At 38.0% G+C, this 108,821-nt stretch carries 109 protein-coding genes and 1 tRNA gene (1 of these 110 running past the window's edge); 48 read left to right on the plus strand and 62 right to left on the minus strand.

The window, feature by feature from the left end; translation table 11 throughout:
* The 5 genes from MM239_RS00950 to MM239_RS00970 all read right to left on the minus strand — a co-directional run.
* Positions 1 to 237 carry the start of a SusC/RagA family TonB-linked outer membrane protein gene (locus MM239_RS00950; protein WP_241345991.1) on the minus strand. It extends 2,871 nt beyond the left edge of the window, so only the first 237 of its 3,108 coding nucleotides appear in the window; it begins with the start codon at positions 235 to 237; the stop codon falls past the left edge of the window.
* 549 nt (positions 238 to 786) lie between these two features.
* Complete coding sequence (locus tag MM239_RS00955; RefSeq protein ID WP_241345885.1) at positions 787 to 1,821, minus strand: FecR family protein; 1,035 nt, start codon at positions 1,819 to 1,821, stop codon at positions 787 to 789.
* Between the two features lie 23 nt (positions 1,822 to 1,844).
* Positions 1,845 to 2,492: an RNA polymerase sigma factor gene (locus MM239_RS00960; protein ID WP_241345886.1), complete on the minus strand. Its 648-nt coding sequence runs from the start codon at positions 2,490 to 2,492 to the stop codon at positions 1,845 to 1,847.
* Between the two features lie 98 nt (positions 2,493 to 2,590).
* A complete protein-coding gene (locus tag MM239_RS00965) occupies positions 2,591 to 2,848 on the minus strand; it encodes a hypothetical protein (RefSeq protein ID WP_241345887.1) in 258 nt (85 codons plus the stop codon).
* Between the two features lie 187 nt (positions 2,849 to 3,035).
* Positions 3,036 to 3,419, minus strand: a complete 384-nt coding sequence (locus MM239_RS00970) for a RidA family protein (RefSeq protein ID WP_241345888.1) — start codon at positions 3,417 to 3,419, stop codon at positions 3,036 to 3,038.
* A 439-nt stretch (positions 3,420 to 3,858) separates the two neighbouring features.
* Here MM239_RS00970 and MM239_RS00975 point away from each other — a divergent pair, with 439 nt between their 5' ends.
* The gene (locus MM239_RS00975; RefSeq protein ID WP_241345889.1) at positions 3,859 to 4,560 is read left to right on the plus strand and encodes a hypothetical protein; all 702 of its coding nucleotides are present in this window, start codon (positions 3,859 to 3,861) and stop codon (positions 4,558 to 4,560) included.
* Between the two features lie 18 nt (positions 4,561 to 4,578).
* On the plus strand, positions 4,579 to 4,980 hold the full coding sequence (locus MM239_RS00980) for a hypothetical protein (RefSeq protein WP_241345890.1): 402 nt from the start codon (positions 4,579 to 4,581) through the stop codon (positions 4,978 to 4,980).
* 7 nt (positions 4,981 to 4,987) lie between these two features.
* On the opposite strand, the gene MM239_RS00985 is transcribed toward MM239_RS00980, so the two are convergent.
* From MM239_RS00985 to MM239_RS01020, 8 genes are all read right to left on the minus strand, one after another.
* A complete protein-coding gene (locus MM239_RS00985) occupies positions 4,988 to 6,124 on the minus strand; it encodes a glycosyltransferase (protein WP_241345891.1) in 1,137 nt (378 codons plus the stop codon).
* A gap of 14 nt (positions 6,125 to 6,138) precedes the next feature.
* The gene (locus MM239_RS00990) at positions 6,139 to 6,720 is read right to left on the minus strand and encodes a glycosyltransferase family 4 protein (RefSeq protein WP_241345892.1); all 582 of its coding nucleotides are present in this window, start codon (positions 6,718 to 6,720) and stop codon (positions 6,139 to 6,141) included.
* Positions 6,721 to 6,742: 22 nt separating this feature from the next.
* The gene (locus MM239_RS00995; RefSeq protein ID WP_241345893.1) at positions 6,743 to 7,915 is read right to left on the minus strand and encodes a glycosyltransferase family 4 protein; all 1,173 of its coding nucleotides are present in this window, start codon (positions 7,913 to 7,915) and stop codon (positions 6,743 to 6,745) included.
* 2 nt (positions 7,916 to 7,917) lie between these two features.
* Entirely contained in the window at positions 7,918 to 8,673 is a 756-nt protein-coding gene (locus MM239_RS01000; protein WP_241345894.1) for a class I SAM-dependent methyltransferase, read from the minus strand.
* Positions 8,666 to 9,379: an acyltransferase gene (locus tag MM239_RS01005; protein WP_241345895.1), complete on the minus strand. Its 714-nt coding sequence runs from the start codon at positions 9,377 to 9,379 to the stop codon at positions 8,666 to 8,668. Before MM239_RS01005 ends, MM239_RS01000 begins: the two co-directional genes overlap by 8 nt.
* Positions 9,372 to 10,508, minus strand: coding sequence for a glycosyltransferase family 4 protein (locus tag MM239_RS01010; protein WP_241345896.1), 1,137 nt, complete (start codon positions 10,506 to 10,508; stop codon positions 9,372 to 9,374). Before MM239_RS01010 ends, MM239_RS01005 begins: the two co-directional genes overlap by 8 nt.
* Positions 10,498 to 11,817: an O-antigen ligase family protein gene (locus MM239_RS01015; protein ID WP_317235589.1), complete on the minus strand. Its 1,320-nt coding sequence runs from the start codon at positions 11,815 to 11,817 to the stop codon at positions 10,498 to 10,500. Before MM239_RS01015 ends, MM239_RS01010 begins: the two co-directional genes overlap by 11 nt.
* A gap of 128 nt (positions 11,818 to 11,945) precedes the next feature.
* The gene (locus MM239_RS01020; protein WP_241345898.1) at positions 11,946 to 12,881 is read right to left on the minus strand and encodes a glycosyltransferase family 2 protein; all 936 of its coding nucleotides are present in this window, start codon (positions 12,879 to 12,881) and stop codon (positions 11,946 to 11,948) included.
* A 307-nt stretch (positions 12,882 to 13,188) separates the two neighbouring features.
* Between MM239_RS01020 and glf the strand changes: the two genes are divergently transcribed.
* The 3 genes from glf to MM239_RS01035 are packed head-to-tail and all read left to right on the plus strand — an operon-like array spanning position 13,189 to position 16,646.
* Entirely contained in the window at positions 13,189 to 14,334 is a 1,146-nt protein-coding gene (gene glf / locus MM239_RS01025; protein WP_241345899.1) for a UDP-galactopyranose mutase, read from the plus strand.
* Entirely contained in the window at positions 14,331 to 15,608 is a 1,278-nt protein-coding gene (locus tag MM239_RS01030; protein WP_241345900.1) for a flippase, read from the plus strand. Before glf ends, MM239_RS01030 begins: the two co-directional genes overlap by 4 nt.
* A 45-nt stretch (positions 15,609 to 15,653) precedes the next feature.
* On the plus strand, positions 15,654 to 16,646 hold the full coding sequence (locus MM239_RS01035) for a glycosyltransferase family 2 protein (RefSeq protein WP_241345901.1): 993 nt from the start codon (positions 15,654 to 15,656) through the stop codon (positions 16,644 to 16,646).
* An 84-nt stretch (positions 16,647 to 16,730) separates the two neighbouring features.
* Here MM239_RS01035 and MM239_RS01040 read toward each other — a convergent pair whose 3' ends face one another.
* From MM239_RS01040 to MM239_RS01050, 3 genes are all read right to left on the minus strand, one after another.
* The gene (locus tag MM239_RS01040; RefSeq protein ID WP_241345902.1) at positions 16,731 to 17,795 is read right to left on the minus strand and encodes a Wzz/FepE/Etk N-terminal domain-containing protein; all 1,065 of its coding nucleotides are present in this window, start codon (positions 17,793 to 17,795) and stop codon (positions 16,731 to 16,733) included.
* 1 nt (position 17,796) lies between these two features.
* On the minus strand, positions 17,797 to 20,418 hold the full coding sequence (locus tag MM239_RS01045; protein WP_317235590.1) for an SLBB domain-containing protein: 2,622 nt from the start codon (positions 20,416 to 20,418) through the stop codon (positions 17,797 to 17,799).
* A gap of 141 nt (positions 20,419 to 20,559) precedes the next feature.
* A complete protein-coding gene (locus MM239_RS01050; RefSeq protein ID WP_241345903.1) occupies positions 20,560 to 21,561 on the minus strand; it encodes a radical SAM/SPASM domain-containing protein in 1,002 nt (333 codons plus the stop codon).
* A 123-nt stretch (positions 21,562 to 21,684) separates the two neighbouring features.
* Here MM239_RS01050 and MM239_RS01055 point away from each other — a divergent pair, with 123 nt between their 5' ends.
* Complete coding sequence (locus MM239_RS01055; protein ID WP_241345904.1) at positions 21,685 to 22,110, plus strand: hypothetical protein; 426 nt, start codon at positions 21,685 to 21,687, stop codon at positions 22,108 to 22,110.
* Between the two features lie 135 nt (positions 22,111 to 22,245).
* On the opposite strand, the gene MM239_RS01060 is transcribed toward MM239_RS01055, so the two are convergent.
* From MM239_RS01060 to rfbC, 8 genes are all read right to left on the minus strand, one after another.
* Positions 22,246 to 23,499 carry a pyridoxal-dependent decarboxylase gene (locus tag MM239_RS01060; RefSeq protein WP_241345905.1) on the minus strand — a complete coding sequence of 418 codons (1,254 nt, stop codon included), beginning with the start codon at positions 23,497 to 23,499 and terminating at the stop codon, positions 22,246 to 22,248.
* Positions 23,500 to 23,643: 144 nt separating this feature from the next.
* The gene (locus tag MM239_RS01065; protein WP_241345906.1) at positions 23,644 to 24,384 is read right to left on the minus strand and encodes a shikimate dehydrogenase family protein; all 741 of its coding nucleotides are present in this window, start codon (positions 24,382 to 24,384) and stop codon (positions 23,644 to 23,646) included.
* On the minus strand, positions 24,384 to 25,316 hold the full coding sequence (locus MM239_RS01070; protein WP_241345907.1) for a DUF368 domain-containing protein: 933 nt from the start codon (positions 25,314 to 25,316) through the stop codon (positions 24,384 to 24,386). Before MM239_RS01070 ends, MM239_RS01065 begins: the two co-directional genes overlap by 1 nt.
* Before the next feature lie 51 nt (positions 25,317 to 25,367).
* Entirely contained in the window at positions 25,368 to 26,138 is a 771-nt protein-coding gene (locus tag MM239_RS01075; protein WP_241345908.1) for a phosphosulfolactate synthase, read from the minus strand.
* Between the two features lie 50 nt (positions 26,139 to 26,188).
* Positions 26,189 to 27,592 (minus strand): tetratricopeptide repeat protein, encoded by a 1,404-nt coding sequence (locus tag MM239_RS01080; protein ID WP_241345909.1) that lies wholly within the window; start codon positions 27,590 to 27,592, stop codon positions 26,189 to 26,191.
* Positions 27,593 to 27,803: 211 nt separating this feature from the next.
* The gene (locus MM239_RS01085) at positions 27,804 to 28,763 is read right to left on the minus strand and encodes an NAD-dependent epimerase/dehydratase family protein (RefSeq protein WP_241345910.1); all 960 of its coding nucleotides are present in this window, start codon (positions 28,761 to 28,763) and stop codon (positions 27,804 to 27,806) included.
* On the minus strand, positions 28,760 to 29,512 hold the full coding sequence (locus tag MM239_RS01090) for a tyrosine-protein phosphatase (protein ID WP_241345911.1): 753 nt from the start codon (positions 29,510 to 29,512) through the stop codon (positions 28,760 to 28,762). The genes MM239_RS01085 and MM239_RS01090 overlap by 4 nt, the downstream gene beginning before the upstream one ends.
* Positions 29,500 to 30,060 carry a dTDP-4-dehydrorhamnose 3,5-epimerase gene (gene rfbC, locus MM239_RS01095; protein ID WP_241345912.1) on the minus strand — a complete coding sequence of 187 codons (561 nt, stop codon included), beginning with the start codon at positions 30,058 to 30,060 and terminating at the stop codon, positions 29,500 to 29,502. The genes MM239_RS01090 and rfbC overlap by 13 nt, the downstream gene beginning before the upstream one ends.
* A 180-nt stretch (positions 30,061 to 30,240) precedes the next feature.
* Here rfbC and hflX point away from each other — a divergent pair, with 180 nt between their 5' ends.
* Together hflX and MM239_RS01105 are read left to right on the plus strand one after the other, a co-directional pair.
* The gene (gene hflX / locus MM239_RS01100; protein WP_241345913.1) at positions 30,241 to 31,506 is read left to right on the plus strand and encodes a GTPase HflX; all 1,266 of its coding nucleotides are present in this window, start codon (positions 30,241 to 30,243) and stop codon (positions 31,504 to 31,506) included.
* 372 nt (positions 31,507 to 31,878) lie between these two features.
* Positions 31,879 to 32,006: transfer RNA gene (locus MM239_RS01105), tRNA-Asp, on the plus strand.
* Between the two features lie 420 nt (positions 32,007 to 32,426).
* On the opposite strand, the gene mtgA is transcribed toward MM239_RS01105, so the two are convergent.
* Entirely contained in the window at positions 32,427 to 33,125 is a 699-nt protein-coding gene (mtgA, locus tag MM239_RS01110; protein ID WP_241345914.1) for a monofunctional biosynthetic peptidoglycan transglycosylase, read from the minus strand.
* 4 nt (positions 33,126 to 33,129) lie between these two features.
* Complete coding sequence (locus tag MM239_RS01115) at positions 33,130 to 33,945, minus strand: class I SAM-dependent methyltransferase (protein ID WP_241345915.1); 816 nt, start codon at positions 33,943 to 33,945, stop codon at positions 33,130 to 33,132.
* Between the two features lie 213 nt (positions 33,946 to 34,158).
* Between MM239_RS01115 and MM239_RS01120 the strand changes: the two genes are divergently transcribed.
* A complete protein-coding gene (locus tag MM239_RS01120; RefSeq protein ID WP_241345916.1) occupies positions 34,159 to 34,623 on the plus strand; it encodes a MaoC family dehydratase in 465 nt (154 codons plus the stop codon).
* On the opposite strand, the gene crtD is transcribed toward MM239_RS01120, so the two are convergent.
* The gene (gene crtD / locus MM239_RS01125; RefSeq protein ID WP_241345917.1) at positions 34,620 to 36,089 is read right to left on the minus strand and encodes a 1-hydroxycarotenoid 3,4-desaturase CrtD; all 1,470 of its coding nucleotides are present in this window, start codon (positions 36,087 to 36,089) and stop codon (positions 34,620 to 34,622) included. The genes MM239_RS01120 and crtD overlap by 4 nt on opposite strands.
* Positions 36,090 to 36,286: 197 nt before the next feature.
* Entirely contained in the window at positions 36,287 to 37,723 is a 1,437-nt protein-coding gene (locus tag MM239_RS01130) for a DUF4403 family protein (protein ID WP_241345918.1), read from the minus strand.
* A gap of 74 nt (positions 37,724 to 37,797) precedes the next feature.
* On the opposite strand from MM239_RS01130, the gene ytxJ reads away from it, so the two are divergent.
* The gene (gene ytxJ / locus MM239_RS01135; RefSeq protein ID WP_241345919.1) at positions 37,798 to 38,133 is read left to right on the plus strand and encodes a bacillithiol system redox-active protein YtxJ; all 336 of its coding nucleotides are present in this window, start codon (positions 37,798 to 37,800) and stop codon (positions 38,131 to 38,133) included.
* Between the two features lie 48 nt (positions 38,134 to 38,181).
* Here ytxJ and MM239_RS01140 read toward each other — a convergent pair whose 3' ends face one another.
* Both MM239_RS01140 and MM239_RS01145 read right to left on the minus strand, forming a co-directional pair.
* Positions 38,182 to 39,528, minus strand: a complete 1,347-nt coding sequence (locus MM239_RS01140; protein ID WP_241345920.1) for a fasciclin domain-containing protein — start codon at positions 39,526 to 39,528, stop codon at positions 38,182 to 38,184.
* Positions 39,529 to 39,738: 210 nt separating this feature from the next.
* A complete protein-coding gene (locus MM239_RS01145) occupies positions 39,739 to 40,698 on the minus strand; it encodes a fasciclin domain-containing protein (RefSeq protein WP_241345921.1) in 960 nt (319 codons plus the stop codon).
* 305 nt (positions 40,699 to 41,003) lie between these two features.
* On the opposite strand from MM239_RS01145, the gene gldB reads away from it, so the two are divergent.
* A complete protein-coding gene (gene gldB / locus MM239_RS01150; RefSeq protein WP_241345922.1) occupies positions 41,004 to 42,011 on the plus strand; it encodes a gliding motility lipoprotein GldB in 1,008 nt (335 codons plus the stop codon).
* Here the strand turns inward: gldB and MM239_RS01155 are convergent.
* Genes MM239_RS01155 through nth form a run of 3 tightly spaced genes read right to left on the minus strand, consistent with a single transcriptional unit; the run spans position 41,980 to position 45,676 of the window.
* Positions 41,980 to 43,200 carry a glycosyltransferase family 4 protein gene (locus tag MM239_RS01155; RefSeq protein ID WP_241345923.1) on the minus strand — a complete coding sequence of 407 codons (1,221 nt, stop codon included), beginning with the start codon at positions 43,198 to 43,200 and terminating at the stop codon, positions 41,980 to 41,982. The two genes, gldB and MM239_RS01155, sit on opposite strands and share 32 nt — an antisense overlap.
* 3 nt (positions 43,201 to 43,203) lie before the next feature.
* Positions 43,204 to 44,994: an asparagine synthase (glutamine-hydrolyzing) gene (asnB, locus tag MM239_RS01160; protein WP_241345924.1), complete on the minus strand. Its 1,791-nt coding sequence runs from the start codon at positions 44,992 to 44,994 to the stop codon at positions 43,204 to 43,206.
* Between the two features lie 7 nt (positions 44,995 to 45,001).
* On the minus strand, positions 45,002 to 45,676 hold the full coding sequence (gene nth / locus MM239_RS01165) for an endonuclease III (protein WP_241345925.1): 675 nt from the start codon (positions 45,674 to 45,676) through the stop codon (positions 45,002 to 45,004).
* Between the two features lie 329 nt (positions 45,677 to 46,005).
* Between nth and MM239_RS01170 the strand changes: the two genes are divergently transcribed.
* Positions 46,006 to 46,875: an alpha/beta hydrolase gene (locus tag MM239_RS01170; RefSeq protein WP_241345926.1), complete on the plus strand. Its 870-nt coding sequence runs from the start codon at positions 46,006 to 46,008 to the stop codon at positions 46,873 to 46,875.
* A 47-nt stretch (positions 46,876 to 46,922) separates the two neighbouring features.
* Here the strand turns inward: MM239_RS01170 and MM239_RS01175 are convergent, their stop codons facing one another.
* A complete protein-coding gene (locus MM239_RS01175; RefSeq protein ID WP_241345927.1) occupies positions 46,923 to 47,156 on the minus strand; it encodes a hypothetical protein in 234 nt (77 codons plus the stop codon).
* Positions 47,131 to 47,733, minus strand: a complete 603-nt coding sequence (locus MM239_RS01180; protein ID WP_241345928.1) for an RNA polymerase sigma factor — start codon at positions 47,731 to 47,733, stop codon at positions 47,131 to 47,133. Before MM239_RS01180 ends, MM239_RS01175 begins: the two co-directional genes overlap by 26 nt.
* A 359-nt stretch (positions 47,734 to 48,092) precedes the next feature.
* On the opposite strand from MM239_RS01180, the gene MM239_RS01185 reads away from it, so the two are divergent.
* Together MM239_RS01185 and MM239_RS01190 are read left to right on the plus strand one after the other, a co-directional pair.
* Positions 48,093 to 48,461: a DUF3127 domain-containing protein gene (locus MM239_RS01185; RefSeq protein WP_241345929.1), complete on the plus strand. Its 369-nt coding sequence runs from the start codon at positions 48,093 to 48,095 to the stop codon at positions 48,459 to 48,461.
* A 79-nt stretch (positions 48,462 to 48,540) separates the two neighbouring features.
* The gene (locus tag MM239_RS01190; RefSeq protein ID WP_241345930.1) at positions 48,541 to 48,996 is read left to right on the plus strand and encodes a hypothetical protein; all 456 of its coding nucleotides are present in this window, start codon (positions 48,541 to 48,543) and stop codon (positions 48,994 to 48,996) included.
* Here MM239_RS01190 and MM239_RS01195 read toward each other — a convergent pair.
* The 5 genes from MM239_RS01195 to MM239_RS01215 form a co-directional block, all read right to left on the minus strand.
* Positions 48,993 to 49,145 (minus strand): hypothetical protein, encoded by a 153-nt coding sequence (locus MM239_RS01195; RefSeq protein WP_241345931.1) that lies wholly within the window; start codon positions 49,143 to 49,145, stop codon positions 48,993 to 48,995. The two genes, MM239_RS01190 and MM239_RS01195, sit on opposite strands and share 4 nt — an antisense overlap.
* Positions 49,146 to 49,148: 3 nt before the next feature.
* A complete protein-coding gene (gene purE, locus MM239_RS01200; RefSeq protein ID WP_241345932.1) occupies positions 49,149 to 49,664 on the minus strand; it encodes a 5-(carboxyamino)imidazole ribonucleotide mutase in 516 nt (171 codons plus the stop codon).
* The gene (locus tag MM239_RS01205; protein WP_241345933.1) at positions 49,661 to 50,806 is read right to left on the minus strand and encodes a 5-(carboxyamino)imidazole ribonucleotide synthase; all 1,146 of its coding nucleotides are present in this window, start codon (positions 50,804 to 50,806) and stop codon (positions 49,661 to 49,663) included. The genes purE and MM239_RS01205 overlap by 4 nt, the downstream gene beginning before the upstream one ends.
* A 111-nt stretch (positions 50,807 to 50,917) precedes the next feature.
* Positions 50,918 to 51,070: a lmo0937 family membrane protein gene (locus MM239_RS01210; protein ID WP_241293629.1), complete on the minus strand. Its 153-nt coding sequence runs from the start codon at positions 51,068 to 51,070 to the stop codon at positions 50,918 to 50,920.
* Positions 51,071 to 51,137: 67 nt separating this feature from the next.
* Entirely contained in the window at positions 51,138 to 52,898 is a 1,761-nt protein-coding gene (locus MM239_RS01215) for a MutS-related protein (protein WP_241345934.1), read from the minus strand.
* 167 nt (positions 52,899 to 53,065) lie between these two features.
* Here MM239_RS01215 and MM239_RS01220 point away from each other — a divergent pair, with 167 nt between their 5' ends.
* Together MM239_RS01220 and MM239_RS01225 are read left to right on the plus strand one after the other, a co-directional pair.
* Positions 53,066 to 54,232, plus strand: a complete 1,167-nt coding sequence (locus MM239_RS01220; RefSeq protein ID WP_241345935.1) for an AIR synthase related protein — start codon at positions 53,066 to 53,068, stop codon at positions 54,230 to 54,232.
* Between the two features lie 21 nt (positions 54,233 to 54,253).
* Positions 54,254 to 55,594, plus strand: a complete 1,341-nt coding sequence (locus MM239_RS01225; protein WP_241345936.1) for a neutral/alkaline non-lysosomal ceramidase N-terminal domain-containing protein — start codon at positions 54,254 to 54,256, stop codon at positions 55,592 to 55,594.
* 12 nt (positions 55,595 to 55,606) lie between these two features.
* Here MM239_RS01225 and MM239_RS01230 read toward each other — a convergent pair whose 3' ends face one another.
* Positions 55,607 to 56,017, minus strand: coding sequence for a hypothetical protein (locus MM239_RS01230; RefSeq protein ID WP_241345937.1), 411 nt, complete (start codon positions 56,015 to 56,017; stop codon positions 55,607 to 55,609).
* Positions 56,018 to 56,236: 219 nt separating this feature from the next.
* Between MM239_RS01230 and MM239_RS01235 the strand changes: the two genes are divergently transcribed.
* From MM239_RS01235 to MM239_RS01245, 3 genes are all read left to right on the plus strand, one after another.
* On the plus strand, positions 56,237 to 56,887 hold the full coding sequence (locus tag MM239_RS01235; RefSeq protein WP_241345938.1) for a TatD family hydrolase: 651 nt from the start codon (positions 56,237 to 56,239) through the stop codon (positions 56,885 to 56,887).
* Complete coding sequence (locus tag MM239_RS01240) at positions 56,880 to 57,605, plus strand: tRNA threonylcarbamoyladenosine dehydratase (protein ID WP_241345939.1); 726 nt, start codon at positions 56,880 to 56,882, stop codon at positions 57,603 to 57,605. Before MM239_RS01235 ends, MM239_RS01240 begins: the two co-directional genes overlap by 8 nt.
* 132 nt (positions 57,606 to 57,737) lie before the next feature.
* Entirely contained in the window at positions 57,738 to 60,590 is a 2,853-nt protein-coding gene (locus MM239_RS01245; protein WP_241345940.1) for a TonB-dependent receptor, read from the plus strand.
* Positions 60,591 to 60,671: 81 nt separating this feature from the next.
* Here MM239_RS01245 and MM239_RS01250 read toward each other — a convergent pair whose 3' ends face one another.
* Together MM239_RS01250 and MM239_RS01255 are read right to left on the minus strand one after the other, a co-directional pair.
* The gene (locus MM239_RS01250) at positions 60,672 to 61,241 is read right to left on the minus strand and encodes a fasciclin domain-containing protein (protein WP_241345941.1); all 570 of its coding nucleotides are present in this window, start codon (positions 61,239 to 61,241) and stop codon (positions 60,672 to 60,674) included.
* 127 nt (positions 61,242 to 61,368) lie between these two features.
* Positions 61,369 to 61,749, minus strand: coding sequence for a hypothetical protein (locus tag MM239_RS01255; RefSeq protein ID WP_241345942.1), 381 nt, complete (start codon positions 61,747 to 61,749; stop codon positions 61,369 to 61,371).
* Positions 61,750 to 61,828: 79 nt separating this feature from the next.
* On the opposite strand from MM239_RS01255, the gene MM239_RS01260 reads away from it, so the two are divergent.
* Positions 61,829 to 62,164 carry a tRNA-binding protein gene (locus MM239_RS01260; RefSeq protein WP_241345943.1) on the plus strand — a complete coding sequence of 112 codons (336 nt, stop codon included), beginning with the start codon at positions 61,829 to 61,831 and terminating at the stop codon, positions 62,162 to 62,164.
* On the opposite strand, the gene MM239_RS01265 is transcribed toward MM239_RS01260, so the two are convergent.
* On the minus strand, positions 62,161 to 62,484 hold the full coding sequence (locus MM239_RS01265; RefSeq protein ID WP_241345944.1) for a Rieske (2Fe-2S) protein: 324 nt from the start codon (positions 62,482 to 62,484) through the stop codon (positions 62,161 to 62,163). The two genes, MM239_RS01260 and MM239_RS01265, sit on opposite strands and share 4 nt — an antisense overlap.
* 53 nt (positions 62,485 to 62,537) lie before the next feature.
* On the opposite strand from MM239_RS01265, the gene MM239_RS01270 reads away from it, so the two are divergent.
* Positions 62,538 to 63,284 carry a hypothetical protein gene (locus tag MM239_RS01270; RefSeq protein WP_241345945.1) on the plus strand — a complete coding sequence of 249 codons (747 nt, stop codon included), beginning with the start codon at positions 62,538 to 62,540 and terminating at the stop codon, positions 63,282 to 63,284.
* Positions 63,285 to 63,299: 15 nt separating this feature from the next.
* Here the strand turns inward: MM239_RS01270 and MM239_RS01275 are convergent, their stop codons facing one another.
* The 3 genes from MM239_RS01275 to MM239_RS01285 are packed head-to-tail and all read right to left on the minus strand — an operon-like array spanning position 63,300 to position 64,665.
* Positions 63,300 to 63,890, minus strand: coding sequence for a DNA-3-methyladenine glycosylase I (locus MM239_RS01275; RefSeq protein WP_241345946.1), 591 nt, complete (start codon positions 63,888 to 63,890; stop codon positions 63,300 to 63,302).
* A 6-nt stretch (positions 63,891 to 63,896) separates the two neighbouring features.
* Entirely contained in the window at positions 63,897 to 64,361 is a 465-nt protein-coding gene (locus MM239_RS01280; RefSeq protein ID WP_241345947.1) for a TspO/MBR family protein, read from the minus strand.
* 1 nt (position 64,362) lies between these two features.
* Positions 64,363 to 64,665: a DUF4286 family protein gene (locus tag MM239_RS01285; RefSeq protein ID WP_241345948.1), complete on the minus strand. Its 303-nt coding sequence runs from the start codon at positions 64,663 to 64,665 to the stop codon at positions 64,363 to 64,365.
* A 103-nt stretch (positions 64,666 to 64,768) separates the two neighbouring features.
* On the opposite strand from MM239_RS01285, the gene MM239_RS01290 reads away from it, so the two are divergent.
* The 10 genes from MM239_RS01290 to MM239_RS01335 all read left to right on the plus strand — a co-directional run bounded on the left by MM239_RS01290 (position 64,769) and on the right by MM239_RS01335 (position 75,185).
* Complete coding sequence (locus tag MM239_RS01290) at positions 64,769 to 65,437, plus strand: carotenoid biosynthesis protein (protein ID WP_241345949.1); 669 nt, start codon at positions 64,769 to 64,771, stop codon at positions 65,435 to 65,437.
* Positions 65,438 to 65,481: 44 nt separating this feature from the next.
* Positions 65,482 to 65,916, plus strand: a complete 435-nt coding sequence (locus tag MM239_RS01295; RefSeq protein WP_241345950.1) for a sterol desaturase family protein — start codon at positions 65,482 to 65,484, stop codon at positions 65,914 to 65,916.
* Between the two features lies 1 nt (position 65,917).
* The gene (locus MM239_RS01300; protein WP_241345951.1) at positions 65,918 to 66,823 is read left to right on the plus strand and encodes a MerR family transcriptional regulator; all 906 of its coding nucleotides are present in this window, start codon (positions 65,918 to 65,920) and stop codon (positions 66,821 to 66,823) included.
* 216 nt (positions 66,824 to 67,039) lie between these two features.
* Entirely contained in the window at positions 67,040 to 67,552 is a 513-nt protein-coding gene (locus tag MM239_RS01305; RefSeq protein WP_241345952.1) for an RNA polymerase sigma factor, read from the plus strand.
* A 5-nt stretch (positions 67,553 to 67,557) separates the two neighbouring features.
* Positions 67,558 to 69,039, plus strand: coding sequence for a phytoene desaturase family protein (locus MM239_RS01310; protein WP_241345953.1), 1,482 nt, complete (start codon positions 67,558 to 67,560; stop codon positions 69,037 to 69,039).
* Positions 69,040 to 69,061: 22 nt separating this feature from the next.
* Positions 69,062 to 69,904 carry a phytoene/squalene synthase family protein gene (locus tag MM239_RS01315; RefSeq protein ID WP_241345993.1) on the plus strand — a complete coding sequence of 281 codons (843 nt, stop codon included), beginning with the start codon at positions 69,062 to 69,064 and terminating at the stop codon, positions 69,902 to 69,904.
* Positions 69,905 to 69,973: 69 nt separating this feature from the next.
* On the plus strand, positions 69,974 to 70,819 hold the full coding sequence (locus tag MM239_RS01320; RefSeq protein ID WP_241345954.1) for a 4-hydroxy-3-methylbut-2-enyl diphosphate reductase: 846 nt from the start codon (positions 69,974 to 69,976) through the stop codon (positions 70,817 to 70,819).
* A 20-nt stretch (positions 70,820 to 70,839) separates the two neighbouring features.
* Positions 70,840 to 71,535 carry a fatty acid desaturase gene (locus MM239_RS01325; protein ID WP_241345955.1) on the plus strand — a complete coding sequence of 232 codons (696 nt, stop codon included), beginning with the start codon at positions 70,840 to 70,842 and terminating at the stop codon, positions 71,533 to 71,535.
* A gap of 62 nt (positions 71,536 to 71,597) precedes the next feature.
* Complete coding sequence (locus MM239_RS01330; protein WP_241345956.1) at positions 71,598 to 74,003, plus strand: TonB-dependent receptor; 2,406 nt, start codon at positions 71,598 to 71,600, stop codon at positions 74,001 to 74,003.
* 3 nt (positions 74,004 to 74,006) lie between these two features.
* A complete protein-coding gene (locus MM239_RS01335; protein ID WP_241345957.1) occupies positions 74,007 to 75,185 on the plus strand; it encodes a BamA/TamA family outer membrane protein in 1,179 nt (392 codons plus the stop codon).
* A gap of 1 nt (position 75,186) precedes the next feature.
* Here MM239_RS01335 and MM239_RS01340 read toward each other — a convergent pair whose 3' ends face one another.
* On the minus strand, positions 75,187 to 76,878 hold the full coding sequence (locus MM239_RS01340) for a capsule assembly Wzi family protein (protein ID WP_241345958.1): 1,692 nt from the start codon (positions 76,876 to 76,878) through the stop codon (positions 75,187 to 75,189).
* Between the two features lie 13 nt (positions 76,879 to 76,891).
* The gene (locus MM239_RS01345; RefSeq protein WP_241345959.1) at positions 76,892 to 77,497 is read right to left on the minus strand and encodes a hypothetical protein; all 606 of its coding nucleotides are present in this window, start codon (positions 77,495 to 77,497) and stop codon (positions 76,892 to 76,894) included.
* A 230-nt stretch (positions 77,498 to 77,727) separates the two neighbouring features.
* Here MM239_RS01345 and wecB point away from each other — a divergent pair, with 230 nt between their 5' ends.
* Positions 77,728 to 78,822 (plus strand): non-hydrolyzing UDP-N-acetylglucosamine 2-epimerase, encoded by a 1,095-nt coding sequence (wecB, locus tag MM239_RS01350; protein WP_241345960.1) that lies wholly within the window; start codon positions 77,728 to 77,730, stop codon positions 78,820 to 78,822.
* A 73-nt stretch (positions 78,823 to 78,895) separates the two neighbouring features.
* Here the strand turns inward: wecB and MM239_RS01355 are convergent, their stop codons facing one another.
* Positions 78,896 to 79,357, minus strand: coding sequence for a GlcG/HbpS family heme-binding protein (locus MM239_RS01355; RefSeq protein ID WP_241345961.1), 462 nt, complete (start codon positions 79,355 to 79,357; stop codon positions 78,896 to 78,898).
* Positions 79,358 to 79,529: 172 nt separating this feature from the next.
* Here MM239_RS01355 and MM239_RS01360 point away from each other — a divergent pair, with 172 nt between their 5' ends.
* Complete coding sequence (locus MM239_RS01360) at positions 79,530 to 80,696, plus strand: hypothetical protein (protein WP_241345962.1); 1,167 nt, start codon at positions 79,530 to 79,532, stop codon at positions 80,694 to 80,696.
* Between the two features lie 17 nt (positions 80,697 to 80,713).
* Here MM239_RS01360 and MM239_RS01365 read toward each other — a convergent pair whose 3' ends face one another.
* On the minus strand, positions 80,714 to 81,388 hold the full coding sequence (locus MM239_RS01365) for a class I SAM-dependent methyltransferase (protein ID WP_241345963.1): 675 nt from the start codon (positions 81,386 to 81,388) through the stop codon (positions 80,714 to 80,716).
* A 195-nt stretch (positions 81,389 to 81,583) separates the two neighbouring features.
* Here MM239_RS01365 and MM239_RS01370 point away from each other — a divergent pair, with 195 nt between their 5' ends.
* Positions 81,584 to 82,957 carry an exopolysaccharide biosynthesis polyprenyl glycosylphosphotransferase gene (locus MM239_RS01370; RefSeq protein ID WP_241345964.1) on the plus strand — a complete coding sequence of 458 codons (1,374 nt, stop codon included), beginning with the start codon at positions 81,584 to 81,586 and terminating at the stop codon, positions 82,955 to 82,957.
* A 169-nt stretch (positions 82,958 to 83,126) separates the two neighbouring features.
* Here the strand turns inward: MM239_RS01370 and MM239_RS01375 are convergent, their stop codons facing one another.
* Complete coding sequence (locus MM239_RS01375) at positions 83,127 to 84,038, minus strand: universal stress protein (protein ID WP_241345965.1); 912 nt, start codon at positions 84,036 to 84,038, stop codon at positions 83,127 to 83,129.
* 112 nt (positions 84,039 to 84,150) lie between these two features.
* Between MM239_RS01375 and MM239_RS01380 the strand changes: the two genes are divergently transcribed.
* Positions 84,151 to 84,696 carry a 2'-5' RNA ligase family protein gene (locus MM239_RS01380; RefSeq protein ID WP_241345966.1) on the plus strand — a complete coding sequence of 182 codons (546 nt, stop codon included), beginning with the start codon at positions 84,151 to 84,153 and terminating at the stop codon, positions 84,694 to 84,696.
* Here MM239_RS01380 and MM239_RS01385 read toward each other — a convergent pair.
* On the minus strand, positions 84,693 to 85,181 hold the full coding sequence (locus MM239_RS01385; protein WP_241345967.1) for a DUF6702 family protein: 489 nt from the start codon (positions 85,179 to 85,181) through the stop codon (positions 84,693 to 84,695). The two genes, MM239_RS01380 and MM239_RS01385, sit on opposite strands and share 4 nt — an antisense overlap.
* A 95-nt stretch (positions 85,182 to 85,276) precedes the next feature.
* On the opposite strand from MM239_RS01385, the gene MM239_RS01390 reads away from it, so the two are divergent.
* The gene (locus tag MM239_RS01390) at positions 85,277 to 85,858 is read left to right on the plus strand and encodes a HupE/UreJ family protein (RefSeq protein ID WP_241345968.1); all 582 of its coding nucleotides are present in this window, start codon (positions 85,277 to 85,279) and stop codon (positions 85,856 to 85,858) included.
* A 159-nt stretch (positions 85,859 to 86,017) separates the two neighbouring features.
* The gene (locus MM239_RS01395) at positions 86,018 to 88,333 is read left to right on the plus strand and encodes a M1 family metallopeptidase (RefSeq protein ID WP_241345969.1); all 2,316 of its coding nucleotides are present in this window, start codon (positions 86,018 to 86,020) and stop codon (positions 88,331 to 88,333) included.
* A gap of 276 nt (positions 88,334 to 88,609) precedes the next feature.
* On the opposite strand, the gene MM239_RS01400 is transcribed toward MM239_RS01395, so the two are convergent.
* Positions 88,610 to 90,673, minus strand: coding sequence for an alpha-L-fucosidase (locus tag MM239_RS01400; RefSeq protein WP_241345970.1), 2,064 nt, complete (start codon positions 90,671 to 90,673; stop codon positions 88,610 to 88,612).
* A 131-nt stretch (positions 90,674 to 90,804) separates the two neighbouring features.
* Between MM239_RS01400 and MM239_RS01405 the strand changes: the two genes are divergently transcribed.
* Together MM239_RS01405 and MM239_RS01410 are read left to right on the plus strand one after the other, a co-directional pair.
* Positions 90,805 to 93,051 (plus strand): TonB-dependent receptor domain-containing protein, encoded by a 2,247-nt coding sequence (locus MM239_RS01405; protein ID WP_241345971.1) that lies wholly within the window; start codon positions 90,805 to 90,807, stop codon positions 93,049 to 93,051.
* A 95-nt stretch (positions 93,052 to 93,146) separates the two neighbouring features.
* Positions 93,147 to 93,752, plus strand: coding sequence for a nitroreductase family protein (locus MM239_RS01410; RefSeq protein ID WP_241345972.1), 606 nt, complete (start codon positions 93,147 to 93,149; stop codon positions 93,750 to 93,752).
* 315 nt (positions 93,753 to 94,067) lie between these two features.
* Here the strand turns inward: MM239_RS01410 and MM239_RS01415 are convergent, their stop codons facing one another.
* Entirely contained in the window at positions 94,068 to 94,565 is a 498-nt protein-coding gene (locus MM239_RS01415) for a DinB family protein (RefSeq protein WP_241345973.1), read from the minus strand.
* Positions 94,566 to 94,675: 110 nt separating this feature from the next.
* Here MM239_RS01415 and gldD point away from each other — a divergent pair, with 110 nt between their 5' ends.
* Positions 94,676 to 95,254, plus strand: coding sequence for a gliding motility lipoprotein GldD (gene gldD / locus MM239_RS01420; RefSeq protein ID WP_241345974.1), 579 nt, complete (start codon positions 94,676 to 94,678; stop codon positions 95,252 to 95,254).
* Between the two features lie 2 nt (positions 95,255 to 95,256).
* On the opposite strand, the gene MM239_RS01425 is transcribed toward gldD, so the two are convergent.
* Positions 95,257 to 97,032, minus strand: coding sequence for a sodium:solute symporter family protein (locus tag MM239_RS01425; RefSeq protein WP_241345975.1), 1,776 nt, complete (start codon positions 97,030 to 97,032; stop codon positions 95,257 to 95,259).
* Between the two features lie 115 nt (positions 97,033 to 97,147).
* Between MM239_RS01425 and MM239_RS01430 the strand changes: the two genes are divergently transcribed.
* Positions 97,148 to 98,200, plus strand: a complete 1,053-nt coding sequence (locus MM239_RS01430; RefSeq protein ID WP_241345976.1) for a phosphotransferase enzyme family protein — start codon at positions 97,148 to 97,150, stop codon at positions 98,198 to 98,200.
* Here the strand turns inward: MM239_RS01430 and MM239_RS01435 are convergent.
* Positions 98,186 to 99,862: an amidase gene (locus MM239_RS01435; protein WP_241345977.1), complete on the minus strand. Its 1,677-nt coding sequence runs from the start codon at positions 99,860 to 99,862 to the stop codon at positions 98,186 to 98,188. The genes MM239_RS01430 and MM239_RS01435 overlap by 15 nt on opposite strands.
* 74 nt (positions 99,863 to 99,936) lie before the next feature.
* Here MM239_RS01435 and MM239_RS01440 point away from each other — a divergent pair, with 74 nt between their 5' ends.
* Positions 99,937 to 100,374: a hypothetical protein gene (locus MM239_RS01440; RefSeq protein ID WP_241345978.1), complete on the plus strand. Its 438-nt coding sequence runs from the start codon at positions 99,937 to 99,939 to the stop codon at positions 100,372 to 100,374.
* Positions 100,375 to 100,408: 34 nt separating this feature from the next.
* Positions 100,409 to 101,644 carry an exo-alpha-sialidase gene (locus MM239_RS01445; protein WP_241345979.1) on the plus strand — a complete coding sequence of 412 codons (1,236 nt, stop codon included), beginning with the start codon at positions 100,409 to 100,411 and terminating at the stop codon, positions 101,642 to 101,644.
* On the opposite strand, the gene MM239_RS01450 is transcribed toward MM239_RS01445, so the two are convergent.
* The 3 genes from MM239_RS01450 to MM239_RS01460 all read right to left on the minus strand — a co-directional run bounded on the left by MM239_RS01450 (position 101,634) and on the right by MM239_RS01460 (position 103,907).
* Positions 101,634 to 102,236 (minus strand): pseudouridine synthase, encoded by a 603-nt coding sequence (locus tag MM239_RS01450; RefSeq protein WP_241345980.1) that lies wholly within the window; start codon positions 102,234 to 102,236, stop codon positions 101,634 to 101,636. The genes MM239_RS01445 and MM239_RS01450 overlap by 11 nt on opposite strands.
* Positions 102,237 to 102,319: 83 nt before the next feature.
* Positions 102,320 to 102,946 carry a hypothetical protein gene (locus MM239_RS01455; protein WP_241345981.1) on the minus strand — a complete coding sequence of 209 codons (627 nt, stop codon included), beginning with the start codon at positions 102,944 to 102,946 and terminating at the stop codon, positions 102,320 to 102,322.
* A gap of 52 nt (positions 102,947 to 102,998) precedes the next feature.
* Positions 102,999 to 103,907, minus strand: a complete 909-nt coding sequence (locus tag MM239_RS01460) for an AEC family transporter (protein WP_241345982.1) — start codon at positions 103,905 to 103,907, stop codon at positions 102,999 to 103,001.
* A gap of 89 nt (positions 103,908 to 103,996) precedes the next feature.
* On the opposite strand from MM239_RS01460, the gene MM239_RS01465 reads away from it, so the two are divergent.
* Entirely contained in the window at positions 103,997 to 104,227 is a 231-nt protein-coding gene (locus MM239_RS01465) for a hypothetical protein (protein ID WP_241345983.1), read from the plus strand.
* On the opposite strand, the gene MM239_RS01470 is transcribed toward MM239_RS01465, so the two are convergent.
* Positions 104,224 to 104,598 carry a UDP-glucuronosyltransferase gene (locus MM239_RS01470; protein WP_241345984.1) on the minus strand — a complete coding sequence of 125 codons (375 nt, stop codon included), beginning with the start codon at positions 104,596 to 104,598 and terminating at the stop codon, positions 104,224 to 104,226. The genes MM239_RS01465 and MM239_RS01470 overlap by 4 nt on opposite strands.
* Positions 104,599 to 104,951: 353 nt before the next feature.
* Here MM239_RS01470 and MM239_RS01475 point away from each other — a divergent pair, with 353 nt between their 5' ends.
* The 4 genes from MM239_RS01475 (at position 104,952) to MM239_RS01490 (ending at position 108,468) form a co-directional block, all read left to right on the plus strand.
* A complete protein-coding gene (locus MM239_RS01475; RefSeq protein ID WP_241345985.1) occupies positions 104,952 to 105,200 on the plus strand; it encodes a type II toxin-antitoxin system ParD family antitoxin in 249 nt (82 codons plus the stop codon).
* Between the two features lie 56 nt (positions 105,201 to 105,256).
* A complete protein-coding gene (locus MM239_RS01480; RefSeq protein ID WP_241345994.1) occupies positions 105,257 to 105,493 on the plus strand; it encodes a type II toxin-antitoxin system RelE/ParE family toxin in 237 nt (78 codons plus the stop codon).
* 261 nt (positions 105,494 to 105,754) lie between these two features.
* Positions 105,755 to 106,117: a hypothetical protein gene (locus MM239_RS01485; protein WP_241345986.1), complete on the plus strand. Its 363-nt coding sequence runs from the start codon at positions 105,755 to 105,757 to the stop codon at positions 106,115 to 106,117.
* Positions 106,118 to 106,203: 86 nt separating this feature from the next.
* The gene (locus MM239_RS01490) at positions 106,204 to 108,468 is read left to right on the plus strand and encodes a TonB-dependent receptor (RefSeq protein WP_241345987.1); all 2,265 of its coding nucleotides are present in this window, start codon (positions 106,204 to 106,206) and stop codon (positions 108,466 to 108,468) included.
* Positions 108,469 to 108,622: 154 nt separating this feature from the next.
* Here the strand turns inward: MM239_RS01490 and MM239_RS01495 are convergent.
* The coding region (locus MM239_RS01495) for a hypothetical protein (protein ID WP_241345988.1) at positions 108,623 to 108,821 on the minus strand (199 nt) is incomplete at its 5' end.

The raw sequence follows: 108,821 nt of genomic DNA on the forward strand, positions 1-108,821 counted from the left end.
ATCAGTAGCCAAGGTAATGTTCAAGGTTGACTGCCCTGCTAATTGCACCCTTTGTGAAATAAATCCAATAAAAGAAAAAACAAGGACACCATTTTCTGGTGCTTCTATAGTAAACTTTCCATCAATGTCTGTCACAGTACCCAATGTACTTCCTTCTAGTAAGATAGTCACTCCTGGTAAAGGATCTCCCAAATCATCCACAACGACACCTGATACAGTCACATCTGCCTGTTGCATGATAGTGACGAGATCGTTTTTTGACTTTTTGGTGGTGGGTTTAACATGTATGTTATTGTTTACCTGAACAAAGCTCAGCTCTGTTTGTCGGGTCAAATTTTCCAGTACCTCATAAACTGTTTTATCATATTCGGCAATGGTTAACTTTTGGTTTTGAGAAAGGAGGTTATCTTCGAAAGTAAACCTGAATTCTGTTTGGTCTTCTATTACCTTGAACACCTTTTTGATTGGTTGATCTTTAAGGTTAAGAGACACTCTCACTTCATCAATGGTTTTTCTCTGGGCATTGCTAGTATTAGCGAGTAACACTGAACAGAAGAACAGTTGTATCAAAAAACCATATAACATCCTTTTTGACAGCATAATAAGTTGTCTAAGTATATTTTTTTTCATAAAATTGACTGGTTTAAGTGTTGAAATCTTGAACTATTGCCTCTTAGATGTAACTAAAGTGTAGAAGAGGCAAATCAGAAGGCAGCATGTAGTTCCCCCCAGAACTTATCCTGCCTTCATTTTTTATGAGGAATTTTCTGCGATACTTTTCATAGTCTAGTAGGTTGAAATGGTTATGGTTTTATTGTTGATCTTATAGTTGAAACCAGAGGTAAGCTTGATCCCTTCCAAAACATTTTCAAGGGTCTCATTTTCATAGGCACCGGTGTATGTCCAGCCTGGTTTGATTTTTCCTTTTAGTTTGACTTCTACACCGTACCATTTTTCGATCTTCATCTTCACCTCTTCAAAGGTGTTTCGATTGAATATCAAATGCTTGTCTTTCCAGCCTATGGTTTCCAAAGGGTCAAATTCTGTTTTGTAAAATCCACCATCTGCTTTCATGACGAGCATTTCCTTGGGATCCAATAAAACTTGATTTCCCAGCTCATCATTAATTCTTACTTTCCCTGAAACCAATGCCACTGATACATCGCCTGTATAGCTTTGGTTGACATTGAAACTGGTACCCAATACATGTATGATTTTGTTTTCAGTTTTTACAATAAATGGTCGTCCATCTTTTTTGACCTCAAAAAATGCCTCTCCTGTTAGGGTTATGTTCCTAGAGGAATCTGAAAATTCACGAGGATATTTAATTTCGCTCCCAGCATTTAGGTAGATTATGGTTCCTTCTGAGAGGGTAATCATTGATTTTTTTCCAAAAGGATTCTTTTTAGTGGTATAGGATATTTCGCTAGTGAGAGCTGGTTCTTCGGGTGATTTAGAAATTACACTGTAACCCAACCAACAGATGAACCCAATGAAAATGGAAGCTGCTATTTTTCTCAACGAAAAAAAAATGTACCAGCTGGAAGAGCTTTTCTTTTGTAAGCGATCTGTTTCTGAATGATCATGTTTGATGATATTCTCAAAGGTATCAATGTAAGTTTTGTCGCTTAGTTCAAGATTTTTCTTATACTGAATAGCCTTAATGATAGCCGCAGCGCTTTGGACTGTTTTCCTCTTTTCAGGATGTTCAGAAAGCCATTTTTCCCAAAAATGCTTATTGTCATCATCTGGGCTTACTACCCATTGTATGAAGAATTCGTCACTTAGGAAGTGCTGTATTTTATATTCGTTGTATTTCATTTTCTAATGGATTGAGCCAATAATTACTTGTTACTCCCAAACATTTTGGTTTCAATTATTGATTTGATGCTATCCAATGCCCTATAGATCAACTTGCGAGCTGATTTTACTTCACTGAACTCGAGCACTTCTGCTATTTCTTTGTAAGACATTCCTTCTTTATAAAGTAATAGAATTGCTTGTCTCTGCCTGGTTGTCAGTTTGTTCAAAGCATCTTCGATGAGTAGGGTTTTTTCAGTCTCTATTTCCAGCTGGATAAGTTTTGTCTCATGGGATAATTCAATCTGAAATGAATCTTCAAAAGAATCTATATTCTTAGATTCATTAGATTTGATTTTCTTGAGTTTTCTGATGATTTCTCTCTGGAGAGACTTAAAGAGGTAGGCTTTGATGCTGTGAACTTCTTTCAATTCTCCCCTTTTTCTTCTCAGGTAGATAAAAATATTCTGAATGCAGTCTTGAACTACCCCAATATCATTGGTGATCTGAATTCCAAACTCAAACATAGCTGTGGCATGGAAGCGGTAGATGTAATTAAATGCTTTCTCATCACCTCTGTTAAAAGCTGCCCAAATCTCTATTTCAGGTTTTTTTTCATATTGCTTCACAGCTTCAGCGTGCTCAATCAATATGACTGTCTGATTATTTTGGTTTTTAGTGCTGTTGGTCATTTTGGGTTGGTATTTCTTAGAATACTTAATATTAAGAGGAGGTAAATTGTCAAAATGACCCCATATTATTTCAAAAAAAATCCTTGAAAAAAATTTTTCTATATAAAATCAAAAGATTTTGCAAATACTTCTTCTTTTTCCGTGTCAAAAATTAAGAGGGCTTCACTTTTATCATCAAGTTGCCCAAACAAGTTACCGTCTTTTGTCCAAATGGGACTTTTGCTAACACTTAAAAAATTATCACAAAATCCTACGCAGTTTGACATTAGGACTGGCATTGCAAATTTTTTTGCAATTATTGGGAAATGTATTAATGCTTTTTCAATGCCTTTCGCTGAATTTGCTACACTTGCCAAATAAACATTTGCACCAAGGTTGAAAGCGTATTATGAATAAATGCCCAGTAAACTTTCGAAGCAAATTGCCAATGCAATTTTCATATTATCCGCTTTGATTATGATTTGGCCAACCCCATTTTCAAAAAAGGGGACTTCTTCAGCATGAAGTTGATGTTTTGAATAGGTTTGTCTTTGCTTATTTGGCTCAAAGCTTAACAGCAATGCAGGAAATTTCTACTTGTACATCTTTAGGTAATCTGCTGACTTCTACAGTCTCTCTTGCAGGAGGGCTAGATTTGAAATATTGACCATATGCTTCATTGATGGTCGAAAACTGTCCCATATCTTTGATAAAAATAGTGCATTTCACTACGTCGGCGAACCCAAACCCTGCTTTTCTAAGCACTGCCTCGAGATTTTTCATCACGGCATGAGTTTCTTCGGTAATGTTTTCGTTGATCAGCTCACCAGTATCTGCATCAAGAGCGATCTGACCAGATATGTATAGTGTATTGCCTGCTTTGACTGCTTGGCTATATGGGCCAATAGGAGCAGGAGCTTCTTGAGAATAGATGATTTCTTTTTCCATTTGGATGTAGTTTATATTTTCAAAGATAGCGCTGATTTCAGCATGTGTGCAAATTTCAATAAGTTTCTGATTATTCCATGGCTTTTCATAATGAATGCTACTATTTAAGCTTTATCCTAAAATCCGCAGAAGAATGTTGTATTCGATTGATTTATAGTAACTATAGACCTTATAGGTTTCACTTGATTATTTCTTATTCCTATTTGGTAGCCAATAAAAACCTGAAGGGTCTGCCGATATTAGGTATTTATTGATTACCAACCTTGGAGTGAAATTTGAAAAGTCTTATATCACTTTCCATCGATTTTCTCAATGAATTGCTTAATTCAGGTATCTTTATATTGACCAGCTTGCTTTTTGCGTATAATCGCGCAGGATTTAAGTTGAACTTTAGTCTTAAAGTGGTGTATTTTAGTTGTCTATTAACTACTAAAAGTAAATGTCCAAACTGAAACTTCCCTTTATTCTTTTTTCACTGATTGCTTTATTTACTTCATGCAGCAGATCTGAAGATAAGCAGTTTGAAATCATCCCAGGGTCTTATATAATTGTAGATTCCGTCTTGATTGATGATAGTAAGTTTAGCATATCATATAAGAAGAATACCAAAGTATATAATGATAGCATTCTAGGGTTTGGTGATGGTACTTTTGCCAGTATCAACCTGTTTCATACCAAGAAGGGTGATTTTTTGATGAATTTTGAGATGGATAGTATTGATTCGTTTATCATCCCCAAAAAGCGCTACTCTGATTTTGCTGTTGATGGAGAAAGGTTTTACTTATTAAATCATCTTCTAAGTAAGATTTATGTATTTGACCTGAATAAGAAATATTTGAGAACAATAGACTTAAAGTTTGAAAATGAACTTCTTAAGCCATATTATGATGTTTTATTTGAAGTCAAAGAAGATGAAATTTTTATTATTACAGAATATTCTGGTGGAACATTAAGTGATAATTTCAAAAAATCCCATTTGGTGACAGTATTTGATTTAGAAGGTAACTTCATTTTAAGCTTTGGAAATTATCCAAAACCATATACTGAAGGGAAATTGGTGTTGAGTGGAAATGAAAATATTATCCTCAAGGATGAAAGTGTTTATATCCTTAATGTAGCAGGAGTACCAATATTAAAGTAGTACTTAACAAACGGGGATTTGGATGGTGTATATAAGCTAGAATCAGATCATTTTGATCCCGTCATTGGTTACTATACGGATAGTCCATTTACTGCCCCATTCACAGATCAGTTTAATGGTTTAGTTTCTGATCAACATTCATCTGAAAGAGTGTTTTATGCTTCCTATCACTCATTTGATACTAGAGAAAGGGAAACTGGTTTAGATATTTACAGATGGATGTTGATGAAAATTGATTTGGATGAAATGATTATTTGTGAAGTAGAGATTGCAGATTCTTTGTATTTGATAGAATATCCAGATCTAATCCCTCAAGTTAAGGGAGACACAGTTTCTTTTTTGATCAGGGAGAAAGATGAGGGGATGTATTTGAAGCGTTTGGTTTTTGATAGATATTACCTACTCCATTTATCCAACTGACCAAATGCTATCCATGTTTATTACTTAGGGACTTGAAAACTTGGAGATATTGGTCTGTGACATGATCCCAATTGTACTTTTGTGTGAGGCCTGCGCGAGCGGTATCTCGGAGTGCTTGCATGGTGTCTGGTTCGGATTCAGCAATGTGGATAAGTGTCTTTACCGCTTCGGGGTTTTTCTCAAAATACTTCCCATGTTTTCCATTCTGAAGCATTTCTTGATTGAAGGCAGTGTTCAGCGCTAAGATCGCACATCCATATCCAAGCGCCTTGAGCATGGCTGGGTTAGTTCCTCCATATTCGTGACCATGAAAGTATGCGTAGCAGTTGTGATACAAGGACTTTAGCTCCTCAGGATCTGTGACATAGCCAGTGAAAAGTAGTCTGTCGTCTTTTATAGATTTCAAGTTATCCACATAGCTGTCTTTGAAAGGAACGTCTCCTACGATCACAAGCTTACGCTTGGAATTTGACCTGACAAATCCCTGGATGATGATATCGGCATTGTTGTCTGGTACTAATCTTCCAACGATGAGGAAGTAGCTTTCTTTTTCCAAGTTCCATTTTGAGATTCTGGAAGCATCGGCACTTAGTGATGGGTTGGCACCATAGGCGATCACTTGAGAATCGACATGGAATAGTTCTCGATAGATTCTTTGCATCTCGTCGGAGTCATTGATCACTTGGTCGTAGAATTTAGTTGCCATTTTGGATGCCCACAGAAAATATTTTGCACCTAAGCCTTTCCATTTGGGCCTCAACCACTCTAGTCCGTCCACATTGATGGCGGTAGGTTTCCTGAATATCCTAGAGATAATGCCAAATGGGCCATTTCCAGAGTTGACAACAAATATCACATCGACATCTGTAAAGCAAGCATGAAGCATAGAGACAAAAGAATGAGTAAGCTGGGTCAGGCTCTTCTTTTCAATGGCTGGAGTGTACACGAGCCTGATTCCATTGACATAGGCTGGCTTATCTTTGAAAAGTGCCCTGTGACAGTACACGGTGACCTCGACCCCACGTTTTTGTAATCTTTCACCAAGTTCCTTTACCATGGTATCATAGCCACCATATACATACGGGTATCCTTTGGCACCTAGAATGGCAACTTTTAGGTTTGGCGTTTTTGGTCGGGATTTCATGGGTTTAGGTTAAATTAGATGCTGAAGTTTTCAAGAATTCTTTTTTGAGCCATTTTTCCTAATGAATTTGCCAATTCTTGGTTACTTTTCAATGTCGATAACTTTTCTATAAGGTTATCAATATTGTTAAAATCAATCAAATAGCCTGTTTTTTCATCAATGATCATCTCTGATGTATGCTCGTTTTCCAAAGTAATTACTGGAAGGCCACATGCCATTGCTTTAAGTATTCTGTTGTCATGATTCTCATAAACGAACGTTGGCGAAATAAAAACGTCAGAAGCTTTCAGTGCATCAGCAAGATACCTTGTTTGTTTGATTATTGTGATATTGGACTGTTTTCCTAAGCTTTTCAACTTATTTTCGAATTTTTCTTGTAAGGTAGCATCATCTAGATCAAACAAAACGATGAGGTGTATATCTGCTAAAACATCAAAAAGCTTTTTCATCAATACACTAAAGTATTCAGTACAGAGTGTGTTATCGAGTGGTACAGTGATACAAATTACCCATTTATCCATGGGCAGTTGCAGATAGTATCTTGCATCTTGTTCTGGTTGCAAGAATGGGCTGGGGTCAATGTGGGTGATTTTCATTCTGTTGGTTCAATTTTCAATTTCATGGTTTACAGGCTTTTTGAATAACTTTTGCAAAGTTATCCACATAAGCATCTTCTGAAAACGCTATTTTTTGTCTTTCTTGACCATTCTTTCCCATTGTTTGAATGAGTTCAGGGTTTTCGATCAGTTGAAGCATTGCTTTTGCTGCGACCTCTGCATTATCGAAAGGGATAAGTAGACCAGTGTCACCATCTATTACCATTTCTCTAGCTCCTCCAATATTGGTAGCGATTACGGGCTTTCCCGCTGCCATGGCCTCTAGTACTGTAGTCGGCAATGGGTCTGGTAGTATCGATGGCAATATAAATATATCTAGGGTATTCAATATCTCAGGAATGTCTGTGCGATATCCTAGGTAAGAAATCTTTTCTTTAATCCCTGACCTCGAAATCTTTCTGAGCAAGCTATCCACAAAATGTTCTGTACCAGGAAAGGCATCACCTACGATGATGAAATGTAATCCGCTTTTTGTTTTGCTGAGTTGTTCGGCAATTTCTATAAAGTAGTGTTGACCTTTCCAGTGATTTACTCTAGCAATCATACCAATGAGTATCTTACCTTCACTTTCCTTAGGAAGATCTTGATTTATCTTCGAAGTGATTTCATGGTAAGGTTGATGAGGGATCCCGTTGTATAATAAATTTATTTTCTTGGGCTCAATCTTATCTGACCAGCTATCTTTGACAGCTTTTGAAACTGCAATAACCAAATTTGAATGTTTGTTGATAACTTTTCCAAGAAAACCTTTCAGCCAGGATGGAGAAGCTATGATTTCGTGTAAATGTGTTACATGAGGCAAGTTGTGCTTTTTGGCAACCCATCCTCCTACAAGTACAGCTGAGGTATTTGAGTATATGATATCAATCTTTCTTGATTCGATTATTTTGCCTAAGAATGAATGAGCCTCATAGAGTGTGCTCGCCCTGTTGATAAGTCCTTTTATGTTGAAATATTTCCTTCTGAGAATTCCTAGCTTTTGGATATGAACATTTATAGCTTCCTTTTTGATCTCTGTGACCAATGGTCCGTCTTCGGAGAGCACCACATCGATCTCGAAGCCATGTTTTTTTAAGGCTTGTATGGAAATCAGAAAAATTTTGCTGGCTCCATAAAGGTCCGAAGAGCTATGAAGCATCAGTATTCTTTTATGTGGATAACTTTGCAAACTCATTTTTATTTTTCTCTCCTAAACATAAAAAAACTACCGATAAATCCCCCATGGTCTGTTTGTACTTCTACTATATCACTACTGTATTTTGAGAATAGTTTGTGAAGGGATTTTTTATCGTACAGATTCATTTGCATTACAGGTTCACTCATAAGTTTTCTATGCTTCAATGAAGAGTATAGAAAATTGTACCAAGATACTTTTGTTCTTAGATAAAAGTTGAGGTAAGTATGTGCTGGTAACTTATGCCCGTGTGTAATCTGAATATGGGCAATACCTCCTATTTTGATTTTTTGGATTAACTCTTCAATGATTGCCAGACCTCTTTGTTTCTCTATATGTTGAAGTACTATGTAGGAGTTTACCAAGTCAAAAGAGGGAAGCTTGGGGAGTTTTTTTCCGTCATAAACGATAAACTCAAGATTTTTGGAATCAAGTGCTTGAGCATGTTCTTTCGCTTTGGCTATGATATCAGTAGATATATCAAGTCCTATCACTACCTGCTGTGTCTGTCTAGCAAAAGGTATGGCAAGTCTACCTACCCCACAACCAAAATCCAAAATTGAAGCACTAGAAATCTGAAAAGAAAAATTTTCTTCGATCCTCTTTGATGTCTCCTGAACATATTCCTCTCCCGTTTGAAAAAACTCTCTGATACTCTCGCCAGTGAGGTTTTCTGTTTTGTACTTCTCATCAGAAAGTACCCCATAATATGGGTCATGCTTTCCGAATGTTTTCCAATTGCTTAAAGAATCATGCATTACTTTTCCTTGATTTGATAATTTTTGCAGGGTTTCCACCTACAATGCTGTATGCTGGTACATCTTTGGTTACCACAGAACCAGCGGCTACGATAGAGCCTTTGCCGATCGTGACACCAGCTAATATCACACTGTTTGCAGCAATCCAACAATCATCCTCTATTTTTACAAATGATCTAGTGACTCCTTGATCTATCATTGGCTTATCCACATCATTGAAATTGTGGTTTTCAGCATATATACTTACCCTAGGTGACATCATCACATTGTCCCCAATTTCTATATAACCCGAGCACCCGATATAGCTGTATGGTCCGATGCTACTGTTGTTTCCCACCTTTAGTCCGACACCTGCTTCCCCACCATAAAGGTTTGTAGGTCTTATGATTGCGTAGCTACCGACGGTGACCTTATCTCCAAAAATCAAGCCCTTTTCTGCGAGTCCATTGATCTCGCAATGATCTTGTGCGATGAAGTTTTTACCAACTTCAATGTACTTTGCCTGTCTAATCGTAACTCCTTTTCCGATCAGAAACAATCCTTTGGTACTTTTAAATCTCCAACGATACCACAATCCTCTGATCATGTTTCCTAACATGCGTGTCATTACACCCATTGTGGATAAACTATCCCAATCTGGACCAAATCGATCACTGAAATCTACTCCAGTAATTTTAGAAATACTCGTCCCAAGAAAATTACTCATTTAGAATAGCTTTGAAAGTTTGTTCCAAAGATATAAAAAACTTCTCCGTTGTGAATTTCTTTAGTCGGTTTATCCCTTTTTCTTTCATTTCATTTCTCAAAGATTCATTTTCAAGAATCAAGCTCATTTTTGCTCGAAGTTCTTCAGCTGAATTTTCACCTAATACGATGGCCGCATCTCCCGCAACCTCTTTGAGAGCACCCTGGTTGGAGATGATAACAGGTAAGCCATATGAAAATGCCTCTAAAATGGGTAGTCCAAATCCTTCATTGGACGATGGAAAAACATAAGCCGTAGCATTTTGAAATAGTTCCTTTAGCTTACTGGATGAAACGTAGCCAGGGAAAACTATGCTATTTTCTAGTTTTTTCTTTTCTACTAAAGACACAAGGTCATCATAATCATCCAAATCTACCCTTGGCCCTCGTTGACCCACAAGGTAGAGCTTGATATCTGCATAGTCAGGAATGTGGATAAGTTGAGAAAATGCTTCTATTAGAAGCCTCAGGTTTTTCCTTTTTTCCATTACACCCACATGAAGAAAATATCGATGGAGAGCTCTAATGGCTGAATTTTTTGCGTTATCCACATTTTTTGTAAGGCCCGATGAAGGATATACTACATCGACTTGCAAGTGCTCGAATTGAGGTAAACTTTTAATTTTCTGCTTAGAGTAATCAGTAATCGTAATGATAGAGGCATTTTTTTTGAGACCTTTTTCAAGGAAGAAGGTGTAGTATCGGAGCCATTGGCGCTGATAATGCTCTGGATTGTCCCAAAAGAAGGTATCGTGCAAAACAGATATTTTCTTGCCTCTACTCCAAACTGGACTTAAGATATCAGGGCTAAAGACCAGATCAGCTTTGTACCAAAATGATAAAATGGGCAAAGTAATCTGTTTTCTCACAAAATAGAGGAGTTGAAAAAGGAGGTTTTTCCACTTTGGAGTTTTTCCTTTGAAAAAATTCGAATCACTTACTTTATTGAAATCAGGACTTATGATGTAAGTGAGATCAGTATCTTTTCTTGAAGAAACTTCCTCACAGACTGATTGGATGTAGGTTTTGATTCCTGTTTGGGCTACATACAAATAATAAACATCAATCAAAACTCTTTTTTTATGCTTCATGATGCGGCGTTCTTGGGTAATTGTTCATCGCATATCCAACCATCCACCAAGAAGTCCAACTGACATAAAGGTAAAGTTCAGCATTTGCTGTGAAAAGCGGCAAAATCAAGGCACATTTGGCGGCAGCACCTGTGAATGCGATTCTTGAGGTCATCAGGTTATTATTCGTTTTGAAGACTTTTACACTGTGTACTATCGAGTATCCAAGAAGTAAAATGTAGATAAGCATTCCTATCCAGCCTAGTTGGACGCCATATATTAGGAATTGATTTTCACCTCCTATTTTCAATTCTTCATCCACACTGCCAACACTCCCACTCATAGCCAGTCCTACCCCTAGAGGCTGAGCGATCATTCCATCTAAGGCTATAGCCCACTCCACCAAGTGTCCCACACTGGATAGGTTCTGGAAGGTAAGTGTATCAATTACAAAGTAATAGAAATCTTCAGAAGCAAAGAATACTACAAAAATCACGAAAGAGAGTACCAAAGAAACACCTACCATGATTAAGGTATATAACCTAAAGGTGATTGCGACAAAAAACAACATTACAAAGAATGCTGCAAAGGAAGCTCTTGAGGAGGCTAACATCAAACTGATAAAGGCAAATGCCATTATCAATAGGTAATAGTTTGCTTCATCCCTTTTGCTTGTCAAAAAGAATATCAATCCTGCCGCAAACCCCATCAATACCGAACTAGACAGTTCAAGAGGGTCAGAATAGATTGATGCAAATCTTTTGGTAATGGCCTGTGTCTCGAAGGTCCAAGACAAGCCAAAGTTACCTGTAGGTTCTACATCATTTAGTGCCCAGTTGAATGCAGCATAGCCAGTCTTGCTTTGCAAATGGGTATCAGATAATAATTCTAGCATATTCACACCAAAACCAATAATAACTACAGCAAAAATGATTTTGAAAATCAACCCAGATTCAAAATCATCGAACTTTGTATTGCGTCCAATGAAGTATATCAATGCTGGAACAATCATACCTTTATAGTAAAAGATCTTGGCAACAAATGAAGCATCTCCAATCGGAGCGAAAAGGAAAAATGTAGCCATACCGATAAAGGCTAAAAACAGCTTATCAACAGGTGTCAACCTCAAAGGGTACGCGAACAGGTTTTTTTGGAATAAGATAAAAAACAAAAAGGAAATGATTACGACTAGGTCTTTTAGGAATTGAAATCCTTTAACCATCAATTCAGAGTTAGTCGTAGCATATGCTACACTCAAAAACACGGTATATACTGGAAAATATATCAATAAAAAATAGATCACATATTCCCATTTTCCTTTGATAACCATGTTTTTCACTGTCCAACTCAAGGTCAGAGAGAAAATTATAGCTAAAAGAAGGAATATCACAATGTGCATTATTATAGGAAACTGTTGTTACTTTTGAATTCGAAATATACCTGAATTTAACCAATTGACTATAAATATGCCCTGATATCTGGAAGCTTTCTGGAGCTCGGATCATGGCGAATACCATCTAGCAACCCGTGATATCCAGCTCGAAGTTTCTTGAATCTAAACCTTATCACAAAATAACTTAAGTATGCTATTATCTTAAAGGTTTGAAATGGCCAAGCACTAATCCCAACAAACTGATTGGGATGAGACTTGAGTAATAGCAATTGGTTTCGGATATTTAGGTAGTGATTGATTGGACTTAAGAATCCTTCCCTATGTTTTTTCTTTGCTTTGGTAGATCCACTGACTTCATGGTAAAGGACAGACGCCGGAATAATATAGAGCATTGCACCATTTTCCCTAATCCTCAAAGACCAATCAACGTCTTCAAAATAGGCAAAGTATGTCGTTTTTAATGGTCCGATTTCATCAACTAGCTTTCTCCGAACCATAAAAGCACAACCAGTTAACCAATCTGTTTCGTACGGTTTTTCAGACGACAATGCTTGAGTTATACTTTCTACCTTTCCCTTGAACTTGTGGATAACTCCACCTGCATGCCATATTTTGGAGGAGTCTTCTTTTTCAAAAATTAATGGCTGTACTGCTCCCACTCCTTGATTCCGATCTAGATAGTTTACTAATGGGTCTAAAAACAAAGAATCAAAGTAGGTGTCATTATTTAATAATAAGATGTAATCAAAAAGCTCTTGCTGAGCCATTTTAATGCCTACATTGTTGCCGCCAGTAAAACCTAGGTTTGTTTGGTTTTGATGAAATGTGACTTCAGGAAATTCTTCCCTCAGTTTTTGACCACTTCTATCGGTTGAGCCATTGTCGACTAAGAAGATTTTGTGATTGGGGTAGGAAATAGATTTGAGTTGGTTCAAACAACTTTTTGAAAAATCATAGGTGTTCCAATTGACAAGGATAATGGCAACAGAAGAATAAGCCATGTGTATAGAAGGAGTAGCGCTTTAGTTGAAAATTATTCTCTACAAAAGTAGAAAATTTGATGAGAAATCTTACCAAGTTTTAATGAAGATAACATCTTTTGAATATTTAAGTTAGGATTTCATTTTACTTAAATTTATTATTTTGTTCTGTTCAAGAATTGACGTAAAAACATGTTTTTTCAAATAGTAAATACTAATTTGGGTTTTGAAAATTTCTTTTCTATGTCATAATGTGGAGGCAGTTTTGGAGGGTTTATAAATAAATCTTGTCTACATTTGAACTATACTTTGGAGAAAACATAAGAATATGAATTTTGCTATCGCAGGAGCGGGTTTTTCAGGAGCAGTTTTGGCTAGAGAGTTGGCAATGGATGGGCATCAGGTTACTGTATTCGAAAGCAGGGATCATTTGGGAGGCAACTGCTATACTGAAAGGGATGCAGAAACAGGAGTTATGGTTCATCGTTATGGTCCACATATTTTTCATACTGACGATGAGAAGGTTTGGGAGTATGTCAATCGTTTTGTAGATTTTATGCCCTATGTCAATAGAGTAAAGGCGACATTCAAGCAAAATGTATACTCATTGCCTATCAATTTACATACAATCAATCAGTTTTTTGGCAAAGCATATGGTCCTAAGGAAGCAGAAAGTCATATCCATGAGCTCGCTGACCAAACGATTGATTTACCTCAATCTTTTGAAGAGCAAGCACTCAAGTTTGTAGGTAGAGAGCTATATGAGGCTTTCTTCAAGGGGTATACAGAGAAACAATGGGGCATAAGTCCTAAGTCATTACCTGCGAGTATATTAAAGCGACTACCGCTTAGGTTCAATTATAACGATAACTATTTCAATCATAAGTATCAGGGAATACCGAAAGATGGATATACACCCATATTTGAGAAACTGCTTGATCATCAATTGATAGAAATTAAGCTAAATACAAAGTTTGACCAAGAAGGACATACACATTTCGATCATATTTTTTATACTGGTCCAATTGATGCATGGTTTGGCTATGCTTTTGGTAGATTGGGTTATAGGACATTAGATTTCAAAAAGGAAATTCATAGCGGGGATTATCAAGGTTGTGCGGTAATGAATTATAGTGACTCGGATGTTCCTTTCACACGAATATCGGAACACAAGCATTTCGCTCCTTGGGAATCTCATGAAAAGACAATAGTATTTAAAGAATATAGCAAAGCTTGTGAACCAGGAGATATTCCATATTATCCAATTCGATTACTGGATGAAAAGAAAATGCTCCATGAGTATTTGGTTTTGGCAAAAAAGCAAGATGGAGTTAGTTTTTTGGGTAGGTTAGGGACTTACAGATACTTAGACATGGACGTCACTGTCAAAGAAGCTCTTGAAGCAAGCAAAGCAGTATTGTCTTGTATCCGATCTGGAAAGCAAATTCCTTCATTTTTTATAGATCCGACATGAGCATAAGAAGGTATTTAAAGCATGAGGATCATAGGAGATTGTTAACAAATGTTTTCTCATTAGGGACAATACAAATTGTCAACTATATATTACCGCTATTGACAGTCCCTTATTTGGTGAGAATACTTGAGCCAGATTTTTTTGGATTGCTGGCTTTCGCTACTGCGACGATTACTTATTTTGCATTGATCACTGATTATGGGTTTAATCTTTCTGCAACAAGGCAGGTTTCTATTCATAGGGACGATTCGAAAAAGGTAAATGAGATATTTAATGCCACAATGATCATCAAATTTCTTCTAATGCTTATCAGCTTTTTGATTATGTGTTTTTTGGTATACTTTATTGAAAAATTCAGAAATCATTGGGAGCTTTATATGATCACATTTGGGATGGTAATTGGACAGTTTTTGTTTCCAATATGGCTTTTTCAAGGTATGGAAAAGATGAAATATATTACCTTCATCAATGTGAGTACAAAAGTCCTTTTTACTCTTAGCATTTTTACTCTAATCAGGGAACAAGATGATTATCTTTTAGTGCAGGGGCTTACCTCAGCTGGCTTTATTGTTTCAGGGACTCTTTCTATGATATTTGCCAAGCGGAAATTCAGAGTTTTCTTTTATCTTCCCTCGTGGTTTATCCTTAAAAATCACTTCAAAGATGGCTGGTATATATTTACATCCACACTAGCCATCAGTTTATTCACAACTTCAACTACATTCATTCTTGGCCTGTTTACCAACAATACTCTTGTAGGGTATTATGCTGCTGCCGAAAAAATCGTACACGCTGTAAAAGGGCTCAATGGGCCAGTTTCACAAGCCATATATCCTCTGATAAGCAAAAAAATTCATACAAACTTGCGTACAGGAGCATCTTTTATTTACAAAATCGGTAAGGTTATTATTCTTTTTTCATTTTTCATTTCTCTGGTGCTATTAATCTTTGCTGAGCCTATTAGCGACCTATTATTGGGAGATCAATACAAACCTTCCATAGTTTTATTGAGAATCATGTCCTTTTTGCCATTAATCATAGCTATAAGTAATCTCTGTGCGGTTCAGGGTTTGTATAATATGGGGAAGGCAGATTTGGTCAGTAAGTATTTGAGTTTGATTGGTATCGTTCATGTATTTTTAATCTGTCTACTCATTCCCTTTTTTGGAATTGTAGGAGCAGCGATAGGTGTTGTGGTTACAGAGGTTTTGGGTACTATTTTCTCAATTTATTATTTCAAAAGAGAACTAAGGGCTTCAATTGGCAATAGTTGAACAAAAAGTCTATTATCTTCGAAACTCAAATAAGTATATACCCAAATGAATAAATTGAAAGTTGCTGCTGTAGTTGTAACCTACAACAGAAAATATCAACTACTTTCTTGTTTGGAAGCATTGCTTAAACAAGAAAGGACTTTAGACGCAATAGTAGTAGTAGACAACTGCTCGACTGATGGCACGCAAACGTTACTTCAATCAAGTGGTTTTTTAGACGAGGTTGGGTATGGCGGAAATGTTGAAAAAGTCGTTTTGGAAAAGCTGGTCACTGCTAAAAATTCTTCTGGAGATTTGGTTAAAATTATCTTTATTGGCTTACCAGTCAACTCTGGAGGTGCTGGAGGTTTCTATGAAGGTGTGAAATTTGGGTATGAGGCAGGGTATGATTGGCTTTGGCTTATGGATGATGATGGCATGGCTGATACTATTGCTTTGCAGGAGCTTTTACTTTATACTTCCAAAGCCAATTTTTTGAATGCTTTGGTGGTAGACATAGAAAATCCAGAAAAACTGAGCTTTGAACTGAAAAATCCTAATGGTCAGGGGGAGTTTAGAGATAGAAAGGAAGTAGTTGAAAATTCAGAAGATGGGATTATTATTGGACAAGCAAATCCATTCAATGGTACTTTGGTTTCAAGAGTTTTAATAGAGAAAATTGGATATCCAAAGAAAGAAATGTTTATCTGGGGAGATGAAGTAGACTATCAATTTAGGGCCTCAAATTCTGGATTAGGTATAGTTACAGTGACCTCGGCAATTCATTATCACCCTAAAGCGGCTACCAAGATTTTAAATTTACCTTTTGGGGGCTATTTTATAGCTTGGTCAGGCATCCCTTTCAAGGATTACTGCAATGTGAGAAATACTGCATACATTCACAAAATGCACTTTCCGAAATCTATTTTGACGACTTTCATGAAGTACCTCATTTATTTTGTTCCAAAAGGTGACTTTTCTTCCTTGAGACTTTGTTTTAAAGCCACTATGGATGGCTTAAAAGAGCACTGGGGTCAAGAGAAAAAATATATGAAGTAGTTTATTGGTCAAATTTACATGAGCACTCGCTTTCTATTCTGAATTAGAGAAAAGTTTCTGCGTTGGGTATTTATTGATTATATCTTAGTTTTCTCTGAGGTATTTCCTGTTCAGCTCTTTGAGATAAAGTGCTAAAAAACAAAATACAAGAGCAATCATTCCTCCAAGAACCAAACCTTTGAAAAGCTTGACCTCATACCTGTCAAGTGGAAACCTAGGCCCATCTATTATTTGAATAAGAGGGGATGTATTTCTTTGATTAACTTTTGCAACTTCAAGGTTTTTTACGATCTCAGAGTAGATTGCTGTAGTAGCCTGTACATCAACTTGTTTTTTTCTCACACCGACAATTGCTGCTTGTAGTAATGGATTAGGGTTGGGAGTCTTATCGGTGAGGGTCGCAAAGTCTTCTAAACTTGTATCAAGGATCTTTCTAACTGAATCAGCTTGAGATTGAAGAATTTCTAAGTTTTCAGAAGTTTTCTTCGTCTTGGTTTCGAAATAGAAGTTATTGACGTTTTCTACTAAGGTCTCATTGAAGACTTTTGCGAAAGCTTCATCTTTTGAGGTAATATCTACTTTTATGATGGTAAGTTTCCTGTCTGGTTTAGCTACAGAGAGGTGTTTTTCCCTGATGATTTGAGAGATTTCTTTCAAAACAGAGTCTTGAGTCACAGAGAATTCACTCCTGTCGATTCCAAAATTCATGCTTTTGATATCAACTTTTTTACTCCATTTTTCATCAATCTTATGGAATTTTATATATCGGTCTACGAGCAGGACCTCGCTATCAAATGGACTTAAGAGTGTCTTGTCAAGCATATTGTTTGACTTGTAAAGCTCCATGATATTATCCCCTTGAAAAAGGCCGCTTGATCCTCCAAGATTCCCAAGGTTCATACCTACCAAAGATGCTAATCCAGATACTTGCCCTAATCCGCTTCCACTGGATTCTTCGAGGACGAAAATTGTTTCAGCAGCATATACTGGTTTTTTGAGGAATGAATATGCAGCACCCAGTGCCATTCCTATGATTGCTGAAATCAATAAGTATAGCCACATACTTTTGTAATAATGCATCCAACCCTTGGTTCTCTGCACGAGTTCATTTAGTGTGATTTTATCGTCTAAAATATGGTGCTCTGCCATTTTAGTTTTGCCTTATCTGTGTTACAATCAGTACAAGTGTGGCCAGACCAGTAGTAAGACCTACGAGTTCTCCTGGCTTAAGTGGGATCCTTGGTCCTTTGGAAGGTACAAAGATTTCAGCTCCAGCGTCCATTTGAGGATATACTCGTATACCTAGGAAGCTTTTTGTTCTCGCAACGTCCCCATTGGCATAGACTACATAGGTTCTCTTTCTATTGGACCTGTTGTCAAATCCTCCAGCCTTGTCGATATAATGCTTCAAGCCCCTCATTTGCTCATACCGCACTGTAGTGGGGTACACTACATTTCCTCTAAGCCTCACTGTCTGCAATTGTCTTGGAATAGAAATGATGTCTCCCTCTTCTAAAATAAGGTCAAACTGAGAACCAGGTTGCTGAAGAATCTTCTGAAGGTCTATGGCTACAGCTTCAGTTTCTCGGATTTTCACTTGACCAAAATCCCCTTTGCTTTCTGCGATTCCAGCTATAGTTTCTTTCTTGACATCAAATACTGCGGAACTTTCAGCGGCACTTTTTTCGAGTGAATTGTTGCCTAAATCTTTGAACAACCTTTCTAAAAGTAATTCTTGAGCTTCTGTGTTATTAGGGTCAAGGCTCAACTTTTCCTGAAGATCGAGAAGTCTCATCTGTCTTCTAATCTGTTCAGATTCAGTATTGTAATATTCCGTTCTTCTGATCAAAGTAGCTCCCTTTGGGTATGCGAAATTGGTAAGTCCTCCTGCCCTTCTTACTACATCAGATATTCTTTCCTGAGCTGATTGCACTGCAAAAGCACCAGGAGAATTCACTTGTCCCTCTATGTAGACCATTTTTTCTAGCGTGAAGTTTGGTCTTCTTCTTATGATTACATTATCGAATGCCTCTAAGGTATGCACTGACTCACTTGGTAATAAGTTTTGGTTGATTTGCACTGGTATCAAAGTCGAAAACATGCCTTCCTGTGGATCGCCAACTCTTCGTGAAATCTCAATATCCTGTGTGCTTGCGGATTCTCTCAATCCTCCTGCCAAGATGATCAAGTCTTCTACAGTCATGTTCTTAGAAAATGGATAGGTGCCAGGTTTTTTTACTTCTCCAGTGATTTGTACATAGAACTCTTCTTGTAAGTCATAGATACTCGAAATCCTTATCACATCTTCTCTTTGCAATGGAATATCTGAGGCAGATCCATTGAGGATTTCTCTCAAGTTTATAGATATCACCTCAGTGCTCAAGTCGTCGTGAGTTCTGAGAATGCTGGCGCGGTCAAGGTAGGCTTCTCCTCTTACTCCATCAGCATTTTCAATGAGTTTTTTCAACGTAAGTCCATCTGTAAGCGCATAGTCGCCAGACCTGAAGACTGCTCCTTTTATTTGAACTCTATTAGAATATCTATTCAGTACTTTGTTGATTTGATATTTATCCCCGCCTTTTACGGTAAAGATGTCGAATTGATTTTTGAAAATGTCTGAAACCGACCTCTCTTTCCCACTGATCCTAGACACAGAAATCCTATCTTTGAAAGCCTCATCTGTAAACCCTCCGGCAAATTTTAATAGCTGGGCGAAAGTCTCTTCGCTTTTTACTTCAAAAATCTTCGGTCTCTTGACCTCTCCTTCCAATGTAACCCTTGATTCAAAAGGCTCTACCAATATAACATCCTGATCCTCTAGTTGCTGATTCAAGTTGGCTGTTCCATGGATGAGAAACTCATAAATATCTATAGTGGCTACAGTTTTGTTTTTTCTTACCAGCTTGATATTTCTGTAAGTTCCGTTTTCATTAGGGCCACCTGCTGCATACAATGCATTGAATACGGTACTGAAAGCACTGAGTGTAAAAGTACCAGGTAGTCTCAATTCTCCGACTAAGTGCACTTTGATCGATTTTACATTGCCAAGCGTCACTTGCACAAAAGTGCTTGGATTGGAGCCATTCATACCTCCGTAGAAAGCCGATAGCCTGTTTTTGATGATTGCTGTGGCTTCCTCTATTGACTTTCCTGAAAGACTTACAGGTCCGACGTTTTCTAAAATTGCAGCTCCATCAGCATTAATGCTCATTTCTAAGTAGCGCTCAGACTGACCATAAATATCAACATACAACATGTCTCCAGGACCCAAAATGTAATTTTTTGGGGTTGGAGCATTGATGTTTGGTTCAAAAGTTAATGTTCTTTGATTGTTGTAAAACAAATCCGCACCAAATATGCTTGTGGGGTTGTTTTCACTTGCCTGTGGCTGTTGCGCTCGCTTCAATCCCCTTGTGATTTCCGATAGATCTACCTGATTTCTTTGGTTTCTTTTTCCAACTTGACCAGTTGGACGAGAGGGACTTGAGGTAAGATCCAATGCATCGATTCTATCTTTTAACTTCTCAAGTTCACTTGCGGGTACCCCTCTCAATCTTGCTGCTTGGATAAGTTCTGACTCACTTAAGCCAGATTCAGCCGCTCTTTCCACCAAGGTCTTGATTTGATCATCACTAAGTTCATCTACATTTAGATTTGCGAGTTCTTGGAATGATTGTGCATTGGCTACTGGATTTTCCAAGGAAAAGTAGACCATTTGAATCATGAAGACGAGTAGAATGGATCTCAGCGTTGCTTTAAAATGAAAATGCATATTTGTAAACAGTGGTTTAAACTCCCAACTTTCAAAATGTTGAAAGTGGACACTAATGGCAGTATACTTTGAACTTCCGCAAAGATAGTTATTCTAAGCTGTTATGAAACAGCTCAATGCTGTATTTGAACGATACGAGTACTATTCAGTACAATTTTTACAAATCTCGATTTGTGTCCTGTCACTTAGTAACTGATTTCTAAATGATTGATAGGAAGTGTTCTTCCATATATTTTTTAGTTTTTCAACGGGAATTTGCCCCATCACATGTTGAGCATCTTTGTCAAAGCAGCAAGGCACTACCCTTCCATCCCAAGTGATTACTGACCCTTGCCACATTCTCCAGCATTTATTTTCTATTTCTTTTTTGAGTTCCCATTTGCCATTTTTTCCAAGAATATACCTTGAGTATTTTATGTTTTTTGGAATCAATTCTGATCCATTTTCAAAATCATAGATTTGGGCAGTTTTCAACTGAAGTTCATCTACTTTCATCATTTTTGCCCAATCTTTCAAGCCATCAAGTTGATGTTCGTTTTTGCCTGTTACCAAAAACTGCAAAATGATCCTCGGGTAAAGCGATTTTCTCTCTGTTCTTTTGTGGATAAGTAGGCTAAGGCCTGCATGGACTTTGGATAGCTTTCCACCGATACGGTACTCTTGATAGATCTCTTGGGTGATTCCATCCATGGACACTATCAGTTGCTTGAGTCCTGAATCCAAAGTTTTATCCACAATTTCCTCTGTGAGGAAGTGGGCATTGGTAGAAGTAGCGGTAAACACTTTTCTTTGGCTTGCATAGCTCACAAAATCAAGAAATTTTGGGTGGAGGTAGGGTTCTCCTTGGAAGTAGAGGTGCAAATAGGTTAGATATTGCCCATTATCGTCTATGATTTTTTTGAAAAGTTCTTCTTGGATCATTCCTGTGGGTCTGGAGAAGCTTCTTAATCCACTTGGGCATTCAGGACATCGGAGATTACAGCTGGTTGTGGGCTCTATGGACAGGGTTGTTGGTCGTCCCCAAAGTACTGGTTTTTTGATCCACCGGCTGTAATGGAAAGAAGCAATCAAAAAGAAATAATTCGAAATTTTTCTCCAGCTGAGTAGTGTCCAATAGCTATATGCAGTGATTAATTTATTCACAAATAGATGATCCTTCGGGTATTGGAAGGCAAGTTAATAAATTGTTATTTTAAAAAAGCTTTATAAATTGAGACATTTATTAGTTATTCTCCGTATAGACTTCATAACCAAAAACTATAAATCATGAAAAAGATTTTTACAATCATCATTCTTGGGACAATTTTAGGCCTTTCTGCATGTTCTGAGGACGAAACACCTGATCAGCAAATAATTGGAAATTGGGAGTTGACTGAAACTATTGGTTCATGGCCAGTGGATATTCCTGAAGGTGAAGCCGATTACTTTGTTTCTTATCAATTCAGACAAGATGGTACATTTCAAAAGACACGAGACATTAATGGGACGGAAAGTAGAGTAAGCGGAACTTATACGATTGATTCCACTCAGGATGAAGTTTTTGCATTATTAACATTCTCAAGTTCAAGTGAAATAATTCAAAGCTGTAATTCTAATGCTACGACAGAATCGGTAACAATAGTATCAAATAATAGGCTTGAAGTAGATACAAGCCCTTGTGATGGTCCTAAAAATATTTTTGCCAAAAGGTAAATTAAAATGCCAAAATTATAAATGTTTTGTGGGGATACAGAACAAGATGTTAATATGCAATATTTTAAATAAATCAAAAAGAGCGAAGTTGTCTTATCCTTCGCTCTTTTTCGTTCAAAATATTTTCAATCAGTACTATGCTTTCACTTGTTTCTGCTCTCCAGCTAGCTCTATCAGGAAGCTGTCGATTGTACCGCGCTTTACATGTGGCATTACCACTATTTTGTACCATTCTGGTTCAAATTCGTAAGTGTTGGCCACCAAGTAGTATTTTTCTGCAAGTTCTCTAGACATGTATTTGGCTTTGATAGCGATGATATTGTTGTAGGGATTTCTAAAATATTCCACATCCATTTTTTCCAGTTTCTTACATATCCGCTCAGTTTTGTCACAGAGGGTTTCCATTTTGTACTTCCATCCTTCAGAGCCATGGATCTTCAAAATCATCCACATGGAGATAGCATTGGCACCAGATCTACTGCCACTGATGGTGAAATCTTTTCCTGGGATATACTGTGCTTCGTCCGTTTTGACATATTCTATGAATCCTTTCCTGATCAAAAATAAACCAGTTCCATAGGGTGTTTGGAGCATCTTGTGACCATCAGCTGTGATCGAGTTCATGTAGGGATTTTGGAAAGTATATCGACTAGTGGGATTAGTAAATGGATATATAAACCCTCCATATGCAGCATCTACATGAATCTTGAAGTCTACGTTTTGGTCACTGAAATAGTCCCCCAATAGATCAATATCATCTACTGAGCCAAACATCGTCGTGGAAAGATTGGCAATCACAATGAAATATTTGATTCCCTCTTCCCTAGCGGCTTTGATTTTTTCATTTAAAGAAGACTTAAGTATCTGCCTTGTTTCGGGATCAACTTGGAGGATGATATTTTGCAAATTGAGGATGTTTGCTCCTTTGGGCATTGAGTAGTGTGAATCTTCAGAATAGACCAAACCGATTTCTCCCAATCTTGCTCCTTTGTCTTTCATAAAGAAATTTCTATAAATCCACATGGCTTGAATGTTGGCTTCTGTACCTCCAGTAGCCACATAGCCATCTTGAGTATCTTGCTCTCCATGAAATATCTCTTCTGCCACCAATTTAATCAAGTCTCTTTCAATTTTCTGTGTTCCTTCAAACACTTCAAGGACTGATTTTTCACTCAATGTATGTACGCCAATGTGGTTGGGATTGCGTACCATGGCAGACATATAAGGTGCGTCTTGGAGAAATGGAGCATCAGGATAAAACTCTGTTGTGTCAAGGTATGTTCCTGGAATTCCGAGAATCGGCCTTTCTCCTCTATAGTCTAAATTTTCTCCTAAAGCTTTGAATACAGTATTTTTAATCTCTTCGTGAGACAGTTTTTTCCAATACATGATAGTAATGTTTTAAAATGGATAAAATGTGTTTTGGAATGATGCCTGTCGCGGACAATAAAAGCCTCTACTTTCATCTATGCAGACGGTTCGAAAGCAGTTGTTCTAACCTGAAAAGGTGTGGTCTGACAGCGATTGGTCCAATCAATTCCAAATTTTCCAAGCAGCTTCTGCTTGGAGGTGTAGCATTTCTAGTCCATTTTTTACTACGGCGCCTCTTGCTTCAAGAGACCTCATGAGAAAAGTTTTTTCTGGATTATATACCAAGTCGTATACTTTATGCTCTCCTGTGATCAACTCCACATTGATATCAGCCATAGCTTCGGTATTAGGGTATGTACCTAGGGGTGTGGTATTGATGATGAGGTGATGCGTACTCAAAATGCTTTCGTCTTGATATAAATCCTCATAAGTAATCCAATCCCCTTGGTTACTTTGGTTTCTAGAAACCATAAGATAGGGAATCTGGAGATCTTTGAGCGCTTGGACTACAGCCTTGGAAGCACCTCCTGTGCCAAGCACAAGTGCTTTTGGTCGCAATCGACCTAGCCAGAGGTCTAAAGAATCTTTGAATCCTATATAGTCCGTATTGTATCCTGTTAGTTTTCCTTGATTTATTTTGATACAATTGACTGCACCAATTTGCTCACAGGCAGGATCTAAATCATCTAAAAAAGTGATTACTTTTTCCTTGTAGGGAATCGTAACGCTAAGTCCTTCTAAGGAAGGATTTTGATTGAGAATTTGTGGAAATAGGTCTATAGACTCGATCTCATACAGGTCGAATTGGCAATCTGCTAATCCTTCTTTTGCGAATTTTTCTGTGAAATACTTTTTCGAAAAAGAATGTGTGAGCGGGTATCCTATTAGTCCAAATTTTCTCATTATTTTTTGAAGTAATTTGCAATCCTTTCTATACCTAGCACAAGGATAATTCCGAATGCAAATGCAAGTATCGCTTGCAAAAATAGCGAATCTTGGCCAGTTTGAGCAAGATATTCTTGAGGAAGTATGTTTTCAGTTATTAGAGGTTTTTGTACTCCAGAAGAAGAAACTCTATAGCTGAGTACGATTTTCCATGGCCAAAGTTTGTTAATAGAGCCTAGCATAAAGCCAGACAGTACGGCAATTGTTATGGCATGGTGCTTCTTGAGTAGCCAAGATATAAGCCTGCTAAAAGCCAATAATCCAGTAATACAGCCCGCTGCAAATATCATGATCACTGAGAAATTTCTCTCTGATACCGCTGCAAGAATGCTTTCATATTGTCCAAGCATAAGCAGGAGAAAGCTTCCCGATACTCCCGGTAATATCATGGCACATATGGCAATGGCTCCTGCCAGAAAAGTGAACCAAATCCCGTCAGGAGAATTGACTGCGGGCATGTTGGTGAAAAAATATGCGGCTACTATTCCTGCAAGCAATGCTATTACTACTCCTATTGACCATTTTTTGATGTCTCTTAAGATGATAATAGCCGATATAATGATAAGCCCACAGAAAAAAGACCACACAGGTATAGGATATTCTTCAATAAGGAATGTGATGATTTTAGAAAGTGCAAATACACTTGTGAGAATTCCTACGAGAAGAGCAAGAAGAAAGCCTCCATTGACATGTTTCCACAAACCTTTAAAATCAAATTTGGTAAGCAGGGAAAGTGCGGTTTTATCAAAAGATTTTATGCTATCAAGAAGCTCTTCATAAATGCCTGTGATAAGGGCTATAGAGCCGCCAGATACACCTGGGACGATGTCTGCTGCTCCCATGGCCATACCTTTGAGGTACGTAAGGAGATAATCTTTGAATCTAATCATGTGGGGAAAACGAAATGGACTGCCAGAATATATGCTAGCAGTCCAGAATATTTAAATTTTGATCTCACCGATAAAGTGATCGAAAGTATCTCCTCTGAGTCCAAGTCTGATTGTTTCCAATGGAATCAGTTCGGCTGGAGCTATATTTCCTAAATTTACATTGGCGCCAAGAAGCTTAACAAACCAAACCTGCTGTTCTTTTTGTGGTGCCTCCCAAAGTATTCTCTCTTCTGGGATTTTGGTAAGAATCTCTTCTACAAGCCCTTGACGTACTTCTCCAGAGTCTCTGAACAACCCCACTGTCCCACCTTCTCGAGCTTCTCCGATTACTTTCCAAGAACCAGCTTGCAGTTCTTTTTCCATCTGCTCTATCCACTTGTAAGGAGGAATGATTTTGGCAGCATCTTTTGATCCTACCTCTGAGAGTACAGTTACATCTTTGGCTAGGGTTTCGATGAATTCACACTTTTTGTCGTGATTCATACTGATCGAACCATCCGATACTTCAGCAAATCTTAGATCATACTTTTCTAAGACTTTTCTATAATCATCAAACTGATCTCTAACCACAAATGCTTCAAACAAAGTGCCGCCAAGATAGACAGGCACGCCAGCGTCGTGGTACAGGCTTATTTTTTCTGCCAAATTTTTTGTCAGATATGATGTTGCCCATCCTAGTTTTACAATGTCAACAAAATCTGAATTATTATCTAAAAAATTCTCTACTTCTCTAATGCTTAGGCCTTTGTCCATGACCATGGTGAATCCTGATGTACGAGGTTTTTCTGTTCGTACAGGGATGTTATTTAAAACATAATTCATTTGCCGGGTTTTTATTACTGGTAAATAGTTGGTAATAAAGAAAAGCCCTATTAGCCTTCCTTAAATTGAGAAATAATCTTTGCGATTGCCTTTTGGTGCTTTACCTCTGGCATCAACTCATACAATAAGATATGCTTATCAAAGTCCAAAGTTAATGCATTTTCTAAATATGTAAAGGCTTCTTTGTATTTACCTGATTTGATCAGATAAACTACAAGCCTGTAATAAAGCTCTGCGTTTTCTGGTTCTTCCTCTATACCTTCTTTGAGCACATCCTCAGCTTCTTCAAATCGATTTTGTTCAAAGTAGATAATGGACAGGTTGATATAGGTATCGGTGATTCCTGATTCTAGGTTGATCGCTTCTTCATATGCCTCCGAGCTGGCAAGTAGATTCCCCAAATGATACTCGGCATCGGCTAGACCAACCCAGTAATTGGGATTTGACTTAACGATATTGATAGCTTTTTTGAAGTAATGTACTGCTTCAAAATACTTTTCTTTTTTGAGCATACACATGCCGAGCCCAAACCAAGCATCTTCATATTCGGGGTCTAATTTTGCTGATTTTTTGAAATACTTAAAAGCTTGATCTATTTGTTCTAACTTTTCATAAGCTGCTCCTAGATAACAACAATTTTCGGCATTAGCTCCCTCACTACTTATGGTATTCTGATAAGCCTCAAGTGCAAGCTCATACTGCTCTGTATTCATATAGGCATTGCCTAGGTTGAAATAGGCAGATGCGAAAGTGTCGTCAATGATCAAAGCGTAATCATAGGCTTTGATAGCTTCTTCATATTTTTCAAGCCTATTGTACACCACTCCCAGGTTGTACCACGCTCCTGCTGAATAGGGATCACGGTCTATGAACTCCTGATAGAATTCCAAGATTTCATTGAATGAGCCCTCTTCTTCGGTAAGCATAGCAAGTTGGAAAAGAGCATCCTCATGAGTAATCCTGCTTTTGACGCATTCTTTGAAATAGTACAAGGCATTTTCTTTGTCATTCAATGTGCGATGGAATGTGCCTAAGCAATAATAAACCTCGGCTTTATCCTCTGCCAAAGGAAGAAAATTTTCTAAAATCACAATTGCTTCTTTGGCATTGCCTGTTAGCATCATGGCATTGGTTAGCGCCAAGATCACATCTTCATTGTTTGGAGAAATGTTGTTCAGATTTTCTAACATTTCTAGGCCTTCATCTACCTCATCGCCCATGATCATGCACTGTGCTTTGAGTAGCTTGAGCTCTAGGCTAAAAGGAAAGCTTTCCAACGCATAATCCGTTGCCTTACGTGCCTTCTCAAACTTGTGATTTTCAAAGTAGAAATGAATAATGTCCTCTAACTCCTCTTCGTCAAAGAAAAGATTAAGATTTTCTTTCAGGGAGTTTTCAAATCGTTTTACTAGCTCTTTGCTTTTTTTCCAATCGTTTTCAAAATCTCCTGTCATCTGCTTCAGTTTTTATTCAATGTATAATATACCAAAAATATAAATCTTAACCCCCGTTGACTATGATTTTTTTGCAATCAAGTATGGCTAAAGGTGTGGATAATAAGTATTCGTGATTTTTGGGTTTGATTAGTAATCTTGGGCTGGACGTGATCCATTTACGATGTATATGATCTTAAGTTACTTTCAATGGTTTGATTGCCGTTGAATTTTACTGTTCTACTTTAGTTGACCAAGACAAAGTTTCTTCCAATTTACGGAATTGGAGCTGTATTCCTTGGAGTAATTTGTGATTTACATGTTTTACTTTTCTTTGTGCCAACATAGCCGTCTGAGAATTGAGAGGAATTTTTCGGACACCTAATGCTTTGAAGATCTTTGTGAAAAACAGAAGAACCTTGAGACTAGTTGGGTTTATAGCTTTATATGGAGCTTTTTTACCTGTGGCATTTGCTACTTTTTCGAAGAAGTCTTTGTATGAAATGGCGTCAGCACTGACGATGTATTGTTCCCCCCATTTGTTAGCTTTGAAAAGCAAATATACTGCCTCAGAAAGGTCTCTGACGTCAACATAATTAACTGTGCCTTCAGGATAGTATTTGTTTTCTTGAATTACGTATTGATAAATTTGAGCACTGCTTCTTTTATCGGTGATTTTTCCTAGCACCAATGAAGGGTATACCATCAAGATATCTAAACCTTCCTGTGCTGCTCTCCATACCTCTAAGTCAGCTTGATACTTAGAAATGGCATAAGGTGTGTTTAGCGGAGATTCTACCCATTTGTGATTTTCATCTATGATTTCTATTTCTGGAGACCTTCCAAGGGCAGCGACAGAACTGATTTGAATCAGTTTTTTGATCCCTTTTTCAAGCATTGCATTGACAAGATTTGAGGTGCCTTCCACATTTGTTTTTACTAGAAGGTCTGCATCTTTGCTTTCGTAAGATACCAGTGCAGCTGCATGTATAACCAGATCGATTCCTTCCAAAGCAGCTTCTATGGCTTGATAGTCCCTGATATCTGCTTCAAGCCAAGTGATTGGGTATTTATCTAGTCCACTAATTATGCTTTCAGGTCTTTTTGTAGCAAAGATTTCTCCTTGATCCTTAAATTTCTCGATCAGGTATCTTCCAACTAAACCTGTTGCACCAGTTATCAATATTTTCATAGGGTGACATTCAATAGGTCCAAGGACTGAAGTTTTTGATAATATTTGCTTGATGATAAAGTATCAAGTGTATCAAGATAGCGCATGTTGTGACAATCTGTCCCCAAGAGTTTAACTTTCCCTTCGTCTATCAACTTTTCGCCAAATTGCTTTACTTCCTTCGAGTAAAATCCAGTAAGTGAAAGTAAGTTCAATTGAAAATATACTCCCCTCTCTATGAGTTCATTTTGAAGGTTACGGTCAGCCATGAGGTACTGGTACCTTTCTGGATGAGCAAGTATGGGTTGATATCCTTTCATTTCCAACTCGAACAAGGCGTCGATTAGCAATGCTGGTTTATTGATAAAGCTTGTTTCTACTAAGATCAGGTTATCTTTGATAGTCAAAAAGGATCCACCTTTTTTTATATTTTCATAGAATATCTCATCAATGTAATATTCAGCGGCGGCTTGTATTTCTATGTCAATACCTTCATTTTGAACTGCTTTTTGAAGCCTAGAAAGTCCGTCTCCGATTATTTTCGGATCATTTTTGTAAAACTCAAACATGATATGAGGAGTCGTGATGAGCTTTCTAAGGCCATAACTATGCAGTTTTTTGATCAAAGCGATACTTTGCTCCATAGTTTTGGCACCATCATCTATTCCTGGGATGAGGTGGGAGTGCATGTCTGCTTGAAGCCATGATAGGTCAAGGCTTTGTTGATTTTTGGATTTATTTTTGAAACCTATGAAATCTAATATTCCCATGATAAACCTCCAGTTTTTTGATCAAATTCATCAAAAGTTGGCCAATTCTCATCCTTTTCAGATATGATTGGTGCATCAATCTTCCAATCTAATTTTAAGCCTGGATCCGACCAAAGTATTCCACCTTCGCTTTCTTTGTGATAGTATGCCGAACATTTGTATGAGAATACGGCATCTTCCAATACGGAAAAACCATGCGCAAATCCTTCTGGAATATAGAACATATTGTGAAGCTTACTATCTAGTATTACCGAATAGCTCTTCCCATAAGTTGATGAGCCTTTTCTCAAATCCACGGCCACATCGAGGACTTTTCCTTGGATCACCCGCACCAATTTTGCTTGGGCATGAGCACCAGTTTGATAATGTAGGCCTCTTACAGTTCCTTTGTTTGAGAAGGATTGGTTTTCCTGAACCCAGATTTTGTCTACACCTGCATCAGCCAACTTGTCCATGCGGAACGATTCAAAAAAATAGCCACGACTGTCTTCAAAAACTGTGGGCTTCAATTCTAACAAACCTTCTATCGGAGTCTCGGTGATTTTCATATTATAGTATAATAATGTGCTTTGATTGGGTGTTGGTATGAATAGTTAACCATACCACTTCGAATAAGATTCAAATATAACAGTATTTCGACCGAGGTTGATAACTTTGTATGAGATTCCATAATGGAACTAATAATAGACACAAACCCTTCTATACTTACTAGAATCACTAAATTATATATGAGCAAATATTCAAGAAAACTTCAAAAATTGCACGATACAGCGCCCAAGCAAGATACAGCCGTATTGGTAGCACTGATTCGTCAAGGTCAGTCAGACCATCAAGTAGCTGAATATTTGGATGAACTGGCGTTTTTGACGGAGACAATGGGGGCCAAGACGGTATATAAATTTACCCAAAGGTTGGAAAAACCAGATGTAAGGACTTTTGTCGGTTCAGGAAAGTTAGAGGAGATTCAAGCTTACATAGAGCACTTTGAGGTAGATATGGTGATCTTTGACGATGATCTTTCACCTTCCCAAATGCGAAATTTGGAAAATGAACTTAAAGTAAAAGTATATGATCGCTCCTTACTTATTTTGGACATTTTCTTACAAAGGGCACAAACTGCCCAAGCAAAGACACAAGTAGAGTTAGCAAGGTTTCAGTATTTGCTTCCTCGATTGACCAGGATGTGGACTCACTTGGAAAGGCAGCGAGGAGGAACCACTACCAGGGGTGGATCAGGTGAAAAGGAAATCGAAACTGATAAGCGAGATATTCGAAATAGGATTTCTCTTCTCAAAGAGAAGCTTAGAGAAATAGAAAAGCAAGGCGTCACTCAAAGAAAAAGTAGGAAAGGAATTGTCAGGGTTTCATTGGTGGGCTATACCAATGTGGGTAAGAGTACCTTAATGAACCTAATTACCAAGACAGACATCCTGGCAGAAAACAAGCTATTTGCTACAGTTGACTCTACAGTAAGGAAGGTGGTGTTGGAGAATGTACCATTTCTTCTTTCTGACACGGTAGGATTTATCCGCAAATTGCCTACTCATTTGATAGAGTCGTTCAAGTCCACGCTAGATGAAATCAGAGAGTCAGATTTATTAATCCATGTGGTGGATACCAGTCACCCAGGCTTTGAGGATCATATCGCTGTAGTCAATCAGACGCTGAATGAGATCGGTGCCAGTGACAAGCCTACACTTCTTGTGTTCAACAAGATTGATCTAGTTGATCAAATGCCAACTGAGGAAGAACAAATGCAGATGTCGGCGATAGAGCTTGAGGAACGCAATTATTTGGACTTTGAAAAACTGGCTCAAGCCTACAAAAAGAAGACAGGAATCAATCCTGTTTTCATGGCAGCTGAATTGGGAACCAATGTAGAGGAGTTTAGAGAAGTTCTCACAGCTGAGGTAAGGAAGGAGCACAAAAAAATGTATCCTCATTACCTCGAAGATGAGACGATTGATTTTTCAGATTTAGAAGAGGAGGGTTGACCTCCTCTTTTTTTTGCCAAAATGTTGAGTGCTGATAGTACTTCTCAAGGTAATCAGGTATAAGTAGATGTGTGTGTTTTTTATGGACAAGATTTAATTTCAAATTATATTTGTTTTTAGGTGACATAAACAAAATAATATATTGCTGAATGTAATTTTGTAACTTATGTTCTGTTTTCATTTTCATATTTTTAAAATGAGTAGTAAAAACATATCTTGAATTAACGAAATGATAGATAAAATCATTAAAAAATAAATTATCTGTAAAAATCATTCATTTTTTTTACAGAAATTTTAATAAAAGGAATGTTTTATTACCTTTGAAATATCAAGCAAGCACAAAAGGTGTAAAAACTTGAAAAAACCACATATTGTAGGATGATGAAATTGGCAAACATGCCCTCCTGTCTCGGGGGTGGGGAGTCCAGGATAAAGCAAATATCGAGCTCGTGTTTTTGCCCAACTGCCCTTTGGAGGTTCGAATCCTTCTCCTACAGCCAAGATACCTGACATCAGGTCGGGATTAAATTGAAAAACTTAATACTGTAGGATGATGAAATTGGCAGACATGCCCTCCTGTCTCGGGGGTGGAGAATCCAGCATAAAGCAAACATCGAGCTCGTGTTTAGCCTAACTGCTCCGTGGAGGTTCGAATCCTTCTCCTACAGCTGGTTATTTTGGGTTTATTGTTAATTGACTAAAGCTGTGAAACTTTGTTTTGCGGCTTTTTTATTTTTATACCTTTTCAATTCACAGACCTCAAGCAAATTTTATAAAGTATATTGAATATGCAATTACTTATTGTGACATTTCCAATTTGACGCTAGGATCAAATTGGGGTTATGGAGAAGTTTAATTTCAATGAGGCACAAACTTTAAGCGATTTAATGCCTTTTTATTGATCAACCCAGCTCCCTGAATCACTTTGTACCGTAATCTAATTGTTTTAAGTTTCTCATTTGTATCAAAATCCAAGCTTGCCTGCTGTAAATGTAAGCTGTTGGTTTTGCAGGAGACCATCTTCTAGGATTTGGTAAGGTAGCGGCAATGAGTGCTGCTTCTTGACGAGAAAGTTGGGCAGCGGATTTTTTGAAATAATGTTGTGATGCAGCTTCTACTCCATAGATACCTTCTCCCATTTCGATCACATTGAGATATACTTCCATGATTCTTTCCTTCCCCCAAATGAATTCAATCAATACAGTGAAATATGCTTCAAGTCCTTTCCTGATCAAGTTTCTACCTGGCCAAAGGAAAACATTCTTTGATGTCTGCTGAGAAATAGTACTTGCACCTTTGACCCTCTTTCCTTTTTTATTGTTTTCCCAGGCCTTCTTCATAGCCTCGGTATCAAACCCACTGTGATCCATGAATTTTTGATCTTCTGCTGCATATACAGCTTGGGGCATATGTCTTGAAATATTAGACATGGAAACCCAGTCCTTTTTTAGTCTTACCTCTTTCTCTTTATCGACCGCTTGCTCGCCTACTCGGATTAGCATCAATGGTGTCACTGGCACTGGCACAAATTTATAAAACACAGTTAGCCCAATGGTAATGATAAAAAACCACATAAAGCACTTGGCAATAAATCGAATGATGCGCTTGAAGATTTTCATAGTACTAGACAAATGCGGTTGCTTGAATAAAGTTATAATAAAATATGGCGTTTTCTTGATGCTTCAAGTTTTCCATTTCTTTGCTGATTGTTGTGACCATATCAGGCGAAATCAATCCCTCTTCTAGAAGAGCAGGTGCACCACTTTTCATCAATGATGTCCAGTAATCAAACACCGCTAGTCGATCACTCGGAGTACGACTATCCAAATGAAAGCCACCTGACCTTAGGGAGATATCTTTGTAACCAGATTTCTCCAAAAGGTGACCCAATTTAGCCCCTACATCTGGATCCCCACCTATACTTCTTTGATAACTATTGTAGATATCCCAATATTTCATAACCGTCGGAGCATGAGGGTAGGTATAAAATGAGGCATTGAATACCTCTGTGATTACAACCTTTGCCCCTTCTTTTAGATATGGCTTCATGCTTTGGAGCACTTTTTCGGGCTCGGAAATATGCTCCAATACCCAGCAAATAAAAGCAGCATCGTAATGATCATTCAGTTGAAGTTGTTGGGCATCTTGTTGGATAAATTGGACTTTGGGAAAATCATGGCCTAGTGCCTGCATGTTATGCCTAGCTTTGGCTATTTGTTTGGGCTCATACTCCACCCCTGTGATTTGCAAATGAGGAAATCTTTCCAGTAAAATCTCCGTCTGAGCACCTACACCGCTTCCGATTTCCAAAATCTTTTGATTATTTGAAAAATCTATGAAATCATAGATCGGCTTTTCTATCACTTTGGCTTGATAACGAAGGCGTTCTTGCTCATCGTCTTGATATCCATGGATGTATTTGGGAGTAGTGCTGCTCATATTATTTTTGCTTGGTAAGTCTGTGCATTCGCAAAAATAGCTTTATTGGTTCTGAATCTCAAAAACTCTATGTAAAGACACTTTATTGGAATCTTTACACACATATAAACTTCGTTATTTTTGAATCATTACATAAGTTTTAATGAAAGAAGTTTTATTCAAATCCATTTTAGGGGAAATTTTGTACCTTTATGCCTTTTAAAACATAGCAGAATGAGTTTAGTAAAAATTGGAAGCTTCGAAGCATTTGAAAAGTTTATTGGCCAAGACTTGGGGACTTCAGAATATCACCAAATCACACAAGAGCAGATCAACTTATTTGCCACGGCTACTTTAGATCATCAATGGATTCACACTAATCCCGAAAAAGCCAAAGCTGAAGGTGCATTTGGAGATACTATAGCCCATGGCTATCTGACTTTATCTCTTGTGCCCTATCTGTGGGGACAGATCGTCGAAGTCCATAACCTAAAGATGATGATCAATTACGGCATAGAGAGCCTTAGGTTTGCGCAGCCTGTATTGGTAAATAATGAAGTAAGGCTCAATGCCAACCTGAAGTCTGTAGTAAACTTGCGAGGTACAGTAAAGGCCGAAGTCAATGTCAAGCTTGAAATCAAAGGTCAAAAAAAACCTGCATTTTCAGGTGTATTGGTTTTCTTATATCATTTTCATTAATCCTTGAGCACCATCTCTGACATGATTTTGGCAGAGAGCAAGCAAAGTGGAATGCCTCCTCCAGGATGTACGCTTCCTCCACAGAAATATAAGTTTTTGATGTTTGAAGAAAAGTTAGCATGTCTAAGAAATGCAGCATACTTATTATTCGAGCTATTTCCATATAAGGAACCTTGAGCTGATGATGTCTTGAGCTCTATTGTTCTTGGATCTAAAACTTCTTCTACCTCAATCAAAGGCTCGATATCAGTGTTCAATACCCGATTGATTTTATGGATGATGTTTTGCCTAGCTTCTTGGATCAAAACATCCCAGTGCTGACCTTGGTTATTGGGTACATTGATCATGGTGAACCAGTTCATCCCCCCTTCTGGGGCATCATCTTGTTTGTTAACTGAGGTGATGTTGATATAAACCGTAGGATCTTTGTAAATGGTTTTTTGATTGAAAATATGTTCAAACTCCTTCTGGTAAGCATCACTGAATAAGATATTGTGAAGCTCTAATTCAGGGAAATGTTTCTTTATTCCCCAATAGAAAATCAAAGCTGAGCTTGATTTGGGCTGATTGAGTAATTTTGTAGGCTGGTATTGGTTTTTGAGGATTGTTTTATAGGCATTTACCATGTCCATATTGTTGATAATGATGTCAGCATGGTGCTCTTTTTTATTGATGGCGACGCCGTAAGCCTTTTTTTCTTTGACTAGAATTTCAGTGATTTTTTGCCCGAAACTATACTTTACTCCTATTCCTATTGATAATTTATACAAGCTTTGGGTGATGTCGTGCATTCCTTTTTCTGGGAAAAATGCCCCAATGTTGAATTCCAAGTGGGGAATGATGTTCAATGTGGCAGGTGTCTGATAAGGGTCAGAGCCATTATAGGTAGCGTAGCGATTGAATAGTTGTACGGTTTTTTCTTTTTCGAATAATCTTTCGTTCGCAGCATTCATGGTGTCAAAAATCCCTAGCTTTCCCATTTTGAAATAGGTTCTGAGCGCATGCGGATTCATCCAAGTGTTCCACTTGTGTAGTGATCTATGCATAAAAAGTGGTGAGAGGTGCTCATAGATGTAGGCTGCGCTTTGTAGTGCTTTACGGATATTGGCCACAGGCTCACCGATTTTGGTATACATTTCTTCCGAAAACTTCTCAATGTCCCCAAAAGCGCTAACTCGTTGACCATTTTCCCAAAAATACTGGCAGGTGATAGCTAGTTTCTTATATTTGAAATGATCACTAGCATCCTGACCAGCTATTGCAAAGAGCTCTTCAACTTGCTCTGGTAAGGTAAATAGGGACGGTCCAGCATCAAAACGGTAGGCTCCAAGCCTGATTTCAGACAGTTTACCCCCCGGATAGGAATTCGCTTCAAATACTTCTACCTCATACCCCGCGACTGCCATTCTTATCGATGCTGCTATTCCAGCGATACCTGAACCTATTACGATTACTTTTTTTTTCATGCGCTTCTTTAACTAATCAGTTTCAAGATAGTTTTGTTTACTTGAAAATGTTTAAATCTCATTGCAAAAAAATTCTAGTACCCAGAAAGAATTCAGTAACCAAAAAAATCGGGCATAGACAATTTTTTTCAGCTATGGATAGGTGGTATATAGTGTTTCAAGTATTTCATATAGACCGAGGTAGCGATTAAGACCGGTTAAAACCCCCTTACTTTTACATTCATTTTGCCAGTAGATCTCAAATATATCCTGATGTCTTCTTCTGTGCAGTAAATACCCTCCACATCTAGTTGGGGATTGATAAGGGAAAAGTCAGCGAATTCAGTTCGCAGTTGGCTTTGAAGCCTTAGCTCCCTACGTGCTTCATTGAGGTAATCACCGATTGGGTAGCTTGCCATTTTTTTTATTTGATTCAGAACCTGACCCTGCTTCATCCATGTGGCACTTCTAGCAAGGATATTTTTTGTCTGGATATCAAACGCTATTTCGTCAAAACGGATCGACTCAGTTTCACTATCAAATGTGGGTTTGCCCACAAGGTACATTTCTCCATTGATTTCTTTACGATTTCTACGAACAGCTATGAAATCCATGTGGAGTAAAATTCGATCCCCATAACTTTGAGAAGAGATATTTGAAACTTCGAGTACGGTATTTTTATCCGTCCTGAATCTTTGACCTTCAAAATTTTCGATAAGATACTGATCTAGCTCATCATAACTGATGGCTAATGGGACCATGATGTCTATTTTATTTTCCTTATTTTCATTAGGTTGAAGGTTTGGAAGTGGCTTTTTTGTGATCACTGGAGCGCTTCCAACTTGAGAAAATACCTCACCTTCTATGCCTAGATAAAGCTTTAGTTTTTGATCTGAAGTGATTTCTTCAGTCACTTTTAGCTTGGTAGGTTGGGTATAAATAAAGGCCGAAACACCATCTTGCTGAAGCTCGATTGGTTTCGAGAAAGTTTCCCATGCATCAGTGGCTAGCGCTTTGAAATCAAACCTACTGATGCTGTTCAAATCCAGTTGATTATCCAACATTTTCTGTAGGTGTTTTCTGATGATTGGGTCTAGGTCTACTTCAAAGCCAAGCAGATTGTACTTCATTGACCTTCCATAGCCTTCGATGTTTATGTTTTGTAAGGAAAAATCCCAGTCCGAACCGATTTTTGGAATAAAACTTATCTCTGGAATAAGGTTTTCATTGAATGGGATAGCTGTATTCAGGTTTTGTCCAAAAATCCGCTTTTCAAATTTTAAATTCCCTATCATGTTCATCGGAAGTGCTAAAGACACTTTATTAGAGCCTTTTGCCTGTAGTCTGGCTGTACCTGTTTTGTTCACATCAATATCAGCCATAAAGCCTCCGCCTAAATCCATCCCTCTATCAGCAAATAGTGAAGTCGAAAGTGCTTCGTTGATTGATTTTTCAATTTGCGATAGCGGTATTTCTATAGGAATATTGATTTCGGAAGTTGCTTTTGGTAGCACTACTGGCTCCCCAACATATTTTGGCTTACTTGGATTGATGCTTTTACATCCCGAAAAAATGATCAACAGTATAAAGATCTTTAGCGTATTTTTCATAAATGAAGACTTGATTTCTTGCATGAGCATTTGGAATTCAAACATACAAAGGAACTATTTTAACGGAGAATTCCTTGAAATTGATGTAGTAAATAGCATTCTAATTGTTAATAAACCTTATGAACTGGAAAGTATTGAACAACCCCGCCCAAATAGAGGAGATCATTTCAGAAAGTGAAAGCACTCCTGTGATGATTTTTAAGCATTCAACAAGGTGCTCAATAAGTAGCATGGCTTTGGATAGGTTCAAGAGAAACTGGAAAGATGAAGATGCTAAAAAAGTAACGCCTTATTACCTGGATTTGATTGCCAATCGCGATATTTCAAATGCAATAGCTTCACAATTTGCAATTCAGCATGAGAGTCCGCAGGTGATTTTGATAAAAAGCGGTAAAGCATTTTTTGATCAAAGTCACATGGGAATCAGCTACTCAGCAATTATGGAAAAGGTTTAAGGTTTTTTGTTTTAAGATGAGACTTGTATTATCTCTATATACATCCGATTATTCTGGTGTCAAAACAGCTCCAATTCCATGAATCACACCTGTGATTGATAAGACATTGCTGTATTCTGGGGAGAAAGGTGCATTGTTGACTTCTTGAGAAGTTAAGTTAATCGTAAGCGTCTGACCAGCAATTAAAGTAGGCAATGTTCCATCTTCTCGAAAATCCTGGCTAAACGTACGGTTTGGCACAAGGTGGTATTGGAGCAAAGCTAGAAGCTCGTCAGAGGGTATTTGTGTTATGTTGCTTAAACCGCGTTCATCAAAATAAGCTTCAAAAGCCTCATCGCTTGGGGCAAATAAGGTCAAATTCTCTTCAAATCCACGGCTAAGTAGGTTAGTTAATCCAGCAACTTCTATAGCCTCCAGCAAAATATTGAAAGCGAATGCCTCATTTTGATTGTCTGAGGAGAGTCTTTCTATCATGTTTAAAGTTGGCGTATTGATGATATAATCTACTGTGTGAACGATTCCGTTATCAGCTTGTTGGTTAGAACCCGTTACTCTTGCAGCACCATTGATCCAAATCGAACCGTCAGGAGCGATGCTTGTGTATATAGGTGTTTCATTGAGGTTGGTAAGTGATCCTGATTCTATTACGTTGGCAGGGATGATTCCGTCGATGATGTGATTGTTTATAAAAATTTCCAATTCCTCCGAAGCTATGAATTCCTCTAAAGTAAATTCTAATTCATTCAAATATCTCGTAAAGGCGGCATTATTAGGCACAAATGCGGTAAACGGTCCCCCAAGTTGAAGTAATTCTGTAAGTTCAGCCGCATCAACTATAGCTAAGAATGTGGTAAAATTATTCCGCTGTGCAACATTTATAATGTTGTTGGAAGGCGGAAGTAGGGCTTGACTTATGCCATGAATTACACCATTGCGCGCTTCGATATCTGATCTAGTGACAGGTATGGAATCGTTTAAGACAAGGCCATCATTGTTTTTTCGAATATTGATAGGAGCATTCTCAAGAAAAGTTTCTAGTTCACCATCCTCTAGGATCGTACTCAAATTCCGTCCAGGACTCACATGGTATGAAAGCAAGGCAAAAAGATTTTCTAGAGGTATTGTCTCAAGACTATTGTAACCCAATATCCTCAATGAAGCTGCAAAAGCGGCATCATCTGGAGCAAATATGGTATATGGCCCCAAATCTGTCAAGTCTTCTCTTAGTCCTACCCTGTCAATCGCCTGTACAAAAGTAGTGTAGCCTTCGCGCTCAAGAGTTTCTATGAGAAAAAGCTCTTCCTCAGCAGGAAGGTCGTAGATGTTGCATGAAGATAATACCCCAGTATAAAAGACTGTAGAAAGAATAAATATAGTGAAGCTTCTATTCATCATATGGAAAAGATACCATGAAGGACTTGATAATTTTTGGCTTGCAAGATAACAAGATACAATGTATGAGCATAGGATTGGGAGGAAATGATTGTATTTAAATCAAACCAAAAATCCATTATGCTTCTTAGGAGCGATGAAATTATTATTCATAGAATAAAAAAAGGCTGCCAAATGGCAACCTCTTTTTGATATCTAAAAACTTAGAGAATATTAATCTTCCATTGGTGGAAGTAATACAGCATCAATTACGTGGATCACGCCATTGGTTGCATGTACATTCAATAAACTTGTTACTAAACCAGCGGTATTAATTTGTAAATTGGCTAAATCAACTGTTAATTCTTCACCAGTTAAAAGCGTAGGCAAAGTCGCATCTTGTCTTAAATCTTGAGAGAATGCTCTAGCATCTACTACGTGGTAAAGCAATACATCAGTTAGAAGTCCTACTTCAATTTCATCAACACTGCTTACACCCAAAGCTTCGAATAAAGTTTCAAATGCTTCATCGGTTGGTGCAAATACAGTGTAGTTATCTTCAAAGTCTCCGTCCAAAGCACCTACAAGATCAGCTCTAACAAGTGCCGCCACTAAGTGAGTGAATTCTGGAGTGTCAGCTTCCGCCATTGATACAGCTATTTCTGCAATGCTTTGAGTAGGAGGAGTAATTACATAATCCAATTGGTGAATCACACCGTTAGAAGCTGCAATATCTGTAGCCGTTATTCTAGCTTCACCATTGATCCATAGGTTTCCTTCTATATCTTCGCTTATAAAGAATGGAAGTTCTGCTGCTGAAGTCACACTTCCTGTAGAAACATCAGATGCCATTACTCTTCCACTTGTTACGTGATAGGTAAGGATTGTTCCAAGTTCTGGATTGCTCAACAGTTCTTCGGCAGACATATCATTGTCTGCAAGGAATGAAGCAAAAGCATCATTGTTTGGAGCAAATACTGTGAATGGTCCTTCGCCAGATAGTGTAGCAACAAGACCTGCTTCATCTACTGCAGCTACCAAAGTGGAAAATTGCGCATTGCTAGAAGCTACTTCAACAATGTTTTCTTCAGTCTCGACGATTGGCCCATTATCATCATCGTCATTACAAGATGCTAATCCGAATCCAAAAGCCAATGCAAGAGCAGATGCTTTGAAACTTAAATTTGTTTTCATGTACTTTTTCATTTTTAATGTTGGTTTAGTGTAATAAAAGTTCACTGTTTCAAACCCTGTGTTTTAAATTATTGTTATTTATTGGATCACCAACAACCAGAAAATGTAATTCAAAGGTGTGTTTTAGTATATGTATGTCCTAAAAATGTGGTTAAATATTATTGAATAGACACCAAAACATTAAATAACATGATTGAAAAAGTACAAGAAATATTTAAATATTTATGTTTGTTTTTTATTTCTCTTTTAAGATTTAGCATTTTCCAAGCTTTGCAGTAGTTTTGGACTGTAAAGTATTTGACAAAATGAACTTAAGTTTTAAAATCTTACCATTTGTTTTTTTCTGCATTATCCTGATTGAGGGCTGTAGGCCTAAGGATGAATCATGTCAACTTGATGATGCAATCTTGGAGGCTGGTGATGATGTAAATATTGAAAGGCTTGAGGGTTTGTTTTATGAGGCATCTTCAGAATCTGAAATTTTGTACCTACTTGAAGAGTACTCGGTTTTTGCAGCTAAATTTCTTCAGCAAGAGGCCTATGAGTCAAAGGAAGTTTTGGCTAAGGATCTTTGGGTGACTAATCAGGATACACTCATGCAAGAGTTGTATTCCGAAGTGAAGAAAGAATTTCAAAGCTTGGAAGATCTCGAAAGGGAATTAAATCAAGCTTTTGCATACATAAAGTATCATTTTCCTGACTTCAAAGCACCTAAAGTTTACACTTTCCTTACTGGATTCAATGTTGATTTGTATGTCTCTGAAGAGATGATTGTGATAGGTCTAGATTATTATTTGCCTAAAACTCACAAATTTCAACCTCCAGAGCTACCGCAATACATAACTGATCGATATGAAAGTGAATACATTGTTCCTATGATTGCCACTGCGATATCTAGTAGATACAATGCAGTAGATTTGTCACAAAGCACACTTGTTGCTGATATGATTTTTTACGGAAAAGCTTATCACTTTGTCAAATCGGTGATGCCTTGTATTGCTGATGAGTTTATCATTGGCTATTCCTCAGAAGAGATTGCAGCTTGCTATGCCAATGAAGAATTTATTTGGACACATTTTGTAGAAAATGATCTTTTGTACACGACCAATCCATTTGAGATTAGGAAGTATACAGGCGAAGCACCAGCTACAGATGAAATCAGTCCAGATGCACCAGGTCGCGTAGGCAGGTGGTTAGGGTGGAATATTGTGGATGATTTCCGCTTCAACAATGGAATGAGTCTTGATGAACTTATGCAAGAAAAAGATGCAGATCGAATATTTAGGCAATCTGGATACAAGCCCCGTCGCTAGAAGAGTCTAGAGGAAATTTTGTTGAGTCGATCGTGTGGAGAAGCTTTTTTATGGCTAGGTCTCTACTGAAGTATTTTTCAGCCAGAAATCTAGCATTTTTTTGATAAATCAAGATGGTCTCGTTTTGAATCAATGCTTCTATTTCGGAAAGTACTTTATCAGGGTTCTTATGTTGATACAAAAGTCCTACTTGGTGCGTTTTGCACAGTTCGTAAAGCCAACCTTTATGATTGATGAGTATTGCTTTTCCTGCCGCTAGGGCATCAAAGAATTTATTAGGGGAGTTTGTTTTCAACACAGGTAGATGTTTAAAAGAAATGAAAGCCATATCTGATAAATCAAGCAATTGACGCACTTTTTCTTTGTCCCCAAAATCAAAGAATACCAAGTTGCTCAAAGCTAATCTTGAAGCGTAAGCCTTCATTTTTTCTAACGTGCTTCCTTTTCCCACTATTACAAATTGAAAGGGCTTTTTACCTTTTTGTGCATGATTGGCCAAATCCACAAACTCATGTACTGCATTGACTTCGCCGATTGCTCCAGAATAAATGATCGTGAATTGGTTCTTTAATCCATACCTATCCAATTGATTATCACATTTTTGATTTGGAGAAAAATAGCTTGTATCTGCAATGTTAGGAACTATTGTAATAGGTGTATCAGTCTTTTTCCTCATACTATTAGCAATTCCTGGAGATAGAGCGATGCATTTGAGTGCATGTTGATATATCCTTTTTTCAAGACTATAGAGCAATGATTTCAGCACTGGGTTTCTAATAGCACCTACTTCGATAGGTGCATCTGGCCATAGATCTCTCACTTCAAAAATGTAAGGTAAGGCCATTTTACGCTTCGCCCATAGACCTATCAGGCCTGTGGTCAAGGGTGTAGAAGTGATGTATAGGTAATCAGGACGAGATATTTTTTTTACAATTCGCTTGGCATGGATTACGAATTTCAAAAATGCCCCAACACGCTTGATAAACCCCCACTCTTGTTGGTAGGCAATAGGAAGGTAGTGGACCCTGATGCCTTCGATGATTTTCAAGTCGTAGAAATTCTTGTTATGGGCAGTGATCATTTCTACGTCAATACCTGCATCGACCATGCCTTTGGCCAGGTAGTAGGAACGAATAGCCCCCCCTTCTTCTGGTGTGCAGAAATATTGATGTATATATATAATTTTCATGCCTCAAGCGTGGGTTTTTAGCCAGGATGCCAAGATAAACATATTCCAAATCAATAAAAATTCACGACCTCTTGCCCTGTCAGGGTGCTGACAGAAATTTTTCATTTCAAGTGGAAAGTACTTTCCCCAAGTATTTGCCATCATTTTGATTTCTTCAAAGATCCAGTTTCTGAAGACTTCATCATCGGCAAGCCATTCTTGTAGAGGCAGTCCAAAACCAAACTTTTTTCTATGAGCAATTGACTTCCAACCTCTTTCAACAAGTGCTGATTTGATTGGTTTTTTTCCACTGATTTGAATGAGTTCTTTTTCAGAAAGCTGCGTGATTAGTTCTATCAATTCCTTATACAGAAATGGAGACCTGCCTTCGATTCCATGTGCCATACAGGCATTATCATGTATTTTGAGCACATCATTGACCAGGTAGTAATTTCGGTCAAATGATAAAGCATCCTTATAAGTGTCTCCAGAGTCAGGATACCATTTACGCTGTTGATGTATCACACTTTCAGGTAGCTTTGATAAGGCTGCAAAATTTAAGAATGAGTCTCTTGGAGATGCTTGTATTCCTTGTACCAGTTTTGAAATAGGATCAGGTAGAGGAATTTTTTTTAAAATTGGTTGAAAGCAAAGCAAAAGGCTATGATATTTCATGTATTTGAGAAATGCAGCATGTCTTTGATACCCACCAAATAGTTCGTCAGCACCTGCTCCAGACACCAAGACACTGACATGTTTTTTGGCCTCTTTGGCAATGATCCAGCTTAGAATACTTGCACTATCCCCTACTGGTTGATCAAGACTTTTGATGTATTCATTCCAAGAATCTTTGATGATCTTGGGGTCTACATATATTTCATGATGTAGTCTATCATCTTTCGAGACAATTTGCTTGGAAAAGTTTGGGTCACTGTATTTTTGATGATACTTGCTGTCAAATGTAGCCGTATAAGTATGGCAAGGACTTTGTTTTTCTTCTAAATACATACTGTAAACCAAACTGCTATCAGCTCCTCCACTCAATAGCATCCCCACTGGTCTATCACTGTGAAAAGTTTTTCGAATAGAATCTTTGAGGATTGATTCAAACCTTGTTTGAGTAAATGTCTTTGAGGGAGTGGTGTTTTTCGTGATCACAGAAGTGTCTAACAAATTTCCATTTAAGTCAATGGATATGATCTGACCAGGAAGAAGTTGTTTGATACCTTGAAAAAAACTTTGGTCGGGTGCAGAATGTCTTGTATAAAAAAAGTTTGTGAATTGGTGGGTATCTATGGTGGGGGATTCAATTTGACTGAGCCTTACTGCTCGAGCTTCAGAACTGAATGCCCATTTTTGCTTTTCATTGATATAATAAAGAGGTTTTTCACCAGAAATATCTCTCGCTATGATGATTTTCCCTTCGTGAAGATTTATAAAAACAAGCGCAAACATTCCTTTGAGGTCATTTATGCCACTGCCTCCATACTTAGTCAGCCATGCCAAAAGTACAGCTGAATCCGAGTTTGCTTCCTGAGAAAAATCATCAAAATTTAACTGATCACCAAGCGTTTTGTAATTATAAATTGCCCCATTCCATGCTAATACACAACTTTTTTCCTCGTTCCATAGTGGTTGATTAGCAAAAGATGTGAGGTCTAAAATTTTCAGTCGGTTGGCAGCAAGCCATACGCGTTCTGCAACTTGCTCAAAGCCCGATGCATCTGGTCCTCTGTGGTGATTTGCCCTCATCATTTTCTGTATACTTGAGGAGCCTTCAGGTGTGTTATTGATCAAAAGGGATATTCCACACATGAGTCAATTACGATTTTTTTTCGGTAATGATAGCCTTCACCTTATTCTCTTTTTCGAAGTATCGGCAGAAATGAGTGATATTGCAAGCTTCACATTTTGGTTTTCTGGCAAGGCAAATGTACCTTCCGTGCAATATGAGCCAATGATGCGCTTTGTGAATAAATCTTTCAGGGATGTTTTTGACCAGTTGTTTTTCCACCTCCAGGGGAGTTTTTGCAGTTTGTGGTACAAGTCCAAGTCTTTTAGAAACTCTAAAAACGTGTGTGTCGACAGCCATATTGGGCTGATTCCATACTACTGAGGTGATCACGTTGGCTGTCTTGCGACCCACTCCCGGAAGCTTGATCAATTCATCTACGGTCGAGGGGACTTCACTGCCGAACTCTTCGACGAGCATTTTCCCTAAACCCAAAAGATGTTTGGTCTTGTTGTTTGGATAGGAAATGCTTTTTATAAACGGGAATAATTCATCAAAATGGGAAGACGCTAAATGCTCGGGACTAGGAAAATGTTCAAATAAAGTCTTTGTTACAATATTCACTCTTTTGTCGGTGCATTGAGCGCTGAGGACTACGGCTACAAGTAGCTGAAAGGGGTTTTCATACTCCAACTCTGTTTCCGCTACTGGCATATTAGATTCAAAATGATCTATAAATGCAGCGTATCTCTCTTTCTTTAGCATATTAGACAAACTTTGATAATTGAAAATTTAGATAGCAACTAACAAATTTAAACAAATCATCAATAGTCTTTCTATTGATTTTGTTTTGAATGGAATAAACATTAATTCCTAAAAGTTGTGTTTTTTCTATAATTTTGACGTTGAGGGATTACAATTTTTTTCAATATTGGAATAATTTTAGCTCTAGAAAATTCACTCGCAGTACTTCAACCTATTAAAAACAGCTTGATTGTAAACGAAGAATGTTGCATTGGTGTGGGCATATGCTTATCAAAAAAATATCAAAGAAGCATACATAGTCAAGTCTTAAACAATTCAAATTGAATCTTATGAAAAAACATTTAGTCCTTTTGTCGGTTTGGTCGATCTGGTGTTTCATACTTCTTGGATGCAATGAAGTGGAAGAAATTGACCCTTCATTAGATACTTCTGTCTCAGTAGAGATGGTGGATGAGATATATGGAAGTCATCCACGCCAAGCAATGGACGTTTACCTTCCATCAGGCAGGTCTAGTGAAGATACCAAAGTACTGGTATGGATTCATGGAGGTGCATGGACGGATGGTGATAAGTCAGAGTTTGTTGCTTTCAAAGAGAGGTTTGAGCAATCATTTGAGGGGTATGCTTTCGTTTCACTCAATTACCGACTTTTCAATATCAATACAGGGAGCAATCGCTTTCCTAACCAAGAAGAGGATGTACTTGAAGCTATAGCGTATATCAAAACAAATGCTTCAAAGTGGGGAGTAGCTCCAGAGATAGTAATTGCAGGAGCGAGTGCAGGAGGTCATTTAGCCTTGCTTCACGCTTACAAGAATAATACAGATCGATCTGTCAAAGCCGTGTTGGCATTTTTCCCTCCAACTGATTTTCCGTCATTCCATGGGTTCAATTTGATAACAACTTTACTTATAGAGGCATTGCATGGAGGAAGTCCTACCAATCAGGCACAGCGATATATTGATTCAAGTCCAGTTAATCATATAGAAAATACTAGCGTTCCGACTGTGTTTTTTCATGGTACAGCTGACAATGTGGTGCCTATCCAGCAAAGTCAACTTCTAGAACAGACGCTCAAAAATAACAATGTACCAATGTCTCATAGGTATGTTCAAGGTGCGCAGCACGGTTTTTCATTTGCAGTATATGTGGAGATGATAGCTCAAGCTGCTGAATTCATCAAGGCTCAAATAGATTAAAAAAAGGCTCGGAAATATCCGAGCCCACCATAATTCTTATTCGATTTTTAGACTTTTTCGAGTCCTGTAGATTTCGCCATTTTGAAAATGGCCTTGACTACTTTTTCTGAAGGTTGGAGTGTGACTTGGTCTAACTTCTCTATTGTGCTCAGCATTTCTACATATTCTTGCATCAAAGACTCATCTTCATGCAAGGCCTGCATAAGAAGCTCACGCTCACCCTCATTCATTTCTTGGTAGATATATCTTACCAAGTCATTTGGGGTAAATTGTTTTATCATAGGCTACATTTAGTTGTTTCAATTTTTTCCTCATATTGATCAAAGCGTATCTCATTCTTCCTAATGCTGTGTTGATGCTGACTCCCGTTTGTTCAGCAATCTCCTGAAAGCTCAAATCCATGTAGTGTCTCATGATGAGAACTTGCTTTTGACTTTCTGGTAGCTCGTCAATGAGTCTCCTTACCATTTCCAATGTATCCTCCTTGATTTTTTGGTCTTCAATGTTTACATCAGCAAACTGAAGCGTGTTGAATACATTCTCACCATCTTCCATGATGATAGTAGGGTATCGTTTTGCTTTTCTGAAATAATCTATAGCTAAATTGTGAGCAATTCTCATCAGCCAAGGCTGAAATTTGCCCTCTTCATTGTATCGGTCAGAGCTTAATGTCTGAACAACCTTCACGAATACATCTTGCAATAAATCCTCTGCTACGCCACGATCTTTGACAATCAGATAAATAGTGGTAAATACCCTTGATTGATATCTTTCTACCAACATTTCAAACGCAGCTTCTCTACCTCCTCTGTATTGGGAGATCAGCTCGCTGTCCTTAGGACCAATCCTTTTACTCATACTGATTTGACTTAATTTTTAACGTAGAGGTTTATGCCATAGTATATATTTATTTTGAAACAATTTGATGTATCTTTCCAAATGTATTCATTCGAAAATTATCTTGCAATACTTCATAGGTTTTTTTATTGATTTTCATCTTGGTAAAACCCAATGATACTTTAGATATTTGCATGTTTACCTTTTTTAAGTGAAATTTTATTTGGAATAATCCATTTCTAGCTAAATGAAAAAAAATATAGGTTTTGCTGTCAGTTACAAAAATCAAACCAACATTTATATAGGGTGACTTGATTCATGGGGATTCTTAGCTGATTTTATTACCTTCGTTTTTCAGAAGAAATCAAATCAATAGCTATATGGAAATTAATGGAAAAATTGTTCAGATTTTACCTGAACAAAGCGGAAATGGCCGTAATGGGACATGGAGAAAAAAGGATTATATCTTGGAAACAGGAGGTAATTATCCAAAAAAAGTAGCCTTGACTGTATGGGGAGATAAAATCGATCAATTCAATTTGCAACAGGGTGAAGAGGTGAATGTCGGTATCGAAATCGAAAGTAGAGAATACAATGGAAGGTGGTATACGGATGTGAAGGCATGGAAAGTGGACAAGCAAAACGGAAGCAATTCTGGTGCATCAGCGCCGCAAGCGAGTGCAAATGCTGCTGCAATGCCTGATGTGACTTCATTTTCTAGTGATGAAGGGGACGTTCTTCCTTTCTAAGTAAAGAAATCAAAAGCTGTCTCATTATTAAAGTCAAAAAATAATGAGACAGCAACTTTTCAAGATAAACAATAAATAGATGTGGGACGACTTTGATAATGATGATTTTGACGAGGATGATATAAATGATTTTCGGCGCAGAAGAGATGAGATTGAAAATCACCCATTAAAGCAAAAAGCAAAAGATATTTTCGGGTTGACTAAAGCCTTGGTCGGTTCTTTGGATGAAGCAAGGAAAGAACTATACGGTGGATTGATGCTAGAAAGTGCCGTTCTGCTTTCCTCAAAATTTGCTGGAGCTCATCCAGTGGACGATTATATCATCAAAATGGAAAATGCAGTGATTATGAAAGTGCATGCCAAAAGTTTGCACAGTTTGACTTATCAGCTTGCAATGGAAGGAACCCATGCCGAAGACCATCTCCAATTGCTCCGTGATGCAATCGATGAGTTTAGGGGACTATTCAAAGCGTGGATAAAAGGTTTTGATGATTCAGAGCGTTATGACGATGGTTGGGGCTTGTTTTTAGACTAGGGCTGCATCTGCTCTCCAAACTTAAAGCCAACATAAAGACCTCCAAACACCATAATCAGGGTAATACCCCCTAGAAGTAATAATACGCCTAGGGGCATTTCCCAATTTTCTTTTCCAATTTTGAATTTTATGATTCTATTGAAGTCCATTTCTTAATCATCAAGACCTTCTTTCCAGCCTTTGAGTTCTATTTCTCTTGCACTGTCTTCAACCTTTTGCTTGAGGTCTTTTTTGTAATTGTCTAATTGCTCTGCGACTTTGGGATCAAATGTACCAACGATAGAGGCAGCCAAGATACCAGCATTTTTTGCTCCATTGAGTGCAACAGTTGCCACAGGGATACCTCCCGGCATTTGCAATATAGATAAGATACTATCCCAGCCATCGATAGAGTTGGAAGATAAGATAGGTACTCCGATCACTGGAAGTGAGGTAAGCGATGCAACCATTCCAGGTAGATGTGCGGCTCCTCCAGCCCCAGCAATGATTACTTTGATTCCCCTCTGGCGAGCATTTTCTGCATACTCTATCATTCTATGAGGGGTACGATGTGCGGACACTACTGTCAGCTCATAGCTTACTCCTAGTTCTTCCAGTGCTTTGGCTGCTTCTGACATGATAGGAAGATCTGATTTACTTCCCATGATTATTCCTACTTGCTTGCTCATGATTCTGTCTTAATTTTTATAATATCTTTAATTCGCATCGCACGTTCCTTAAGCTTATCTACACTTTCATCCAAGACTGTAGCATGCCCCATTTTTCTAAATGGTTTAGTGATTTTTTTACCATAAAGATGAACATAAACACCTCGCTCTGACAAAGCTTCATCCAAGCCTTCTACCAATGCCTCTCCATTGTATCCCTCCTCTCCAAGTAAATTCACCATGGCGGCGGGAGTTCTCAGCTCTGAGTTGCCTAGTGGCATATTCATTACAGCACGGAGGTGCTGCTCGAACTGGGAAGTATAGTTAGCTTCTATGGTGTGGTGTCCGGAGTTGTGAGGTCTAGGCGCAATCTCATTGACCAAGATTTCTCCTGATTTGGTGACAAATAGCTCCACAGCTAAAATTCCAATCAAATCAAGAGATTCGATCACTTGTATTGCTATATTTTTTGCTTTTTGCTCAATCTCCTCACTTACTGATGCAGGTGCAAACAGAAACTCCACAAGGTTTGCTGTTGGGTGAAAAGCACACTCTACCGCAGGGTAGGCTACTAATTCTCCTCTCTTGTTTCTTGATACAATTACTGCAAGCTCTTTATCAAAATCTATGAGTTTTTCTAAAAGCCCTGGCGCATCAAAGGCTTTGTCCAAATCAGCTTCTGACCTGAGTACTTGCACTCCTCTCCCATCATAACCATCTTTTCCCAGTTTATTTACGGCAGGTAAAAATCCTACTTGTTGCTTTACAGCATGGCGATCATCAGTCAAAATGAAATCAGCAGTAGGAATGCCCTTCGCTTTATAAAATTGCTTTTGCTCTCTTTTATCTTGAATCAACTTGATCAAATGAGGCTGTGGATATACTTCTTTTCCTTCATCTACCAATCGCTGTAGTGCTTCGGTATTTACATTCTCGATTTCGATTGTGATTATATCGCAAGCTTTTCCAAATGCATATACTGTGTCAAAGTCAGTCAATGACCCTTGCTGGAAATCATGTGCTATTGATTTGCAAGGTGCATTAGGATCAGGGTCAAGGATATGAATATCTATGTTGTAATTGATAGCGGATTGGATAACCATCCTTCCCAGTTGGCCACCTCCAAGTATTCCTAAGGTCTTTTTTTGATAATTTTCCTGCACTGTATATTTATTTGAATGCAAAAATAAGGAAAAATGATAAGCCATGGCATGAATAAAAAAAAAAGCCCCATTCTGGAGCTTTGTGATATTTAGGGTGATTGCCGTCGCTGTCTATACAGAACGGCCGCCAATAAGTCTAAGCAGTATCGAAATAACAGCTAATACTAACAAGATGTGGATCAATCCACCTACACTGTAAATAAAGAAACCTAGGACCCAACCGATAATCAAAATCAGTGCGACCAAATACAATAAAGAATTCATAGCTAGTTGGTTTAAGTAAATAATTGATTTATATGGTATTAAACAACTACTATGCCAACATTTCTAATTACTGGAATCGAATTCCCATCAATTCCATTAATTTATGTGCATTAAAGCTCAAACACGGTCCGTTTTTGATCTTGTAATCAAAAAATATCTCTTGATCAGTTATTTCGGAATGGAAGCTTTTGTTTGTTAGGTAGTTAAGGGAATTTTCTAGTGTGCTTAGTTCGATGTCATGAGTAGATATGATCCCTTTACTATTGGTACCTGCGAGCTGTTTTATAAGTGCTTCAGACCCCATGATTCGGTCTTCCGTATTTGTTCCTTTTAATATTTCATCTAGTAGAAAAAACACATTTTGACCATTATCCGCTTCATCCAAGACACGCTTTATCCTAGAAAGTTCTGCATAGAATGAGCTCACACTCTCTCCAAGGTTGTCACTATTCCTCATACTGGTGAACAACTGGAATGGCCCCATTTCAAAATGATCTGCAAAGGGAGATAGGCCCAAATTTGCCAAAACCATGTTGATTCCCAAAGTTCTCATGAAAGTAGTCTTTCCTGACATGTTTGCTCCTGTAAGTAGTATAGTTTTGGTATTTTCGTCCATTGAAAAATCGTTCCCAATGGCCTTTCCTGAGTACAACAAGGGATGCTTGATATTGACAACATGGATAGATTTCTGGTCTATCCACTCTAATTTGCAGGACTGAATTTCCGAATGCTCAAAAGCGGCCAGTGATGTAATAGCTTGCCATTCATCAAATTCATGCTCCCACTGTGCAAGGAGTAAAGCGTGCTTCTTTTTCCATGAAATGAGCTTTCTGTACAAATATATATCTGTCCAAAACAGTAGGTTAATCACAATGTAGACCATGTTGCCTCGGTTCTGAATAAGAAATGTCATTTGTTCCAATGCATCAAAAACTTCTCTAGCTGAACTCTCTTCTCTAGTGAATGGTGCGTGGAGAGACTGTAGGTAGTCAGCTTCAAACTTTTCTTTTGCCAAAAGTTCAGACCAAACCCGATAGGTTTTTATGTCACCTTTATTGGGAAGGACTGCAGCAGCTTCCATAAGCGATTTGAAAACCAAACTCAAAAAAATCATCCCAAGTAAGATCCAAATCCCTATCCAACCATAAGCTAAGTCAAAAAACAAAGTTCCAGTCAAAATCCCCAAACCCCCAAGTGGTCCAAGGATCATAGGAATTAATAACCAAGAAATCAGCGTTTGTGGTTGGTTCAACCAAGAATAAAACGAATGTTTTGATTTTTCTTTACTCGAAAATGCCCTACCCACACCTTCAAATGATTTAAGCAATTTCGGTTTTTGGGACAATTCTTTAATGGTTTCACTTCTTTTTTTGGCCAAACTAGGATCAAAAGGGCTTTTCATCCATTTGGCCAAAGTCTTGCTTCCACTTTCGTTTACCGTATGATTTAAAAGCTGATACAATGAATGCTGACCGAATAGGTCGAGATCACTAGCAAATGGGTGATTTTTTTCTTGAAACAAGTCTCCAGAATCAAATGAGCTCAAATCTCTCTTGTTCCGCATGGTATGATCTTTTTCAATTTGCACCAATTGCTTTACAAATGCTTCTTTGTCCTTTTGGAAATTGAAAGAGATGATGAGATAAACAAATGCGGCAATCATAAAAGGAATGCAAATAAGTAAAAGTCTCCATTCACTTAATCCTACCACGACTACTGCGAGAATCAAAAAAAACAATAATAGTCTCAGTATCGAAAGTGTAACCGCTTTTCTATTGGTAATGGAGAGCTCTTTTTCAAGAGCGTCAAAGTTAACGTCAAATATCATGAGGTAAAATTAGTGCTTTAAAACTAAAACTGTCTGGTTTGAATATGAAATACAAGGTTTAAATTTTGTCTCCTTTATGGAATTCGGATGAATTGGAACAAAATTTTTACCCAATACCCATATTATCCTTACCTTTGTCTTCCATAAAAACCAACATCAGTACCCCCATGAACGAAAGGTATATGCAGCGAGGTGTTTCAGCTTCCAAAGAAGATGTACACAAGGCGATTTCCAAGCTAGATAAAGGGCTATTTCCAAAGGCATTTTGTAAGATTGTAGAAGATACTTTAGGCAACGACCCTGATTATTGCAATATCATGCATGCAGATGGAGCTGGCACCAAGTCTTCTTTAGCTTATATGTATTGGAAGGAGACCGGAGACCTTAGTGTATGGAAAGGTATAGCACAAGATGCTATCATCATGAATACAGATGATTTACTTTGTGTTGGGGCTATAAATAACATTTTGGTCTCTTCTACCATAGGAAGAAACAAGCATTTGGTACCTGGAGAAGTAATCTCTGCAATAATAAATGGTACAGAAGAAGTACTACAGATGTTAAGAGATAATGGTGTCAATGTGGTGTTGACTGGAGGTGAGACCGCTGATGTTGGAGATTTGGTAAGGACAATAATTGTGGATAGCACGGTGACTTGCAGGATGAAGCGGGACGAAGTGATATCAAACGATAAGATTAAAGGTGGAGATGTCATCGTGGGGCTATCGTCCTATGGGCAGGCAAACTATGAGGATGCATACAATGGAGGAATGGGTAGCAATGGCCTTACTTCAGCTAGACATGATGTTTTTGCCAAAGTATTGAAGACAAAGTTTCCCGAAAGCTTTGATCCAGCAGTACCAGATGATCTAGTCTATGCTGGTAAATATAACTTGACAGACCCAGCACCAGGTACATCTGTAGATGTGGGCAAGTTAGTCTTGTCTCCTACGCGTACTTATGCCCCTATCATGGTGGAAGTGCTGAAGCAATTGAGGTCACAGATCAATGGCATTGTCCATTGTAGTGGAGGTGCGCAGACAAAAGTGCTTCACTTTGTAGATGATGTGCACGTGGTCAAAGACAACTTGTTCGAAACCCCACCACTTTTCAAAATCATTCAGGAAGAAAGTGGTACAGATTGGCAAGAAATGTACAAAGTGTTCAACATGGGTCATAGGATGGAAGTCTATTTGCATGAGCAGTATGCCCAGGAAGTGATCGATATATCTAAGAGTTATGGTGTGGATGCTCAAATCATTGGCAGAGTGCTTCCTCATAATGGAAAAAAAGTAACAGTCAAAGGTGCTCATGGCACTTTTATATACGAGTAACAAGGCATTCCTATATCCAAGATGAATATCATCTATAAATCTTTGTCGGCATTTTTTATTGGTGTGTTTATCGTGCTTTTGATCGGTGTACTTTTGACTTCAGGAGTAGATAGAAGTCCGGTGCAGGCAAATGATTTCTATAGGGATACAATGAGTCGCCTTGAAAAACTTCGCCCGGAGCTGAATGATGGTGACATATGGCTGGTAGGCTGGTCGAAGGTAAATGCTACTCCGAAGGAAGGAGCGTCTTTGGTGGGGTATAAGCCTCGTGGTCAATATGAGTTTGTCCAGGATAGCAGCTATGTTAGGGCATTAGTGATAGGAAATGGGGAAAGTAATGTTGCCGTGCTCAGCTATGAGCTGATGATCATCCACCCATATTTATCCAAACTGATTCAAGATGCTGTACTGGATGAAAAGATACCTGTAGATCACCTTTATTTCACGGCCACCCATACCCATAGTGGCATTGGTGGGTATATACCAGGCTTGATGGGAGATTTTGCATTTGGAGGATTTGATCAAAAGATCGTAGATTTTTTGAAGGACCAAACCCTTACCAGTATCAAGTCTGCACTTGCTGATCAAGATACGGCCTATATCAATTATCAAATATCAAAGACTGAGGGCTTGGTAAGCAATCGTTTTATAGCAGGAGATTCAGTAGATCCTTATGTAAGACAATTGATTTTTCAAAAGCATAATGGGCGACGAGGAATTTTTTTGACCTATTCGGCTCATGCCACTACCTTGGATAGGAAGTTTATGGGTCTGTCGGGAGACTACCCTCATTATTTGATGGAGGATTATGAATCAAGTATTTATGAATTTGCGATGTATGCAGCTGGCACTGTTGGTAGCCATGCACCTGTAGCTCAGGGTGATTCTCCAGAAGATACCAAATCATACGCAAATCATATCTTCGATCAGAGTCAGGAAAATGTAATTAGACTGCAGCCAATAAAATCAAAAACACTAGGCTTTGGTCAGCTAAAAGTTTCATTGAGAGAAGCACAATACAGGTTGAGTGATAACATTAGGTTGAACCCAGCTTTGTTCAAGTGGGTATTTGGTGAAGTAGATCCTCATTTTGATGCCTTGTTGATTGGCAATACTTTGTTGATAAGTAGTAGTGGTGAAGTTTCAGGAGTCTTTATGGCTGATTGGGAAGAGTTTGCCAAACAGGAGGGCTTAAACCTGATCATTACAGCTTTCAATGGTACTTATATAGGTTATATCACTCCTGACCAATATTATGATAGAAATCATAATGAGGTGAGAGATATGAATTGGTTTGGTCCTGGAAATGGCGCTTATTTTGACACCCTCATTCGTGGTCTAATAGATAAGCCGTGGAGGTGATATTCTTTGAATCTACTTTTCTACTCTTTTGAGTCTATAGGTATCTTCGAAATTGCCATTGTTTCTTGTCAAAGTCAGTTCCTGACCAGAAAGCATCGCGTCATACTCTCCATTGAGTATCAAAGACCAATCAAAGTCAGCCGTAAAGAAGCAATCATTAGCAAAAATAACCTTTGCGTCTTCGATACTGTAGGATCCATTGCAAATCACAGGGTATCTAGGCTCCTTGTGTGATCCTTTGTAGGTATTTCCTTCAAACTCAAGACTCACTTCAGATAGTCCAAGACTTATACCACTTTCTACGCGCTCAAAAGTTCCTTCAAACTTACCGCTTAAATTTTCTACAACCACATTATCTAGTTGATTACAAGACACCATGTAGTTCATGATGCACAGCAGAAATATATTCTTGATGATATTCATTATCTGTTACTTGATTACATTCAAAGTCGAGACGATTTTTTTTGCTAATATGTCTCAAAATATTGTTTTTGAAAACCAACATGCAAATATTCAAAGGAATAGAATTACAATGCAGATTCTAAATCGGATGGTTTTCGACTCATTCTATGGATTAAACCAAAACTATTCCAGTCTTAAAACGCTATGATTCTCGGCAGACAATATATACCTTGCTATAGCATGAAGTATTTGGACGTACATACACACTTCAAGAAACGAGCCTTGTCAGTATATCAAGCTGACCTTACGGCTCCAAAGGAGGATGGTTGGTATTCTATGGGAATACATCCATGGGATGTTACTGAAAATTGGGAGATTCAATACAAAAATATATCAGCGATTGCTTCAGATAGCAACTTTGTGGCAATAGGTGAGTGTGGGTTCGATTTGATAAGAGGAATAGAAGATCCTGAAATACAATTTCAGGCTTTCAAAGCTCAGTTGAAGCTGGCTTATTCTTGGGGTTTACCTGTAATCATGCATCAAGTAAAAGGCTTGCATTTACTTCAGCGTATGCTCAAGGAGTTGCAGCATATCCCAGCCATCATTTGGCATGGCTATAACTCTAAGCCTGAAATTATGAAGTCTGTACAAGAGTTTCCAATCTATTTTTCTTTTGGATCAGCAATATTTCAAGAAAAATCATCAGCACTCAAGAGCTTGAAAATGATTTCTTTAAACCGAATTTTTTTTGAGACAGATGATGTTGACATAAAAATAGATGAAGTTTTTGAGAGGTCTTCATTAATTTTGCAAATTCCTGAAGAAGTTTTGGCAGATCAGGTTATCAAAAATTGGAACAGTATATCAAATAATAAAATAGATGGATAATTTGGCTTGGCTTTCACGCACAGAACTGATAGTAGGAAGAGATGGATTGGAAAAACTAGCAAAGAAGCATGTTTTGGTTGTGGGACTAGGAGGAGTTGGTTCTTTTGCGGCTGAATTTATATGCAGAAGTGGAATTGGGGAATTGACAATCATTGATGGGGATGCAGTAGATGTAAGCAATTGCAACAGGCAGCTTCCTGCTACGCAAAAAAATGTAGGACAATCCAAGGCTGAGTGGATGGAAGAGCGCTTGCTTGCGATCAATCCACACTTGAAAATCAATGTCATCAGACAATTTTTGAAACCAGGGGCTATGTTCAGGTTACTTCAGGAAAATGAGTTTGACTATGTTGTTGATTGTATAGATAGTTTTTCACCCAAATTGCACCTTATAGAAAGTGCTTATTTAAGGGGGTTTCCTTTAGTCAGTTCTATGGGTGCAGGAGGAAAAGTAGACCCTACTCAGATCAGAATAGCAGATATTTCAGAAACATACAATTGTAAATTGGCAAAGCATGTGAGAAAAAGAATAAAGAATAAGGGAATTTCTTCGGGTTTCAAGGCGGTGTTTTCTACTGAGTTGTATAACAAAGAAAGCTTGATGATGACTGATGGAACTAATTTTAAAAAATCAGCCTATGGAACAATGTCATTCTTGCCAGCAGCATTTGGCTGTAGCTGTGCTTCCGTGGTGATTAATGATCTATTGGCAAGTTAGTTTTAAGGGCGTATTTCAGCCTAATTTTTTACCTTTCAAACTGTAATTTTTCCATTCAAAATTATTGGTGTATATGCTTTAAACTTTTTATCAACTCGGTAAGTCTAAGTGTCGATTTAAAAGCCAAAAAGAATGAAAATTATTTACAGTGCGCTTATTTTCTTATTGATAATGATGGTATTACCTGATCAGGTAATTGCTCAAAGAGGGCAAGGACAGAGGCCTGACCTCAAGGTAAAGGGGAAAGTTGTAGAAGGACCTAGTAAACTTCCTATGATAGGAGCAAATGTCATGATCAAAACTGTTGCAGATTCGATCTTAGTTTCTACAGTAACAGATATCGACGGAAATTTCGAATTGAGTAGGCCATGGGTTCCTACTGTTATTGTAGAAGTTTCATTTTTAGGTTTTGAGAAATTCACCAAAGAACTTGGGATGCGAGATGAGCTAGACCTTGGGATAATTGCACTCAGAGAAGACAGTAAACTTCTCGGAGAAGTAGTCATAGAGGGGCAGATCATTGTTGGGGAGCAAAAAGGCGATACTACATCCTTCAATGCGAATGCATTCAAAACTAGAGAAAATGCAGACGCAGAAGATCTCATCAGGAAACTCCCAGGTGTAACCATTCAAAATGGACAGGTGCAAGCACGAGGAGAGCAGGTACAAAAGGTGCTAGTAGATGGTAGGGAGTTTTTTGGAAATGATCCATTTCTAGCCATGAGAAATCTTCCAGCGGATGTTATTGATAGGGTGGAGATTTTAGATCAAAGATCTGATCAGTCTAGATTGACTGGTTTTGATGATGGAAACTACTCCAGGACTATCAACATTGTAACAAGGAGTGATAGAAGGCAAGGGGTTTTTGGTAGGGTCTATGCTGGCTATGGTACAGATGATAGGTACTCAGCAGGTGGAAGTGTAAATATTTTCAAAGGTGATAGGAGAGTATCATTGGTAGGCCTATTTAACAATATCAATCAGCAGAATTTCTCGCAAGAGGACCTTGGTGGAGGTACAGGCGGTGGTGGAAGACCAGGAGGTGGAGGCAGAGGTGGTGTTCCCAATTTTGGTGGAGGTCAAGATAATGGTATCATCACTACCAACAGCATGGGGATCAACTATTCTGACAAATGGGGAACAAAAACAAATGTCACTGGTAGCTATTTTTACAGCCGTTCTAGAAACAATCTTAGCAGTTTTACCAACAGAGAAATCCTTCTTTCGGAAACCAATAGTCAGTTTTATACAGAAGATTTGATCAACACAGTGGAATCTGGAAATCACCGAGCCAACGCTAGAATCGAATATGATATCAATCCAAAAAATGCATTGATTATTTCTCCAAGTTTGAATTACACTACTAATAATACCTTTTCTGATAGGGATGCACTTACAGTGAACAACCTGTTTGACCCGTTGAGTAGTACAAGGTCAATCTCTGACGCTGAATCTTCTAGCATCAACTTCTCAAATAACTTAGTCTACAGGTATAAATTCGAGAAGCAAGGGAGAACCTTGTCAACTTCTTTGTTTACAGCAATCAACAATAGGGATTCTTACGCTACACTTTATGCAGTGAACAGAGATTTTATTCGAAATATTGGTGATACGATCAATCAAGAGACCTTGGGACTTACAGAAGGCTTCAACTATAGAGCCAATATGCAGTGGACAGAGCCATTGAATACCACTAGCTTGTTAACCTTCTCTTATCAAGTGGCGAACAATAAATCTTCAGCAGACCAGCAGACATTCAATATCATACCAGAACTTAATGCTGTGGTATTGGATACAGCGCTAAGTAACGTTTTTGACAACAGGTTCCTAGTTCAAAACCCAAGTATCGGCTACAGGTACAACTATAAGAACTGGAATGTGAACGCCAATTTGGATTATCAATATGCTCAGCAAGATAACGAGGCTATTTTCCCACAAGTAGGTATTTTCAATAGAACTTTTAGTAACTTCCTACCTGGTGTAAATCTTAATTACAGAAATTCTGAAAAGGGAACCACCTTTAGAATGAGGTATAGGACTTCTACACAAGAGCCTTCAGTCAACCAGTTGCAGAATGTAATCAACAATTCAAACCCACTAAATTTAAGTGTAGGTAATCCAAATTTGGGTCAGTCGTTCAATCATAACCTTTTCGTAAATGTTGGAAAGCTCAACTTGGAAAAATCAAGGACTTTCTTTGTGTTTGCTTTTGCTTCATTGACAGAGAACTTTATAGGGAATTCGACTTTTGTGACGCAAGTAGATACGCTGATCAATGATGAGGTATTGTTGAGACCAGGGGGACAATTGAGTAGGCCAGAAAACCTTGGTGGTAGATTCAACGGTAGGGTGTTTGCCACCTATGGCGCACCGATAAAAGGGATCAAGTCACAATTCAACTCTAACACTTCTGTTTCATTTAACAGAACTCCCGGTATCATTAACGGACAAAGAAACTTGAATGATAACATTGACTTGAGTCAAGGTGTTACCTTGACGTCGAATATCAGCAAGGATTTTGATTTTACACTCTCCACTACGGGTACTTACACAATTGTAAATTCTTCCCTTCAAACGAGTTTAAATAATAACTATTACGTCCAAAACTCAAATATTAGACTTTACTATTCACCAAACAATGGGAAGTTATTTGTTTCCAATGTCGTGAACAATGCTTTGTACAGAGGACTATCAGCTGGACTAGATCAATCCGTATGGTTATGGAATATTGAGGGTGGCTATAGATTCTTGAAAAACAATAAAGGTGAGGTAAAGGTAACAGTATTTGATTTGTTGGGTCAAAACAATGCCATTGCTAGAACAATCAATGATGTGTCTATCACAGATACGTTTACCCGTGTACTTACCAGATATGCTTTATTGACATTTACATATCATATAGGCAGCTTCAAGCAACCTGAAAGAAATCAGTCTCAGCAAGGAGGCCCTGGAATGAGAATGATGCAGGGAGGTCGCAGTTGGTAAGTTGTTTGGGACTTTTGACCAATAAAAAAACCGAGATCAAAATTTTGATCTCGGTTTTTTTATTGATTTCTCGCTGGTTGATTACTCAGACTTTGGCATCACTACAGTATCGATAGAGTGAATTACACCGTTAGACTGGTACACATCAGCAATAGTAACTTTTGATTTGTTACCGTTTTCATCTGTGATGTAAAGGTCTTTACCTTGCATCCAGGCTGTCAATTCACCACCTTGAACAGTAGTTAGTGTAGCTTTACCGTTACCTTTCTTGATAGCTTCAGCAATTTCTTTTGATCCCATTTTTCCAGATACTACGTGGTAAGTCAAAATTGTAGTCAAAGTAGCTTTGTTTTCTGGTTGTACTAGAGACTCTACAGTTCCAGCAGGGAGTTTTTCGAAGGCAGCATTGTCAGGAGCAAATACTGTAAAAGGACCAGGAGTTTGAAGTGTCTCAACCAATCCAGCAGCTTTTACTGCCGCTACAAGTGTAGTGTGGTCTTTAGAATTTACTGCGTTTTCCACAATGTTTTTAGAAGGATACATTGGAGCTCCACCTACAGTTACAGTTTTTTCTTTTTGTGCAAAAGATTCAGATGTGAACATTGCCATGATAGCTAATAGCGCTAGGGTAAGAGATTTGATAGTTTTCATAATGGTTTATTTTTAGATGTAAGCAATTACGCAACGATCGTGAAAACTGGATTTATCTACTATGGAAAAAAATAAAGGCTAGCCCTGATGAGCTAGCCATATTTGTTTTAGGTTTATTGGTATTTGCTTAATTATCTTCTTTGAAACGATCTACTATGTATAGAAAAAGATTGAAAGATAAAGTTGACATGCCTTCTTTTTTCAACTCTTTATCGCTTCCTTGTTTATATATCGGGTTTTCCTTTTTGACGAGGTTAATTCCTGAAGATTTTGACTCTTTTAGCAAAATTTGATTATTTTGTTTGCTATTGAGTTCATTTCTAGACTCAGTACTGGTGTATTCAGGACTTTCGTGAGGATACACCACATCGGCGTTCCTAGGAAGGTCTTGCATTGTCCTTTCTTTATCGCTTTGAGCAAATATATCAAAGGTGCCAAAAGAGCAAAATAAAATTATGAACAGAATGCCTTTAGCTTGTGTTGAGGAAATATAATTCTGAGCTGACATCTTGGTTAGTTCTTCAGTGGATTTAAATATCTGTCAATTAGACACTAAGGTTTGTAAAAATAGAAAATTATTAAATGTTATGCAAACGGTTGATATCACAGATTTTCAAAAAATTGATCTAAGGATTGGTTCAATTGTAAAAATAGAGGAATTTGAAAAGGCAAGAAACCCTTCTTATAAGTTATGGATTGACTTAGGCGATTTGGGTATAAAGAAGTCCTCGGCCCAAATTACAGCACTTTATTTGCCAGAGGAACTGATCGGGAAGCAAGTGATATGTGTGTGTAACTTTAAGCCTAGGCAGATTGCGGATTTTATGTCAGAAGTTTTGGTAACAGGTTTTGATCAGGAAAAAGGAAAAGTGGCATTAGCTACTGTGGATATGACAGTACCAAACGGCTCGAAACTACATTAAGGTAGCAGGATAGTCAAACCTTCTTCTGTAAGTTTTGTTTGATAAGTAATGAGGGAGTCGCAACTTCCAGCCCTAACTTCCCCAGTATTGAGATCAAACCTATACTGATGAAGTGGACATACTACCTCTTCAAAATCGGTGACAAATCCTTCCTTTAATGAAGCCATGCGATGAGGACAGAGCTTTTGAAAGGCAAAAAACTTAGTCTCGATTCTACTGACACAGATTTGAGTAGCGCCAACGCTCACAAGCTTGATTTGCTTGTTGGGTATAAGTTCAAGTACTTGATTATCTGAATTACCTAGGGTGAAAGTTTTCATTTTGAGTTATTTTATTGATAAATTACAAACATAAAACTAACCATACATATACCATGAAAAAAATATTAGTAATACCATTACTATTTCTAGCAAATCTCTTGATTGCACAGCAGGTTGAGGGGTCGTGGAAATTGACACATCAGAATGGGAAAAAAGTTGATAACAAAGAGGTGGTGAAAATTTACCAAGACGGTTATTTTTCATTTGGAGCGAAAGAAGCGGATTCTGATAAATTCATCAGTGCTGGAGGAGGAGAGTTTTCGCTGAGAGACAATTATTATGTAGAGTCCTATGATTTTCATACAGAAAAGGAAGAATTGATAGGAACTCAAGTGGAATTTTCTTTGGATGTAGTTGATGGAAAGCTTGTGATTTCGACAGAAAAAGGTGGCTCGGCACATGTAGAGATCTGGGAAAACATCAGTGATTCAAAAGATGAACTAACGAGGAATTGGGTGATCACCGGCAGAAAAACAGACGATAAAATCAGTAGATCTACGCCAGGAGCCAGAAGAACGATAAAGATACTAAGTGGCGGAAGATTCCAATGGGTAGCTTTCAATTCTGAAACAAAGCAATTTTCTGGAACTGGTGGAGGAACTTACTCGGCCGAAGATGGTAAGTATGTAGAAAAGATAGAATTCTTTTCTAGAGATGATAGCCGTGTAGGAGCAAGCTTAAGTTTTGATTTTGAAGTAATCGATGGAGAGTGGCATCACAGCGGGATGAGTTCTACTGGCAATCCAATTTATGAAATATGGACCAAATACAGTGATGGATATAAAAAGCCTGCGAACTAAGCAGGCTTTTTCATTTTATTTTGCGAGTAGTTTTACTTCTTCATACCTAAAGCAGCTTACAAGGTGATCATTTACTAGACCAGTTGCCTGCATGTGTGCATATAGTGTGGTACTTCCGAGGAATTTGAAACCTCTGCGCTTCATATCTTTGGCCAATTTATCTGATGCAGCACTTATAGCTGGAGCATTGGTCATATTGATAAGTCCATTATCGATCACTTTGCCGTCGACAAAATCCCAGATGTAGTTCGAAAAGCTGCCAAACTGGGCTTGTACTTCCATAAACCTTTTTGCATTATTTACAGCAGCATTAATTTTTAATCTATTCCTAATAATTTCTGGGTTGGAAAGTAACTCGGTAAGGTAGGAGTCTGGGAAATCTGCCACTATTTTATAATCAAAATCAGCAAAGGCATTTCTGTATCCCTCTCGCTTTTTCAGGATTGTAGCCCAACTGAGTCCAGCTTGTGCACTTTCAAGAATCAAAAACTCGAAATGTACCTGGTCCTCATATACAGGTACTCCCCATTCTTGATCATGGTAATCAATGTATTGCTGAAAACCCAAGCACCATGGACATCGTGTTTTTTCTAAATCCTTTTCCATTATTGTTTAGTTAAGATACCAGATCGAAAAATTGAGAATGGTGGCAAATGATACCCATAGAAAATAGGGTATCATCAGATAAGAACTGATTGCCGAAATTGGTTTGAAAACTCTAATGCACACCAAAATGGAAATCCACAATGGAATGATTGCAAAGAGACCTAGCATGGGGGATTCTAGTCCGAAGAAAGCAGGAGACCATAGAAAGTTCAATACCATTTGTATAGCAAAGAGTTTCAATGCTTGTTTTTTGAGTGGGTGCTTGCTAGTCCATAAAATATAAAGAACTACCCCAATCATCAAGTAAAGCACAGTCCATACAGGGGCAAATAGCCAAGAAGGAGGGTTGAAAGGTGGCTTTTCAAGTGTTGCATACCAGCTGTTCACAGATGATGCTGTGGATAATGACCCTACAAATCCCGCGAGTAATGGAATTGCTATCGATACTAGAAAAATTTGCCATTTTTTCATTTTATACCTCTTCAAGTAATGTCATAAATATAGCTAGCTTTTTCGGGAATTTCTGTTGAACTACGGCATTGTGTTTATCGAAAAACTCATGCTGATAACTCATTACATGGTTCATGTCCTTTGCAAAATACTGAACGGAATAGTTTGAGCCAGTATCTTCAGAGTCATGCATTATTCTAAAAATTTTATGCTCAACAAACATGCCTGTAGAAAGTACCTCTGGGATATGCGTAGATTTCATCCATTGCAACCATTCACTTTCAGCATCTCTTTCTACATTGACAGTAATATTATATAGTATCATCAGGTTTTAATTTTTAAATTTGTGCAAATTTATTAACAATAATTGGTTCGGCTAGTTAATCTGGCGATAAACAAGACAAAGATCTTGTTTGAAGCGACAAACCATGAATACAAAGCAATCTACTCCCTTTTGGTTCAAATTGAAGAACAATCGAATACTTTTATTTAAGTTGATTATCACTATTTTTCATGCTGTAGGTGTGATTGGAATGAGCACTGAGATATTGAGGCCATATTTTCAACTCCTGACTCCCTTCCATTTGTTATTGTGCACGGGGTTGTTGTTTATGTTTCATAGAAGTTGGAACATGTATTTTTTCTGGTTCATTATCTTGGCTTTTATCTTGGGGTTTGGTTCAGAAGTGATGGGAGTACACACTGGGTTTCCATTTGGTAATTATGCTTACAGTGATGTCCTTGGAGTCAAACTCCTTGATACGCCCTTGATGATTGGAGTCAACTGGTTGCTTTTGGTGTATTTATCTGGAGGAGTGATTTACAGACATGCAAATAATGATTACTTGGCGGCATTTTTAGGAGCATTGCTGTTGGTCTTATTAGACTTCTTAATAGAGCCTGTAGCAATCAAGTTGGACTTTTGGTCTTGGAAGGATAATGTGATTCCAATCAGCAATTACTTGGGATGGTTCGGTGTGGGATGGATCATACATTTGATATATAGAAAGCTTCCTTTTACAAAAATAAATCCGCTTTCTATGTATTTATTGATCAATTTGGCAATTTTCTTTATTTTGCTCAATATTTTACTTTGATAAAGCAACCATTTAAACAAAATCTGATTTACTAAGTTATTGATATGATGAATGCTATACTATTTACCATGTTAGGATTTGGATTGATGGAATTTTCCGGTTGGTTTATTCACAAATACATCATGCATGGGCCATTGTGGAGTATTCATAAAACACATCATCAGCCTTCTAAATCTTTTTTTGAGCTGAATGATTTGTTTTCCTTGCTTTTCGGAAGTATAGCAATCATCTTAATAATACTAGGTGTAGAACATCTAGATTATAGATTTTGGCTAGGATTAGGAATCAGCATATATGGTATGAGCTATTTCATATTACACGATGTATTGATTCATAGAAGGCTGAAATGGTTTGATAGACCTGGGAATACTTTTTTGAAAGGTATTTTCAAAGCTCATCAAGCACATCATGCCACCAACAAAAAGAAGGACGCTGTATCCTTCGGATTATTTATAGTACCCAAGAAATATTTTAAGTAAAATGACAGTAAGTACCTACTCTATAAAAGACCTTGAGCAGCTTTCTGGTATCAAGGCTCACACGCTTAGAATATGGGAGCAGCGCTATAGTCTATTGTCTCCAAAGCGTACCGATACCAATATTAGATATTACGATGATAATGATCTAAAGCTTATCTTAAACGTAGCTTTGCTCAATGAAAATGGATATAAAATAAGTAAGATTGCGAGTATGAGCCCTGATGAGGTCAGGGAAGAAGTTGTGAAGCTTACTGAAAGGACATTAACTCATGATGATCAAATTCATGCTTTGACAATTTCTATGATTGAACTTGATGAAGAGAGATTTGACAAAGTGATATCTACAAATATTTTGAAGATTGGTTTTGAACAGACCATGCTGAGCATCATTTATCCTTTTCTATCCAAAATTGGAGTACTTTGGCAGACTGGCTCTATCAACCCGGCACAAGAACATTTTATTAGTAACTTAGTAAGACAAAAGCTTATAGTAGCCATAGATGGTCAGGTGACCAAAAGTGGAGGAAAAAAATTCCTTTTGTATCTTCCAGAAGGAGAGTTACATGAAATTTCACTTCTTTTTGCTGCGTATATTATAAAGTTGAAAGGTCATAAAGTAATTTACCTTGGACAGAGCACTCCAAGATCCGACCTTCACATGGTTTATGATGTACATCAGCCTGATTTTTTGGTTACGATAATTACTACAGCTCCAAGTGCTGATCAGGTAGAAGAGTATATAAAGGATATTTCCAGTAAATTTTCCAGTACTCAGCTGATTATTTCTGGTATTCAGGTTCTTGGGCATGATTTTCGCTTTCCAGAAAATGTTCGCGTATTGAACTACATCAGGGATATTAAAGCTTACATCGAAGAAATTGAAAGCTTTGCCCATTCCAATAATTAATTTAAAGTTTTTGAAAAAATAATTAAACAGTAAAAATAGTACTTTTTTTATACAAACACATGTATATACATTTAAATGTGTGTTTTTGGTTAATAATTCAAGATTTTGAAAACCAATCTTCAGTTTTGTTTAATAAAAAATAAAAAAAATTACACAAAGTGTTTTGTATTTTGTTTAATCATATATATATTTGATTCAACAAAAAAAATAACACCCATGACAACTCTAGAATTCAGTTACTCGCTTAACAAGCTCTCCAGCTCATTGAAGCCATTTGCTTTGAAATTAACAAGAGATATGGATGATGCTAACGATTTGATGCAAGACACCATGGTGAAAGCATTTACCAATAAGGACAAATTTGCAGAAGGTACCAATTTGAAAGCTTGGTTGTATACGATTATGAAAAACACCTTCATTACCAATTATCAGAGAATGGTGAGAAGAGGTACTTTTGTGGATACTACGGATAACCTGCACTACTTGAATTCTGGAGATGTGTTGGTGGAAAATGGAGCTTACGGCGACTTTACAATGGATGATATACAATACGCTATCACCAAATTAGAGGATGTTTACAAAGTTCCATTTATGATGCATTTCAGAGGTTTTAAATACCATGAAATAGCGGATAAATTAGAGATTCCAATCGGAACAGTAAAAAATCGAATTCACATTGCAAGAAAGCTATTAAAAGACGACCTTCACATCTATAGACACAAAAACTAATTAAGATGTCCAAAAAGAAAGTGGTAGTCATAGGATCTGGATTTGCAGGTCTCTCTGTTGCTACACACCTTGCTGATCAAGGTTTTGAGGTAAGTTTATTAGAAAAAAATACTACCCCCGGTGGAAGAGCTAGAAAGTTCGAAGTCGAGGGTTTTGTTTTTGATATGGGGCCTTCATGGTATTGGATGCCCGATGTATTTGAGGATTACTTTGCTCATTTTGGCAAGAAGACCTCTGATTATTATAATTTGATTAGACTGGATCCTTCATATACTGTGATCTATGGTGAGCATGATTTTGTGGATATCCCGGCAAATTTGGATGAATTTAGGGCGCTTTTGGAGTCAATTGAGCCAGGTGTAGGTCCTAGATTTGATGAGTTTCTGAAGCAAGCGGCATACAAATATGAAGTAGGTATCAAAGACCTAGTAAATAGACCAAGTAGATCACTACTAGAATTTGCTAGCCTAAGTTTATTGAAGGACATATTCCGAATGGATGTCTTCCAGTCTATGTCTAAGCATGTCAGAAAGTACTTTTCTGAAGACAAAATTATCAGACTTATGGAATTTCCAGTTTTGTTTTTGGGCGAAACTGCGGAGAATATTCCAGCCTTATACTCTTTGATGAATTATGCAGACATAGCATTGGGTACTTGGTATCCAGATGGAGGGATGCACAAGATTATCGAAGGTATGGTTAGCTTGGCAAAAGAAAAAGGCGTGAAGTTTCACTTCGATGCTGAAGTAGTCAGTATGAAAATGGAGGAAGGTCACGTACTTGGAGTTACGACTAAAGATGGAAGATTCTTCGGTTCTGATGTAGTAGTGGCAGGAGCAGACTACCAACATATAGACCAGCATGTACTAGACCCGAAATACAGATCTTATGATCAAGAATACTGGAACACCAGGGTGATGGCTCCAGGAAGTTTATTATTCTATTTGGGTGTTGATAAAAAGCTGCCTAATTTGAATCACCATAACTTGTTTTTCGATGAGCCACTAGGTCCTCATGCCGATGCTATCTATACAAATCCTAGATGGCCCGAAAAACCACTTTTTTATGCATCTGTTCCTTCCAAAACAGATGCTTCTGTAGCTCCTGATGGATGTGAGAACCTTTTCTTATTGGTTCCTTTGGCTCCAGACTTGGAAGATTCAGAAGAAATGCGTGAAAAGTATTATCACATTATCCTGGATAGACTAGAACGACTAACAGGAGAAGAGATCAGAAGTCATGTAATTTACAAAAGATCCTATGCGCACAAAGATTTCAAGCAAGATTATCATGCTTTCAAAGGTAATGCTTATGGCTTAGCAAATACGCTATATCAGACAGCTATCCTTAAACCATCACTTAAAAGCAAAAAGATAGATAATTTATATTATACGGGACAGCTTACTGTACCAGGGCCTGGTGTTCCTCCTTCACTTATTTCAGGTCGTGTGGTTGCAAAAGAAGTGATAAAAGAGAACAAATTGTAAATAAAATGGTATATTACCTATGATGAACGGAAAAGAGCTTTTTGATTTGACTACATTAGAGTGTAGCAAGTTGATCACACAGAGGTATAGTACCAGCTTTACCCTAGGGATCAAAACCTTAGACAATAAGTATCATATGCCTATCTATGCGATATATGGATTTGTAAGGTATGCAGATGAGATTGTAGATACTTTTCATGATCAAGACAAAAAGACACTTTTGGATGAGTTCAAAAAAGACACCTATAAAGCCATTCAGCAAAAAATAAGTCTCAACCCTGTCCTTCATGCGTTTCAACTCGTGGTAAATCAATATCAGATTGAATTGGAATTAATTGAAGCATTTTTGAGAAGTATGGAAATGGATTTGGATTTTAAGGCTTACAATGACTCAAAATACCATGAATACATCTATGGTTCAGCTGAGGTGGTAGGCTTGATGTGCCTGAGGGTTTTTTGTGAAGGCAATGATGAACAGTATCAGCTTTTGGAGGATCCTGCATGCAAGCTTGGCTCTGCATTTCAAAAAGTAAATTTCCTTCGAGATATCAAAAGTGACTATGAGGAGAGAGGAAGAGTTTACTTTCCAGGAGTAAATTATTTGGGATTTGACAAAACGGCAAAGCAGCTGATCGAAAAAGATATTCAAAGAGACTTTGATGATGCATTGATTGGGATCAATCAGTTGCCCACAGGAGCCAAGACGGGTGTCAAAGTTGCTTATCTCTACTATTTGAAACTCTTTGAAAAAATCAAATCACTTCCCCCAGAAACTATTACTAGCACCAGAATAAGAATACCCAATGCCAGAAAAATTTCACTTCTTTTTAGTACCTATTGTGGGATTAAGTTAGGTTGGACTTGATTTTAGCATTATTGAAAAGTATCAAAAGTTTAGTACAAAACAAACTGCATACAGTAAAGTTATAATCATATGATGAACCTTCAAGTACATATAGACCAGCACTCTGGCTTTTGTTTCGGGGTAGTGTATGCCATAGAAATGGCAGAAGAGATTCTCGATGAGCAAGGCTACCTGTATTGCTTGGGCGATATCGTACACAATGATGAGGAAGTCAACAGACTATCTAAGAAGGGATTGAAAATTATCAATCATGAGGAGTTGGTTAGTTTGTATGATGAAAAAATCCTTATCAGAGCCCATGGTGAACCTCCTTCTACCTATGAGTTAGCTATCAAAAACAATTTGACCTTGATAGATGCAAGTTGTCCAGTAGTCCTTAAGTTGCAGAATAGAATCAAGAATTCTTTTGACAAGGATGAGTCCATATTCATTTACGGTAAGCATGGTCATGCAGAGGTGGTTGGATTATTGGGTCAAACCAATAACAAAGCAGTGGTATTTCAAGACATCAATGAACTTGACTTAAACACACTTCCTAGGAATTTGACCTTATATAGCCAGACTACTAAAAGCACAGATAAATTTTATGAAATCAATCAGATTTTGAAAGACAATGGTATTACGGTGAATACCAATGACACCATTTGTAGACAAGTTTCTAACAGAGACAAAGAGTTGAGGGCATTTGCAGAAAAATTTGATAAAATTGTGTTTGTAAGTGGAACTAAGTCTTCCAATGGAAAGGTTCTTTATAATGTTTGCAAAGAGAAAAATCCAAATACATACTTTGTATCCAATGCTGATCAAGTAAGTACTTCTTGGTTTTCACCGAATGATAAAGTTGGAATCTGTGGAGCTACATCGACTCCAATGTGGCTAATGGAACAAGTTAAGTCCAAATTGGATAAATTTTAAATCAAGTTTTATCTTTAGCTGTGGCTCAATCGAAATTGATTTCAACCCAAATTGACCCAAAGGGTAGTATTATTGCAAGTTTGATAATACTACTTTGGGCTGCAATGTTGATTTTTTTGTTATCGATAACTATTAACTGGTTCAATCCGCTTACTTACTTTGCCGTATTAATTCAGATGCATTTATATACAGGGCTTTTTATCACAGCTCACGATGCCATGCATGGTCTTGTTTCAAAAAATAAAAGCGTTAATCATTCTTTTGGTTGGCTTTCCGCAATACTTTTTTCTTACAATAACTATTGGAAATTGTTCCCCAAACATCATGAGCATCACAAGTTTGTAGCTACCGACCATGATCCTGATTTTCATGAATCAGACAGGTTCTTTCCTTGGTACTTTAGCTTTATCAAGCAATATGTAAGTATTTGGCAAATCATACTTATGGCGATTACTTTCAACGTGCTCAAAATATGGATTCCAACCCCCAATTTGATCTTGTATTGGATGCTTCCAGCTGTCCTTGCTACTTTCCAGCTATTCTATTTTGGGACTTTCTTGCCACACATGGGCAAGCCTGAAAATGCACATTTCGCTACTTCCCAAAGTAAAAATCATATTTGGGCTTTTTTATCATGCTATTTCTTTGGGTATCATTTTGAGCATCACGATTCACCTTCTACTCCTTGGTGGAGACTTTGGCGAATCAAAACCTAGAACGAATTACAAGATTAAAACACATCAATTGCTCTTCTTTCAATAGACACCTACAAATTCTCATGAAGTATATATTTACTGTCATTTCTTTCTTGGTTTTGAATGCCCTAGCCTATGGTCAAGGAGCTGTAATCCAAGGAAAAGTCACTAATGCTGTCAACAATGAACCCATACCCTTTGCCAATGTGATCATCACAGGATATGATATCGGAACAGTAACTGATGAGACTGGAAAGTACAGGATTGAGAATCTTGAACCAGGCCTCTACAACGTCAGGGCTAGCTTTGTTGGATTTAAGTCTAAAACAAATTTTGAAGTTCAAGTTACAAGGGCAAGGCCTGTAGAGTTAGACTTCAGGCTACAAGAGGATGCAGCTGACCTCAACGAGGTTGTTATCAGTGCTGAGTTTTCTAGATCTGATGAAACGCCACTTTCTGTAAGACGCCTGAATGCAAATGAAATAGAACGATACCCTGGTGGTAACAGAGACATCAGCAGGGTGATTCAATCTTTGCCAGGGGTAGCCAGTACGGCGAGTTTTAGAAATGATATCATCATCAGGGGAGGTGCGCCAAATGAGAACAAGTTTTTTATTGATGAAATAGAAGTGCCTGTCATCAATCATTTTGCAACACAAGGATCATCTGGTGGGCCAGTGGGAATCTTGAATGTGAATCTGATAAAAAATGTAGAAGTGGTTACCGGAGGTTTTCCTGCCAATCGTATGAATGCCCTGAGTTCCTTTTTTGAGTTTGAGCTAAAGGAGGGTAGAAGGGATAAAATGTTTACACAGCTTACTGTAGGTGCTAGTGAATTGACACTTTCCAATGAGGGCCCCTTGAGCGAGAAAACAACCTACCTCATATCTGCTAGAAGGTCTTACCTTCAAGGTCTATTTAGACTAATCGGCCTACCATTTCTTCCAACTTTCAATGATTTCCAATTCAAAACGACCACAAAGTTCAATGATAAGACAGAACTGACTTTTATCGGTGTGGGTGCTATAGATCAGTTTGCCCTGAATTTTGACGTGCCAAATAATGAAACCGAAGATGAGCGGGAGGAAAGATTGTTTCGTCTAGATAACCTGCCGATATCTTCGCAATGGAACTATGCCACTGGTGCAAAGCTTAAGCGATTTAGAGATAATGGATTTTGGACTTTTATTTTGAGTAGAAACATGCTCAACAATCAAGCTTTTAAGTATCTCAACAATGATGAAAGCATACCCGATAATTTGATTTTTGATTATACCTCTCAAGAAAGTGAGAATAAGTTTAGGGCAGAAAACAGTATTTTTGGAAAGGGCTATAGTATTAAATATGGAGTGAACTATGAGTATGCTAGGTACTTCATCAGTAATTTTGATAGACTTACTTTATCTCAGATTGGACAAGAAATTAATGTAAACAACACAGCCTTTTTTCATAGCTATGGAGCTTTTGTATCTGGCACAAAGACTTCAAAAGATGAGAGACTACTTCTCTCAGGAGGTATAAGAATGGATGGAAGTGACTTTGGCATTGCTGCTCAAAACCCATTGAATCAAATCAGCCCGCGACTATCTATTTCCTATCAGCTAAATCCAAATTTGTTTTGGACAGCGAATGCTGGGATCTATTATCAAAAGCCACCATATACAGTCTTAGGTTATAGAGATAATTTGGGCAATTTGGTAAATCAACAGAATGATGTAAGGTTTATCAGATCTAGTCAATTGATAATGGGAATAGAGCGTGTCGTACCAGATAAAAATAGAAGATTTACCATAGAAGGATTTTATAAATATTATAACAATTACCCCTCTTCTGTTCGAAACGGCATAGCTTTGGCAAATCTTGGGGCTGATTTTGGTGTCATTGGCAATGAGCCAGTAGCTTCTGATGCAGAGGGGAGAGCATATGGCATTGAGTTCTTAGCACAGCAAAGGCTATTCAAAAATTTCTACGGTATAGCTGCGGTGACCTTGGTAAGGAGTGAGTTTACCAATCCGAATACCGATGGTTTGGTGCCTTCTTCATGGGATAATAGATTCATAGTCACGATGACAGCAGGAAAGAGATTTGATAAAAACTGGGAGATTGGTGGTCGATGGAGGTATCTTGGAGGAGCCCCATTTACTCCTTTTGATCTCAATGCCTCTACACTTAGAAGTAATTGGGACTTGCGTGGAGGTGGTATTTTGGATTTCAATAATATCAATGGTTTACGTCTGCAGTCATTTCACCAATTGGATTTGAGAATTGACAAAAAATACTTTTTCGACAAGTGGAACCTCAACTGGTACTTTGATGTCCAGAATGCTTACAACTTCAAAGCACAACAACCAGATGATTTGATTCCAAGCAGATTGGAAGATGGTACCATACGAGTGGATCCAAATGATCAAAGTCGTTATTTGATCAGGTCAGTTGCCAGCAATGCAGGTACAGTACTTCCTACTATTGGTTTGATTATAGAATTTTAATTCTTGAAAGGAAGGATTGAAACATTACCTTTGTTGCCGATGAAATATACTTTGGTAGCAATATTAATTGTTCTGAGCTTGGCTACTCAAGCTCAAGAATTTTCTGAACAAGATACGACCACTCAGCGTCGTGGATTGATAGATCCGCTGTTTGATATTGCAGACGGAGTTGTCGATTTTATTTCAGGCGAAAAGTGGTCTTTTATACCCGCAGTAGTATATTCACCGGAGACAAATCTCGGACTGGGAGCAAGAGCTATACGCATATTCAAAGCCCAAGAGGACTTGAAAGGTAATTTGAGACCTTCATCTCTTCCTATTACTTTTCTCTACACATTGAACAAGCAAGCGATTTTTACTACCGAGCTTGACCTATGGAGGAACGAAAACCGTGACTATATCAACGCCCGTATTGAGTTGACGGATTATCCTTTCAAGTTTTATGGCATAGGGAATGAGTTGCTTGCAGAAGATGAAGAGTTTTATGCTACACGGTATGCATATTTTCACCTTAACTATGAAAGGCAGTTAGTTCCTGGGCTGTATTTGGGACCTAGGTATGAGTTTAGGGTGGATGATATTTATAGAAAGGAACCAGGGGGTATCCTGGAAACAGGTCAAGTCGCTGGCTCTGAAGGGCAGCGACTCTCTGGAATCGGGCTTGTGATGAATTTTGATACTAGGGATAATATATTCCAACCCACCCGGGGATGGTTCAACAGACTCTCTTGGATGAGTTTCCAAAATGCACTAGGAAGTAACTTCACTTTTGACCAATACTATCTTGACCTTAGAAAATACCTGGAAGTCTATGAAAGACATGTGCTTGTCTTACAAAGCTATTGGAGTTTCACCACTGGAGCCCCTCCTTTTCAGCATGTGTCTCTGATCGGTGGAAGCGACTTGATGAGGGGATATTTTGAGGGAAGATATAGAGATAGACATGCAGTGGTACATCAGGCAGAGTATAGGCTCCCTGTGTATCGCAACTTAGGTTTGGTACTATTTGGTAGTGCAGGTCAAGTAGCTAAGCAAGTAGATCATTTTGGATGGAATCGTATGAAGTATGGGGCAGGCCTTGGTGTACGGTATAAGCTCAACAAAGAGGGACTTAATCTAAGGATAGACATAGCTTATGGTGACCAACGAGCCTTCTATTTTGGGCTCAATGAAGTGCTTTGAGTTATTTGATAATGTAAGATACACCTATTTTTGCCATCACATTTTTACGATCATCGCCTGGTACAAAGTAATAGTCAGGGTCATTGACCAAATACCATTTGTAGTTGAATGTATTAATGTATTGTACGCTTCCAGAGATGAATAAATTCTTGACTCTCCAGTCAGCAAATAATCCTGGCACCAAGTCCATGTACTTATTTCTCCAGTCTTTGGAGCCCTCCATTCTGAAGTAGTAAAAGTCATTGTTATAGACTATTCTTTCAAATTGAAATCCAATTCTATTGTATTTTTTCACCCAAGCCACTTCTAACCAGTTCACATTTGCGGCAGGACCATAGCCCATGCCGAGAACTTGACCTTGATGGGTATAGCCATGTCTGATATGATCATGAATGTACCATGTATCCATGTTTTGGATACTTTCTCGGATCGTTTGACCAGTTTGAGTCATCTCAGCGCTAAGCTGAATGTATTGATCTTCTTTCTTCAAGCTGAAAAGATTGCTAAAACCAAAGGTAAAGGCACGATTTCTTTCTGGAGTTACGATAAACTCTTTGAGCCTTCTAGAGTTTCCGTTTGTACCATATTCACCGTAGAATTCAAAATGTCCCTCAGCGCTCATCCATCGGAAAAAACCAGAACTAAACTGTTGTCTTTGATCTCTTTGCGGGTTTTCAATACTGCTCATTCTCTTCTCACCATTGAAAATCGGCAATAGGTCTTTGAATTGATTCATATCAGCTCTATACATATGGCTGGTAGATGCATAGCCAAGAGATAGACCTGGTATCCATTTTGGCTGATATGTTAAGATCAATCCTGATAAGTATCGGTCACCGTTTTCTCTTTTGGGAATGAACACATTATTGTTCTGAAAAATATAATCCTGATGAGGAAGGTCATAGTTGGTACTATTTAAATGTCCTGCAATAAACTGCCCTTCAAAAAAACCGAAAGAAGTTTCTATAGGCTTTCTCGTGTTGGCTGTAAAATGTAAAAAACCTGGAGCATTGTTACTAAGGAGTAGTGATGATCTTTTGGCAGGTCCCCACCACAAGTTTTCTGTTGAAAGACCAAATGAATAATCTCCAGGATTTATCCTAATGCTAGATTGGCCAGGGAGAAAATTGAAATATCTTCCTGTTCCAAATCTTTCTGGCATATCGATCCTATTTAGGTATTCGTAATAGTATAGAATGGTAGACTGATGTTCTATTGGAAAGCCGACAAAGTTTTTGTTTTGTGCGACAAGGACTTCGGGTTGAAATTGTAAGCTTAGCATGCCGTATTTCACAAATACTCCGGCACTCAACAATGTCTGTAGTCCATTATTAGGAATCATCGCACCATTATTGATCCCAAATGTCAAATCAGAATTGTACTGATTGATCATGGTAAATGGCATCAGCATAAAAGTACCCCGATCTCTTTTTCCGAATTTCATGTTGAACTCAGAGACATCCATATCTTGGAGGTCATTGTCAAGGTCTAAACCTGTATATGTATCAAAAGCTTGAACAGGGTAAAGTGGTCTTATACTGAATGAGCTGTTACTATTAACTTCTCCGAGCAGTTGCTTTCTTCTCAAATAATCTTCCATTCCCAAGGTATTAAATGGAAGCGTTTGAGCAGTAATTTCAAATGCAAAAAAAACGAGTACTAAGAAAATTTTTAAAGATATTAAATTCTTCATGTTCACATTTGAGTTATCGTATGTCTAGGACGCTTACTTCGATTTTGGCAATTGACCAGCTTTCATCACAAAGTGGTTCGAATGCATTGGTTTGTTTTAATTCATCCCCCATAGTGATTTTGAGTTCATTTTTGGAATGTGGATAAGTTTTGGTGATGGTATACCTTGTTGTGCCGTTTGGATTTCCAGCAAGTGCACACAGTCCAGGGATATTTGTTTGAGTGGCTCCTTGCTTAGGAAAATTTTGTTTGGGAAATTCATCTGGATAGGACTGTCTAAGGCAATAAGTAGACTCACACACGGTATTGGAAAAAGTAGTTCTATAGACTTCCTGATCATCTAATTTATAATACCAAAAATCAGGACCAGAGACACCATCTTCGACATTTCCGTCCCATGAATCATGAGCCAGCACTTCAATGGTTACTTTGACAGCATTGTGTGAAGGCAAATCTGGGATTTTTACCCATACTTCTTCATTGTTATAAAAGCCCATTATGGTATCATTTTGAAAAATAAAAAGCCTTGAGTTGTTGAAATTCCTCAGGTCTAACTGACCAAAGTTATTAGAATATACCATTTGCTCACTTCTCAACCTGTCTTCACATGAACTTATCATACAAATGAAAAAAAGGCCTATTAAGGAAAAAGATAGTTTTTTTAAAATTGGGGACATCGATCTCTATTAGTTTAAGCTAACTGAATTTTAAAATGTTCTCTTTGGGAAGTCTGAATACAAATAAACGAAATAAAACTGCAAATCGTCTTATTTTCCTTTAGATAAGGCTTGAAATTACATTGCAAGCCTATTAATTATGTCTAATTTAGCCCTTCAAACCTTGATAAATTATGGCTTTAATCACTTTGGTAGCTGGGGCAAGACCTAATTTTATGAAAATTGCTCCTATCATTCATCAGCTTTTGGCTAGCATGGATTCGCTTCCTAACTTGAAGTATCGTTTGGTACATACAGGTCAGCACTATGATCAAAAGATGTCTGGTGATTTTTTTGAACAACTTCATATCCCCTCGCCTCATGTCAATCTTGGTGCTGGAGGAGGCTCGCAAGCAGAACAGACAGCTGCGGTTATGTTGGCATTCGAGAAGGAACTTATTGCAAATCGACCAGCTCTTGTTATTGTAGTAGGGGATGTCACATCTACCTTGGCATGTACCATAACAGCTAAAAAGCTACTCATCGATGTCGCACATGTGGAAGGTGGTATCAGGTCTGGCGACATGACCATGCCAGAGGAGATCAATCGTATCGTGACCGATAGTATCACTGATCATTTTTTTACAACTTCCAAGTTAGCCAATGACAACTTAATTTCAAGCGGAGTACCACAAGAGAAAATTCATTTAGTGGGAAATACGATGATAGATACTTTGATTGCCAATCAGCCCAGATTTTCTAGGCCGGAGGGAGAGGTGTTTGACCGATTAGAAAAGAGAAAATACTTCGTGTTGACAATGCACAGGCCAGCAAATGTAGATCAGCAAGAAAAGCTGAAGGCAATGATTGATGCTATCATGATGGTTACAGCCAGTATGCCTGTAATATTTCCTGTCCACCCAAGAACAGCTACCAATATGAGAGAATTAGGGATTTCTTACCCAAGCTTACATATGGTAGATCCATTGGGTTACTTAGAGTTTAACTATTTGGTGGAAAATGCCTTTGCCGTTATAACTGATTCTGGAGGAATTACTGAAGAGGCTTCGGTTATGAATGTACCTTGTTTAACTTTGAGAGACAATACCGAAAGACCTGAAACAATCACCCTAGGTACAAATGAACTCGTAGGTACCAATCCTGATAATCTGAAACCATTCTTGCAGAAGTTGATGAAAGGAGAATGGAAATCTTATCAAGGTATACCGCTTTGGGATGGCAATGCTGCTCGTAGAATTGTGGACAAAGTGATAGAATTGTATATATGATTCAGAGGTATTGTTAGCCCTGCATTCTAAACATGAAGAAATCATCATCAAGTTGACTTAATGGTTTCATGCTTCAGTCTAAGGCTAGTGCTTTCAAAGCTGCTTCAGCAATGATCCCATCTTGTGCCGAAGTCACACCAGAGATACCTATGGCTCCTATGATTTGCCCATCCTTAAATATTGGCAAACCACCCTCTACGGCTGTTATAGGCATAGTATTTAAATGTACAGCACCGCCTTTGATCATGTCTTCAAATACTTTTGTAGACCTTTTGAACTCAAAGGCAGTTTTGGCTTTGAGTTGCGCTACCTCAATACTACCTATCTGAGTGCCGTCCATTTTTTTGAGTAAAACAAGATTACCTCCTTGATCCAAAATGGTGATGACGACATTCCAGTTTTCAGATGTGGCCTTCTCTTGAGCTGCATTTGCGATTTTGTTAGCAAGGTCAAGATTAAGGACTGGCTGAGTTTGAGCATTTGCAATATATGCAGTCAGTATGATTGTTAGTAAAGTGCTAAGAAGACGTTTCATTATTTTTGCTTTTATGTTCTATTTGCTAAAATCCGAATTTTCTACCCAAGCTCCCAGTTTTTTTGCTTCTAATTCTAATCGGTCGATTTGATATGAATCATTTGCACTGCTTTTATCCTCGTAATTTTTTTACCAACTAATTGATTGGTATATTGTGCCAAACTTTAAGCTAATGAGAAATCTACTTTACTTGCTCTTTCTGATATTCACTTACATAGCATGTAACCCAAAGAGTAAAAATTCTGATCTGGACAAAGAGTTTACATTTGAAGCAGTAGACTCACTGGTGATAGACATGATGGACCCAGTCAAAATCATAGATTATCATCCTCAGAAAGAGATTTATTTAGCGGTGAAGTTTCCGAGTATGGAAGGGCATTATTATATTTTGGACAAGAATGGAAGTGTTTTAGCCGAAAATGAGCTTTCTGAAGGTCCAGATGCTTTTGGTTTGGTATTGGTTCGTGGAGGGTTTGTAGGAGATGAAATCTTGTTGGTCAGTGAGGGGCAGACTTTTGTATATGACCTTAATCTAAAACAATTGAGAAAGTATCCTTTTGAGCAAGGTGTAAGAATTAGAATGGTACATTATAACAGAGATAATCTGAGTACCTTTCAATCATCAGATGGAACTGTTAAGGCACTTGTAAATCTGAACGACGCCTATTTACAACCATATCCAGAGGATTATTATGACACCTTGAATCTTGTCCACCTAATGGATATTCAGTCTGGAAGCATTACGAAAGGTGGCTCATATACTGAAAACAGTATGTTCAGATCAGGAAGATTTTTCCCTTTCATGGACAAACCCGTTTATTTTTCTGATCCTGAATCAAAGTATATCTCTATGATTGCTTTTGGAGACTCTATTTTATATCAAATAGATCCCAATGAAGACTTCAAAACCGTAGACAAAATCTTCATGGATAGGATAGGAAGTGACAAAATCATCGATTTACCCATGAGTGATGCTTCCTATGCTACAGTACGTGAGCATCGAGGTGAGAATATCAAGATGGGTGGAATGTTTGACGGGATAGTAGGACAAGGAGATGAATTCCTTGTAGCATACAAAACAGGGATCAATCCAAACTTGAAATATGAGGGTGAAGATGAAGCATTGAGACGTTTGGAAGATGAGTCCAAGAAGAGATATTATTACTATATCAAAGATGGAAAGAGAGTGGGTAAACCCATACTCTGGGAGGAGCCAGGAAGTCTATTGATCAACGTGGGCAACAATCGATACCTCCAATACGGAGATCAAGGAGATCTTCACGACTTTGAGAAAGATTATCAATGCTATTATATTTTTGAGTTAAGGGAAAAGCAATAAGTTACCTTATTGATATTTCATAGATTATGTGCAACATAAGATTTAGATAGCCCTAGGAAGTTCTCTTTATATATAGTTGCATTTGGGAAAAGAGATTTTACCTCATTCAAAGAGAGAAGCCTGATTTCATCTAAATATTGCTTGGCTACAGCATTCTCCCAGCGTTGGAACCTGCTGATTTTAGTTTTAGTCAATAAAAAGTATGTTAGTTGCTTTGGTAAAAATTGAACGAAAGGCAAAGCATAATGGGCTTCAACTGGGAAAAACTTGTTAGGAGTTTGTATAAAAAATTTCTTACCAACTCTCATACATTCATTGGCCATTTTTTGCTGGTTTTCAAAAGTGTATAAATGTTCAATCACCGAATTAGAGAAAACAAGGTCAAACGTGTCTGTTTCAAATTCTGATAGATCTGTAGCATCACCCTTGATAGCTTTTAGCCTTGGATGACTAATGTCTGTAGCTTCCAGATTCAATAAAGTAATCTCTACCTGATATTCATTTAAAAAATTTTTGTCTTTCCAAAAATATTCTGCGCCACCCACATCTAAGATTTTTATAGGTGACCCTAGGTTGAAATTTTGCTGCATTAATTTTTCAAATGCAAAAAAACGTCTACTCCTGAACTTATTCCCAATAGATTCTGGATTATTTGAAGCATCAAGTAAATTTTTAATTTTTCTTAAAATCATATTCGGTCTGTTGAAAACTAATCTTGCTTTATTATTGGTAAATTAATTATTCTAAAAGTACTATTGCTTTGTAAATCTTTTTTAATTTTACGCAGATATTTAGCTATTTGATTGAAGAATTTAAATAACTTGAAAAGTTTGAAAACTTATCTACCTTATGTTTACGTAAATGTCAAGGTAGATTAATTAATTTTTATGAAGAGACGTTTTCACAAATATTTCCCGTGGCTTTTTGTTATGGGTGACTTATTAGTTCTTCTGGTGGGGCTTACGATGGTAGTAGGCTTATTTCGCTATTTTATTGGTTATCCAGAAGTGACAATTAAGTTGTATGGTTATTTTATATTTTTCTGGATGGTCATTTCCATTGGTCGCAAGGACTTCAAAATAAGCAGGACATCAGAGATAGGCTTCACCTTAAAACAGATTCCAGAATCTTTGGTATGGCTAGTTGGTTTGATGTCTATATTTTGGATTCCAAGTCAAGAACATCCATTAGGAGTTTTCTTTTTGGTAGGTGTAGCTATCACCTTAGTTATCTTTTTAAGTGTTTATAGGGTAAGTGTACATCTAGCATTGAAGCATTATAGGGCCTTAGGGAAAAACTATAGGAATGCAGTCATTTTAGGTAGAACAGGTTCTAGTATCAAGCTTGCTAGAGTATTCGGTCAAAGACGAGATTTTGGTATTAACTTTTTGGGCTTTTATGACAATGAAGCTACAAATCAAATAAATTCTAGAGGAGAAGTTTCTAAATTTTTTGAAGAAATTGATCAACTAGATTTAGATCTTATTTATCTAAGTGAAGGTTTAGAATCGCAAACCATGAAACAGGTGATGGACTATGCTGATGAGCGGTATCTTAAAGTGAAAGTAATCCCTCATGGTAACCTTCAATTGGAAAAGAACCTGTCATTTTCGAAATATGGAGAGTTTTTTGTCATTAATGTAAATGAGATTCCGCTCGATAGTTTCTTGAATAGGGTTTTGAAAAGGTCATTTGATATCGTATTCTCCCTGTTTGTCACAGTGTTTATTCTAAGTTGGATGATACCTTTGGTCGGTATCCTAATCAAAATGGAATCGAGAGGACCGATTTTTTTCATTCAAGATAGAAACGGAGTGAACAATGAAGTCTTTCGATGCTTGAAATTCAGATCCATGACTCCAAATGACTATGCAGATACCAAGCAGGCCATTAAGAATGACCCAAGAGTAACCAAAATTGGAGCCTTTTTGAGAAAAACTTCTTTGGACGAAATGCCTCAATTTTTAAATGTGCTCTTTGGAGACATGTCTATCGTAGGGCCAAGACCTCATACTATTCCCATGAACCGTAACTTTCAGCTTCAAGTTGAAAAGTATAATTCAAGGCATAAAATTAAGCCCGGAATTACTGGGCTTGCTCAAGTAAGAGGGTATAGAGGTGAGATCGAAAACCTAAGACAAATTAGGTCTAGAGTAAGGCTTGATTCTTTTTATATTCAAAACTGGTCTATCTGGATGGACCTGAGTATTTGCTTTCGAACCATTGGTGAGTTGGCTTTGAATAGGGACAATGCTTATTAGCCGATAGCTTTCTAGCTTTTAAAAAGAACAGTAATAATTTAAGAAGATTTGAGTCAATTTGGACTTAATGTTACTATCTTTTGCTTCGGTCAAAGAAAAAATGTAATATGCGTGAAACACCTTGTTGAAATTTTTGAATTTTTCAACAAGGTGTTTTTTTGGATTTGAATTAGATTTTTGAAAGGGCGGCCAAAAAACTCATGGTTTCACCTTTTTTCTTATAAATTAGCATAGGGACTTCGTTGTTGACATGAACTAGCTTTTCAGCAGTACTTCCCAAAAGTATAGCGGCTGAATTTGTCCTTCCTCTACTTCCAAGTAAGATCAGGTTTGTTTTCTTTTCCTTTGCTATCTTTAGAATGTGCCTGCCATCATTTCCATTTTCTTTGAGTATCGCCTCACATACGAATGGTTTCAATTCATGTTTTTTTATAAAATGTTCAAAATCTTTTTGAACATTTTTTGACATGATTTCGGCGAATTCTGCATGGCTTTTTCCAGTTTTATAATATCCAATCGGAATATCGAAAAGGTGTAGACCAAGTAACTTCGAGCCTGCTTGTTGACTTAACTTCTCCGCTAATTTGACACAAAGTACAGAGTGTGAAGAAAAGTCCATCGGAAGGAGAATCCTATCTATAGCGAGTTCTTCTCCTGATTCAGTTATGAAAAGAACAGAGCATGGCGCCTTTTGAGCCATATTTTTAGCTAAAGATCCACTTCCAGGAAGTTCATCCTTTCTTCCCATGATGATAAGGTCTACATCTTTGATTTTGGCTTGTCTAATGAAGCTTTCAAATGGACTTCCTTCTATCACCAAAATCTCTCGATCGATTGCATCGTCAAAGTTTGCCTCTTTTATGGTAGTGTTGATTTCAGATTTGATACCTTCATCCACAGGAGCGACCAAATCAGGAAATTTTTTTTTGATAGATTCTGGAATAGACAGGTCTTTGGAAACATGGACAAAATAAATTTTTTCAATGCCAAGCGGTTTGACAAGCCCTGAGATTTTTTTTAAAAGAATAGCATCCATTTCGGATAAGTCCATTCCTATCAATACTTTTTGAAATCCTGTCATGTTGGTTATCTACATTTTGTGGTTAATATAAATCAGATCCAAGAGTAAAGGAGCATAGATTTGTATACTAATTTCGGCTATATCACTACCTTTTCCAATATATTTGTGTCAAATGGCAAAAATTATTGGTAAATATTTTATTGCTTGGATTCCTTCAGAGGAAGTTTCAGCCGAGGTAAATGAATTGAAAACTTCTTTGCAAGCTAAGTTTGGATTGAAGTATGCACTCAAATCTCCTCCCCACGTCACACTCAAGATGCCTTTTAGCTGGAATGAAGCGAAGGAGCAAATTTTGATTCAACATCTTCAAGGTTTTATGGATCAAGAGAAGGGATTAGAATTGGGTTTGAATGGATTTGGTAAATTTGGCAAAAGGGTAATTTTTATCAAGGTATCTAGAAATGAAGCATTGATACAATTGCAATCTAGGTTGGTACATTATTGTAAGAAAGAACTTGAAATGACAAAAGAGTTGAGTGATTCAAACTATCACCCACATATGACGATTGCCTTAAAAGATGTAAAGGCAAAGGACTTTGAAATGTATTGGGACTATATATCCACATTAATATTTTACAAACCAAAAGTGGTCGGGAAATTGGTTCTATTGAAGAAGGTGGATTTCAGATGGAGTATCTTAGCTGAAATCAGTTCTTAAAAACTTAAGCTTCCTTTTGTTTTATCTTTATGCAGAATTATGCTTTTGGGCTTTCTGCCCATATAGAAATTCACCAAGTTTTGTTGTTCATCAAATTCTTTGATCAATATAGTATTATTGATTTCAACTGAGTTAGGTGTTTCCGTTAACACTCCTTCCAAATAAAACCAAGCTGCGTCTTCTTCTATTTCGAACCCTAGATAGTTTAATTTGATGGCTTTTCCATTGATGGTAATTTGATTGTGTGTGAGAAGGTATTTTTTCACCATATTCTCCAATCGATCTGTATTTTCAGGGTTGATAAAATCCACTTTGCTTTCAAATGTTTTCGACAAGCTGATTTCAAAATCATCCCAGAATATCTTTTGCGCAATTTCTAGAGATTGCTGATCTTCATTGTATCGAATGTCAGTCAAGCTGATGTAAAAAGGATGAAACATCGCCTTCCATCCAAGCCATATAATCAAAATGTAATTGTAAACCATTTGTAAGCTCGTTTTCTACTTTTTGTGCAAATTATGCATTATAATTACGCTGCGAAAAATGAATCTCAAATTTATTTAAATTTAATTAGCCAAATATGGGTCAATTTAGACTTTACTTTGAGTTAGGGTATAAACATATTCTTGATATCAATGGATTTGATCATATCTTGTTTGTAATTGCCTTGTGTGCAATTTATTTAGCAAGGGATTGGAAAAAGATAATTATCTTAATCACAGCATTTACTATAGGTCATTCTATCACGCTTGCAATGGCCACATTAAATATTGTAAGGGTTAATGCTGATTGGATAGAATTCTTGATTCCTGTCACTATTGCTATTACTGCCTTGGCTAATATCCTTAAACCTAAACCTAGCTCAAGTAAAGGTATACAGCTAAATTATTTTTTTGCAATCTTCTTTGGACTAATTCATGGGCTAGGTTTCTCAAATTACTTGAGGTCCTTACTTGGGAGAGAAGCTTCGATTTTTCAACCGCTTTTAGCCTTTAATATTGGTCTAGAAGTAGGTCAATTATTGATAGTAGCTATTTTCTTGGTTTCTTCTTCTCTGATAGTTGGTCTTTTGGGTGTCAATCGCAAGGAATGGACTTTAGTTACATCAGCTATAGTTCTTGGAATGGCTATTATGATGATGATTGACACGAAGTTTTGGTAAAGTGTTGTTAATTTTTTTTGAACATCTTTCCCAAACCCCACTGATAGTATCATAATGGTGTTTTAGAGAAAAAAGAATGTATAAATAATAGAAAATATAGTAATTTACAAGAAGTTGCAGTTTTGATCACTGAGCTACAACTTGTCTAAATATCGACTTATGAAGAAAATAATTTTACTATGCTTATGTTTTGCATGTGTTTGGAGTGCTTCTGCACAACGTAATCATGCTGAGCGATTTGAGCAACTTGGTACAATGCTTCGCTCTCCAAATGTGTACAGAACGGCTTCAGGTGCTCCAGGTCACCAATATTGGCAACAGAAAGCTGATCATGAAATAGAAGTAGAGCTTGATGATGAGAACCAATCTATCAAAGGCTGGCAAAAGGTAACTTACTATAATAATTCCCCTGATCAACTCAACTATCTTTGGATACAGCTTGACCAAAACGAGCGTGCAGCTGATTCAAGAACACCAAAAATGGCTGAAAGTAGCATCAATCCAAGGATGAACTTAAGACAGCTTGAAAACATCGTATGGCATGATGAAGACCTGGGATACAAAATTAATCATGTCAAAACGATGGAAGGAGATGACATTCGTGTTACTATTAACAATACCATGATGAGAGTAGATCTTCCTCAGCCTTTGGCGTCTGGAGAAGCTTTTGAATTTACTGTAGATTGGAACTTCAACATTCATGATAGAATGAGCTTTATAGGTGGTCGTCCTGGATATGAATTTTTTGAAAAGGATGGTAATTATTTATACACATTAGCAGAGTGGTTTCCTCGTATGGCTGTTTATTCTGATTTTGAAGGATGGCAGAACAAAGAGTTTGTAGGAAGAGGTGAATTCGCCTTGACCTTTGGAGATTATAAAGTCAGGATAACAGTCCCTGCAGATCATATGGTGGGCTCGACAGGGGTATTGCAAAACCCAGAAGAGGTACTTTCTTCTACCGAACTACAAAGATGGGATCAAGCCAAGTCATCTTATGATAAGCCAGTAGTAATCAGAACTCAAGCCGAAGCTGAGCGTCTAGAAAAAGGAAAGGCAAAAGATAAGAAAACGTGGGTTTTTCATGCAGATAATGTTCGAGATTTTGCGTGGACTTCTTCAAGAAAGTTCATTTGGGACGCTATGGCTGTGAAGCAAGGTGGTAAGGATGTGATGGCAATGTCCTATTATGGCAAAGAAGGTAATCCACTGTGGGAACAATATTCAACGCGAGTGGTGGCGCATACGGTCAAGTCTTATTCAGAGAAGACATTTGATTATCCTTATCCAGTTGCGATATCTGTGGAGGCAAGCAACGGTATGGAGTATCCGATGATTTGTTTCAACTATGGAAGGCCAGATAGTGACGGAACTTACACAGATGCTGTGAAATATGGAATGATCTCAGTAATCATACATGAAGTTGGTCACAACTTCTTTCCTATGATAGTCAATTCCGACGAGAGACAGTGGTCATGGATGGATGAGGGCTTGAATACCTTTATGCAGTTCATGGCAGAGCAAGAGTGGGACAGAGATTACCCTTCGAGAAGGGGGCCTGCACATAAGATTGCACCATACATGGCAAGTGATCCTAGTCTGCTAGAGCCTATTATGACTAATTCAGAGAACATCATCCAATTTGGACCAAATGCATACGCAAAGCCAGCAACGGCTTTAAATATATTGAGGGAGACAGTGATGGGGCGTGAACTTTTTGATTTTGCATTCAAGGAATATGCGCAGAGATGGATGTTCAAGCATCCTACACCTGAGGATTTTTTCAGAACTATGGAAGATGCTTCTGGAGTTGATTTAGACTGGTTCTGGAGAGGTTGGTTCTTCGGTACAGATCCTGTGGATATAGCACTTGAGCAAGTCAATTGGTATAAGCTAGACAACAGAAGTCCAGCAGAGAAAAAGGAAGCAGCTAAGAGAGATTTTGAAATGGAAGAGTCTTACATCTCAAAGACATATAATACCAAAGATATACCTCAAACTATAGTGGAAAGTGACCCATCTACTAGAGATTTCTATAACAGTTACAATCCATTCTCTGTGACTCCTGAGGATGAAAGAGCCTATAGGGAGTTTATGGATAGATTAAGCTCCAAAGAGAAAGAGTTACTAAATAGTGGACTGAATTTCTATGAAATGAAGTTTAGAAATGAAGGTGGCTTAGTGATGCCTTTGATCATCCAATTCAATTATACTGATGGAAGTTCGGAAGTAGAGCGTATCCCAGCAGAGATTTGGAGGCTCAACGAGAAGCAAGTATCAAAAGTATTTGCAAAGAAGAAAGAAGTAAAAAGTATCGTGCTAGACCCATATCGTGAAACAGCAGATATTGATGAGGCTAACAACTATTGGCCAAGAACTTTCACCCCAAGTAGGTTTGAGCTATTCAAAAGTACCAATGGGGTAAGAGGAGCATCATCGGGAGATAACCCTATGAAAAAGGCAAATAGAAAATAATTTTATCAGGAGTTCATGAATAGTAACAGGCAGTGGGTTTACCATTCTGCCTGTTATTATTTTGTAAAAGGTAAAGTCATGCCTTTCATCACAAGGAAAAAGATTCCACATTTAGAATTTTCGAGGGCTTGAACTTAGTCACCTTGGTCTTTGTACTTACCGACCAACCAACATAAATTGGGCAACTCCTGAAAATACTTACTTTGAATTGCTAGAACCAGTTTTTCTGCTAATGGGCGCGTACTCACTAGTTTTTGCCATTTTCAATATTAATCCTTATTCTTGAGTTAGAACACCAATTTCTGCATACTGGGTAGCATTTCCATCCCACGTCTCCAAGCTTGTCAATTTAACAAACCGGGTTTGGACTTTCTCAAATCGAACTTCCTGCCTGATGGGGTTATTGTGAATATTTGAAAATTCACCAATTGCCAAATCATGCCAATTTTTTCCATCTAAGCTTCCGCTAAACCTATACTTGAATATCAATCCACCAAAATAACGTCCCTGAGGAGGTAAATAATCAAAACCAGTGATGTGGATAAGTTCTCCCAGGTCTACGACAACTTCATTTTTTGGATTTGTCCAAATGGTATTTGGATTATCATCGATGATGTTTATCGAATTTGGATCATCGTGAATCACTTCCCAATTAGACTTAGCTATGTCAAATTTTAATTCTAAGTGTTCACTAAATTTACCTTTACTTTGATCGATGGAAATGGCATTGATTTTACCCGCATGTTTCATAGTAAAAGGTTTAGTAAATTGTTTTCCATTGGGTATGCTTGGGGTAGATCCGTCTAAAGTATAAAAGATATCCACACCTGTTTCGGGGACTTCCATTTTTACTAGTCCGTCCTTGTTTCTGTGGATAACAGGCTGCACCAATAGTTTTGGTGCATTGAAAATGCCGATCTTTGAAATCGTCGGAGGGGCAATTGCATCAAGGATCGTCAGCTTGATCTTATTGGTCTTGTGGTCTTCCAGTCTAAGAATCCTTTTTGCTCCTATGGTAGTACCTTTATAGATATTTTCCCAGCCATTGTCGGTTTGAATTTCCAGACTGAACTCCTTGACCCTTTGTCCTAGTGCGATATATTCTTGAATCAAAAAACGGTTGAAAATAATTTTGCCAGGAAATTCGATTTCTACACTTGCATTCGTGATACCATCTTTGGTTGTCCAATAAGATTTCCATTCATCGTCCAGTACTTTGTTGATTTCGTAGCCTTTTCCTCGTTTGCTGCTTGCTGTTAATTTAGCATCATGGATCAAGTCGGTTTCAAAGTCTTCCTTGATTTTTGTGGATAACTTCATGATTTGATCCACATCATTTTCATGTATTAGTCCTCTCCTATCTACTGGGAAATTGATCAGGAGTGCACTATTTTGTCCTATACTCTTGTAGTAGATGTCCAATAGATGGGAAAGAGATTTTACCTTGTGGTCTTCATAAGCATGGTAGTACCAACCAGGCCTGATGGATACATCAGCTTCAGCAGGTACCCAGTGACTACCATTTTCCTGCCCTCTTGCATATTTTTCTGAGTATTCAGGCATACCAGCATAGACAGAGTCACGCATGAGGTTCGACCAAGTGCTAGGGTATGCATGTCCCTCTTCATTTCCCACCCACCTGACATCCGGACCCGCATCGCCAAAGATCACTGCATTGGGCTGTAGTTTCCTTACTAGCTCATAGATACTTTCCCATGGATAATACCCTCTTTTGTCTACCTTCCTTTCTTCATTTGCACCTCCATAGTGTCCTGTACCTCCATTTGCACCATCAAACCATATTTCGAATAACTCACCATAATTACTCAATAGTTCAGTGAGTTGATTTTTCATATAATCAATATATGCTTCATCACCATAGTCAGCATGATTTCTATCCCATGGGGAGTAGTATATTCCTAGACCAATGCCTTCCGCTTTACAAGATTCTGCCAATTCCTTGATAAGGTCTCCGTTTCCATCCTTCCAAGGAGAATTTTTTACACTATGTTCTGTGTATTTTGAGGGCCAAAGGCAGAATCCGTCATGGTGCTTAGCTGTGATGATAAGTCCTTTCATTCCTGCTTCTTTGGCGACTTTTGCCCACTGTCGCGTATCCAATGCGGTTGGATCAAATATGGCGGGATTTTCATCTCCTTTACCCCATTCCATATCTGTGAATGTGTTGATATTGAAATGGATGAACCCATAGTATTCCAATTTATGCCAAATCAACTGCCTCTCTGTAGGGATGGGATATACGGGGCTTGGTACAGAAGGGTCTTTACATGCCCACGATAGTAAGAAAAGTAAAAGAGGTAATTTCTTAGCATTGATCATTTTATACAAGGGTTGTTGCGTTTTGTAATATTCAGCTTAAATTTAACATTTTTAGAACTTTTACTGACTAATCTGTTTTATTAACTGATAATACTAGTTTTTGATCACTTCACCTTATACTCCCTTCATCCATGCGCAAGCTATACTTCACCACACTTCTGACACTTTGTTTACTAACTGCCTATGCACAGACAAATGTTAAAGTTATTGATATGAGATCCGGAGAGGCAATTCCGGGAGTGGTAGTTTATGGAAGTATAAATAAGAATGCTATAACAGATCAAAATGGTTTTGTGCAATTGAATTTATCAAAATCTAATAAATTTACTTTTTCACATATTTCCTATCAATCATTAACGAAAGAGTTAACAGGTAGCGATATTGAAGTGGTTCGCTTAATCCCTGAAGTTAGCGACTTATCCACAGTCACTGTATCGGCTTATGATACAGAGCGTCCTTTAATGCTTCAGGCTGGAGCGATTAGTAGAGTAAAGGAAAATGAGTTATATAGATTTAACGAAACTTCCATTGTCAATGCTTTCAACACCAAAGCAGGTGTCAGGGTAGAAGAGCGTGCTCCAGCAAGTTATAGAATATCTATTCGTGGCAGTTCTCTTAGATCTCCATTTGGAGTTAGAAATGTCAAAGTATATTGGAACGGAGTGCCATTCACTTCCCCAGATGGCACTACCCCTTTAAACTTACTGGATTTGAGTAATATCCAAAACACAGAGATCATCAAAGGACCTGCTGGAAGTATTTTTGGTGCGGGAAATGGCGGAGTTATTAATTTAGAAAGCCGTACAGAAATCAGCAACAATAACTTATCCTCAGAGCTTAATGTGGGGGATTTTGGCTTGCTTCGGTATAGGTTCGGTATAGAGCAGAAGATTGGAGATGGCGGTATTAGTGCATCCTACGTGCATCAAAAGGCAGATGGGTACAGGGATCATAGCGCCGTAGATCGCAAGGTTTTTCAGCTGGCAGCACATTTGAAGCCTTCCGAAAGGCAGGAGTTATCCACACAGATTTTATACACAGACTTGTTTTACGAAATTCCCGGAGCACTGACTACTGATCAGCTTGAAGAAAACCCTAGGCAAGCAAGACCTGGTTCAAAAGATCAAAATAGTTCTATTTCACAAAAGTCTCTATATGGTCTATTGTCTCACAAATACCAACTGACGGATCGTGTGGATAATCAAACATCGGTTTTTGTCAGCACTACAGCATTTGAAAACCCATTTATATTAGATTACAAATCTGAAACAGCATTTAGCTACGGTGGTAGGACTAAGTTTACGCGAAACGATCAGATAGGAAATGTACCAATCAGGATCATTGCTGGTGGAGAATATCAATACGGAAAGACACTTGCTCAAAACTTTGGAAATAGAAACGGTCAAGCAGATACGGTTAGGTTTAGTGATGATTTGGTTACAACGCAAGCCTTTTTGTTCCAACAACTGGAAGTGGAATTGACCAGTAAACTTTTGTTGACACTTGCTGCAAGTCAGAACTTTTCCAGATATGATATCAACAGAACTATCGACGCTAGTGCCTTAGCGCCTACTGATAACAGCAGGAAATTTGATCCAATTATCATTCCACGTATAGCTTTGGCTTATAGAATCAACGATGCATCTGGAATACATGGTAGCATAAGCTCTGGCTTTTCTCCACCAAGTATAGATGAAGTTAGGACCAATGAAGGGAGTATCAATTTGGCACTTGAGGCAGAGAGAGGAGTCAACTATGAGCTAGGTTATAGGATTAGTCATGGGATTTTCAATATTGATTTGGTTGGATTTTACTTCAAGCTAGATGAGACGATCACTACATTCACCAATGATCAAGGTGTGGTGCTTTTCGGCAATGCAGGTAACACCAATCAGCGAGGAATTGAAGCGCAAATAGATTATGCACCATGGCGAAATCAGCAAAGTACTATTCAGGAGTTGAGAATTAGCCATGCTTATACTGGTCAGTTTTTTGAATTTGCTGATTTTGTTAGTGGAGGAAATGATTTTTCTGGAAATCAGCTTACAGGTGTATCACCTCACACCTTGGTCAATCAAGTAGATATTCGAAGTAATTTAGGTATCTACTTGAATTTCACACACCAATATGTGGATAACCTGCCTCTCAATGATGCCAATACCGTCTTTCAAGATGCTTATAACTTGGTGGGGAGCAGACTTGGTTGGAGACAAAGTGTAGCTAGTAGCTGGGATTTGGAAGCTTATGTGGGTGTGGATAACTTATTGGATGAATATTATAGTCTTGGCAATGACCTCAATGCTTTTGCCAATAGGTATTATCAGCCTGCACCAGGAAGAAATTATTATGGTGGAGTGAAAGTTGGGTATAGGTTTTAAAGATTGTTGATTAATTTCAATAATTTTGAGTTTTTAAATAAACCAATTTTGCTCAAAAAACATTATTCAATTAGGAAAATTAATAAGTATAGATTATGCAAAAACCAGATTTCAATATCGAAGAAGTAAATAAAATTATCCGTGGACGTCGATCCATGTTTGTGGCACAATTCAAAGAAAATGATCCAATCGACGATGCTATCATTGAAGAGATGCTAGAAAATGCGAATTGGGCCCCAACACACAAATTGACACAACCTTGGAGTTTTACAGTTTTTTCTGGTGATGGATTGGTGAAGTTTGCAGATTTTCAGGCAAATCTTTACAAAGAAAGAGCTACCAAAAATGGTAATTTCATCGAAGCTACTTTTCAAAAATTCAAGGAAAACCCTTTGAAAGCCTCACATGTCATTGCGATTAAAATGAAGCGTGACTTCCGAGCAAATCTTCCTGTGATGGAAGAAATTGCAGCGGTTTCCATGGCTGTCCAAAATATGTACCTCACTGCTTCCGCACATGGATTGGCAGCTTATTGGGGTACTGGTGGACCTACGTTTTGGCCAGAAGCCAAGGAATGGTTTGGTTTGGGAGATGAGGATATGTTGATGGGATTCTTCTACGTAGCAAAACCTGCTACTGACAGCTGGCCAGAAGGTCGCAGAAAGCCGATTGAAGAAAAAGTGGAATGGGTAAAGGGGTAAATATTTATTATAAGTATCCGCAATTTTAACTTCAAATATACTATCTTGATTTTCTTACTTCATCCAGATATTCATAGATATCAGATCTTGAAATAGAAATTTCATCACCTTGGTCTGTGGGGACACAGGCCATGAGGTTAAACTATACCCATGATCTGTGTTTCACAGAACATCCATCTATAAATCAAAGCCACTGACTATGTTCTCACAGAACATTTAAGCCTTGTTCAAAGCAGGAAAAATGATCGATCTTGGAAAAGGTCTGTGAGAACACAGACCTTGGATAAAAAGCTGGGTTCATCCCGGCTTTTTACATTAAAATGCAGTAAATCTTGGTGGTTCAATGCCGTTTGCACGGATATAAGAAATCGCTGCTCCTCTGTGATGCGTGCAGTGATCATCTATCAATCCCAATACCTGTCTTCTGCTTGCGTTATTTCCGAAAATATCAATTTTTTCGGCCAACTGGGCATCTGTCAATTTTGAAAATGTTGCTTTGCCATAATCATAGCATGCTTCTACATGGGCTTTTAGCTCTGCTTTTGTAGAAGGAATTTTCTCAAGATCAATTCCCGATTCCTCGCCCATCAAAAAACCACCACTAATCCCTACGATAGCAGAACTTAAGTGAGTCACTTGCTCGCTGAAACTCATGGCTGTCTCATGCGGTTTGAAATTTTGTAGATCATCGGGCATTGTTTCAACGACGGCCAATGTCAATTTTTTGCCGTTTTCCCATTTCATCATAAACTCTTCCATGGTTGTTTGTGCATGGGAAGTGGTATGAAATACCAACATAAGCAAGATTAACATGCTGACGTTTTTTAAACCATTCAATTTTTTCATTGCTTCTTTACTTTGTAGTTTTTTTTAAAGTTCGTCTTATTGGCATTCATTTCAAAGCATTTTGATAACTTTGAAACATGTCAAGCAAGCTATTAAATAGTGTTTTGGTTCTTTTGTTTTTCTCCAGTTGCGGAAGTGATCACTTACCTCGACCAATGGGATATAATAGAATAGATCTACCTGAACATAGTTTTGAAAAATTACAAGAAGGTTTTCCTTACAAATTTGAAAAACCACAAGCAGCCTTAGTCGAAAAAGATTCCTTCAATCTCCAAAAAGAAGATTGGATCAACCTTAACTATAAAGATATGGGTGCCAAGGTTCATTTGACTTATCTTCCTCTCGGAAGGCAGGGTGGTGATGTCAAGCTTGTGCTAAGTGATGCCATCAATTTGACTGCTAAGCACCAGGTTAAAGCCTATGGGATCGAAGAGTCTGTCCTGATTACTCCTAAAGGCTATACAGGAGTCGTTGCAGAGTTATCTGGTGAAGTACCTACCCAGTTTCAGTTTTTTGTCACTGATTCTACCAAGCACTTCTTGCGTGGAGCACTCTATTTTGATACTGCCATGAAGAATGATTCACTTGCACCAGTGATCGAGCATATCAAAATAGATATGATACATTTGATCAATACTTTGGAGTTTAAGTTTTAAGCTTATTTCATACCTTTCCAGCTTTTGATGATGATACCCCCACCGATCAAGGCAATAATAGTTGCGATACTGGCAGGTACAACTTCACCATACAGCCAAAGCCCCACTGCAAATAGGACAGCATAGACCATGATAGAACCGACGACCATCAAGCCAATCTCTCTTGGAAGTCTGCCCTGTTCTTCTACTTCATGTGGATATCTTTTCAAAACAGATTTCCAACCTATAGAAGCAGGTTTGATTTTTCTATAAAAGCTCAATAAAACTTCATCATCCTCAGGCTTGGTGATAAAGGTGACTAGTATCCAACCTATGGTGGTTATACCCACACCATATAGTATTTTGAGGTATTCCTGTCCTTCTGCTATGTGGATAAGTTCCAGCTCAGGATTGATTTTTTCAAAAAATAGTGCTACAATAAAAGATATTACCATACCAGCAATCTCTGTGAATGCATTGATTCTCCACCAAAACCATCGAAGGATAAAAATAGCTCCTGTACCTGCACCTATTTGAAGTAGGATGTTGAATGCTTCCAAAGCATTTGTAAGTGCCAAAGCCAAAAATGCAGCCATTACCATCAATAGGACTGTGGATAACCTTCCTGCCATGACAAGCTCTTTTTCAGATGCTTCGGGTTTTATAAATCTTTGATAAAAGTCATTCACTATGTAAGAAGAACCCCAATTTAAGTGTGTGGATAAAGTGGACATTACTGCTGCTATCAATGAGGCAAGGACAATTCCTATAAGCCCAGTTGGTAAGTAGGTAAGCATGGCAGAATATGCCAAATCGTGCCCCAACTTGTCTTCTGGAATATGTGGAAAAGCTGTCTGGATATCACTGATCTGTGGGAAAATGACCAATGATGCCAAAGCAATAATAATCCAAGGCCAAGGTCTCATCCCATAATGCGCAATATTAAAGAAGAGAGTTGCTCCTATGGCATTTTTTTCATCTTTTGCAGAAAGCATACGTTGTGCAATGTAACCACCACCTCCAGGCTCGGCCCCAGGGTACCAAGTAGCCCACCATTGAATCGCTAATGGCATCAGTAATAGCGGAACATATAAATTTGCATCTTCAAAACTTGGGAAGAAATCTAATTTGTCTGATACGTTGGGGTGTGAAAGGAGATTGTTAAGTGAGCCAATTTCAGGAAGACCTAAAACATATATTGCAGCCCATACCGCACCGATCATAGCGATAAAAAACTGGAAGAAATCTGTCAATAATACTCCTTTTAGTCCCCCGAGTGAACTGTAAGCAACTGTTACCACAGCTACAATGATTAGAGTTTCATACGGGCCAAGGCCCAACATAATACCGCTTATTTTGATAGCGGCAAGCGCTACAGTAGCCATGATGATCACATTGAAAAACACACCTAAATAAAGTGCCCGAAAAGCACGTAAAAATGCAGCAGGCTTTCCTCCATACCTGATTTCATAAAACTCTAGGTCTGTGGTAGATTCTGATCTTCTCCATAGTTTTGCATACACAAATACCGTCAGCATCCCTGTAAGCAAAAATGCCCACCATGCCCAGTTTCCAGAAACGCCATTTTTCCTTACAATATCTGTCACAAGGTTTGGAGTGTCTGCTGAAAATGTAGTAGCTACCATTGACACGCCCAGAAGCCACCAAGGCATGTTCCTACCTGATAAAAAGAATGCTTTCGAAGATGTTCCTGCATTACGGGCAGTCATGAGACCAATTATGAGAGATATCACAAAAAAGGCAGCTATAATGGCCCAATCCAAGAATGAAATGTTCATAAGTTATAAGATTTGAAGCTAAACTACCCTCTTTTTGTCAAAAAGCAAAAGGGAAATGTTGATGTACGGTATATAATCCTTCATTTGTCTTAAATTTAGGCTTTGAAAATAACTTATGGAACAAATACCTTACTTTGCTGAACTCAATCAAAGTTACAATATTGATTTGAGTCAATACAATGTTAAAAGGTTTGGGGCTGGTCATATACATCAGACTTGGCTTGCAGAGTCAGGTATCGACTCTTTGATCATACAGCGTTTCAATAAAAGTGTGTTCCAAAATCCTGATCTTATTGCTCATAATCATCAATTGCTAATCGATCAACTTGAAATTGACAAGCTCGATTTTGAGTTTCCACTTCCGATACCAAATTGTAAAGGAAGGACTTTATGTCTTGTGAGGGAAGCGTATTTTAGGGTTTTACCTTTTGTATCTGGTGAATGTTTCCAATCTATTAATAATCCCACTCACGCATATTTAGCGGCCAAAGCATTTGCTTCTTTGATAGATGTGGCAAGCGGGCTTGATGTCAAATTGTTTCAAGAAGTTATTCCTGGATTTCATGATTTGAAGTTACGATATAGTCAATTTGAGGGAGCCACTACAAGCACAAATATGGAGGTAGATGAAGAATTGGAAAAGTTGATTAATTTTTATCAAAGCAAATATGAATTGGTGACAGAATACGAGAATTGGGTGAAGGTTTTGCCGAAACGGATTACACACAATGACACAAAGATTAACAATCTCATTTTTCAGCCTGATCTATCCAGAATTGCAGCAATTATTGATTTAGACACCATAATGCCGGGGTATGTTTTCAATGATTTTGGCGACCTTGTCAGGACAGTGGCATGTACGCTGGATGAAAATGCTACAGATTTCGATCAGATTCAAGTCGATGTGGATAAGTATAAAGCTATCTTTGATGGATTTTTAGCGGGTAGTTCGTTTATGACTGCCAATGAGAGGGATTCATTACATTTTGGTGGGGAAATGATGATTTACATCATGGGTCTCCGTTTCTTAACAGACTACTTAAATGGAAATGTCTATTACCAGACACGTTATGATAAACAAAACTTTGATCGTGCAACAAATCAAATGCAATTATTAAAAGCTTTGATTAGTTGTGGATTTAGGAAAGACAATTTATCTATCAAATAAAGGAGGTCTTTTCTTTTGCCAATCAGTATGTTCTTGATAGGCTCTACCTAACATAATTAGCTTTTCTTCATCAAATAGATTTGCTAGAAAAGTAATAGAAGTAGGGCTACCATTTTCGAGAAAGCCATTAGGAAGGCAGAGCGCAGGATGTCCTGTTAAGTTGGTAATTTGTAACTGATTTCCACCGTATGATGGGGTGATGATTACATCATATGATTTGAAGAGCTCATGTATCTCTTCAATCAGGATGCTTCGAAACCTATTTGCTTGAATGTATTCTACAGCGGGGATAAACCTTGCTGATCTGAAAATGTTTGGCCATGCATTGCGACCTTGGGCCACAAGAAGGTCATCCAAGTCAGTTCTGGTAAGTTCATCAAAAGCTGCAGCACCTTCCGCATACAAAGTTATCAACATACTGCTGACGTTCACAGATGTTTCCAGATCTAGAGGATGAAGCTCGAGCCCCATATTCTTAAGGTCTTCCAGTACCCGTCTGTCAATAGTGTTTGTTGCTCGGTCTCCCTCAAAGAATTTTTCGAAATAGCCTATTTTTAAGTCTTTTACAGACTTATCCACATCATAGTTAAATGCAGCCGAAATGGTAGATTTATCTCTTTTATCCACACCGTTGAGGGCATGCAGGATGATTCCATTGTCCAAAGCAGATCGAGAAATTGGGCCGATTTTATCCATGCTCCAGCTGAGTGCCATTGCTCCATGTTTGCTTACCCTTCCAAAAGTAGGTCTTAATCCAGTTACACCATTTCTCGTGGAAGGGGAGACGATACTGCCCAGTGTCTCTGTGCCTATGGCATAGGGTACCAATGCGGCACTTACACCTGAAGCCGAACCTGCGGAAGAGCCACTTGCCCCTTGGCTTAAGTTCCAAGGATTTTTGGTGACACCACCATACCATACATCTCCCATTGCCAAAGCTCCCAATGTGAATTTGACAAGCAAGACTCCTCCTGCTTCATTGAGTTTATCCACAATTGCTGCAGTTTCATCAATCTCCTGATCTTTGTAAGGCATGGCACCCCAAGTGGTTTTCGTATGCTTTACAGCAAAAAGATCCTTGATACCATATGGGATACCATGTAGGGGACCTCTATATTGACCCGCATCTAATTCAGCATCCATGGCTTTTGCCTGATCCATCGCTTCGTTTTCTAACAATGAAATCACTGCTTGAAGGGTGTCTCCATGGGTCTTTATCCTGTCTATATAGATTTGGGTAAGCTTTTGAGAGCTTATTTTTCTATTTTTAATTAATGTGGATAACTCTGCTAAACTTAGGTAGGCAATGTCATGTTCAAGTTCTGGCAAAGCAACTTGGTCAGGTAGTCCCCAAGCTGGATTTGTTTGTTTTTGTTCAGGGATAAAGCCATGTGGTAGAGGGTTAAAGGGAAGTGCGGGGGCTACGGCATTTTCTATGTGCTGCTTGCGCATTGTCTCATAGCTTGAATGATAGTTTTGGAGATTTTGAACCATACTATCACGTTCTGCTGGAGTGAAAGCAATTCCAAAAATGGATTCTGCGGCTTGAATTGCTGAGGGACTGATTTCTCCAGAATGCTTCCCAATTATGAAGCCCAATATTAATAGTGTGGGGAATAGTAGAATAATTCTCCATTTGCGATTAATTGTAAAATCCTTCATGTAGTTTTGTATTGGTTGAAAACCTCTATTGCTGAGCGTTTGTTATGATGCATGGAAAATAATCATTTTAGAGAATGGAAAAAAATACAATTACACCAAGTTTTCCTATGCCCATGCGAGGGCTATTATTATTGACAGGAATGTACACTTTCGCCTGGTCTGCATTCTTTCGATATTTCGGTACGGATTTGTTGAAGTGGCTAGCCATGGGTTCTTTGAATGTCACTGACCTATCTTCCCAATGGTTAGGAAGCTTTGGGATGTTGATTGGTTTTTTTGTCTTTTTGAGTGCTTTTTACCCCATCTCTTGGAACTACCTGATCATAACTGGAATCTTTGGGAAATTTACACTTGCAATTTGGTTTATATTGATGTTTGTTCCTGATTTGGGTTGGAATAAGCGAACTGTTTTTCATGTGTCATTCACAGAGTTGCTTTGGCTCATTCCATTAGTTGCAATTTATTTGCGCACAATTAAGGTAAAAGAGTATCTCAAAACATTGCCGGATTAATGATAAGAAAATTCTGGACAGTTAAATTAATCAAATGAAAGCATTTCAGTTTATCTTCTATTGCATTTTACTATTGGTACTTGCCTGTAATAAACCCTCTCAAGTAGAACTAAAAGATACCAATGTCAATGAAATATACTTTGAACATAAAGAAGGAGTAAAGTATGGAGAGCCATACCTTAGTAAGTCTTCTAAAGGTGAGATTTACATTTCGTGGATAACCCAAGAGTCTGAAATCAATAGTTTCTTTTATTCAAAATTCGAAAAGGGCAATTGGACTTCACCAAAACGTATAGCATCTGGAAAAGATTGGTTTGTAAACTGGGCAGATTATCCACAAATGGCAGTTTTTGAAGATGGGTCATTGATGGCAGTTTTTCTAGAAAAAAGTAGTTCTAGTACTTTTTCTTATGACATAAAAGTTACGATATCAAAAAATGGAGAGTTGTGGTCGGAACCATTTACATTGCATGATGATGAGACTCTGAGTGAGCATGGCTTTGTTTCTTTACTGCCGTGGGGTGAAGACATGTTTGTAAGCTGGCTAGATGGCAGGCATACTTCAAGTATTAGTTCTGAAGGTCATCATGACCATGATCATGCAGGAGCTATGACGCTGCGAGCAGCTGTCCTTGACACTGATGGAGCCATACTGATAGAATGGGAACTAGATGATATGGTTTGTGATTGTTGCCAAACTACTTCCACACTTGGAGAAAATGGACCTATAGTTTTTTTTAGAAATCGCTCTGATGAAGAAATCAGGGATATATATTTTGTCTCTTACACAGGTATTGAATGGTCTGAGCCTATGCCTGTATATCATGATAATTGGAACATCAGTGGCTGTCCAGTCAATGGTCCTCAATCAACGAGTAATGGAAGTGAAGTCGCTGTAACTTGGTACACTGCCGCAAAAGATTCTCCAATTGTGAAAACAGCATTTTTTAATAGTGAATCGAAAACTTTTGAAGAGCCTATCAAAATTGACCTAGGAAATACGATAGGTAGGGTGGCAACTGTGATGATAGATCAAAAAGTCGCATTGGTTAGTTGGATGGAAAAGGGTACAATATACCTTCGGGCGGTTCGTAAAGATGGTCGGAAGTCCAAACCTATTCTTGTTGGCGAAGCGTCCGAATTGAGGTCCAGTGGTTTTCCCCAATTGATTTTCGATGAAAAAGATGCTATACTGGCATGGACAGTGGATAATCAAGGGTTGAGTCAAATCAAAACTGTGAAGCTGCCTTTAGACTCCATTATCTTCTAGCTTTAGCATCTATGCGAAGAGCATCATATATTTCTTTTTCACCATATTCTCTTACTTCACCTACAGCAAAGCCAGCTATAGTAAGCTTCTCCATCGAGTAGCGTACAAGTCTTAATGTCGGGTGACCTACTGCTGCTGTCATTTTTCTCACCTGTCTATTTTTCCCTTCGATCAAGGACAGTTCTATCCAGGCATCTGCTACATTTTTTCTATACCTAATGGGTGGGTTTCTTACGGGAAGTTGTGGTTCTGATTCCAAAAGTTTTGCAGAAGCACGTTTGGTATGGTACACTCTTCCATCTACATTGATGTCAACACCATTTTCCAGAAGCAATAATGCCAAAGTATCAGGAACTCTTTCTACCTGTGCCAGGTAAGTACGTTTGTGAGCAAATTTAGGGTTTAGCAGTCGGTGATTTAGAAATTTGTCGTTGGTGATCAAGAGTAGCCCTTCACTATCCTTATCCAATCTCCCCACTGGATACACATCAGTGGGGAAATCTTCTAGCTCTTTTAGCGTATTAGCTTCTCCACTGAATTGACTTAGAATCCCAAAGGGCTTGTAAATAATGAAATATCGGTGTTGGGGCATGTTAAGTAATATTGGTGTACTTTTGATTTGAAAGTTCACTAGGTGAATTTTACTTTAGATAAACCAAGGAATATATAGATTGACTATTCCAAAACTGCTTTTAGCCTCACTTTTTTCACAAGTTTACTTTGATAGGCGACACCATCTAGAGGTACTGGAATTGCGTGAGACTCGTCAGCATCAGACACTTCTATGATTCTGTAGTTTTTTTGTTTTGAGTCTGCAAACTTAGCAATTCTACTTTCTGCATGTTTTAGTGCAGCCTCAAATAACTGATCTGCGATTTCGCTCCGTTTTTCTTCCTCAATGTATGAGCCCATGGTATTGATATACCCAGGTAGCTTGTACTTGGTCAGAATTTCAACTACTTCATCAAGTTCAGCTTTTTGTTTAAGGATAAGCATATAGCTAATACTGTACGTAAATCCTTTGGAAGAAACTCCATCACCCTCTTGGTACAAGTTCTCATACTGAATCTTTGTATTGAATTTAGACAATTCTCCCTTGGCAACTAATTCCTGCATTTCGGCTTTTTGTTTATCATTGCCATTGAAGCTTACATTGATGGCAAAGGGTAGCTCTGGAAGCTCAAGCTCTGCGACACCTGTCATTTCCACAGTTTCTGGTACATCAGTGGATGGGCTGCAAGATGTTCCCAATGTCAAGCCAATCACAAGAAGACTAAAGGTCATCAAAAAGGAAATTTTCATAATATTAGGGTTTGAAAATATGTATTTGGAAATAATACATAAATATAGTTCATTATAGACTGACAATCCAATACCAAACCCCGATACTCAAAAAAGATAAAGGAATGCCAACTCCTACTAACAAAGAGGCTAGTTTGGGTTTCAGGTCATGAGAAATGGCTATAATAGACCCTGTGATCATGGGAGCCATGGCCATTTCGATGACCGATACTTCAAAGACGAGTCCATCTGCTTTTAGGATAATACCATAAAGGATAAATATCACCAATGGAGCAATCAAAAGCTTAAAAGTAAGTCCAAACCAAAGGTAAGTGGACTTTATTGCTTGAAAATTGACTTTGAGCTGAAGCCCGACTGCAATGAGTGCTAGTGGTGTCAATGTCTGCCCTATCCACTCAAAGACCATGTCAAGTTGAGCGGGAAGATTTAAACTCAATAAATTCATCATAATCGCTAGAACGAAACTGATAAATGGTGGAAAGGTCAATATTTTTCTACTGATATCTCTCTTTCGCTTTTTTTCTTTGGAATATATGGAAGCTACAATGATAGCGACAGAGCTCACGATAATAAATGAACCAGCCTGATCAATAATCAGCGCAATTTTCAATGCTTCGTCACCATAGAGTGCATTGACGATAGGAAATCCTACAAAAGATGTATTAGCAAGACCTGCAGTGATGATAAGGCAGCCTGTCAAGCTTCGATCCCACTGGTACACCTTTCCTAAAGTACCAAATAGTGACCAGGAAAGCCCAAATGAAATCCATGCCGAGGAAACAGGCATCAATAAAGTGCTATCGATCACAATATCGGGAATGAACCTAAATGATAAAGTTGGCAGGACAATATAGATCAGATACGTATTCAGGTACTTTGCCGTAGTGGAAGGAAGCATGCTTAGGCCTTGGAGCAAGATGCCAATTGCAAGAAAAATGATGATAAGGAAAAGGTTACCCATAGATCGGCAAAGTTAACACAATCATAATTTTGTATTTGAGCGAGAATTGATTTTATCTGCTTTTTTTGTAAATGTTAAATGTAGAAGAAATGAATAGACTGATACCCATTGAGATAGAAGGTGAAAAGCTGGTTCAATTATCACAGCTCACAATCGATCAAGCAAATGATTTGAGAAGCTGGCTTCCTTCAAACAGTTTGAAAAAGGTGAATTTGCACGGAGTAGACCTACAAGACTGTATTGATTTTGAGACTTACGATTATTGGTTCAAAAGCAATCATATTCTTAGCAAGTCTTATCAGACCATTTTGGATTTTTAAATCATCCCAAAGGTTTTTCTTTTCTCCAGGAAATATGCCTCCAAGTCTGGATAGAGTATGCTTTCGGCAAGAGGGATTCCTGAAAGGGTGAGTTGTATGTTTCCTTGAGCTGTTTTTGGATCCACGTCCATTGTTTCTATCAAAAAAATTAATTCTTGCAAACTGAGTTCATGTGGTGATTTTTCGGGATTTAGTTTGATATCATTGCCATAAAAATCCACCGCCTCATAATAATATGCTCCGTCCAAAGCATTGGCATAAATGCTGATCTCTTCACCCCATTGACTTTCTGGATAGCTGAGCTTACAGATTAGGGTATTTGGTCCTGTTCCGTTAAAATAGCTTGCTGGTTTAAAATCGAAATTGATCATGCTGTGAAATTAGGCATTAGATTCTATGTTCATAACAGTTTCAATTAGATTTTTTACGTTCTACATCAGTTTGTTGGATTTTAGGAAGTGGTTGTTTTAGTTTTTGCTTGGATTTAGAAGGTTTTGCTTTGCCTTGGGCAAGACTTCTCTTATCCAATTTCTTTGGATTTGGATATAAAGAGGGGATAAGTCAAGAGAATTAAAAAGCATCCTGGGATCAGGAGGATTTGATTAATGAGGATTTATGCTTCGAAATGAGCTCAAATTAAACTAGCTTCTTATTTTATCTAAAGCCACGTCAAAATTTGCACTATTACCAATTTTTGGTAAATTTGAGAAAAAGCTTCCAAATAATGAAAAATACATCAGTATCTCTAGGAAATTATTTCGACCAATTTGTCCAAGCACAAGTTTCCGCTGGACGCTATAAAAATGTTAGCGAAGTAATCCGTGCTGGGCTTCGCCTTTTGGAAAACGAAGAAAATAAAGTTATAGCCCTTAGAAGTGCAATTCAAGAAGGAATAGATAGCGGAATTGCCCACGATTTTGATCCAGAGAAACATCTTCAAGAATTAAAAGCTAATCGTAAAAAGAATGGCTAAATATGAACTGACTAATTAAAGCTGTCGAAGATTTAAAGCGGATTTGGGAATACACGATTGATAATTGGTCTGAAGAACAGGCTGATAAATATTATAATTTACTGATGGATAGTTTCCAAAACATTGCGAACAATCCCGAATTAGGAAAAAACTATGACGGAATAACAAATGACCTTTTTGGACTAAAAATGAGCAGGCATATTGTTTTTTATCGTAAACGAATTAACCAGCTAATTGAAATCACGAGAATTTTACACGAACGAATGGACTTGAAAAACAGACTTAGTGAATAAAAACTGGCCACTTTCATAATCCTGATTAGTTATAAAAATAAAACATCAAATGAAGTAGGGATCTTAGATGCTGATAAAAGAAGTCTTAAATCCACAGCTTAAAGTTAAGAATCCAATCATTATGTGGATAAAGATGAAGTAAGCCTACCACCCACCCCTCCAAAATTAACCCAAAAGTAATTTTATTACAGTTTTTTAAAGAATCTTTCCTATGTTTGCAACATTACAGCAAAACTTCAGTATAGAAGGATTGATAATTTCGTGAACCAATTTAGGAACATACTGCCCTTGTTTAGCCACCTTTGTCTGGCGCTTTTGCTAAGTGTATTAGCAAATGGGGTATTCTTTTTTCATGCTCACGAACTAGAGAATGGACGAATCATCACCCATGCTCACCCACTTCTGACAGAAGAGCAACAAGAGCTGCCTGATCATGGTCACACTGAAGAAGAATTGATCTTTTTGGACCTGATTGCTCATGCGGACTACTTTATTTTTGATCTAGAGTACCAAATTCCTCAAGTTATTATTGAGTTAGCTACTCAAGATACATTCCTTTCTGCAGGAGTAGCTGATTTTGAGTTTCACTTTGGCTTCGACCACAGAGGCCCCCCTATCGCTTGATTTTTCCGAATTACATTTTAGCTTCACCAGCTTTTGGTTGAAGTATTATTCTATTATTTTCTATTTAAAAAATTCATTCACGTATTATGCGACTGATATTACTCGTTGCTGCATGTCTCCTTTCTTGGACTTCATGGGCATCTCAAAATATGGCTATTGACGGCAAAGTCATAGACAAAAACACTAAGCAACCTATTCCTGGAGTTTCTGTTTACGTTCCTGAACTAAGCAAAGGGGTAGTGACCGATATTGATGGATCATTTTCATTAGGTTCAATTCCAGATCGGGCTTTTACAGTACAATTTTCTTATGTGGGCTATGGCACCAAAACCCAAATGCTAAGGCCTTCTGATAGAAGTAACTTGGTCATTGAGCTCGAAGAGGCTGTTTCAAATATTGATGAAGTAGTAGTATCGGGTGCTTATATCATGAGTAAAGAAAGCTCACCGATAGCAATCGAAAAGGTCAGCAGAGATGCTATCCTTAAGATGCCTGCACCAAGCTTGATGACAACACTGACCCGTACGCCTGGTGTCAGTGAAATATCCCTTGGTCCAGGTATTTCCAAACCAGTGATCAGAGGACTTTCATTTAGCAGGGTACTTTCTGTATACCAAGGCGGAAGGTTCGAAAATCAGCAGTGGGGTGCTGATCATGGATTGGGTCTTTCAGAGACTGGAATCAGCAACATAGAATTGATCAAAGGACCTGCATCGATCATTTATGGATCAGGAGCCATGGCAGGTGTAGTAAACTTGATAGAAGAGGCAGATGCACTTGCAGGCAATATTGAAGGAGATATAAACTTGAGAGGCTACAGTAATTCCCTAGGTTATAGAACTGAGGCAGGTGTCAAAGGGGCAAATGAGAATGGCTTTGTATGGTCCATGAGAGCAGCAGCAGAGTCTCATGCGGATTATCTTGACGGAAATGGTACGACCATAGGCAATACCAGATTCAATACACAAAACATAAAAACTGGTATTGGACTCAAGAAAAACTGGGGAGATACCAGGCTACGCTATACCTACCTTAAGCAACGCTTAGGAATCGTAGATGAAGATGAATTAGATGTATTGGCCACAACTCGCAATGATCGTGCAATGCAGTTGCCTTTTCAAGATGTGACGGATCATTTCCTAAACTCTGAAACGAATGTCTTTGTAGGCGAAGACAGGTTGAAAGCTACATTTGGACTTCATATGAACAACAGGAAAGAAATCGAAGATGATATGGATGATATAGATCTTGGCCTTCGCCAGACCAATTTCATGTACGATATCAAATATTTCAAAGAGTTAACAGAAGGGCTTGAAGCAATTGTTGGTGTTCAGGGATTTTACTTACAAAACAAGAACATGGTCGAAGCAGAAGAAATTCTAATCCCTGATGCGACCAAGGATGATCGGTCAGTATACTTACTTTTGAACTACAACAAAGACAAGTGGGTGGCTCAAGGTGGTGTTCGATATGATTATAGAAAAGTGGTCGCTGATGCAAGTGCTCCAAATCTTATTGATTATGGTTTTATCCTTCCTGGAGATCCAGCAGACCGAAGACTAGAGCGGGTTTTTGATGGCGTAACGGCAAGTGCTGGTACTACATTTAGACCTACTGACCAGTGGAGGTTTAGGCTGAACGTAGCCCAAGGTTTTAGAGCACCTGATCTAGGCGAGCTATTCTCTAATGGACCACATCCTGGTACCAATAGATTTGAAAGAGGCAATGCAGATTTTGTGCGAGAGCAAAATATTCAAACAGACTTTGGTGTTCGATATAGCCAAAAGGATTTTTCCATCTCTGGTGAAGTGTTTTACAATCATATCGACAATTATATCTTCTTCTCGCCTACTGCTGAGATGATGGGTGATTTGACAGTGTGGGAATTTGAGCAAGCAGATGCAATGTTATACGGAGGTGAAGTAGAGTTGGATATTCATCCAAGGTCAGCAAGATGGGTTTCTGGATCGACTTCCTATAGTATGGTGATTGGTCAGCGAAGATCTGATATGAGTTACTTACCATATATTCCTGCCTTCAGATGGAATCACTCTGTGGACTTTAAGTTGAATGACATGGGAGCATTGAATAATCCATACATCAGTTTGACGGGCGCTTTGGTGTTTGATCAAAATAGAGAAGCTCCATTGGAGGAGGCAACACCAGGGTATTATTTGTTGGGATTGAATGTAGGTAGTCAAATTTTGGTTGCAGGTAAGCCGATGGATGTTTACATCAGTGGTACCAATTTATTGAATAGAACTTACCTTGACCACATGTCACTTTTCAGACCCTTCGGCGTCAATCAAATGGGAAGAAATGTGGCTTTGAATGTTAGAATTCCATTTTGAGAAGCAAAACGTGAGAAATGAAATTTAAGACCTTTGAATCAAAAAACAAGAGGAAGTTATCAATTTCTCAGATAGCGTGCTTTGTACTTTAATTCCCCGTCTCTAATCTGGGCTTCTTGCTTAATTATTAACTAACTGATAATCAGTAAAATAATTAACAAAAACATAACACAAAAACCCCGAATTTGGCTGTTCCCAGCTTTTTTCGGGGTTTTCTTTTTTGTGTTTTAACCCACATTGCAGGTTTTAGTCGAAAAACATAAAATTTCAGTTTATTTTCCGGTTTTTGCCTTCCAATTATCCGTACCCCCCTACGGTTAAAGTTTTTCACGCTCTCCATGAAGCCTTCTTTT

The organism is Belliella filtrata (genome assembly GCF_022549775.1).
Classification (GTDB): Bacteria; Bacteroidota; Bacteroidia; order Cytophagales; family Cyclobacteriaceae; genus Belliella; species Belliella filtrata.

Coding starts and splice junctions, on each gene's coding strand:
- MM239_RS00955 (WP_241345885.1), bottom strand. CDS start 1,821: ATGAAATACAACGAATATAAAATACAGCACTTCCTAAGTGACGAATTC.
- MM239_RS00960 (WP_241345886.1), bottom strand. CDS start 2,492: ATGACCAACAGCACTAAAAACCAAAATAATCAGACAGTCATATTGATT.
- MM239_RS00970 (WP_241345888.1), bottom strand. CDS start 3,419: ATGGAAAAAGAAATCATCTATTCTCAAGAAGCTCCTGCTCCTATTGGC.
- MM239_RS00975 (WP_241345889.1), top strand. CDS start 3,859: ATGTCCAAACTGAAACTTCCCTTTATTCTTTTTTCACTGATTGCTTTA.
- MM239_RS00985 (WP_241345891.1), bottom strand. CDS start 6,124: ATGAAATCCCGACCAAAAACGCCAAACCTAAAAGTTGCCATTCTAGGT.
- MM239_RS00990 (WP_241345892.1), bottom strand. CDS start 6,720: ATGAAAATCACCCACATTGACCCCAGCCCATTCTTGCAACCAGAACAA.
- MM239_RS00995 (WP_241345893.1), bottom strand. CDS start 7,915: ATGAGTTTGCAAAGTTATCCACATAAAAGAATACTGATGCTTCATAGC.
- MM239_RS01000 (WP_241345894.1), bottom strand. CDS start 8,673: ATGCATGATTCTTTAAGCAATTGGAAAACATTCGGAAAGCATGACCCA.
- MM239_RS01005 (WP_241345895.1), bottom strand. CDS start 9,379: ATGAGTAATTTTCTTGGGACGAGTATTTCTAAAATTACTGGAGTAGAT.
- MM239_RS01010 (WP_241345896.1), bottom strand. CDS start 10,508: ATGAAGCATAAAAAAAGAGTTTTGATTGATGTTTATTATTTGTATGTA.
- MM239_RS01015 (WP_317235589.1), bottom strand. CDS start 11,817: ATGGTTATCAAAGGAAAATGGGAATATGTGATCTATTTTTTATTGATA.
- MM239_RS01020 (WP_241345898.1), bottom strand. CDS start 12,881: ATGGCTTATTCTTCTGTTGCCATTATCCTTGTCAATTGGAACACCTAT.
- glf (WP_241345899.1), top strand. CDS start 13,189: ATGAATTTTGCTATCGCAGGAGCGGGTTTTTCAGGAGCAGTTTTGGCT.
- MM239_RS01030 (WP_241345900.1), top strand. CDS start 14,331: ATGAGCATAAGAAGGTATTTAAAGCATGAGGATCATAGGAGATTGTTA.
- MM239_RS01035 (WP_241345901.1), top strand. CDS start 15,654: ATGAATAAATTGAAAGTTGCTGCTGTAGTTGTAACCTACAACAGAAAA.
- MM239_RS01040 (WP_241345902.1), bottom strand. CDS start 17,795: ATGGCAGAGCACCATATTTTAGACGATAAAATCACACTAAATGAACTC.
- MM239_RS01045 (WP_317235590.1), bottom strand. CDS start 20,418: ATGCATTTTCATTTTAAAGCAACGCTGAGATCCATTCTACTCGTCTTC.
- MM239_RS01055 (WP_241345904.1), top strand. CDS start 21,685: ATGAAAAAGATTTTTACAATCATCATTCTTGGGACAATTTTAGGCCTT.
- MM239_RS01060 (WP_241345905.1), bottom strand. CDS start 23,499: ATGTATTGGAAAAAACTGTCTCACGAAGAGATTAAAAATACTGTATTC.
- MM239_RS01065 (WP_241345906.1), bottom strand. CDS start 24,384: ATGAGAAAATTTGGACTAATAGGATACCCGCTCACACATTCTTTTTCG.
- MM239_RS01070 (WP_241345907.1), bottom strand. CDS start 25,316: ATGATTAGATTCAAAGATTATCTCCTTACGTACCTCAAAGGTATGGCC.
- MM239_RS01075 (WP_241345908.1), bottom strand. CDS start 26,138: ATGAATTATGTTTTAAATAACATCCCTGTACGAACAGAAAAACCTCGT.
- MM239_RS01080 (WP_241345909.1), bottom strand. CDS start 27,592: ATGACAGGAGATTTTGAAAACGATTGGAAAAAAAGCAAAGAGCTAGTA.
- MM239_RS01085 (WP_241345910.1), bottom strand. CDS start 28,763: ATGAAAATATTGATAACTGGTGCAACAGGTTTAGTTGGAAGATACCTG.
- MM239_RS01090 (WP_241345911.1), bottom strand. CDS start 29,512: ATGGGAATATTAGATTTCATAGGTTTCAAAAATAAATCCAAAAATCAA.
- rfbC (WP_241345912.1), bottom strand. CDS start 30,060: ATGAAAATCACCGAGACTCCGATAGAAGGTTTGTTAGAATTGAAGCCC.
- hflX (WP_241345913.1), top strand. CDS start 30,241: ATGAGCAAATATTCAAGAAAACTTCAAAAATTGCACGATACAGCGCCC.
- mtgA (WP_241345914.1), bottom strand. CDS start 33,125: ATGAAAATCTTCAAGCGCATCATTCGATTTATTGCCAAGTGCTTTATG.
- MM239_RS01115 (WP_241345915.1), bottom strand. CDS start 33,945: ATGAGCAGCACTACTCCCAAATACATCCATGGATATCAAGACGATGAG.
- MM239_RS01120 (WP_241345916.1), top strand. CDS start 34,159: ATGAGTTTAGTAAAAATTGGAAGCTTCGAAGCATTTGAAAAGTTTATT.
- crtD (WP_241345917.1), bottom strand. CDS start 36,089: ATGAAAAAAAAAGTAATCGTAATAGGTTCAGGTATCGCTGGAATAGCA.
- MM239_RS01130 (WP_241345918.1), bottom strand. CDS start 37,723: ATGTTTGAATTCCAAATGCTCATGCAAGAAATCAAGTCTTCATTTATG.
- ytxJ (WP_241345919.1), top strand. CDS start 37,798: ATGAACTGGAAAGTATTGAACAACCCCGCCCAAATAGAGGAGATCATT.
- MM239_RS01140 (WP_241345920.1), bottom strand. CDS start 39,528: ATGATGAATAGAAGCTTCACTATATTTATTCTTTCTACAGTCTTTTAT.
- MM239_RS01145 (WP_241345921.1), bottom strand. CDS start 40,698: ATGAAAACAAATTTAAGTTTCAAAGCATCTGCTCTTGCATTGGCTTTT.
- gldB (WP_241345922.1), top strand. CDS start 41,004: ATGAACTTAAGTTTTAAAATCTTACCATTTGTTTTTTTCTGCATTATC.
- MM239_RS01155 (WP_241345923.1), bottom strand. CDS start 43,200: ATGAAAATTATATATATACATCAATATTTCTGCACACCAGAAGAAGGG.
- asnB (WP_241345924.1), bottom strand. CDS start 44,994: ATGTGTGGAATATCCCTTTTGATCAATAACACACCTGAAGGCTCCTCA.
- nth (WP_241345925.1), bottom strand. CDS start 45,676: ATGCTAAAGAAAGAGAGATACGCTGCATTTATAGATCATTTTGAATCT.
- MM239_RS01170 (WP_241345926.1), top strand. CDS start 46,006: ATGAAAAAACATTTAGTCCTTTTGTCGGTTTGGTCGATCTGGTGTTTC.
- MM239_RS01175 (WP_241345927.1), bottom strand. CDS start 47,156: ATGATAAAACAATTTACCCCAAATGACTTGGTAAGATATATCTACCAA.
- MM239_RS01180 (WP_241345928.1), bottom strand. CDS start 47,733: ATGAGTAAAAGGATTGGTCCTAAGGACAGCGAGCTGATCTCCCAATAC.
- MM239_RS01185 (WP_241345929.1), top strand. CDS start 48,093: ATGGAAATTAATGGAAAAATTGTTCAGATTTTACCTGAACAAAGCGGA.
- MM239_RS01190 (WP_241345930.1), top strand. CDS start 48,541: ATGTGGGACGACTTTGATAATGATGATTTTGACGAGGATGATATAAAT.
- MM239_RS01195 (WP_241345931.1), bottom strand. CDS start 49,145: ATGGACTTCAATAGAATCATAAAATTCAAAATTGGAAAAGAAAATTGG.
- purE (WP_241345932.1), bottom strand. CDS start 49,664: ATGAGCAAGCAAGTAGGAATAATCATGGGAAGTAAATCAGATCTTCCT.
- MM239_RS01210 (WP_241293629.1), bottom strand. CDS start 51,070: ATGAATTCTTTATTGTATTTGGTCGCACTGATTTTGATTATCGGTTGG.
- MM239_RS01215 (WP_241345934.1), bottom strand. CDS start 52,898: ATGATATTTGACGTTAACTTTGACGCTCTTGAAAAAGAGCTCTCCATT.
- MM239_RS01220 (WP_241345935.1), top strand. CDS start 53,066: ATGAACGAAAGGTATATGCAGCGAGGTGTTTCAGCTTCCAAAGAAGAT.
- MM239_RS01225 (WP_241345936.1), top strand. CDS start 54,254: ATGAATATCATCTATAAATCTTTGTCGGCATTTTTTATTGGTGTGTTT.
- MM239_RS01230 (WP_241345937.1), bottom strand. CDS start 56,017: ATGAATATCATCAAGAATATATTTCTGCTGTGCATCATGAACTACATG.
- MM239_RS01235 (WP_241345938.1), top strand. CDS start 56,237: ATGAAGTATTTGGACGTACATACACACTTCAAGAAACGAGCCTTGTCA.
- MM239_RS01240 (WP_241345939.1), top strand. CDS start 56,880: ATGGATAATTTGGCTTGGCTTTCACGCACAGAACTGATAGTAGGAAGA.
- MM239_RS01245 (WP_241345940.1), top strand. CDS start 57,738: ATGAAAATTATTTACAGTGCGCTTATTTTCTTATTGATAATGATGGTA.
- MM239_RS01250 (WP_241345941.1), bottom strand. CDS start 61,241: ATGAAAACTATCAAATCTCTTACCCTAGCGCTATTAGCTATCATGGCA.
- MM239_RS01255 (WP_241345942.1), bottom strand. CDS start 61,749: ATGTCAGCTCAGAATTATATTTCCTCAACACAAGCTAAAGGCATTCTG.
- MM239_RS01260 (WP_241345943.1), top strand. CDS start 61,829: ATGCAAACGGTTGATATCACAGATTTTCAAAAAATTGATCTAAGGATT.
- MM239_RS01265 (WP_241345944.1), bottom strand. CDS start 62,484: ATGAAAACTTTCACCCTAGGTAATTCAGATAATCAAGTACTTGAACTT.
- MM239_RS01270 (WP_241345945.1), top strand. CDS start 62,538: ATGAAAAAAATATTAGTAATACCATTACTATTTCTAGCAAATCTCTTG.
- MM239_RS01275 (WP_241345946.1), bottom strand. CDS start 63,890: ATGGAAAAGGATTTAGAAAAAACACGATGTCCATGGTGCTTGGGTTTT.
- MM239_RS01280 (WP_241345947.1), bottom strand. CDS start 64,361: ATGAAAAAATGGCAAATTTTTCTAGTATCGATAGCAATTCCATTACTC.
- MM239_RS01285 (WP_241345948.1), bottom strand. CDS start 64,665: ATGATACTATATAATATTACTGTCAATGTAGAAAGAGATGCTGAAAGT.
- MM239_RS01290 (WP_241345949.1), top strand. CDS start 64,769: ATGAATACAAAGCAATCTACTCCCTTTTGGTTCAAATTGAAGAACAAT.
- MM239_RS01295 (WP_241345950.1), top strand. CDS start 65,482: ATGATGAATGCTATACTATTTACCATGTTAGGATTTGGATTGATGGAA.
- MM239_RS01300 (WP_241345951.1), top strand. CDS start 65,918: ATGACAGTAAGTACCTACTCTATAAAAGACCTTGAGCAGCTTTCTGGT.
- MM239_RS01305 (WP_241345952.1), top strand. CDS start 67,040: ATGACAACTCTAGAATTCAGTTACTCGCTTAACAAGCTCTCCAGCTCA.
- MM239_RS01310 (WP_241345953.1), top strand. CDS start 67,558: ATGTCCAAAAAGAAAGTGGTAGTCATAGGATCTGGATTTGCAGGTCTC.
- MM239_RS01315 (WP_241345993.1), top strand. CDS start 69,062: ATGAACGGAAAAGAGCTTTTTGATTTGACTACATTAGAGTGTAGCAAG.
- MM239_RS01320 (WP_241345954.1), top strand. CDS start 69,974: ATGATGAACCTTCAAGTACATATAGACCAGCACTCTGGCTTTTGTTTC.
- MM239_RS01330 (WP_241345956.1), top strand. CDS start 71,598: ATGAAGTATATATTTACTGTCATTTCTTTCTTGGTTTTGAATGCCCTA.
- MM239_RS01340 (WP_241345958.1), bottom strand. CDS start 76,878: ATGAAGAATTTAATATCTTTAAAAATTTTCTTAGTACTCGTTTTTTTT.
- MM239_RS01345 (WP_241345959.1), bottom strand. CDS start 77,497: ATGATAAGTTCATGTGAAGACAGGTTGAGAAGTGAGCAAATGGTATAT.
- wecB (WP_241345960.1), top strand. CDS start 77,728: ATGGCTTTAATCACTTTGGTAGCTGGGGCAAGACCTAATTTTATGAAA.
- MM239_RS01355 (WP_241345961.1), bottom strand. CDS start 79,357: ATGAAACGTCTTCTTAGCACTTTACTAACAATCATACTGACTGCATAT.
- MM239_RS01360 (WP_241345962.1), top strand. CDS start 79,530: ATGAGAAATCTACTTTACTTGCTCTTTCTGATATTCACTTACATAGCA.
- MM239_RS01365 (WP_241345963.1), bottom strand. CDS start 81,388: ATGATTTTAAGAAAAATTAAAAATTTACTTGATGCTTCAAATAATCCA.
- MM239_RS01370 (WP_241345964.1), top strand. CDS start 81,584: ATGAAGAGACGTTTTCACAAATATTTCCCGTGGCTTTTTGTTATGGGT.
- MM239_RS01375 (WP_241345965.1), bottom strand. CDS start 84,038: ATGACAGGATTTCAAAAAGTATTGATAGGAATGGACTTATCCGAAATG.
- MM239_RS01380 (WP_241345966.1), top strand. CDS start 84,151: ATGGCAAAAATTATTGGTAAATATTTTATTGCTTGGATTCCTTCAGAG.
- MM239_RS01385 (WP_241345967.1), bottom strand. CDS start 85,181: ATGGTTTACAATTACATTTTGATTATATGGCTTGGATGGAAGGCGATG.
- MM239_RS01390 (WP_241345968.1), top strand. CDS start 85,277: ATGGGTCAATTTAGACTTTACTTTGAGTTAGGGTATAAACATATTCTT.
- MM239_RS01395 (WP_241345969.1), top strand. CDS start 86,018: ATGAAGAAAATAATTTTACTATGCTTATGTTTTGCATGTGTTTGGAGT.
- MM239_RS01400 (WP_241345970.1), bottom strand. CDS start 90,673: ATGATCAATGCTAAGAAATTACCTCTTTTACTTTTCTTACTATCGTGG.
- MM239_RS01405 (WP_241345971.1), top strand. CDS start 90,805: ATGCGCAAGCTATACTTCACCACACTTCTGACACTTTGTTTACTAACT.
- MM239_RS01410 (WP_241345972.1), top strand. CDS start 93,147: ATGCAAAAACCAGATTTCAATATCGAAGAAGTAAATAAAATTATCCGT.
- MM239_RS01415 (WP_241345973.1), bottom strand. CDS start 94,565: ATGTTAATCTTGCTTATGTTGGTATTTCATACCACTTCCCATGCACAA.
- gldD (WP_241345974.1), top strand. CDS start 94,676: ATGTCAAGCAAGCTATTAAATAGTGTTTTGGTTCTTTTGTTTTTCTCC.
- MM239_RS01425 (WP_241345975.1), bottom strand. CDS start 97,032: ATGAACATTTCATTCTTGGATTGGGCCATTATAGCTGCCTTTTTTGTG.
- MM239_RS01430 (WP_241345976.1), top strand. CDS start 97,148: ATGGAACAAATACCTTACTTTGCTGAACTCAATCAAAGTTACAATATT.
- MM239_RS01435 (WP_241345977.1), bottom strand. CDS start 99,862: ATGAAGGATTTTACAATTAATCGCAAATGGAGAATTATTCTACTATTC.
- MM239_RS01440 (WP_241345978.1), top strand. CDS start 99,937: ATGGAAAAAAATACAATTACACCAAGTTTTCCTATGCCCATGCGAGGG.
- MM239_RS01445 (WP_241345979.1), top strand. CDS start 100,409: ATGAAAGCATTTCAGTTTATCTTCTATTGCATTTTACTATTGGTACTT.
- MM239_RS01450 (WP_241345980.1), bottom strand. CDS start 102,236: ATGCCCCAACACCGATATTTCATTATTTACAAGCCCTTTGGGATTCTA.
- MM239_RS01455 (WP_241345981.1), bottom strand. CDS start 102,946: ATGAAAATTTCCTTTTTGATGACCTTTAGTCTTCTTGTGATTGGCTTG.
- MM239_RS01460 (WP_241345982.1), bottom strand. CDS start 103,907: ATGGGTAACCTTTTCCTTATCATCATTTTTCTTGCAATTGGCATCTTG.
- MM239_RS01465 (WP_241345983.1), top strand. CDS start 103,997: ATGAATAGACTGATACCCATTGAGATAGAAGGTGAAAAGCTGGTTCAA.
- MM239_RS01470 (WP_241345984.1), bottom strand. CDS start 104,598: ATGATCAATTTCGATTTTAAACCAGCAAGCTATTTTAACGGAACAGGA.
- MM239_RS01475 (WP_241345985.1), top strand. CDS start 104,952: ATGAAAAATACATCAGTATCTCTAGGAAATTATTTCGACCAATTTGTC.
- MM239_RS01490 (WP_241345987.1), top strand. CDS start 106,204: ATGCGACTGATATTACTCGTTGCTGCATGTCTCCTTTCTTGGACTTCA.